The organism is Rhodococcus sp. G-MC3 (assembly GCF_030063335.1).
Classification (GTDB): Bacteria; Actinomycetota; Actinomycetes; order Mycobacteriales; family Mycobacteriaceae; genus Rhodococcoides.
Genome location: NZ_JASISW010000008.1, coordinates 171,948 through 277,921 on the forward strand (window position 1 = coordinate 171,948; position 105,974 = coordinate 277,921).

The window sequence follows — 105,974 nt, forward strand, 5'->3', positions numbered from 1 at the left end:
AGATTTTTTGATTGTGCCAGCAGTACAGCAATTTCCGGTCTTACCAATCCTTGACCTGCGCGGTGGCGCTGCGACAGTTCTGCGGCCGACGGCAGGACCTCGGCTGCTCGGCTGATACCCGCGTCGCGTTCGAGGTTCTCGATCAAACGCTCATGGCGTCCGAGCAAGAACGGTGCGTGTACCTCGGCGAGGCTGATTGCCAAGGTCTGGGACGCCGTGTCCGAGAGCACCGATTCGCGAATGTCGTCCTGCACCCGGGCGAGCAGCGTATTGCGTTCTGCTGCAGGTAAAGTTCCGGCCGCGACGGCAGCGTCCACCGCGACCTTCAAGTTCACCTCGCGGTCGGATGTGGCAACGCCTGCAGCGTTGTCGATGAAGTCCGCGTTGATCCGGCCGCCGTTCAGCGCGAACTCGATCCGCCCGCGCTGAGTGAGGCCCAGGTTTCCTCCCTCGCCTATCACCGACGCGCGCACCTCGTCGGCATTCACTCGGACCGCGTCGTTGGCGGGGTCGGCTGCATCTGCGTGCCCCTCGGTGGAAGCCTTGACGTAGGTACCGATTCCGCCGTTCCACAGTAAGTCGACATCCGCGGTCAGCAGTGCCTTCACGATCTCGTGTGGTGGGAGCTCGGTGGCGCTCACGCCGAGTCGATCGCGCACCTGAGGCGACAGCGGAATCGTCTTCGCGTGTCGTGACCACACGCCACCGCCGGCCGATACGAGTGTGCGATCGTAGTCGTCCCAATTGCTACCGGCAACGGATGCGAGGCGCTCGCGTTCGAGAAACGATGCCTCCGCGTCGGGTTCGGGATCGAGGAATACGTGCCGGTGATCGAATGCTCCGATCAACCGGATGCCGCGGCTGAGCAACATTGCGTTACCGAACACGTCACCCGACATATCGCCGACACCGACGACGGTGAATTGATCGGTGTCGACGTTCGTGCCCAACTCGTCGAAATGTCTACGTACGGCAACCCATGCGCCGCGCGCAGTGATACCCATGGCCTTGTGGTCGTAACCGGCGGAACCGCCGGACGCGAAAGCGTCACCGAGCCAAAATCCGCGACGTGTCGCGATGCTGTTGGCGAGATCGGAGAATCGGGCTGTGCCCTTGTCCGCAGCGACCACGAGGTACGGGTCGGCGCCGTCGCGAATAACCGTTTCGCGTGGATGAATCAACTCGCCGTCGACGATGTCGTCGGTGACGTCGAGTAGCCCTTCGATGAAACCGGTGTAGGCCGCGCGGACCGCCTCGTCTGTCGTTTCGCCGCGGACGACGAAGGCACCCTTGGCGCCCATCGGCACGATCGGCGAATTCTTCACGTGCTGGGTCTTCATCAACCCCAGAACCTCGGTCCGGAAGTCCTCTGTCCGATCGGACCACCTGAGGCCGCCGCGAGAGACCGGGCCGCTACGGAGGTGGCTACCCTCGACGATCGACGAATGCACGAAGATTTCTCGGTACGGGGTGACGGGTGCGGACAGGGACAGCATCGACGGGTCGATCTTGAATGCCGCAGGCGCATCGCCGACTTCCCGCTGGTGTCGAAACCAGTTGGTGCGCAACGTAGCCGAAGCGAAGGACCGAAGTCCCTTGAGAAGTCTGTCTTCGTCGAGCGTCGTAGTTCGATCGATCACGGCGAGCAGTACCTCATCGGCCGCCGCCCCAACTCTGTCGCGATCGGCACTGCAGAGACTGGGATCGAAACGTGCGGTGAAAAGATCGCGGAACCCGCGGACGAAATCCGTGTGACGGACGAGGGTTGCCACGATGTTCGATTCCGACAGCCCAAGTCCGACTTGGCGAAGATAGCGGCAGGCGGCCCTGATCAGCACGGCGTCCGTCCAGGTCAGGTTGGCGGCGGCGACGAGACGGGTGAAACCGTCGGCCTCCGCGCGGCCATCGGCAACGGCTTCGAATGCATCCGTGAGCAGTCCCGCGGTGCTGTCGTCCCAGCCGGTGGTGTCGGTGCAGAACTCGAATCGGTGAACCAGCGGGCCGTCCGCCTGCCCCGAGTGGACATGTTCGTGCGTTGCAACCTGGAGTCCAAGGTCGGCGAACAGTGCAATCAAGTCGGCGAGAAGCGGAGTGTTCTTCGGCCACACCATGATCGCCGACGGTCGGTCCGGTGCGTCGTGAGCCTCCTCGAACCGCAACCGGGCGGTGTCACCCGCCGAAGTCGCGACGGCATCGGCCACGGTGGCCTCGCTGCGACGACGACGCAGTGCCTCGATTGTGCTCGGCAAGACATCGGTACGGCTCATGCGTGGCTCCTGACACTGATTGCGAACGAGTGGCTCACCACCAGTGTGCCCAGAAGAGACACGCACCACATCAGACGAAATGGAGTGTCGAGGATGCTGGAAGGCACCGTTTCGGAGTCAGGTAGACCCAGTCTTCAGCCTGCTCAGTCTTCGATCTTGATGCCGACCCCGGCCCAGAACGCCAAGCCCGTCACGACGACGCGCGGAGCGCCAGGGGCTGCGGTCTGGGCGATGTGCTCGAACCCTCCCATGATGCCGGTGCCGCGGACCTCGACGCCGATGTGAGGAGGCACGATGATCTCGATGCCGCCCATGATCGCGACGCAGTTGATGGTCACCTCGGCGGCCGCGAAGTGAGCTCTGCGTAGGTCGATCTCACCGCCGCCCCAGAACGCGAAGGCGTCGAACTTCTGGGCGACGGTCCATTCGCCTTTCCGGCTGAAGCCGCCCATGATCGCAATGGCGCGATCGTGGGCAGGCCCTTTCGGCACGTGCATGCCGGGCAGTGGTGTCAGCGCAAGGTCGGTGGTGAGAACGTCGAGTTCGCCGTAGGTGCGAGCCTTGTAGGCGGCGGCGGTGCGCTCGTCGTACTCGGAGAGACCCAGTTGGCCATCGGCCAATGCGTCGCTCAATAGTTTGGCGACAAGGTTTCGGTCGGCATCCGCGGCTCGAACGGTAGCTCGCGGCTGTTCGGGTAGCTGATCGCTCACCCGGCCCAGATTACAAGGCTGCTCACTAAGCTGCGTTGACTACTGTTCGGTTTCCGAGCGGAGACTGCAGAGTCATCTGCATCGTTGCGTAGACGGCGACCATGATGCATGCCTTGTCGGCGGCCTCGGGCAGGGTGCCTGTGCGGAGTGCCACGACCACCTGGGTGTCGGTTTCGGTTACCTGTGCGTCGGCCCCGTAGCACTCGGGTGTGCCCGTGACGAAGTGGATCGCGATGGTGTTGGGGGAGATCTGGCTCCAGGACTCGAAGGGAGTCGCAGCGGCACGGACAAGCCCGGTGGTCGACTCGAACATCGTCCCGACCTCGCCCACGGGAACTTCGACGGGAACGGGCGGCGCACTGGGGCTGTGCATCAGATCGGCTGGCGCGGTGCTGTTGGTGGGTTCCGCGTCGTCGCTGCGGTCGGCCGACCCGGTACCGCAGCCGACCAACAGGGTGCACAGCAGTACTCCTGCAGCCAGAAACCTCATGATTCCAAAGTAGCGCGGTCAGCTGAGTAGAACCTTTGGGTCTCAGGCAAGAAGGGCCGTGACGAGTGCGATGACCGGTATCGAGACCAGCGTTGTGACGAATGCGGTGTCCCGCGCCATGACCACGCCACGGTTGTAGCGGTTGGCGAACACGAAGACGTTCTGTGCGGTGGGCAGTGCGGAGATGACCGTGATCGCGAAGAGTTCGTGGCCCTCTAGTCCCATGGCCAGTGCCATCAGGAATCCGAGTGCCGGCTGCAGCACCATCTTCAGTGTCGACGCGAGGATCACGTCGCGACGCGGACTCGCACCTTTTTGTAGAACTTTTGCGCCGTAGAGGGAGAGCCCGAACGCGAGAAGCGCACCGGGCACTGCTGCCCCGCCGACGAGATCGATCGGCTGCATGATCGCTTGCGGCAACTCGATTCCGGTGATCGAGAGTGCGAGGCCCGCCGCGCCTGCGAGCACGATCGGATTCCGGAACGGGGTGAGAATGATGTTGCGGATCGAAGCCTTCTTGCCTCTCGTCGACAGATCCAGAATCGTCAGTGCAAGTGGCGAGTAGACCATGATCTGGAAGAGCAGGAGCGGCGCGACGAAGTTGGCGTCGCCGAGCACGAAGACCGCGATGGGGATACCGAGGTTCGCCGCATTGACGTAGGACGATGCAAGCCCGCCGATGGTGGCCTCGGGCACGGCGCGTTCGAGAACCAGTTTCGCGATCGTGAAGTAGATCGCGCCCACGACCAGTGCGGTGACCCCGGCAACCACGAGGATCGGCGACAGGATCACGGATAGGTCGGATTGGGCGAGCGTCACGAACAGCAGAGCTGGGGTGGCGACGAAGAAAACGAGGCGGCTCAGCACGTACTGGCCGTGTTCGCCCAGTACCTGGAATCGCGCGAGCACATAGCCGAGCGCGATCACGATGAAGATGACCGTGAAGCCTTCGAGAACACCGGACATGAAGGCTTCAGGTTCTCGATTCTTGGGTCGGCGGGGTCGCTCTGACTGTAGTGCTCACAAAGAAAGGCCACACACCAGGAGGCGTGTGGCCTTTCTCATCGAAAAGTTTTCAGCGGCTGGTGAACGGCAGCAATGCCATCTCACGAGCATTCTTCACGGCAACGGCAACCTGACGCTGCTGCTGCGGGGTGAGCCCGGTGACGCGACGGCTACGGATCTTGCCGCGGTCCGAAATGAACTGACGAAGGAGGTTGATGTCCTTGTAGTCCACCGTGGTGACCTTGGCGGCGTTCAACGGGTTCTTCTTGGGTCGACGGCCTACTTCTGCGCGGACCTTCTTCGACGGTGCTCTCTTGACTGCCATCTTTGTTCCTGTTCCCTTTACCAGCTCGACTTGTGGACGCCTGGCAGCTCCCCCCGGTGAGCCATCATGCGTACGTTCACACGGGACAGCCCAAATTTCCGAAGGTGACCGCGCGGACGTCCATCCGCAGCGTCACGATTTCGCAATCGTACCGGACTCGAATCGCGCGGTAGACGCTGCAGTGCCGCCTGGGCCTCGGCGCGCTCGGAATCGGGTGTCGATGGCGTGCGGATGATCTCTTTCAGCTCGTTGCGGCGAGTGGACCAGCGGGCCACGATGACCTTGCGCTGCTCGTTCTTGGCGATCTTCGACTTCTTGGCCATCTAGCGCTCCTCTCTGAAGTCGACATGCTTGCGGACGATGGGGTCGTACTTCTTCAGCGCGAGTCGGTCGGGATTGTTTCGGCGATTCTTCCTGGTCACGTACGTGTAGCCGGTGCCTGCGGTCGACTTGAGCTTGATGATGGGACGGACGTCCGTGCTCTTGCCCATCAGACTTTGTTCCCGCGGGCGACGAGTGTGCTGATCACTGCGTCGATGCCGTCACGGTCGATCGTCTTTATCCCCTTCGTGGACAGCGTGAGGGTGACGCGTCGTCCGAGGCTCGGGACGAAGTACGTCTTCTTCTGGATGTTCGGGTCCCAGCGGCGGCTGGTCCGGACGTGCGAGTGCGAGACGGACTTGCCGAAACCCGGCTTTCGTCCCGTCACTTGGCAATGCGCGGACATGCGCGCTCCCTTCTATTCGTTATGACAATCGTTTTCGACAAAGTGCTGTTGCGAATGTAGCGTGCCATGAGAAGGAATGACAATCGTTGCCAACAAGAAGGGTGCTCGTGAATCTCCCCGTGGACGGTCGTACGCCACTCGTACTCGTGTCCGGTTGGACCGGAGCCATGGACGGCGTCGTGGGCTCACTGCTCACGCCGGGCACCGTCGCGGTCAAGCACGACCTCGGCCGCGTCTACGAAGGCGTCGTCCGCAGAACGATCTACATCGCAGGCGAGGCGCCGCGCGAAACGATCCTCGAACTCGCGCACGGCTGCGTGTCCTGCACACTGCGCGAGGATTTGCTGCCACTCCTCCGCAAGCTCGCGACTCGAAGCTCCGTCGAACGCGTCGTGCTCGCCATGGACCCAGCGTTGGAACCGGAGGCTCTGTGCTGGGCAATCGAGAACGTCGTCATCACCGGCGTGGTCGGACAGATCGATGGCTCCGCCTCTCGGGATGTCCGTATCGACGCCGTCATCGACTGTCTCGACGCCGCTACCTGGCTCGCCGATGCCACCGGCGATGACGGGCTCGCCGACCGCGGCATCGTCGCAAGCGGTGACGATGATCGGACTGTCGCGCAGGTAGTCGTCGGGCAGGTCGATTACGCCGACGCCGTCGTCGTGACCGCAGGACCCGAGGTCGACGGGTGGGAGCGAGCGAAACTGAATGCGGTACTCGCCCGTCTCGCACCGGGCGCTCCTGTTGCTTGGGTCGGGCCGACCGACGAACTCGATGTCGAAGCGCTACTGGCGGCTGTTCCATTCGATGCCAGAAAAGGTGCGATCACCGACGCGCACTCTCCGTTGCTTCGTGGCCAACCGCCGCTGACCGCCGATTGCGGAGTGTCCCTTGTCGAGTTCACCGCGAACCGGCCGTTTCATCCCGAGCGGTTGCACGAAGCGATCGACGTGCTGCTCGACGGCGTCGTCACCGCGCGTGGACGGGCATGGGTGGCAACACAACCCGACGAGGCCCTGTGGATCGAATCGGCCGGCGGTGGGCTTCGCGTCGCGAGCGCGGGCACGTGGCTCGCGGCGATGACACCCGAGGAACAGGACGGGATCGACACGGCCCGTCGGGCGATGGCGGCGCTGCGGTGGGACGAGACGTTCGGTGACCGCGATACCTCGCTCGTGATTCTGGTGCACGCCGCCGACCCGACCGAGATCGATCGAACCCTGCAGTGGGCGTTGGTGTCCGACGACGAGATGCTCGACCCCCCGGCCTGGGCGGACTGGAACGACCCGTTCGGTCAATGGCATGAAGACCCCTGTGAAACAAGCGAGTCCCCGTACTCGGACCAGAAGAGAGAGGCAACAGAATGAAGGCAGGAATTCACCCCGACTACCACCCGGTGGTCTTCCAGGATGCGGGAACGGGGACCCAGTTCCTCACCCGCTCCACCATAACGAGCGCCCGCGAGGTCGATTGGGAGGACGGCAACACTTATCCGCTGGTGATCGTTGACGTCACCAGCGAATCGCACCCGTTCTGGACCGGTGCGACGCGCATCATGGACACCCAGGGGCGCGTAGAGAAGTTCGAGAAGCGCTACGGGCGCCGCACCAGGAAGGACATCTGAGTCATGGCTGTTCCGAAACGGAAGATGTCGCGTTCCAACACCCGTAGCCGGCGAGCGCAGTGGAAGGCTGTTGCGCCTGATCTCGTGCCCGTGAACGTCGGCGGCCAGCAATTTCGTGTTCCTCGACGGCTTGTGAAAGCGGTGCAGATGGGGGTCTTCGACCCCAGGTGAGTGGAAATACGTCCCCTGCGACGTATTTCCGTTCACCTGGACGGGGCGCGGTAAGTTGACCTGATGGTCGATCCCGCCCCGTCCAGCAAGGACATCAAACGCTGGCGGCAGTATCTTGCCGACGAGCGAGCCGAGGCCGCTGTCTACCGCGACCTCGCAGGCAGGCGTTCAGGCGAAGAGCGTGAAATTCTGCTCGCACTCGCAGCTGCGGAGGAACGGCACGAAGACCATTGGCGGTCACTTCTGGGTGATCGCGTGGGCATGCCGTTGCGCGGGGACATCCGATCGCGACTTCTCGGTGTCCTGGCCCGGCGGTTCGGGTCTGTCTTCGTGCTCGCCCTTGCGCAGCGCGCAGAGTCGAGGTCCCCGTACACAGCCGAACTCGGCGCCACCGAGGCGATGATCGCCGACGAGCAGATCCACGCCGAGGTGGTACGAGGTCTCGCTGCACGCGGCCGAAACCGCCTGTCCGGCACGTTCAGAGCGGCCGTGTTCGGGGCGAACGACGGACTCGTCAGCAACCTCGCTCTGGTTCTCGGTATCAGCGGGAGCGGGGTCTCCAACCACATCATCCTGGTGACCGGTCTCGCCGGCCTGCTCGCGGGAGCGTTGTCGATGGGAGCGGGGGAGTACGTCTCGGTGCGGTCCCAACGCGAGCTGCTCGAGGCGTCGTCACCCGCGGGTTCGGCGTGCGAGGCGGTCCAGCATCTCGATGTCGACGCCAACGAATTGGCGTTGGTCTACCGAGCCCGAGGGATGTCCGTGGACGTGGCCGAAGCGAAAGCGTCCGGGGTGCTCGCACACCTGACGTCCGACGACGCGATGGAGGCTGCCGAGGATGACCACGAAGCCGTCGGGACTGGGCTCGGTGCCGCGGTAGCCAGCTTCTGCTTCTTCGCCTCCGGTGCGGTCATCCCCGTGCTGCCATATCTTGTCGGACTCGAAGGTGTTGCGGCGCTTGTCGTTGCAGCAGTGCTGGTTGGAATCGCGCTTATCGGGACCGGCCTGATTGTTGGACTGCTCAGCGGAGGCCCGCCCGTCAAACGCGCGCTGAGGCAGCTCGCCATCGGCTACGGTGCGGCAGGCGCGACCTATCTGCTCGGTGCTCTTTTCGGCGGGGGCGTCTGACAGAAAATCAGGTGCGCTGAAGGCTCGGTGGACGCTACTGTGCTCACATGTTCTTCTCCTCCCGGGCCCTCGCCGCCGCCTGCGTGACGGCTGCTCTCGTCGCCACCGGTTTCATCGTCGGCCCGGGTGCCGCGTCGGCCGAGGACACTGCACCCGGCACCATCGTGGATGTCGAGGAGCTCGCCTCCGAACTGTGGCTGCCCGGCGCGGCGGAAGCGAAGCGAATCACGTATTGGACCATCGGTTCGGATGGGTTGCCCGCGCTGAGCACCGGCGCGTTCTTCGTCCCCGAAGGTACTGCGCCCGAGGACGGCTGGCCGGTCATCGGCTGGGCTCACGGCACTTCCGGTGTCGACGACAACTGCGCGCCCTCGCTCGTCGGGCCAGCCGACCCCGCGCGTGATCGGCAGTACCTGGGAGCCTGGTTGGGTCAGGGATATGCGATCGCAGCGACGGACTACGTCGGCCTCGGGACTGCGGGGATCATGCCGTATCTCGACGGCAAAGTTGAGGCGCACAGCGTCGTCGATTCAGTGAAGGCATCGCGTGCGGTGGAGGCATCCCTGTCGAACAAGTGGGTTGCCGTCGGGCAGTCGCAGGGCGGAGGAGCGGCGATCATCACAGCTCGCTACGCGACGGAATATGGCGGTCCCGGACTCGATTATCGCGGCGCGGTCGGCACCGGCGTTCCGGCGAACATCGAACTTGCGTTGCTGCCCGCTGGTCCCGGCTTCTTGCCGATTTCGCTGAGCAAAGGCCTGACGACGTATGCGCTGTACATCCTGTCGGGCCTGCGTGCGGCGCACCCGGAGGTCAACATCAACGCGTATCTCACTGACGAGGGCCGAGAAACCGTGGACAAGGCCGAGACGCTGTGTGTGCTCGACGCCGAAGAAGAATTCGATGGGCTCGTCACGGGCGACTTGTTCTCCAGACCGCTGAACCAGATCCCGAATTTCTACGGCTTGCTGAACGACTACATGGGCGTCCCGACGCGTGGGTACGACCGACCGGTGTTCATCGCTCAGGGCTTGTTGGATACGGATGTGCCTGCGCCTGCTGCTCTTTCGTTGGTGGCGCAGATGAAGGCCAACGGGCAGGACGTCACCCTGCACACCTATCCCAGTGATCACAGCGGCGCAATGCTGCAATCACAAACGGATTCTCTTCCGTTCGTGAAACAACTTTTCGACTAGCGCCTCCTCGGCTTTGCAACTTTGATACCGCAGGGGGCTGAGAGGAATCATCATGCCCCCGAAGAAGGCGGGCTCGAAGCTGCTGAATTGGGCTTCTCATCTCGACGACAATGCACTGGCTCAGGCGCGGGAGACCGCGTCGATGCCGTTCGTCCATCCCCACCTCGCACTGATGCCCGACGCCCACAGTGGCATGGGCAGTGCCGTGGGGACCGTGATTCCAACACTCGGGGCGGTCATTCCGGCCGCGGTGGGCGTCGATATCGGTTGCGGAATGATCGGTGTGCGAACAGGATTCACCAAGTCCGACGTCGGCGGCCGTGATCTGTCGGTATTGCGTCTCGCAATCGAGGCAAGTATTCCGCTGTCGATGGGTAACTACAACGCCGACGTCCACGCGTGGGATTTCACAGCGCCGAAGCTGGCGGAGTTGGAGGGAATGGCCGCGGCGAACAGTGTCGATCTGTCGCACTCGCCGAAGTGGCGTGAGCAGCTCGGATCGCTTGGCTCGGGCAATCATTTCATCGAAATGTGCCTCGACGAGACCGATCAGGTGTGGCTGTTCCTGCACAGTGGAAGCCGCGGTGTCGGAAACAAGATCGCGCAGAAGCACATCAAGATCGCGCAGCGGTTGTGCGCGCAGTGGTGGATCGATCTGCCGAACAAGGATCTTGCATACCTCCCCGAGGGAACGCCTGAGTTCAGCAGGTACATCAAGGATCTCAGGTGGGCGCAGAGGTTTGCGTACCTGAATCGAGCCGAGATGATGGACCGGTTCGGTGCTGTGTTCGCGCGGTGGATGGGGACCGAGAATCACCTGGAGCTCGAAAGGGTGAATTGTCATCACAATTACACCGTGAAGGAGACGCACGCGAAGAAGGACGTGTGGCTGACCCGTAAGGGCGCGGTCGATGCGCACGAGGGTGTCAAGGCGATCATCCCCGGCTCGATGGGGACGCGGTCCTACGTCGTGATCGGTAAGGGAAGTGCGTCCGGGCTGTGCTCGGCTCCGCACGGCGCGGGGCGGAGGTTCTCGAGGACCGAGGCCAGGAAGCGGTTCACGCTGGAGGACTTGCGGAACCGGATGGTGGGCATCGAGTTCCGTGACGGCGAGGAGTTCGTCGACGAGATTCCTGACTCGTACAAGGACATCGACGTGGTGATGGCCGACGCGTCGGATCTGGTGACCATCGAGCACGAGCTGCGGCAGATTCTCAACGTCAAGGGGACCTGATCAGCGGCTGCGCCGCAGGAGACCGATCGGTATGAGAGGGTCGGGCATGGAGGATTTCCCGCCCATGCGGCCGGTCAGTGTTCAACCGGAGGGACCGAGCCCGGCGCCGTTGTGGAAACGCGGCGCGGTAGTGCTACTCGTCGTCGTGACAGTGGTGGCGAGCTCCTCGTTACGTGGGGGTTCGCCGACCGCGTCGGTCATTGCGGGTGTGTTGGTAATCGGAGGGTGCGGCCTTTTCACGGCATCGATCTTTCGAGAACTGCGCGAGAATCGCACCAATTTGATTCGCTGGTGGGGCCGACAGGAAGTTCAGCCGCACAGCACCGATCTATTGTCGATGCTGGGGTCGTCGCTTGCTGGAATCGGAGCGGTGATACTCACTTTCGATGATTCGATTCCGTGGCCTCTGCCCATCGTTGCCGTCTTCGCATTCATGATGCTGATCACTGCCAGTCTCTACATTCCGCATAATCGCAGAGTTCGGCGTCTTCACAACCACTTCTGACGTTTGAACACGAGGTACAGCCCGCTGGAGCAGAGAACCATCAGCGTGATGGCGAGTGGATAGCCCAAGTGCCACTTCAGTTCTGGCATGTCCTCGAAGTTCATGCCATAGATCGCAGCGACCAGGGAGGGCGCGAACAAGATTGCGCCCCAGGAGGAGATTTTTTTCGTCTGCTCGGACTGGTCGAGGCTCACCTGCGTCATGGCCCGCATTTCTTCGTTCTGCTGCTGCCCGACGAGTGTCGCATTGACCTGCAGCGCATTCTGCAAGTTCACGCGAAAGGAGTCGACTCGTTCGGCAATGTGTACGCAGTGATCGAGGACGTCGCGCAGGTTGCGTTGCAGTTCGAGGTCGACGTCGTACTTGTCTTCGCCCCGCTTCAGCGATTCGATCATCGACACCAACGGTGCTGCCGCGCGCTGGAATTCGGTCACTTCACGCGAGAGCGTATAGATGCGTCGTGAGACGGAGGGGTCGCGCGAGAAGAGCTGATCCTCGATCTCGTCGATGTCGTTCTGCAGGCCTTCGACGACGGGCTGATATTCGTCGACGATCTGGTCGAGGATCGCGTAGAGCACTGCCTCGGTGCCAAGTTTCAGGAGGTCTGGGTTCTCTTCCAGGCGCGTCCGTACGGTGGCCAGCTCCGGCGACTCCGCATGGCGAATGGTGATGACGAAGTCGGAACCGAGAAATACGTGCAATTCTCCGAATTCGACCTTTTCGGTCTCGTCGATATACCGCGCAGGCCGCAGCACGACGAACAATTGGTCGTCGTAGCGTTCGAGTTTGGGTCTCTGGTGTGCCGCAATGGCATCTTCCACGACCAGGCGGTGTAGCCCGAATTCGACTGCTACAGAGTTTATTTCATCTACTCCGGGCCGGTACAGCCCGATCCACGCCATTCCGTGACGATCACGCATGATCTCGAAGGTGGATGCCAGATCGTCCGGATTCGCGGTTCGTTTGCCATCGACGTAGACAGCGTTGTCGACGATCGTCAACATGCACCCAGCCTTTACTCTCGGAGTTTCGCTTTCAAGCCTTCCAGATTGTGGTCCCCCGGGCCAGAATGGGGTATGGACCAGCGAATAGATTTTCTCACCCTTGCCACGCCCGACGTCGATGCTTCCCGGTCCTTCTATCGGGACGGGCTCGGCTGGACCCCGCTGCTGGATGTGCCGGGGGAGATCATTTTCTTCCAGATCGCATCGGGCCTGGTGCTGGGTCTGTTCGACGCCCAGAAGTTCACCGAGGACCTGGGCCGGGATGGTGAACCTGCCGCGGTGAGCGGCCTGACGCTCTCCCACAACGTCGATGGCCCGGCCGAAGTGGATCAGACGGTTGCGGCTGCAGTTGCAGCTGGCGGGACTCTGATCAAGCAACCTCAGAAGGCAGCGTTCGGCGGGTACAACGGGCATTTCGCGGATCCGAACGGGGTGATCTGGGAGGTCTGCCACAACCCGGGGTGGAGTGTCGATGCCGACGGAAAGGTGCAGCTGAGTGAACTCTGATTGTCGTCCCTGGGCGGATTTCCGCGAGTGCGCAAGGTTCTCTGCGGCTTCCTGACGGTCGTGCGGAGGCACTCTTCTCATCGCTTGCGAATCGGTCGGTGGTGGGGTTTTTTCGAACGCATTTTCTGTCGGTTGAGTGCCATTGATCATCTCGGACCTCAGTTCGCGCCGGGGCTCGATTCCGTGCCGCGTTCTTGTCGGTGCCGCCGAGTAGTCTCGAACGTATGTTCGATACAGGGGTTTCGGCGGGGGACGCCGCGGGTGGTTCGGCGGGGGTTGATGCTGCCTGCGCTCGGGCCGTCGACGACGCGGTGTCGGCGGGGTTGATCGGGTTTACCGCTCGATGCCGGGTGGCGGAGAACATCGCGCGGGCGCGGGTGGTGGAGTCGGTGTGTGAGGTCACCGAGATCCGTCTCGCTGCCGCCGAAGACGAGGGCGGGGATCCGGCGACGGTGATGCGGTCGGTGGTGTGCGAGATCGCAGCAGGGCTCAATGTCTCGCAGATGGTGGCGCGGCCGTTCGTGGAGACAGGATCGGTGCTGGATCGGTTGCCGTTGACGGCGGTGCGGTTCGTGTACGGAAATTTGGATTGGGCGCGGACGCAGGTGATCGCGCGGGTACTGGGCAAGGCGTGCGATGCGACGATCAAAGCTCTCGAGTTCGAGGCGGTCGCGGCAGCGGAAGTGTGGGGTCCGCGGTCGTTGAAGTTGGAACTGTGGGCGTTGTGGGCCGAGTACGACGAGGAGGAGGCTCGCGCGGCGAAGGGGTCGGCCGTCAAGGCTGCCCGCGGAGTGTCCCTGCGCTGCGAGGGTGACGGGTCCTCGGTGCTGAAGGCGACGCTCACCGATATCGAGGGCGCGGAGGCGCAGGCGTTGGTGGAGGAGATCGCCGGGACGGTGTGCGGGCGGGATCCGCGGCCGGCGGTGCAGTTGCGGGCGGATGGATTGTTGGCGTTGATTCATGGTGAGCATGCGCTCGAATGCGCGTGCGATCTCGGTGAGCAGTGCCCGCAGTTCGGGGTGGCGGATCTGGTGGATGGTCGGCGTGGGCATCTTCTGCAGATTCAGATCGATGTGGAGACACTGTTGGGGTTGACTTCGACGCCGGCGCGGTTGGCGGATGGGACTGCGCTCGATGCCGAGGTGGCGCGGGTGTTGGCCGAGGATGCTCGGTGGCAAGCATTGTTGACGGAGTTGGTGGTTGCTCTCGATGCCCGCAACAGTGACTCCGACAGCACCGGACACGGCAGCACTGGAAACGGCAGTGGGGCAGAGAAGTCCGGTACCGAGACACCTGAGGCGAAACCGACCGATGGTCCTGAGGCGACGCCGACCGATACACCCGCCGGAGGTGGGTTGCGGGGTGGGATCAGGGTTCCGCGTCTGATCTTTCGGGGCCGGATACGCCGTGCAGCGACAGTCCCGGCCCGGCCGAAACGTACTGCCGGTTCACCGAATCGGCCTCCGGCCCGCGGGAAGGGTACGGCCAGCGATGCTGCCCGCGCCCACGCGGTCGCCGTGCTACTGGCGGCGATCGGGAAGGACCCGGCACTGGCGGCCGGGGTCTTTCCCGGCGGGCACGGCGGACTCACCGCACCACCGCCCGGTGCGTTGACCTACAAGCCCGGCGCCGAAGTGGCCGCGCGCGTGCGGATGCGTTATCGCACGTGCACCCATCCTGGCTGCGCGGTCCCTGCGGCGCGCTGCCAACTCGATCACATCGTTCCTTTCGATCACGACAACCCGGCGCGGGGTGGGTGGAGTATCGAGACGAATCTGCATCCGGCGTGTGGGGGGCATCATCAACTGAAAACCTCGAAGCTCTGGACTGTCGCCTACCTTGCCGGTGGTGCGATTCTGTGGACGAGCCGCACCGGGATCCGATCGATCACGCTGCCGCGGCTCGGCTGCCCCGCACCGCCGCGCAGCCGCAAACGAGGACGAAAAACCGTAGAGCCGGAACCCGATATCAAGGCACCGACCTGGTGGGAGAAACACATGTCCACCGACACACCGGAGCCGACCGCCGCCGATCAACGCGCCGCGGAAACCGATGCTGCCCGCACCCGAATCCGATTACTGCGAAGACGATTCCGCGAACACAACACCATCCGAAAACTCCGCAAGAACGCCGAACCCCCACCCTTCTGACCGCAGGTAGCGGGATCCGACGATCTCTGAAGGAGCGAGCCTGCACTGCGACGTAAATGAGAGCACCTGCGACGCACAACGCCGCCGAAAAGACGCGCAAGCAGACCGGTTCAAGTCAGCTGAACGGTGCGACAAAGCTCATTCGCCCGCAGAGTCCTGTTCGACGACCACTGCCGTTCGTTGCCTCCATATCCGGGAAGCAATCGATCCGTTGTCGAGACTGCCGGCCAACGCATCGCGCTCGGCGATCTCACGTGCGGCGGCTCACCTTCGTTGCCGTTCTTGGTTTGGATGCTGTCAGGACGATTCGGTTCCGACGTCGCGACTTGGCAACGGGTATCGAGAGCCCGGCCGACGGGGGCATGGAATCCTTAGCCCGTGCTCGTCGATGTGCTGGGTTATGTGGGAATCGTGGCGTTCGCGGCCTCAGGTGCGCTGATCGGCGTCAAGAAGCGCCTCGACCTGTTCGGAGTCTGCGTCGTCGGGATAACGACGGGCATCGGCGGCGGCATCATCCGCGATCTGCTGCTCGGCATCCACCCACCGGTGTCGCTCGACCAGTGGCCGAACCTGACGGTGGCCTTCGCCTCATCGTTGCTGGTGTTCGTCGCCCACCCGGTCATCGACCGCGTGTGGCGAGGCGTTCTACTGTTCGACGCGTTCGGTATGGGCCTGTTCGCCTCGACCGGCGCGAGCATCGCGCTCGCGAACGGCGGTAGCTCGCTGTCCGCGTGCCTGATCGGTGCGACGACGGCCGTCGCGGGCGGCGTCATCAGGGACGTCCTGGTCAACGAGGTTCCGCTGCTTCTCCGTCGTGACCTCTATGCAGTGCCGGCATTGATCGGAAGCACCGCGGTGGCCGTAGCCAATGGGGTGGGATGGGCAGGCAATCTGGGTTTGATCATCGGCACCGTCCTCGCTACCGGGCTGCGCCTTCTCGCGCTCTGGAGGCGCTGGAATCTCCCCATTGCCAGCCGACTGCCAGCAGATGATCAGGTGACATAGGGACCCTTCTCAGACATATCTCAGTCCGTCAGTCCAAACTAGGACAATGCGCATTCTGGTAGTCGACGACGATCGAGCGGTTCGGGACTCGCTTCGTAGGTCGCTCACCTTCAACGGTTACACGGTCGAGCAGGCGGTAGACGGTCTCGACGCACTCGAAAAAGTGGCAGCTTCGCGCCCCGACGCTCTGGTGTTGGACGTGATGATGCCTCGGCTCGACGGCCTCGAAGTGTGCCGTCGGCTGCGGAGTACTGGCGACGACCTTCCTATCCTCGTTCTCACCGCCCGCGATTCGGTCTCGGAGCGGGTAGCGGGTCTCGACGCCGGTGCCGACGATTACCTACCCAAGCCCTTCGCGCTCGAAGAACTGCTGGCGCGTCTTCGTGCTCTGCTCCGCCGCACAGCGATGGATGCGGACGCTGATTCGGAGGCGATGACATTCGCCGATCTCTCGCTCGACCCGGTTACCCGTGAGGTCACCCGCGGCGAACGGTCCATCAGCCTGACACGCACCGAGTTCTCGCTCATGGAAATGCTGATGATGAATCCGCGTCGCGTGCTCACCCGCAGTCGCATCCTCGAAGAAGTGTGGGGTTACGACTTCCCGACGTCGGGCAACGCCCTCGAGGTGTACGTCGGATACCTGCGTCGAAAGACAGAGGCTGAAGGCGAGACCCGGCTGATTCACACGGTCCGCGGCGTCGGCTACGTACTTCGTGAGACTCCTCCGTAATGGTTGCTCCTCTTACTCGAAAGCCCTTAGGAGCGGATCCTTCGGTAATGCGTCCGCCCATGCCGTTGACGCGCACAGTGTCATTGAGGTGGCGAGTGACGCTGCTTGCTGCCTCCGTCGTGGCAATCGCGGTTGCGGTCATGGCAATCGCCGCATACGCGGTGGTGTCGCGGGCGCTGTATGGAGATGTGGACACTCAACTCCGTAGCCGCGCCGACGCGCTGATCAACAGCAACGTCGTGACCTTCGACCCTCGGTACGTCGCGGGCGCAACGCTGTACAGCACCGACGTGTCGGTGGCGTTGATCTTCCCCGACCTGACGAAGTACGTCCCTCCCGGCTCGAAGGTGCCGATAGGCGACCCGGAGATAGCGGTCGCCAAAGGTGTCTCGGATCTTTCACTCAGAACCGTCGACGATCAACGAGTGCTGAGTCAGCGCACGCAGGACGGCAGCACAATCATTATTGCGCAACGACTTACGCCGACGGGTGAGGTGCTCGACCGGTTGGCCTGGGTGCTGCTGATCGTCGGTGCCTGTGGCGTGGTCTTGGCCGCTGGTGCCGGAATGGCAGTGGGCCGCACGGGTCTGCGGCCGATCGCACGATTGACCGCGGCCGCTGAACGGGTAGCGCGAACCGACGACCTGACTCCTATCCCGGTGACCGGCGACGACGAATTGGCGCGTCTCACCGAGAGTTTCAACACGATGTTGCGCGCGTTGGCCGAGTCGCGAGGTCGTCAGAGTCGCCTCGTTGCCGACGCTGGACACGAACTGCGCACTCCGCTGACTTCGCTGCGCACCAACATGGAGTTGTTGATCGCTTCGGGACGTCCTGGTGCACCGTCGATCCCGGACGAGGACATGGCAGAACTGCGCACAGATGTGGTCGCGCAGATCCAAGAACTCTCCACTCTCGTAGGCGATCTGGTCGACCTCGCGCGGGAGGATGCGCCCGAGACAGTCTTCGAGCGCGTTGACTTTGCGGATGCAGTCGAGCGCAGTCTCGAGCGGGTTCGGCGAAGGCGCAACGAGATCGATTTCGACGCAACGCTGGAGCCGTGGTTCGTCTACGGCGACCAGGCGGGTCTCTCACGGGCAGTACTGAACGTCCTCGACAACGCAGCCAAGTGGAGTCCGACGGGCGGCGAGGTACGCGTGGTGATGCGCAGGATCGGCGACGGCCTTCTGGAACTGACGGTCGACGACGCGGGCCCAGGTATCCCCGAGGAAGATCGCGAGTTGGTGTTCGAGCGGTTCTATCGTTCGACGGCGTCGCGCTCCATGCCGGGTTCGGGTCTCGGGCTTGCGATCGTGCGTCAGGTGGTCGTGAAACACGGTGGCACCATCGCAGTGGAAGTGTCCGATCGCGGAGGCGCGCTCATCCGGATCGTGCTGCCCGGGGAACCTGCACCGGACCTCGACAACGTCGAGACCATAGTCACGGCAAACTGATAGGTACATCTCAGGACGCTCTCAGTACGACCAGGCAAAGTTATCGGTAACAAGGCGGGTGACCTCGAATTCCACGAGGTTTCTAGTGAAAGAAGCGACTGCAGATGACCGACGACCGTAGAGACTCCGAGCAGAACGACTCTGCTGACTCCCAGAACAACCCTACCCAGCAGAATCCAACCGCCCAGAATCCAACCGGCCAGCATCCGGCAGCTGAGAATCAGACGCAGCAACACGATCAGCATGCGACCCAGCAGTTCCCCACGCAGCAGTACGGACAGCAGGGCCAGCAGCATGCTGAATCTGGGCCGCAGCCATCCGGTCACTACGGTCAAAACCACTACGGCCAGAACCCCTATGAGCAGAACTACGGGTACGGCCAGCAGCAGCATGCGAATCCTCAGGCTCACGCAGCTCCTCAGCAGTTCGACGGTGCGCAGCAGGCACCCGCGGCGCTGAAGCGTCGACCAGGCAGGGCAACCCTCGCGGCAGGCGCCATTGCATTGGTGCTCGTCGGTGGCGGAATTGGCGGCGCTGTAGGCGTTTTGGCTGCCGGAGGCACCGAAGGTTCTGGCCCTGCAACCAATTCGCTGAACTCCACGATCACTGCCGCGCAACCGGCAGCGAACTTCCCCGACGGTTCAATTCAGGCAGTGGCGAATAAGGTGCTGCCGAGTGTTGTGCAGATTCAGGTCACAGGAAGTCAGGCCGAGGGCGAAGGTTCCGGCGTGATCCTCTCGTCCGACGGCTTGATCCTGACGAACAATCACGTCGCGACCGGAGCCGGCGCGAACGGCAAGCTCACCGTTGCCTTCTCTGACGGATCGACTGCCGATGCGACACTCGTCGGAGCCGATGCGGTGTCCGACATGGCAGTTATCAAGGTCGCCGGCAAATCCGGCCTGACGCCTATCGAGTTGGGCTCGTCGGCGAACCTCGAGGTTGGCCAGCAGGTCGTGGCTATCGGTTCGCCTCTCGGTCTCGCCGGCACAGTGACGACGGGCATCGTGTCCTCATTGAACCGCCCGGTATCTACCAGTGGCGAATCCGGCAACCAGAACTCGGTGATCGACGCCATCCAGACCGACGCGGCAATCAACCCGGGCAACTCCGGCGGCGCGTTGGTCAACACCGAAGGACAGTTGATTGGCATCAACACTGCTATTGCATCCCTCGGTGGCAGCGAGTCTTCTGGCACTCAGAGCGGGTCGATCGGACTCGGGTTCGCCATTCCCGTCGATCAGGCCAAGCGCATCGCCGACGAGTTGAGCACCACTGGCAAGGCCACGCAGGCAATGATCGGTGTTCAGGTGCCGTCCAAGGACGAAGCCAACGGGGCGACGGTCGTCGAGGTCACCGAGGGCGGACCGGCCGCATCGGCGGGGATTCCCAAGGGCGCAGTGATCACCAAGGTCGATGATCGTGTGATTGCAACCGGTGACGCGCTCATCGCGGCCGTGCGATCCCACGCCCCCGGCGACTCCGTCACCATCACCTACACCGACGGTGGCGCCGCCAAGACCGCGGACGTCACGCTTGGTACGGCCGAAGCGCAGACCGCGGCGGTCCAGGCGCCGACGAAGGAACAGGCTCCGTCGGAGCAGTCGCCGCTTCAGATCCCCGGATTCCCCGGTGGCCGCTGATGATCGTCGACACTGATTTTCTCGCCACCGTGGCAACTATTTACGGACAGCGCGAGTCCCAGCAGGGGGCTACTACTACGGTAGGCAGTATGGAACTAGAGGCACCTCTGGCTGGGCGGGCGTTGGTCGTGATCGTGGACGATCGGACCGCGCACAGTAGCGATAAGGATTCGACCGGCCCCTTGGTGACGGAACTTCTCACCGAAGCAGGGTTCTTGGTGGACGGCGTAGTGGCGGTCACCTCGGACGAGGTGGATGTTCGCAACGCTCTGAACACCGCAGTCATCGGTGGTGTGGACCTCGTGGTGTCGATCGGCGGCACCGGCGTCTCGCCCCGAGACGTCACCCCGGATGTCACCGCCGAGGTGCTCGACCGCGAAATCCCCGGCATCAGCGAAGCGCTGAGGTCTTCAGGGCTCGCGGCAGGTTCGTTGGACGCCGGTCTCTCTCGTGGCCTCGTAGGAGTCTCCGGCAGCACCCTGGTGGTGAATCTCGCGTCCTCACGCGCTGCGATCCGCGACGGGATGGCGACGCTGACCCCATTGGCGGCCCAGGTCATCTCGGAACTCTCCGGTTTGGACGCCTGAGACGGCAATGCCGAGTCACGACGAACAGGGCAGTACAGAACAACAGCACGACGATGTGAGCCGGGCCCAGCAGCAACGGGCCCGGCTCGCTCGTATATTCGGTGACGTCCTACCCGAATCGACGGGTGACGACAAGCCTGATGGAGCAGACGCTCGATCCGACGATTGGTTCACGAGCGAGCGGCCACCTCACCACACGTAATGTGATCCACGACACATTTAGTTTGCTTGAATCACATATTTGTTAGTCGTTCGTTTACTTGCCGTTAGCGCTGCGGCGTCGAATGCCAGGCAAAGCAGGCTTCGGATCAGATGCATTTTCAGCCCGCCCTTCGGAGCCGGTGCCGTCGCGGATGGGGTCGCAGCCGAACGTCTCCGCATTTCAGGCTGCCTTTACTTGACGGTGAGGTTAGTAACGGATCGGCAACGGCGGCATTTTGTGTGACGTGGGTTACCGCTCAGTTAGGTGTGAAGGCTGTTCACACGCACGAAACACATCACAATTCAGGCATGTGTGATGGCAATTCGTAGGGATTGTCTCGATCCGGTACTTCCTCTAATGTTCCCCTCAGCTTCCGACAACGAGGGCGTGTAGCAACACGTTCCACCCCGCGCTGCCGGAACTTTAAGGTGAGCCTGATCCAAGGATCAAGTTCTGCTCGGGGATTCTCGGCAATGCTGCCGTCGCGATCCGAGGGTGAAAAGCCACAAGCTTCCCGTGCGATATCGCTGGGACTGAACATGATGAGGAAGTAAATGACGGAGATCCAGAAGCCGCGGCGCAGCCGTGGACTGAAGTCCACAAGCGCAGCGATCATTGCCGGCGCTTCGGTTGTCGGCCTGGTGCTCGGTACCGGTACCGCGTCCGCCGCTGTCGACAGCTCCAAGAGCATCGTCGACGGGGCTGGCAACACCGTTGTGCTGAGCTTGTCCGACTCCTTCGTCAGCGGCGTCGCGCCTCTCGACGGCAGCCCGATCACCCGTGAGTGGTTCTACGACGGACGCGCGTCGTTCGACGTGCAGGGACCGACTGCCGACGACTTCGAAGGCACTCTCAAGATGGGCCTGCAGATCGGCTACCCGATGAGCATCGGCGGTAAGGTCGAAATCGAGTGGGCCTCGCCGAGCGTTGATCTGGGAATCGGTTCGAGCAATGAGACGACAGCTGGCTTCGAGACAACAGCGGGCGATATTGCCAGCGGAGACGTACTCGATGGCCTCGGCAACATTCCCATCGCGGGCGAAGCCAAAAGCACTTCGGCATTGGACGTCGGCGTTCAGCTGATTCCGCAGGCCACCGCCACCCTCGACTTGGGCACCGGCTCGGGCGTCGTTCAGTCCGAAAGCGCAATCGCTACGTACAACGAGTCTGCTGATATCTCGAACACCGAGGGCGATGCAGCAGGCGCAGCCGGCTCCGTTCAGGTCGCTGGCCTCCACGGTACGGCTACCGGAGTCTTGGGCAACGTTACGGTTCGTCCGTACGCGACCCTCCTGAGCAGCGCCGGTGACGTCATCACGACGTACGGTCCTGCCGTTCGCCTCAACTGATCCTTTCCGATCCGTTGTAGCACGGTGTAACAACTTAAAAAGCTCAGGCCCGCGCGGTTCGTCCGTGCGGGCCTGAGTCTATGTTCGGCGCAGTATGTTTCGACGCAGTATGTTCAGTTCAATCGAGAGGCCTCTGGGAAAGATGCGTTCCAAGATCCGGTTCAATGTTCTTGCCGTCAGCGCTGTAGCTGCGTTGGCATTGATTTCAGGTTGCAGCAGCGACGGAGATACCGATACGGCGGCTGAGAACGTCGAGGCGTGCACCGCTTTCGCCTCCGATCAGAATGAGTTCGTCGGACTCCTCAAGACCGGCCCCGGCACAGCGGACGGTATCGACGCATGGACCGCAGCCAAAGGTGAGGCGATCGACAGGCTTCACGCCTTGCCGGCGACCGCAACCGGGTCGGTGTCCGAGTCTCTGACCAAATTCGTCGACGGTCTGCCCGAAGACACTCTCAGTCTGTCCGATACCGACAGTGAATCCGGCAAGGCGTATGTTGCCAACGCGAAAGCGATTGCGTCGGCCTGTGAGTCCGATGGGACCGCTATTACGCTCGACGAGCTTCCGTTGACTTCTTTTTCGAACTGAGATCGCTCCAAGGCGCATGGCGTTCTCGGAGTAATTGACAAGGCCGATTGAGCGGGTAAGTTGTTGCCCGTTCAATCGGCCATTGTGCGTCTGATCGCTCGAGGAAGCGCTTATTCCCTGCTGTGCTGACCTGACTTGTCGAGGTCGGCCGCGCCGCCCTCGATTGCTTCACCGCTACCGCCAGTGTCATCGGCAGGTGTGGAAATCTTTCTGCCTGCCGTCGTGCCGCCTGCGAGAATGTCTCTGATCTGGACAAGCACGTCCACATCGCTGAGTTCTTTTTCCGGTGAGCTCACGAAACGTTTTTTGGCGGTATTGACCGGCACGATGAGCACGAAGTACACCACTGCAGCGATTATCGCGAAGTTGATCACTGCAGTGATCACCGCTCCGACGTTGATGAATGTCTCTGCGCTGGAAGTGATTTGGAACCCCCAGCCGTACTCGTTCGAGCCGCCGAGTGCCGCCACCAGTGGATTGACGATGTTGGTTGTGAAGGCTGTCACAATGGCGGTGAATGCAGCGCCGACAACGACTGCGACTGCCAGATCGACAACGTTGCCGCGGAGTAGAAAATCCTTGAATCCTTTAAGCATGGGCGCTCCTTGATTGCTTGACGCGCTTCTATGGTTGTCGAAAGGTTAGTCGAATAGAGGGCGCTGCTGGGATTTGGGCGAGGCCCTGACCGTCGCCCTCGACTGCGTTGGTTGCTGGGAAATGACGCTGGTTTGCTATTTCGCAGTACGGGACGGTTCGGCTGAACCCCGCGATCGGCGAAGTAACGATCAGGACTAGGGCTTGTCGTATTGTGAGCAATACTAAGATTCGTCTTCTCACGCCCACGCGGGATATCATGCGTTTATGAGTCGTCACAGAGCCGCTGATTCAGCGCCGTCGAGCGAGTGGATCGACAAGGTGCTCGGCGCACGGCACAGGCTTTCGCAGTATCACGATCCGTCTGCCGCACTCGCGGATCGTTCCGCGTTGCTGTGGATGTTCCCCACGCAGGCATCCGTCGAGGACTACGCGCACCGATTCGAGGCGTACCGGAACCTCGGAACCTCCGCTGCTCTGCACGTCGTACGGGATGTATTTGCGGACTTCGACTCCTACGTCCTCCGGTTGTCCGATCAGCGAGTGATCGAGCACCGCCCGATGCGCTCCGACGACACCCTGCACAGCGATGTTTTCATCGAGACCCACGAATCCGCCGACGACACCGATGTCTTCGGTGTCCGAATCGTGTTCACCGACACCATCGGCGCCCTCGTGTTCACCGACTTCGCGACCTTCGTCGGCCACCTCGAAACTCCGTCGGTCGAGGTCTCCGAATCCGAGCCGGCAGAAAACCGCGACACCGGGTTGGCCGCAAGCAGCTAGTGCAGCATCGCCATCAGTGCAGTGTCACCGTCAGCGAATCGATGAGCGAAGACGCCGCCACCGTCGTCGCATCCTCGGGAGACATGGCCACCAGCACTACGCGATCGCGTTGATTCCGTCGCGCATCCTCGGGAGATACCAGGACCACGACAGCGTTCGATGCGAGGAGTCTGGCGCGTCGGTCGTCGTCGGTTCCGCCGACAGTCAGGACATCGACGGTGTCACCGGCCCGGAGCAGGTCCGTCACACCGGCATCGGTCAACCTGATGGGGACGACGCGGGCATCCTGACCTTCCACAGCGGACTCGGCCAGTCGTGACGACAGCAGGCGTAGATCGGTCAACGGCTCCCCGGCTCGGATCGGCCCCGCGACGGTGTGAGTGAGAACGTCGCCCACGTCCACGACGGCTCCGGCCGGAACGATCGCGGGGGAGTACTCGGCGATGCGCACATCGCCTGCCTCCAGCTTGATCCCTGGCTTCAGATCACGGGCGGCGACCACCACCGAAACACGGTCGGCTGCGGCAGCGTCCTGCACGTACAGCACCACCGCTGCCAGAGCGAGTGCACCTGCCCCGAGTCTTCGAAGCAGAATCGTCCTGGTCCAGCCCGGGCGAACAATGATTCGGTCGAGCAGCGTGGTGTCGAGGCGGGAGGGTCTGCGCGGCATGGGAGCACGCTAGCGTCGACGGCGCGGCACAAGGATGCAGAACAGGCCCCGGCTGTGGATAGAGCCGGGGCCTGTGGACAACTGTGTATTTACGAGCTTGCTGCGGCCTTCGACGGCGTCGAGCTCGTCGTCGAGGAAGTAGAGGAACTGCTGCTCGAGCTGCTCGCTTCGGTCTTCGCAGGTTTGGTCTCGGTCTTGGTCTCGGTCTTGGTCTCGCTCTTGGATTCGCCAGCGCTTTCGCTGACGGTGTTCGATCCGCCGCGGCTGTCGGTGCGATAGAATCCGCTGCCCTTGAACACGATGCCGACGGAGTTGAACAGCTTGCGCAATTTGCCGGTGCACTGCGGGCACACGGTCAGTGAGTCCTCACTGAACGACTGCACGATGTCGAACTTGTTGTCACATTCGGTACATGCATACGAATAGGTGGGCATCGATGTTCCTCCGCTGGTCCACTGGTCACCAATGAGATTCGCCGCGGGGTGGTACTCGGGTCGAGACCTTTGGTGTGCCGAAAATAGTCTGAAACTTCACTCACAGGAGAGAGCATTAGCACTCTACAGTCATGAGTGCCAACGCAGCCATTCGGACGGCTATTCCCGGCCGAGCGTCACCAGACCCCGGCCCGGCGTAAGGGCGTGCGAAGCACGGCGATCGTGTGGCTCCTCGGGAAGTTTCTCGACCAATTCCCCGTCGCGCACTATCGCCACGATCGGCACATCGGGTTCGACGACATCGAGCGTCCTGTCGTAGAAACCAGCCCCTCGTCCCAGGCGAACTCCCCGAAAGTCGACGGCAAGAGCAGGAACGAACACAACGGAACACTGCTTCAGCGTCACCGGGTCCAGTACCGCTCCGGTCGGCTCGGACAATCCATAGGGAGCCGCTCGAAGACCGTCTCGACCTGTGTATTCTGCCCAATGCAAAGGGCCTGGTTCGCGCGCGATCGGCACGAGCACCATGGGGGTCTCCACGCGGAGGGCGTCGAGGAGATCGAGTGATCCGGGCTCGCTTCCGACGGGGATGTAGGCCGCAACCGCACGAGTTCCCCGAGCCGATCTTGCTGCGGCATGACACAGTTTCAGAGATTCCTCGGCGCGCACGAGCGCATCGACAGAGCGACGCGAGGCAAGGATGTGTCGCCGCCACTCCGATTTGGACAGCGGCGTCACGGAATCACCAGGCGTCATGGTTTCGAGCTTAAGCACCACAGGGAACAGTCACCACACGCGGACAGGATCCGCAGCGAGCATGGATAGGGTGGGCACATGACAGAAGCCGTACGGCAATTTCGGACTGCGATCGTTCCGGCAGCGGGCATGGGAACTCGCTTCCTCCCGGCCACGAAGACGGTTCCGAAGGAATTGCTGCCGGTCGTCGACACTCCGGGAATCGAACTCGTCGCAGGTGAAGCCGCCGATTCCGGTGCTGAGCGACTGGTCATCGTCACCTCACCCGGTAAAGACGGCGTCGTCGCACACTTCGTCGAAGATCTCGTTCTCGAGACCAAGCTCGAGAAGAGCGGCAAGCTGAAGATGCTCGAGAAGGTCAGAGTTGCTCCGGCTCTCCTCGACGTTCAGTCCGTTGTCCAAGCCGAGCCGCTCGGACTCGGCGACGCCGTTGCGTGCGCGGAGGAAGTACTCGACGACGACGAGAGTGCCGTCGCAGTTCTCCTCCCCGATGATCTCGTGCTTCCGCGCGGAGTGCTCGACGTGATGTCTCGCGTGAGAGCCAAGCGCGGCGGCACGGTGCTGTGCGCATTCGAGGTGCCCGAGGAGAACGTCTCGGCATATGGAGTCTTCGAAGTCGAGACGGTGCCCGACGCGGTGAACCCGAACGTATTGAAAGTCACCGGCATGGTGGAGAAGCCGAAGCGTGAAGACGCCCCGTCGCTCTTCGCTGCGGCGGGCCGCTACCTGCTGGACCGTGCGATTTTCGATGCACTGCGCAAGATCGAGCCGGGCGCGGGCGGCGAGCTGCAGCTGACCGACGCCATCGCTTTGCTCATCGCAGAGGGCCACCCCGTTCACGTGGTCGTCCATCGCGGACCCCGACACGACCTCGGAAATCCCGGGGGATACCTGCGCGCTGCGGTTGACTTTGCACTCGAACGTGATGATTACGGTCCGTCGTTGCGGGAGTGGCTGACCGAAAGACTCAGTGACGATTGGGCGCCGCAACTCACCAAGTACGAATAGGCCCGTTTGCGAAAGAGATAGAGGAAGGGCCAGATGCGCTCGGTTGAGGATCAGCAGACCAGGGTGACTGCCGCTGCAGTTGCACCGCGGCCTGTGCGAGTCGCGATCTCGGAAGCGCAGGGATTGCTGTGCGCGGAAGAGGTCGTCACCGAGCGGCCGCTACCGGGGTTCGATCAGGCAGCGATCGATGGTTACGCCGTGCGCAGCGTCGATGTGTCCGCCGCCGGAACAGACCTGCGCAACGAGGACGACGAACGCATCGAGCTCACCTTGCCGGTCGTCGGCGAGGTTAGTGCCGGATCACGGCAGCCGATCCGTCTTCAGCCGCGCCAGGCCGTTCGCGTGGACACCGGTGCCCCGCTTCCGACCCTCGCCGACGCAGTCCTTCCGATGGATCGCACCGACGGTGGCCGTGCTCGGGTCAAGGTCTACCGACCGGTGCGCTCGGGCGACTACGTCCGCAAGATCGGGGACGACGTCCAACCGGGCGACGTCGCTGTTCGTGCAGGAACCATCATCGGCGCGGCGCAGGTCGGACTGTTGGCCGCGGTGGGGCGCGACAAGGTGCTGGTGCATCCGCGCCCGCGACTGTCCGTGATCTCTGTCGGCGGCGAACTGGTCGACACCGACCGAACGCCGGGTCCAGGGCAGGTCTACGACGTCAACTCGTACGCGCTCGCTGCTGCTGCGCGTGATGCCGGCGCCGACGTCAACCGCGTCGGAATCGTCAGCACCGACCCGAAGCGACTACGCGAAGTGGTCGAGGGCCAGCTCATTCGCTCCGAGATCGTCGTCATCGCCGGGGCAGTCGGTGGCGGCGCGTCCGACGGCGTCCGTGAAGCCTTGTCCGATCTCGGTGACCTCGAAGTCGAGCGAGTGGCCATGCATCCCGGTTCGGTGCAGGGCTTCGGCCAGCTCGGCCGTGACGAGGTACCGACGTTTCTCCTTCCCGCCAACCCCGTGAGTGCCCTCGTGGTGTTCGAGGTGATGGTTCGCCCGCTCATTCGCATCGCTCTCGGTCGCAGGCAACCGATGCGTCGTACTGTGACCGCGCGCACCGTCGCGCCCATCACGTCTATCGAGGAGCGCAAGGGATATTTGCGCGGCCAGCTCATGCGCGACGAGGAAACCGGCGAATACTTGGTGCAGGCACTCGGCGGTGCGCCTGGTGCGTCCTCGCACCTGCTCGCGACGCTGGCCGAGGCCAACTGCCTCGTCGTCGTCGATCCTGACGTGACCGAGATTCGGACGGGTGAAGAAGTGTCTGTGTCGTTCCTCGCTCAACGCGGATAAGTGGCTCGATCGAGTGCGCCCTGCTGGGGCGCTTTGTCGGTGCTGTTGTGCGTACGGGCTAATCTCGTCTGATGTCGCGAACGTGGTCGAGCCACCCTGGTTGGCCAGCGAAGTTGGGTCCTCTGACCGTTGCCGCCGGTACCGTCACTGTTCGGCCCGTGCGTTTGCGAGATGGGGCCGCGTGGAGCCGAATTCGGTTGTCGGACCAGCAACATCTGGAACCGTGGGAACCGACCGGCGAGGGTTCGTGGTCTGCTCGCCATCACATTTCCTCGTGGCCGGGCCTCCTCTCCGGACTCAAGTCCGAGGCACGCAAAGGCCACATGCTGCCGATGGCGATCGAGGTGGACGGCAATTTCTGTGGCCAGATCACCACCGGGAACATTGTTCGTGGTGCGCTGCGATCGGCGTGGATCGGATATTGGGTGGCCAAGGAGGTCAACGGCCGCGGCGTCGCGACGGCAGCGCTCGCGCTTGGACTCGACCACTGTTTCGGCGACGTCGGGCTTCATCGCGTGGAAGCAACAGTCCGTCCGGAGAACTTTGCGAGCCAGGCCGTGTTGCGGAATGTTGGTTTCCGCCAAGAAGGCTTGCTCAAAAATTACCTCGACGTCGACGGGCGGTGGAGAGATCACCTTCTCGTTGCCATCACCTCCAACGAGGTGCAGGGCAGCGTCGCCGACCGCTTGGTGCGGACCGGCCGCGCAGCCTGGGCTTAACGTTCGTTCTCGAGACGCATGTGACTAAAGTGACGTGTGTGTAATTCAGGTCGGCGCGTCTACTCTGTCCGGCAGCACCTTCCGCATAGCCTGATCACGTCACCGATGTACGTAGTTTGTTTGGAAGGAGAGCGCCGAGATGCCCAACTCGATCATTTGGATCGGTCTGGTCGCGGTCTGGGTGTTCGTCCTGCTCCCGATGATGATGAGCAAGCGCCCCCGCATCATGCAGACATCCGACATCGCCCTCGCTACCCGCGTACTGCATCGCGGCGGCACGAAGAAACCCGTTCGCGGACCTGCCTCCGGGCATGCGAGCGACCCTGATTGGCGACCTGAGTACGACGAGAGGGTGTCGGCACCTGCCAGCGTCGTCTTCGGGCGCACCGCACCGAGCGCCGACCGTCTCGGGAGCGAAGCTTCGAACTTCAAAGCCTCGAAAAGCAAGGCGGAGGACCCTATGGACACTCACGCAGAGACCGACACGATCGATCGGCCAGACGAACGTGACCGGAACGACGAGGTCGCGGGAGAGTACGTACCGACTCGCCGCGGGCGCGGAGGGTTCGACCCCGAAGCCGACGCCATTGCCAGAGCGGCCCGGTATTCGTTCCGGCAGCGAGCAGTGTTGGCTCTGGTGTTCGCGGCAATCACCTCGGCAGCTCTCGCAGTCATCATGACTACGTTGCTCTGGTGGGTGTGCGGACTGGCCGTACTCGCACTCGCCGGCTACATGTCCTACCTCCGTAGGCAAGTGCAGATCGAGCAGGAAATTCGCCGCAGGCGAATGACTCGCATGGGCCGTTCCCGGCTCGGAGTGGAATCGCGTACCGACGAGGAGCTGGAACTCGTCCCGCAGCGTCTGCGTCGTCCCGGTGCAGTCGTGCTCGAAATCGACGATGACGATCCGGAATTCGATCACCTCGACCACTACGAGGAGCCGTTCCAGGCCGCAGCGCCGACCGACAACAACGTGCGTCGGGCATCGGGGGCCTGAAGTTCGGAGTGCCGCGGACCCTTTGATAGGGTTTTGCCCAGCGGTTCGTAGGACAGCGGTTCGTAGGACAGCGGTTCGAACAATCGCTCGGGGCTGTGGCGCAGTTGGTAGCGCGTCTCGTTCGCATCGAGAAGGTCAGGGGTTCGATTCCCCTCAGCTCCACCACGAAGAAGGCCCGGTCGACATTGTCGGCCGGGCCTTTTCTCGCAATGCCAGGGGTCAGAGACGCCCGAAGATGCTGTCGATCAGCGAACTGCCTGCGGAGCTACCGGTGGTGATGATGCTGTCGATCCAGGCGAAGAAATCCATGTTGGAAAAGCTCCTTGATGCGTTGGCGGCGTCTTGTGCAAGACAGGTGGAATGGCCGATTGCCGAACCACCGTGTGTATTGATACGGCATCGAACCAGGCTTCGCCACCGTTCTGATCGCGTAGACGAAAGATTTGGCCGGTATCGGTGTGAAACCGTCGGTTCTCGACCGAAGAATTCATCTCTGCAAGTCCGATTCCGGTCGAAGAATTGATTTCCGAAAACGGAATGCGGATATTCCGTCGACCGCATGCTTGCGGCGCCGACCTCCCCGGTACCTGTGTTGGCGGTTGCGGCTGCCGCCACCGGTCGATCGACGGCGATTCGCCGCGGGTATGTGCGCCAGGACACCGGCCGACCGGTAGTCTTGCTTTTAAGTTGGTCATCTGGTCGTAGGTCGGCGTCTACTGGGGAAGCGTCACCCCGGCTGCGGAGCTCCATCGCAGCCCCGAGAGTTATGTGGAGTGGTTAATGTCGTTCGAGATCGTCGACCTCGAAGAAACGTGGGTCGCAGGACTTCCCGTGCGCAGCCCGAAGCGTGCTCTCGGTCGACTCATTGATCCTGCGCTCGACCAAGCGTGGTCGTCAGTGCTCAAGCAGGACATCGGCGGGCCGCTTGCCTCGGTGTACACCGACTTCGCACCCGGGATCGGGTCGTACAACACCCAGATCGTCGGGTATCGATGCTTTGCGCTCAGCCAGGTGAAGAGGGGCCACCTGATAGCCAAGGTGCCCAGCGCGCGCTACGCCAGATTTTCCGCCGTCGGACATTTCCCAGACGTCTTGACTCGGTTGTGGCAACAGATCGACCACGCGGAAGAGCAACACGAGATCAAGCGCACCTTCACCGCGGACTACGAGTGTTACCCGCATGCCTACAAGATCGATCTCTACCTGTCGATCGAGCAGTCGGGATCGTCCACGTGAGCCACAGGGTGACTGCGCGCAGCGCAATGCTGTTCGGCGGCCTCGTTGCTCCGCGGATCCAGCCTGGTGCCGAAGCGAGCACCAGTGAGCTGTTCCGGTTCCTACGCGAAAGAATTCGCGATCGCTCTCCCGCCGAGGTCGAGGTGAACACTGTGTTCGTCCCTGACGAGCACGGTGTCTACAACGCGGTGATGGCCACGGCGTACGCGTCGCCTGCCGACGTCCCGGTCGGGGAAGTATTCGTCTCGGTGCCGAGTGGGGTGTACGCCGTGTTCGTACCGGACGGCAGTATGCGCGATCCCATCGAGGATGTTTGGACTCAGGTCGAGGAAGCCACGGCAAACGGTGAGTTATTTCGGGCCTATAAGGAAGACATCGAAGTCGTTACAACATCCGGCGAAGTGGAACTATATATTTCGATAGTTATCTAAATCAGGGGAAATGTGTCACACATTTGTCACTCGGGCATCACAATCAAGACACCCATGTGGTTAGTATTGTCTTGCGCACCGGACTGAAGGCGGGCCCGAGAAATTCGAGACCACGGATTTGACCTGGTGATAGTCGGTCCTACACGGGGGCGTCGGTGTCAGGTAGGCAACTGAGCAGGGGTGATCATTCATGGTTAGGCAACTGAGGGCGGAAGCCACACGCGCGGCGGCTCTGCGTGCAGCGGCGGATCTTTTTCTCGACGTCGGGCATGCAAATGCAACATTGAGTCAGGTTTCCGCGCAGTCCGGCGTCACCAAGGGTGCGCTGTATTTCCATTTCGCGTCTAAAGAAGAGCTCGCACGCGCGATCGTCGACGAAGGTCACGAGCGCGTGTCGACGGCCTGCGCCGGATTGGTGGACAGCAGGTCACCCGCTCTCGAGTCGGTCATCGGAATTTCGTATTCGGTGCTCGAGTTGGCGGCGTCCGACCCGCTGGTCCGTGTCATGTACCGGCTCCAGATGGAGATCGACGGATCCGAAACCGCACGCGGAAGCGTATTCGGTACGTGGGGCAATATCTTCGAGCACCTGTTCGACCGTGCGATCGAGCACAGCGACGTCGCTGACCACCTCGACTCGGGCAACGCCGCACTTCTCGTGTGCGAGATGCTGGCTGGCGTGCTGATGGTGTCCGAGGCGCAGTCCACGCTCGAAACCGCACCTTCCCGCATGGAGAAGGTCTGGCATACCGTTCTTCCGTCTCTCGTGCCGCCGAACAAGCTCGGCTACTTCCGGGAGTTCGCTGCTCGCAGCCTGTCGAGCTTCGTACCCTCATCGGAGCTGATGGCAGAGTCCCTGCATGTCTAGATAGTCGCCGCCGACGCCGCTCTTGCGGAGGTTCGGTGCCGCGTGGACACTGTGTGATATGAACCACACAATCACGCATCACCGTATGTCCGACACCGAACTTCGCAAGGCAATCGGAACGTTGCAGGGCCGCGCCGATGACGCGCGCCGCCGAGGCGCCGAGGACGATGCGTCGCGTATCGAGCGCACAGTTGCCGACTACCGCGACGAAATGACTCGTCGCCGATAGTTTCAGTCCCTTGCAGTTCTATCCTGCCGGGCCGAATCGTTCCGTTTTGATACGGGGCGGCAGGTGCCCCTCGGCCACGAGGATGTTGGCGACGGACTCGACGAACCCCGTTGGCCCACACACGAAGCAGCTCGGCGCAATATCGGCGGGCCAACCGTGGGCGACGAGATCGCTGGTGTTCAGCCTGCCCACCCGTTCGCGATAGCCCTCCGGCGCTCTCCGCGTGTAATGAATGCTGACGTCCACGCCCTCGGGCAGGCGTCGGAGCTCGGGGGCGTACATGACTTCGTCGGGCGTGCGCACCGAGTAGACGAGCCGAAACGGCGTTCGCTGTTCCCCTCGGACGCGGTCACGCACCATCGCCATCACCGGAACGATCCCGGACCCGCCCGCGACCAGCAGTACGGGGGCTGGATTCTGACGGTCCCAGACGAACCATCCACCGATCGGGCCACGCAGTTCGACCTGTTCGCCGACTTCGATCACGCTGGTGAGATAAGGCGATACCTCACCGTCGTCCACGGTCTGAATCGTCAGCACCACGGTGGATCCGTCGCATGGAGTTGCCATGGAATAGCTGCGCTGAGCGTTGTAGCCGTCTTCGGCGGTCAATCGGACGTCGACGTGCTGTCCGGGTTTGTGGCCGGGCCACCCGTCGACGTCGAAGATCAAGGTTGTGGCAGTAGGAGTTTCGATCTTCTTTTCGGTGAGGGTTGCGACGAGCCATTTCATCGTGGGTGCCCTCGCTGTTCAGTCACCCTGGTATCGCTGTTCCTGCCAGGGATCGCCATAGTCGTGGTATCCGTTCTGTTCCCAGAATCCGGGCTCGTCGCGCACGAGCAAGGTCAGCTTGGAGACCCATTTTGCCGACTTCCAGAAATACAGGTTCGGCACCAGCAGTCGTGCCGGTCCGCCGTGCTCGGGATGCAGAGGCTTTCCATCGTATTCGTATGCAAGCCAGGCCTTTCCGTGTCGGAGCTCGTCGAGCGGGAGGTTGGTGGTGTATCCGTCGTAGCCGTGTGCCATGACATGCGTTGCCGCAGTGTCGATGCCGTCGAGCAGAGTGTCGAGCGGAACGCCTCGCCATCGAGTATCGAGCTTGGACCACGTGGTGACGCAATGGATGTCGACCGTGGGCTTGTCCGTCGGAAGTGCGCGCATCTCCTGCCATGACCAGTGATGCTTCTCGCCCATTTCGGTGACGATGCTGAACTCCCAGCGATCGGTGTTCACCTGCGGCGTCGGACCGGCCGACAATACCGGGAAATCCTGCGTCAGATACTGACCGGGCGGAGTGCGTGACTCGTTTCCGCGACGCTTTCCGGTAAAACCTCTCGACACGATGGCCATCGGACCTCCTGTTTGCTCCGGTGCAAAGTCTCTCGCGTAACGCCGGCGTGGACAACTCGGCGCACGCGTAGGGTGCGAAGAAGACGTTTTTTCGAGATGTGGGGGACGAGAACTTCGATGGCGATCAAGGATTTACGCGGGAAAAAGACATTCATCACCGGTGCGGGTAGCGGAATCGGCCGTGCGACGGCCCTTGCCGCGGCGGGTGCAGGAGCTGAGCTCTACCTCACCGATATCAACGAAGCCTCGCTGGCAGAGACCGTCGCCGCGGCGGGCCCGGCGGTGGCACGGTCGGCCGCATTCGATGTCTCGGACTTCGACGCAGTGACTGCATTCGCAACCGAGGTGCACAGCCACGTCGGCAGCCTCGACATCGTGATGAACGTGGCAGGCATCGCCGCGTGGGGAACCGTCGAGAATCTCGAACACCGGCACTGGAAGTCGATGATCGACGTCAATCTGATGGGCCCGATTCACGTCATCGAAAACTTTCTTCCCGCCATGGTCAAGGCAGGCAAGGGCGGACACCTGGTGAACGTGTCATCTGCCGCCGGTCTCATTCCGTTGCCGTGGCACGCCGCCTACAGCGCCAGCAAGTACGGCCTTCGCGGCGCGTCGGAAGTTCTGCGCTACGACCTCAAACGTCACGGCATCGGCGTCTCCCTCGTGGTGCCGGGAGGGGTGAAGACCGGTCTGGTGAACACCGTCGAGATTGCAGGCGTCGACCGCGAAGATCCACGGGTGCAGAAGCTGCAGCACCGATTCGAGAAGCGAGCAGTCGAGCCGGAGAAGGTTGCCGACGCCATCCTGACCGGGATTCTGAAGAACCGGTACCTGGTCTACTCCTCCAACGACATTCGGTTCGGTTACTGGTTGGCGCGAAAGTTCGCACCTCCCTACGAACTCGTGCTCCAGAAGGCGAACGACCGGTTCAGCACACTGCTGCCCCGGTAATCGGTCCTTCGGTCAGTCGCGTAGATCGACGTCGAGCCTGCGGGCACCGGGCCCCGCGTCTGCGAGTTCGTCGCCGGGATTGACGAGCGCGCAACTCGACATCGACAGGCATCCGCAGCCGATGCAACCGGTCAGGTCGTCGCGCAGCTTTACGAGCTGAGCGATCCGCTTGTCGAGATCGGAATGCCAGTGCTGCGAGAGTTTGGCCCAGTCTCTTTTGGTCGGAGTTCGCTCTTCCGGTAGATCCGAGAGAGCATCTCTGATGCGGGACAGCGGGATGCCGACCTTCTGCGAGATTCGGATGAATGCGACTCTGCGCAGAGTGTCGCGGTGGTAGCGGCGTTGGTTTCCCGATGTTCGCCTGCTGGTGATCAGACCTTGCTTCTCGTAGAAGTGGAGTGCAGAGATAGCAACTCCACTGCGGTCGGAGAGTTGCCCAGGAGTGAGTTCGCGGACTTTCCAATCGGGCATCGGCATACCTGGACGGTAGTGCGCGTGCGGCGCCCGTGAGTGGTTGGGAACCGTCGGGCCGACATTACGCACGCACGGGCACGTCAAGGCCTAACGTTGAGCGATGACCGCACAACTCTGCGCAGACTCAGAGGTCGGGACGCTGCGTACGGTGATACTGCATCGCCCCGGCGACGAGCTCCGCCGGCTCACGCCGCGCAACAACGATCAACTGCTGTTCGACGGTGTGCCCTGGGTCGATCGGGCACAGGAGGAGCACGACGCCTTCGCGGAATTACTTCGCGGCCGAGGCGTCGAAGTTCTGCTGCTGGCCGACCTGCTCACTCAAGCGATGACGACGAGCGGCGCTGCTCGGATGCAGGGGATCTCGGCGGCGGTCAACGAACGGCGGCTCGGCCGAGCGCTTGCCCGTGATCTGGCGTCCCATCTGCGCGGGGTTCCGGCAGCAGAGTTGACGTCGATTCTCATGGCGGGAATGACGTTCGACGAACTGTTGGCCGCGGAGAGCGGGGAGCCGGAGATGAGCGGAGCCTCGCTCGTTCGGCGAATGCACCATGGTGCGGACTTCGTCATCGATCCGCTGCCGAACCTGCTGTTCACCCGTGACTCCTCGTTCTGGATCGGCAGTCGTGTCGCGATCACCTCGCTTGCATTGCCGGCACGGCTGCGCGAAACCACGCTCACAGATCTGATCTACGCCTTTCATCCCCGGTTCCTCGGTATTCGTCGGGCGTACGAATCGCGGACTGCGCCTGTGGAAGGCGGCGATGTGCTCCTGCTGGCACCTGGTGTCGTAGCGGTCGGAGTGGGGGAGCGCACGACGCCCGCTGGTGCGGAAGCGTTGGCGCGCAGCCTGTTCGACGACGAGTTGGCGCACACCGTTCTCGTGGTTCCTATCGCGCAGGAGCGGGCGTCGATGCACTTGGACACGGTGTGCACGATGGTAGATTTCGACGCCGTCGTGATGTATCCGGCAATCGCAGATTCGCTGTCCGCGTTCACTCTTCGCCGACAGAACGGCGCCGTGACCATTCGTGGTGCCGACCCGTTCCTCGAAGCGGCGGCCGAATCGATGGGCATCGGCAAGCTTCGTGTGATCGATACGGGACTCGACCATGTGACGGCCGAGCGTGAGCAATGGGACGACGGCAACAACACTCTCGCGCTGGCACCAGGAGTCGTCGTCGCCTACGAGCGCAACGTCGAGACCAACGCGCGGCTGGAGGCGTCGGGCATCGAGGTGTTGCGCATCAGCGGTTCCGAACTCGGCTCTGGACGCGGGGGTCCGAGGTGTATGTCGTGTCCGGTGTCGAGGGACAGCGCGGCTTCGCCACCGGTGAGTGATGAGTGACGTTCCCAGGTATGAAAACGCGCACGGGCTCGTCAGCGCAGGATGTCGAGTACCTTCTCGGCGGGACGAGCGAGCACAGTTCCTTTGTTCGTCACCACGATCGGACGCTCGATGAGGATGGGGTTGTCCACCATCGCCGCGATCAGCTCGTCCTCCGACGAATCCTTCAGCCCCAGCTCCTTGTAGACGGCTTCTTTCGTACGAATTGCCTGCGAGGCGGTCAGGCCCGCGTCGTCGAGGAGTTTGCGCAGTCCATCCTTCGTCGGCGGCGTCTCCAGGTACCTCACGACGGTCGGTTCGATGCCGGCTTGCTGAATCAACTTCAGTGCCGCTCGGGAGGTGTTGCACCGGGGATTGTGATAGATCGTGGCGGTGGCAGTCATGTTTGTAGATTCTGCCAGGCGGGTAGGCGCGAGTGATGACTGATCGACGAGTAGTAATTGCCGGAGGACACGGAAAGATCGCCCAGCAGCTCATCGAGGTGCTCACGGCGCAAGGCGATCGTGCGGTGGGCCTGATCCGAAATCCCGACCATGTCAACGCGGTAACCGCGCTCGGCGCCCTTCCCGAGGTGATCGACCTCGAGTCTGCAACCGTGGACGAGGTCGCCGCCCTGCTTCACGACGCTGATGCCGTGGTTTTCGCTGCAGGCGCAGGCGCCGCGGGCGGTGTCGAACGCAAGGACAGTATCGACCGCGCGGGGTCCGTTCTGCTGGCCGACGCCGCCGAAAAGGCCGGAGTGAAGCGGTTTGTTCAGATCAGCTCGTTCGGTGCAGGCGAGCCCGTCGCCGACGATGCCGAAGCGTCGTGGAAGGCCTACATCACCGCGAAGACCGCCGCCGAAGAGGACTTGAAAGGTCGGAGCAACCTCGACTGGACAATCCTCCGTCCGGGTGGTTTGACCGACGAGGACGGCACCGGGCACATCGCACTGTCGGAGCCGCCACTCGATCGCGGCACGGTACCGAGAGCCGACGTCGCCGCAGTGATCGCTGCTCTGCTTCAGACGCCGTCCACCGTTGGCAAGACCCTGATGCTCACCTCGGGCGATACCTCGATACGCGATGCGGTGAAGTAGTTTTTCCTGCATGCGTATAGCAGTCGATGCCGCGTCGAAGACGCCTTTGTTCGAGCAGGTGCGGTCGGGGATCTTCGAGCAGGTTCGCAGCGGTCAGTTGATCGCGGAGACCAAGATTCCGACCGTTCGCGGCCTTGCCGAAGAGCTCGGCATCGCTCCGCATACCGTAGCGAAAGCCTACAAAGAGCTCGAAGCGCAAGGGGTGATCGAGGCTCGCGGGAGGTTGGGCACGTTCATTGCCTCCGGCGGCGATCCGACGGAGGACAGCGCCGCGCGTGCATCGGTGGCGTACGTCCGCGAGCTTCGCGGCCTGGGGCTCTCGGATGAGCGCATACGCAGTTTCGTGGAGGTCGCACTAGTCAGTTGACGCTTCAACCTAGATGTGCCAAGGTTGTCGCGTCCTACTTGCCGTGTACCGAAGGATGTCCCCCCATGAACTCGCCGATCTTCCGTGACATTGCAACCCTGATCGCCCGTGTCGGTCTGGGCATCGTCTTCATCGCCCACGGCTGGCAGAAGCTCAATACCAACGGACTCGACGCCACGAAGGCTGGTTTCGAAGGCATGGGCGTTCCTCTTCCTCAGGCGTCGGCCTATTTCGCTACCTTCGTCGAACTGGTCGGTGGTGTCGCGCTGGTACTGGGAATCTTCACCCCCATCGTCGGCATCCTGCTCTTCCTCGACATGCTCGGCGCATTCCTGTTCGTGCATTACGAACTCGGTGTTTTCGTGTCCGACGGTGGCTACGAGCTCGTTGTGGCACTCGGCGTCGCGGCGCTGCTGCTCGCCGCTGTCGGTGGAGGTCGCTTCAGTCTCGACGGCGTATTCGGCAGCAAAACCAGCTTCGCCAAGTCGAGGGCCTGACCCGTACGCATATTCGAATTGCTGGGTCGAACTCGGGGTCGGACCGTTTCGTCCGTTTGCATTCCGTGCCGATTGCCAGCAATGTAATTCGTCATGGCAACGAATACCGAACGATCCCAGACTTCAACCGGTTCGAGCGGTGCCGATCGATACGACGGATTCGTCCCCGACTCATCACCGCCCCGGACCGATTTCCTCGTCTTCGGCGTCACGGCCGCGATCACTGCCGCCATCCTGATCTGGGGCATCCTCGCCGCCGACTCGCTCGAATCGACCACCTCGTCCATGTTGGACTGGCTCGTCACGAACATCGGCTGGCTGTTCATCATCGCGGCGTCCGGATTCGTCGTGTTCTCGATTTACCTGGCCGTCAGCAGGTTCGGAAAGATCCCGCTGGGTAAAGACGGCGAGAAACCCGAATTCAATACTGTCAGCTGGATCGCGATGATGTTCAGCGCCGGCATGGGCATCGGGCTGATGTTCTTCGGAGTCTCGGAGCCGTTGTCACACTTCGTCACTCCACCTCCGGGGACAGACGGCTCGGTCGGAACCGCCATGGCGACGACAATGTTCCATTGGAGTCTGCACCCGTGGTCCATCTATGCGGTTGTCGGACTCGCCGTCGCGTACGGTACCTACCGCAAAGGGCGTAAGCAGCTGATCAGCTCGGCGTTCATCCCGCTGATCGGCCGCCGCGCCGAGGGCCCCATCGGCAAGGTCATCGACATTCTCGCGATCTTCGCCACGATGTTCGGAACAGCGGCATCGTTGGGACTCGGCGCACTGCAGATCGGGTCCGGCTTCGAGGTCCTCGGCTGGCTCGGTGAATCCGGAACGCTGCTACTGGTTGCGATCGTCGCCATCCTGACTCTCGCCTTTGTCGCCTCCGCAGTGTCCGGTGTCGCCAAGGGAATCCAGTGGCTGTCCAATACCAACATGGTGCTCGCACTCGTGCTGGCGGTATTCGTCTTCGTCGTCGGCCCGACTGTGTTGATCCTCAACCTGATCCCGACCACCATCGGTGATTACGCAAGCCAACTCGTCCATATGTCGGCGCGGTCCGCAGCCGCCGGTGACGACGGTGAAACTGCTAGCTGGCTGTCGTCGTGGACGATCTTCTACTGGGCCTGGTGGGTGTCGTGGACGCCGTTCGTCGGAATGTTCCTCGCACGTATCTCGCGCGGACGCACCATCCGTGAGTTCGTTGTCGGCGTGATCCTGGTGCCCAGCGCCGTCAGTCTTGTCTGGTTCTCCATCTTCGGTGGCGCCGGGATTGCGGAGCAGGAGAAAGGGATCGACCTTGCCGGCCGTGACACCACCGAATCGCAGTTGTTCGGGATGCTCGACAACCTGCCCCTCGCCGGTATATCCAGTGTTCTGGTGATGATCCTGGTAGCGATCTTCTTCGTCTCGGGCGCCGACGCGGCGTCGATGGTGATGGGCACACTGAGCCAGCGCGGAACCCAGGAACCAAGCAGATGGGTCGTCATCTTCTGGGGTGTTCTGACGGGCGGAATCGCGGCGCTCATGCTGTGGACCGGCGGCGAGGATGCGTTGAACGGACTACAGACCATGACCATCATTGCCGCGGCGCCCTTCGTCCTCGTCATGATCGGGCTGTCCGTCGCTCTGTACAAGGATTTGTCGAGAGATCCGCTGGTGGTACGCGCTAGCGCCACGAGGGCAACCACAACTGCTGCTGCCACTGCTCGGGAGTAATCGGCATTGCCGTCAGGATCGGCCACAGCCAGATGAAGTTCGCCACGACAAGCGCGACGTAGAGGCACACCAACAGCAAACCCGTGCCTCTACGTTCGGCCGAAGCTCGGGCTCTACCGATGATCTGCCCGAGTATCAGCGCGAACCCCATCACCATGAACGGCGCGAGAGCGACGGCGTAGAAGTAGTACATCTGCCGGTCGAGAGTGGTGAACCAAGGTAGGAATCCCGCGGCGTATCCCGTGATCACCACGGCGAAGCGCCAGTCGCGGCGGACGAACATCATCCACAGGCACCACAGCAGCATCGGCACCGCGAGCCACCACATGGCGGGCGTTCCGATGAGCATGATCGCCTTGACGCACGAGGACGCCGAACAGCCTTGGACGTTGTCGCCGTCGGCGAAGTAGTACAGCATCGGACGCAGCCCCATCGGCCATGTCCACGGCTTCGACTCCCACGGATGACGGTTACCAGCCGAGTTGGTCAGCCCTTCGTGGAACGAGAGCACGTTGCCGCTGTAGTACCAGAGCGATCGCAGCGCGCCCGGCACGAAGGAGAATGGTCCGCCTGTGCCGATCTGATTCCCGACGGCGTGGCGGTCCACGCTGTTCTCGGCGGCGAACCACCCTGCATAGGAGCAGAGGTAGACGAACAACGGGATGACGACGAGCGCGTAGAGAGCCGGGCCGATATCGCGGACCGCCGTCCCGTACCACGGTCGCTGGACGCCGTTCGCGCGGCGTGCCGCGACGTCGAACGCCACGGACAGCAGGCCGAAGAACGCGATGAAGTAGACACCCGACCACTTGGTCCCGCACGCGAGACCGAGCATGATGCCTGCCCCGAACCGCCACCAGCGCACGCCGAGGCGCGGACCGAATCTGCTTGTCGCGACGCGGCCTTCAGCGCGCACCTTCGCCATCCGCTGCCGAACGTCGTCGCGGTCGACGACGAGACATCCCATGGCAGCGGTGACGAAGAATGCCAGGAAGATATCGAGCATCCCGATGCGCGAGGACACGAACGTGACACCGTCGACGATCAGCAGGACGCCCGCGATGGCGCCGACGAGAGTCGACCGCGCCAATCTTCGAACGATGCGAATCACGATAAGCACCAACAACGTTCCAGCCAGCGCCGACGAGAATCGCCAGCCCCAGCCGTTGTAGCCGAACAGAGCCTCGCCCACAGCGATGAGTTGCTTGCCGACGGGAGGGTGCACCACCAACCCGTAGGCCGGGTTGTCCTCGATGCGGCCGCCGGTCAACACCTGCCAGCCCTGCGGCGCATAGTGCTTCTCGTCGAATACCGGAGTGCCCGCATCGGTCGGATAACGGAGCATCGCGAAGCGTGTGATCGCGGCGATGGCCGTGACCACGAGGGTGACGATCCATCCCCGTCGACGATCGTCGTCTCGGTAGTAATCCGCTGGGGGAGCGCTCGGCCCGGGACTGACTACATACCGCTCGGTCGTCAAGGCCACATACCGATCGTAGGCGTCGGGGGAGAGTACGAGATCATGGGAGCATGCTGATCCTTGCCGCTACACCCATGGGCGATGTGGGTGATGCGTCCCAGAGACTGCGCGACGCACTGGCCACAGCCGACGTCGTCGCAGCTGAAGACACCCGGAGGACCAAGCAGTTGGCGTCGGCACTCGGGGTGACGATCACCGGCAAGGTCGTCAGTTTCTACGACCAGGTCGAGACCGCGCGCCTGCCGGGACTGATCGAGAGCGTTCGCGACGGTAAGTCGGTCCTGCTCGTCACCGACGCGGGGATGCCATCGGTGAGCGATCCCGGATATCGGCTGGTCGCAGCATGTGTCGAGGCCGATCTGCCGGTCACGTGCCTGCCAGGGCCTTCCGCGGTGACGACAGCCCTCGCCCTGTCCGGTTTGCCCGTGGAACGGTTCTGCTTCGACGGGTTCCCACCTCGCAAACAAGGACAGCGCAGCAAGTTCTTCGAAACCTTGAAGACCGAATCGCGCGCGTGCGTGTTCTTCGAGGCCCCTCATCGCCTCGCTGACTGCCTCGCCGACGCCGTCACGGTTCTCGGCCCGGACCGCCGGGCCGCGGTCTGCAGGGAGCTGACCAAGACCTACGAGGAGATCAAACGCGGAACTCTCGGCGAACTGGCTGCGTGGGCGGCCGACGGAGTGCGTGGGGAGATCACGGTCGTCCTCGCGGGTGCCGTGGCGGTCGCGTTGGACCCCGAGGATCTAGTCGACGACGTGGAGGAGTTGGTGGCGTCGGGCATGCGGCTGAAGGATGCCTGCGCGTACTTGGCCGTGGGCGGAACCAGTAAACGCGAGTTGTACGAGGCCGTGCTGGCCGCGCGAACCTCGGCCGAGTCCGAAGAATCAGCCGACGACCTGCTGACGTAGTCCCTCGGTTGCCGCTTCGAGCACGGTCTTGGTGCCCTTCTTGACCAGAAAACCTGGGATGGGAATCTTCGGCTCGACGGTGAGGGAGAACTTCACGTGAGTGCCCTTTGCCGTCGGGGTGAGGATGTACTCGCCGTGCTGACTCTTCTGTTGTGATCCCTCGACGAGATCCCACGTGACTTTGGTGTCGGACCAGGTGTATTCGACGGTCTGGTCGTCGTTGATGCCGAGGATCGAGACTGCCATCTTCACGTGGTGGGGGCGGCCGTCGTCGAATCTGTCGACGACCTCGATCTTCTTGTGCACGGGCGACCAAGACGGTAGCCCTTCGACATCGGCGAGTACGTCGAGAATCGCAGCCGGTTCGGCTTCGATGTCGACCTCTTTGTTTCCTGTGACAGCCATGGAGAGAACGTAACTCAGGCAGTGCTGGAGGCGACGGATATTGGCGTATGTGTCCGGACGAAGGCGGCAATCTTGCGGAGCGCTCGGTGAGATTCGGGGAGGAAGTCGGCGGCTTGGAACACGTGCACTTGGTCGTCCCACACCTGGAGTTCGCAGTCGACGCCCGCTGCATCGAGGCGGTCGGCCATGAGTTCGGCGTCGGCGAGCACCATTTCGGTGGACCCGGCCTGAATGAGCACGGGCGGTAGCCCGGTCAGATCCGCATCGACGGGGGACACCCGAGGGCCGCGCGTGCCATCGACGAAAATTCTGGCATCCACGCGGTCGGCCAGCACGGTCAGCGCCGGTACCGCGTCGGCAGGGAACACTGCGCAGCGCGACGCATTCTCGTGCGCGAGCTTGCCTGTCGGATCCATGTCCGTCAACGGCGACATCGTGACGATGCACGCAGGTGTCGGCATTCCCAGATCACGGAGCATCAGGGCGACCATGAACGCCAGGTACCCGCCTGCAGAGTCGCCTGCGATGACGATCTGGTCGGGCCGATAACCCGAATCGAGCAAGTAGCGGTAGCCGTCGACGCAGTCCTCGACAGCGTGCGAGATGGGGTTGCGCGGCATCATTCGGTAGTCGACCGACAGCACGGGCGCGTCGACACTTTTCGACACACGTGAGGTGAGCCGCCGATGACTGTTCAGACCGCAACAGACCAAGGCCCCACCGTGCAGATACAAGACCACACGGTTGTTACCGACGCCCTCGGCGCGGAGCCATTCCGCACGGCACTCGGCTAACATCACCGTGCTGCGCGTCGTACCTTTGAGCGGCGGCACCAGCAGTCCCGCGTAGTCGACGACGCCCATCGGCCACGGGAGATTCGGTGCCTTGGCCCACACCGAGAGAAAAGGGCGAACAGTGAGCCGGAGGTACGCCGACAGCGCCCTCGAACCGAGACTGCCACCGGGCATGTCCAGCCGGGTGGACGAGCTCGCGGGCAGCGATTGTGGCGTCTTGACAACGGTGAGCACGCGGTTCATCGTCCTCGCCTCCGTTCTCGTCGGTACTTGGAACTCCTAGTAACTCTTGGTAACGGACAATAACCCGTGATGGTGGTCTCTCGAACGTAAGGTCGTGTTCGATGTCACACCGTGATCGAATCCAGACAGAAAGGTAATCGCTCATGGCCCTCATGCCTGTTACTGAGTCCATGTTCCTGATCGCGGAATCGCGAGAGCATCCGATGCACGTCGGTGGGCTGCAGCTGTTCGTTCCACCCGGTGATCCTCACGAACTGGCGCAACTGATCCACGATAAATTCACCACAGGTGAGATGCATGAGCTCTTCCGGAAGCGTCCGGGGCGACCGGTCAACGTGATGGGCAGCCTCACCTGGTCGCGCGAGGACGACATCGACTTCGAGTACCACGTCCGACGAGTCGTGCTGCCGTCACCAGGTCGAATTCGAGAGCTGTTCCAGTTTCTCTCGCTCAACCACAGCACTCCGCTCGATCGCTACCGGCCGATGTGGGAGCTGCACATCATCGAAGGTCTGGCGGACGGGCGGATCGCGCTCTACACCAAGGTGCACCATTCTTTGGTCGATGGCGTCTCGGCCCTCAAACTCATGATGAACACGTTGACCACCGATCGCGAAGACCGAAACGGTGTCGCGACGTGGGATCCGTCGCTGTTCCGTGCGAAGAAGACCGCCGCCGAGGCCCCGTCGACGATGGAACGGATCAAAGGCGGCGCGACGTTCGGGCTGGGGCTGGCAGGGGATCTGTTCGATTTCGTTCCTGCTGCTGCCCGAATCGGTATGCGTGCGATCAAGAGCGAGGGCGCCCAGCTCCCACTTCGTGCGCCGCGGACGATGTTCAACGTGCCGATCGGCGGTGCCAGGCGCTTCGCCGCGGAGAGCTGGTCGATCGCCCGAATGGTCAAGGTGGCCAAGGAATTGGACGTGACGCTGAACGACATCATCTGCGCGATGTGTGCCGGAGCCCTACGCGGATATCTGATCGATCAAGATGCACTGCCCGAATTACCTTTGATCGCAATGGTTCCCGTGTCGCTGCGCAAGGATGGGGAGGACAATGGACCGGGCAACTCGGTCTCGACCATCCTGTGCAATCTCGGCACCCACGAATCGGATCCGCTGACGAGACTGAAGTGCATCACCAATTCGACCGCCAAGGGCAAGGACATGATGCGGGAGCTCAACACTCTCGAATCGCTCGCTTTCGGTGCCGCCACGATGCTGCCGCTGCTGTTCGGGCCGGTTCCGGGATTCGTCAACAACACCCCGCCCCCGTTCAACGTGATCATCTCCAACGTTCCCGGGCCCAAGGGTGAATTGTATTGGAACGGGGCAAAGTTGGACGGTATCTATCCAGCGTCGATCGTGTGTGACGGAATGGCACTCAACATCACCGTCGCGAGCAACGGAGATTCGATGAACTTCGGGCTCATCGGGTGTCGGCGAAGTGTCCCGCACCTGCAGCGGATGCTGACGCATCTCGAGAATTCGCTGGAGGAGTTGGAGAAGGCGGTCTCGGCCTGACCCGCTCTTGGCACGAGTGATGTTCGCATGAGTGATGTTGGCATGAGTGATGTTGGCACGAATGATGTTGGCATGAGTGATGTTGGCACGAATGATGTTGGCATGAATGGACCCTTGTAGCTGCCTAGCCGTTGTGCTCTGGTCCCCGATTGTTGGACTGGCTAAATGAGAGTCTAGGCAGCGGCGGCCTGGGCACGGTATTGCACCGGGCTCAGGCCCTCGAGCTGTAGTGAGATCCGGTCGTGGTTGTACCAATCGATGTAGCTGCGTACTGCGGTGGCCAGTGCGTCGATGTCGAGGTACCGAACGTGATGGAACAGTTCTTCTTTGAGATGCCCGAAGAAGTTTTCGATCATCGCGTTGTCCCAGCAGTTGCCTTTACGCGACATCGACTGGACTGCGCCAGCGCCGGCGAGCAAGGTGCGCCACGACGTGTGCTGATACTGAAATCCCTGATCCGAATGCACCAACGGTGCATCACTGCATCTCAACGTCGCAAGCGCGCCGGCGAGGGAACTGTTGGTCAATGCCAGGTTCGGCGACCTCGACAGCGAGTAAGAAATAATCTGCCGATCGAACAAGTCCATCACCGGCGAGAGATACAACTTCTGAACCCCGACCCGGAACTCGGTCACATCGGTCACCCACTTCTGATTCGGCTCCGCGGCCACGAAGTTTCGGTCCAACAGATTCGATGCGACCGCACCGACCTGCCCCTGGTAGGAGACATATTTGCGTCTGCGGCGGATCGGGCAGTGCAACCCGAGCACCCGCATCAACGTCAGCACGGTTTTCTTCGCCACCCGCCAGCCCTTGTTCTTCAGGACGCGATGGATAGGGCGATGCCCGTAGCGCTGATAGCTGCCGTCGAACTCCGCGGTGATCGCGGCCTTGAGTTCGGCCTGCTTGTCCGACGAATCGAGCCGGGACTGGTGGTAGAAGAACGTCGAACGAGCCAAGCCAGCGACGTCGAGCAGCACGTCGAGGCGGTACTGCGCCTTGAGGGATACAACAGCGAGAACCTTCACCGTCGTTTCTGATCCATCAAGGCCCGCAGTTTTCCCAGGTACGCCACCTGCGTGCGTAGTCGTTCGTTCTCGGCCCGCAGTGCCTCGAGCTCGGAGACCTCGCCGGCAGCGGAACCAGGCGGGGCCGCTGGGCGACCTTTACGTTTCGGTAACAGGCCGTCTTCACCGTCTTTGCGGTACATCCGCACCCACGGTTCGATGATCTTCGCCGAGGACAGCCCGTACTCGCGGGCCAATTCGATTTTGTTCTCACCGGCCAATACTCGTTGCACCACAGCAACTTTGAACTCTTGCGAGAACACTGTCCTGTCCGGCTTCTCCATCAGAGCATTCCTTCCACGAACCCGCCAGCGTCTGTGCAGCTGAGTCACCGCATCCTTGCTGACACCCAACGTGCCGGCCACCCACACCGACCCTCGGCCATCTTCGAACAACGCTACCGCCGTCGACCGTTGATCCTCGGTAAGTGAACTTCGTGCGCGCATACAACTGCTCCCCTCGAGTCGGAACTGAATTTCTCAGTCCAACTTCCGGGGAGCAGTGCATTGCGATGGTCCATTCATGCGGTAGGGGTCTAACCCTATTTCGCCTCGTACTTCGGAAACACCGGCGACGGCGCAGGAAGATCCGTGCCAGGAGTCAAGCGTGTTGCGATGTCGACGAACTCGTGTGCGGGGCTACCGAGCAACTCCAGGATCCGTGCTGCAGAACCGGGCATGATCGGTTGCACCAGAATGCCGACGACGCGCAGAACTTCCATCGTCACGTACAGCACGGTGGCCATACGATCCGGATCGGTCTTGCGCAGCACCCACGGCTCCTGCAGCGAAAAGTAGCGGTTGGTCTCGCCGAGTACCGACCAGATCGCGTCGACAGCGGAATGCAATGCCTGGACCTCGAATTCGCGTCGGCAGATTTCGAGTAGTGCGTCCGCTCGTGCCAACAACGCGTCGTCGTCGGCGGTGAACGCACCGGGCGTCGGGGTTTTGCCATCGAGGTTTTTCGCGACCATCGTCAGCGAACGCTGCGCGAGGTTGCCGAGCTCGTTGGACAAGTCGGCGTTCATCCGCGTAACGATCGCCTCGGCGCTGTAGCTTCCGTCCTGCCCGAAGGACACCTCACGCAGCAGGAAGAAACGCACGGGATCCAGGCCGAATTCGTCGACCAACGCGAACGGGTCGACGACATTGCCGACCGACTTGGACATCTTCTCGCCCTTGTTGTTCAGAAAGCCGTGGACGAACACCCGCTTGGGTAGCTCGATCCCCGCCGACATCAGGAAGGCGGGCCAGTAGACCGTGTGGAACCGAGTGATGTCCTTGCCGATGATGTGCAGATCGGCAGGCCAGTACTTCTGGTACTGCTTCGACTCCGTATCGGGGTAGCCGACTCCGGTGATGTAGTTGGTCAAGGCGTCGACCCACACGTACATGACATGCTCGGGATCGTTCGGAACTTTCACGCCCCAGTCGAACGTGGTCCGCGAGATCGAAAGATCTTTCAGGCCGCCCTTGACGAAGCTCACGATTTCGTTGCGACGAGTGTTCGGCGCGATGAAGCCAGGATTGACGTCGTACAGCTCGAGCAGTTTGTCCTCGTAGGCCGACAACCGGAAGAAGTACGACGCTTCCTCGGTCCACTCCACGGGAGTCTTCGTCTCGGTGGCAATTCGGGTGCCGTCTTCGGCGACCGTCGTCTCACCCTCGGTGTAGAACGACTCGTCGCGCACCGAGTACCAGCCGGAGAAGGCGTCCAGATAGATGTCGCCCTTGGCTTCCATGCGACGCCAGAGCTCTTTGCTCGCCTCGTGATGATCCTCGTCCGTCGTCCGGATGAACCTGTCGTAGGAGATGTCGAGAGTCTTGTCGAGCTGCTTGAAGACATCGGAGTTGCGCGTCGCGAGGTCCTGAACCTCGACGCCTTCCTTGATTGCCGTCTGCTGCATCTTCAGCCCGTGCTCGTCGGTTCCCGTCAGGAACATGACGTCGAAGCCGTCGAGTCGCTTGAATCGGGCGATCACGTCCGTCGCGATGTACTCGTAGGCGTGTCCGATGTGGGGGACGCCGTTCGGGTACGCGATGGCGGTCGTGACGTAGAAGGAGGGCCGTGAGGCATCAGCTGGCGCAGTCATGGTTCGCCTACTCTATCGGCGTGAGTAGAGAACGTCCCGCGCCACCTTTGCCCGAGCCCCTGCACAGCCTTGTCGACGCCCACACCCATCTCGACGCCTGCGGTGCCACCGACGCCGCGAGCGTGGCCTCGATCCTCGATCGAGCCGAGTCGGTCGGTGTCGGACGGGTGGTCACCGTGGCCGACGACCTCGATGCCGCACGCTTCGCCGTCGCCGCGGCTCAGTGGGACCCGCGCGTATGGGCGGCCACTGCGATTCATCCGACGCGGGCGAATGTTCTCGACGAATCCGTCAAGACCGAGATCGAGCGGTTGTCGGCCGATCCCCGTGTCGTCGCGGTGGGAGAAACAGGCCTCGACTACTACTGGCCGGGCAAGCTCGACGGTTGTGCGACGGTCCTGGAGCAGCACGAGGGCTTCCGTTGGCACATCGATCTGGCGAAACGGCTCGGTAAGCCGCTGATGATCCACAACCGCGAGGCCGACGACGACTTGCTGAAGGTCCTTCGGGAGGAGGGCGCGCCGGAGACGGTGATCTTCCACTGTTTTTCGTCGGGTCCGGAGATGGCACGAGCGTGTATCGACGCCGGTTACGTGTTGAGCCTGTCGGGAACCGTCAGCTTCAAGAATGCCCATGCGCTGCGCGAGGCCGCGGTACTGATCCCTTCCGGGCAGTTGCTGGTGGAGACCGACGCACCGTTCCTGACGCCGCATCCGTTCCGTGGGGCGCCGAACGAGTCGTACTGCCTGCCGTACACGGCCCGGGCGCTGGCGGAAATTCGAGGCGAAGATCCGCTGGAGTTGGCGGCGCATGTCACAAACACCGCCGAGCGGGTCTATGCGCTGGGCGCCTGTGCTTGAGAAAGCACGCCCAAGGGGAGCTGATCACGCACGTGCAGGTCGCAGAGTTGCGCGATGTCCACCAATTCGTTACCGTACCGTGATCCAGCCGACGGGCGTTTCGCACTGAAGGTAACGCTCCCGAATCCAGGAATGACTTGTGTCCAGTATTTCTCGTCTCAACACCGCCAGGTCGACGACGCTCTACCTGGTGGTCGCCGCATTGCTGGCCACGCTGATCGTCGGGGGCGCCACCGCGATCGCACGTCACAAAACGGTGACGGTCGATGTCGACGGACAAATGATCACGCTCAGCACGATGACATCCGACGTCAACGGCGCACTTGTGGCGGCCGGATACGAACCAGGTGACAAGGATCTCGTGGCACCCTCGGGCGACTCGTCGCTGTCGGATGGTGAGACAGTCGTCCTCCGCCGCGCGCGAGAGTTGAACGTGACAGTGGACGGCCAGCCTCAGCAGATATGGACGACGGCCTTGACCGTCGACGAAGCCCTGCAGCAGATGGACCTGGCGGAAGACGTGCACGTGTCCGCGTCCCGCGGCGAACGGCTCCCGCTCGAAGGCTCCGAGTTCGACATCGCCCTACCCAAGCAGGTCACCCTCGCCGACGGTGCCGCTCCCGTCGCCCCGATGACACTGGCAGCCCCCACCGTCGCCGAATTCCTGAAAGAGGCAGGCGCACCGCTGGAGCAAGCCGACACCGTCACCCCCGCTCCCGACGCCAAGGTCGAGGATGGCGTCGAAATTGTCGTCACCCGTGACCGCACCGAAACCAAGACCGAAACAACCGATGTCGCGCCGCCCGAGCAGCGCATCGAAGATCCCACCGTGAACATGAGCAAGACCGTCGTCGAGAACCCGGGTTCGCCCGGCATCTCCGACATCACCTGGAATGTCAACACCGTGAACGGCCAGGAAGTCGGGCGCGTGAAGGTCGACGAGAACATCAAGGTCCCGGCGCAGGCAAAGGTCGTGCGTGTTGGCGCCAAGCCGGGCACCGAGGTGCCTGTTGTCGAGAACGGCTCGACCTGGGATGCACTCGCTCAGTGCGAGGCCACCGGAAACTGGGCCATCAACACCGGAAACGGTTTCTTCGGCGGCGTCCAGTTCGACCAGAACACCTGGGAGCGCCAAGGCGGCCTGAAATACGCAGCGCGAGCCGACCTCGCGACCCGCGAAGAGCAGATCGCCATTGCCTCGGTGACGCAGAAGTCGCAGGGTTGGGGTGCATGGCCTGCATGTACCGCACGCCTCGGCTACCGATGAGACTCGGTCACTCCGCAGCGTGGGCACCTGTGACGGGTGCGTAGAGTTTTCACAGTGCCAGAACATGTGAGGGAACCCGCGGCTCTGCTCGGGCCTGCGGAAGTACGATCTCTCGCCGCCGAATTGGATGTCCGCCCCACCAAACAGCTCGGTCAGAACTTCGTCCACGACGCCAACACTGTTCGACGCATCGTCGCCTCGGCAGGCGTCGGTGGAGCGGATACCGTCCTCGAGGTCGGGCCTGGGCTTGGATCGTTGACGCTTGCGCTACTCGATGTCGCCGACGCGGTGATCGCGGTCGAGATCGACCCCAAGCTCGCCGCGCGGCTGCCGCAGACAGCCGCCGAGCGTGCGCCGTCGTACGCAGATAACTTGACGGTCGTCGAGGCCGACGCACTCCGCGTGAAGGCGTCGGACATTCCGGGTGAGCCTTCGGCGTTGGTGGCCAACCTGCCGTACAACGTCGCCGTTCCCGTTCTGCTTCACCTGTTCTCGGAACTACCGTCGCTGCGCACTGCGCTGGTGATGGTGCAGGCCGAGGTGGCCGATCGCCTCGCGGCGGATCCGGGCGGCAAAATCTATGGCATCCCCAGCGTAAAAGCAGGATTTTTCGGGACGGTCAAACGGGCGGGCTCCGTTGGTCGTTCAGTGTTCTGGCCGGTGCCCAAGGTCGAGTCGGGGCTGGTTCGCATCGACCGGTACGAGGACCCGCCGTGGTCGATGGACGACAAGCATCGCCGCCAGGTCTTCGCCGTCATCGATGCGGCATTTGCTCAGCGCCGCAAGACATTACGAGCGGCGCTGGCCGGTTGGGCCGGCTCACCCGTGATCGCCGAACGCAGGCTCAGGGAAGCTGGGATCGACCCGTCTGCTCGTGGCGAGACCCTTGACGCCGCAGCGTTCGTCAGGTTGGCGGGAACTGCGCCCTGATCGCTCGGCTTTCGGCATGAATGGACCATGGCAACGGTCAGACGGCTTGAAGGTGACATTCATGCGGACGGCGAGGCCCGGGTGCTCGCCAAATACCGTGCGCTGATCATCGTGTGACGCTCGGCCATCCGCAGGCATTCGTCGCGCAGTTCCGGCGGGTCCAGCACCACGAAGTCGGTGTCGAAGGCCGCCAACCATTGCGCGATCGACGTCAACGAGTCGCCTCCGAGCACGATCGCGCAGGTTCCGCCGTCCTCGGACTCCAGCGTTCCCCATCGTTCGTCGACCATAGGAGAAATCGTCTCGATGGGCGCATGCAACCGAACGCGAACCTGCACCTGGTTGAACGTCCGGTCGATTCCCTTCGCCACGAATGCGGCGGCACCGCCCTCGGGTAACTCGCGAGGTGTGAACCGCGGACCCGTCGGAATCTTCGGCTCCAGCCGGTCCACTCGGAATGACCGCCAGTCCTCCCGCATCAGATCCCAGCCGAGCAGATACCACCGCGCTCCCGAGCGGACGAGGCTGTAGGGCTCCACCTCACGTCTCGCCTCGCTGCCGTCGTGCGTGCGGTAGTCGAACCGAAGGCGCTCGTGGTTGTGGCAGACCCCGGCCACCGTCGACAGAATTGCCGCGTCGACAGCCGAGGCAGCCTGCCGCTCGACGACGTCGATCCTCAATGCGTCGAGTCGGTGCCGGATGCGCGACGGCATCACCTGCCTCAACTTGGTCAGTGCGCGCAGCGATGCCTCCCCGATGCCCGCGACGGATCCTCCCGCGGCTGATTGGAGCCCGAACGCCACCGCGAGGGCTTCGTCGTCGTCGAGTAGCAGTGGAGGCATCTCTGCGCCCGCACCGAGCTGGTAGCCGCCCCCGACGCCTGCCGTCGCATTCACCGGGTAACCGATCTTCCGGAGCTTGTCGACGTCTCTGCGCACTGTCCGGGGCGTGATGTTCAAGCGGTCGGCGAGGTCTGAGCCTGCCCAGTCGCGTCGTGCCTGGAGCAGGGACAGCAACTTCAGTAGGCGTGCCGATGTTTCCTGCATACCGAGATTGTGGCAGCAATTGGGGACGGAAGCTGTCCTGAATTGCCCGCCGGTATGACCGAATGCCCCTCTCGGTCTCCGCGGGTGGACCGAACGTCACATCCGCTCCGGACCAGGGCATGAACAATCGCCGGTTCAGCCCCTGGCGACTTCTCCACTACTGTTGACTACCGTGCTCTCAGTCGTCCACAGCCCCGTAGTCGTTCGGGCACCGTCGAAGGTCAATCTGCACCTGTCGGTCGGTGACCTCCGCGAGGACGGCTACCACGAACTCACGACGGTGTTCCAGGCTCTTTCGTTGTCCGACGAGGTCTCGGTTGTACCCTCGCAAGGTCTGCGGGTGATCGTCAAGGGCGCCGACGCCAAGTCCGTGCCGACCGACGAGCGCAATCTCGTCTGGAAAGCGGCAGTTCTTCTCGCCGACGCCGTTGGCCGCGAACCGCTCGTCGAGATCACCATCGGCAAGGGAATCCCCGTTGCAGGCGGCATGGCGGGTGGTAGCTCCGACGCTGCTGCGACGCTCGTTGCGCTCGATGCGATGTGGAAGCTGGAACTCTCTCGGGGCGAACTCACCGACCTCGCCGCGAAGCTGGGCAGTGATGTTCCGTTCGTGCTGCACGGCGGCACCGCAGTGGGTACTGGTCGGGGCGAGAAGCTGCTTCCTGTTCTTTCGCGCAATTCCTTTCATTGGGTCCTGGCATTGGCGAAGGGCGGGTTGCAGACCCCCGCGGTCTTCACCGAACTCGACGAACTGCGCGTCAAGGGCACCCCGCCCCGTCTCGGCGAGCCTGATGCGTTGATGCAGGCCCTTGTGAGCGGCGACGCGCACGCGCTCGCCCCATTGCTGGGCAATGATCTTCAAGTTGCTGCTGTGTCGTTGCTGCCGCAGCTGCGCCGGACTCTGCGGGCAGGTGTCGCTGCCGGTGCTCTCGCCGGAATCGTGTCCGGATCCGGTCCGACGTGTGCGTTCTTGTGCGCCGATTCCGACGCTGCGGTGTCGGTCGGCGCAGAGTTGTCCGGTGCGGGCGTGTGCCGCACCGTGCGTGTTGCGAGCGGCCCCGTCCCGGGTGCTCGCGTGGTTACTAGTGAATCGATTGGTTTCTCCTGATGGTCAATCTCGTCAATCTCGAAAACGTCTCCAAGTCGTTCGGCGTCAAGCCGCTTCTCGAGGGCGTGTCCCTCGGTGTGCAGGAGGGTCAGCGCATCGGCATGGTCGGCCTCAACGGCGGCGGTAAGACCACCACGCTAGAGGTTCTCGCCGGCATCGAGCCGCCCGATTCGGGCCGTGTGTCCAGGGTCGGCGGTTTGCGCATGGCCGTGGTGACGCAGCGCGGCGTGCTGCCGCCGGGATCGACCGTCGGACAGGTGGTACTCGATCCGCTCGGCATGGCCGAGCACGAGTGGGCCGGAGACTCGCGCGTTCGAAACATTCTGACGGGCATCGGGATTGCGGACCTGGGTCCGGTCGGAAGCTCCGGACTCGACGCTCCCATCGACAATCTCTCCGGTGGTGAGCGCCGTCGTGTCGCACTGGCGGCCGCGCTGGTTCAGGATCTGGATCTTCTCGTCCTCGACGAGCCGACCAACCACCTCGACGTCGAAGGTGTGCAATGGCTTGCCGCGCATCTCGTTTCGCGTCGCAGTGCGCTCGTCGTCGTCACCCACGATCGGTGGTTCCTCGACACCGTCGCGAACCAGACGTGGGAGGTTGTCGGCGGCGGCGTCGAAACGTACGAGGGCGGTTACAACGATTGGGTCTTCGCCCGCGCCGAGCGCTCACGCCAGGCGGATGCGTCCGAAGAGCGTCGCCGCAACCTCGCGCGCAAGGAACTGGCGTGGCTGCGGCGCGGGGCTCCCGCGCGAACCTCCAAGCCGAAGTACCGCATCGAGGCCGCCGAGGCGTTGATCACCGACGTGCCTGCGCCCCGCGACTCCGCCCAGTTGGCCTCGTTCGCCCAGCGTCGTCTGGGTAAAGTGGTCATCGAGCTGGAAGACGCTCGGCTCGAAACCCCCGACGGTCGCGAGTTGGTCAAGGACTTCACCTGGCGTCTTGCACCCGGTGAGCGTGTCGGCCTGGTGGGCGTCAACGGATCGGGAAAGACCACCCTGCTTCGTACCCTCGCGGGCGAACTGGAACCTGCTGCGGGCAAACGAATTCAGGGTCAGACCGTCAAGATCGGTTGGCTCAAGCAGGAATTGGACGATCTCCCGAAGAAGCTCCGCGTTCTCGACGCCGTCAAGGAAGTTGCCGAACGAATCACATTGGGCGACAAAGAAGTATCGGCAGGCCAACTCGCCGAACGTCTCGGGTTCACGCCGGCCCGGCAGCGTACGCCGGTCGGTGATCTGTCCGGTGGCGAACGTCGCCGCCTGCAGTTGACGCGTGTACTCATGGCCGAGCCGAACGTACTACTGCTCGACGAGCCCACCAACGACCTCGATATCGACACCCTCCAGCAGTTGGAGGATCTGCTCGACGGCTGGGCGGGCACGATGGTCGTGATCAGCCACGACCGGTACCTGATCGAACGCATCTGTGATTCGACGTGGGCATTGTTCGGCGATGGAAAGCTCACGAACCTGCCTGGCGGCATCGAGGAATACCTTCGTCGGCGGGCAGTGATTGCCGCCGAGGCGACGCCCGATGCCTTGACCACCGGTGGACCGGTGAAGCGGGCAGTGCGGGACGCAGGCTCGGAGCGTGCTGCACGCAAGGAGCTCAGCAAGCTCGAGAAGCTCGTCGTACGCCTCTCGGACCGCGAGATCGCTTTGCATGCCGAATTGGCCCAGGCCTCGAATGATTCGGGAAAGCTCACCGAACTCGATTCCGAACTCAAGAAGGTCGTCGCGGACAAGGACGTCGCCGAAGAGCGCTGGATGGAACTCGCTGCCGAACTCGACTAGGAGCTGTGTGCAGCCACGCACAGGCGACGCGACCTCGTGTTGTGCCCCACCAAGGCACGGGTGCATGCGGGCCTAGTCTGACTGCATGACTCTCACCCTCGTGCCGATGAACTCCGAGCGAATTGCTCGGTGGCTGGCCCTCGGCCGTGCGCAATACATCGACGAGCGCATGGGCGCAGGGGAGACCCGCGCCGAGGCCGAGGCCAACGCCGAGGCGTCGTACAACACGACGTTCCCGGACGGGCGTGCTACGCCGTCGCAAAAAATCTTCGACGTACACGACGACGGTCATGTCGTCGGGCAGCTCTGGATCGCGCCGCGCCACGATGCCGAGCCTGCGCACTGGTGGGTCTGGGAGATCGAAATCGACGAGGAGTTCCGCGGACGAGGGTTCGGTCGCGCAACGATGCTGCTCGCCGAGGAGCAGGCCCGCAGCGAAGGTGCCTCGTCGTTGGGGCTCAATGTGTTCGGTGGGAACGCCGTCGCGCGGGGGTTGTACGCGTCGATGGACTACCGGGAGACGTCGATCCAGATGCGCAAAGATCTCTCGATCCGGCAGCGGTGACGGGCTGGGCGCGCTAGCTTTCGACGATGGACCCCGTCGCCGAGATTCAGCGCCTGAAGTACCGGTATGCACGCACGTTGGACACGAAGTCGTGGACCGAGTTCGCGGACACCCTGATTCCCGAGGCCACGGCGACCTATGGGGAACATCTCGAATTCGAGTCCAGGAGCGCGCTCATCGAATTCATGCGCACCACGCTCGGGCCGGCCGTCATCACCGAGCATCGTTGTGGGCATCCGGAGATCGAGGTCGACGGCAGTTCCGCGACGGGAATCTGGTACCTCTCGGACACTGTGATCATCCCCGAACACAACGTAATTCTTCGGGGTGCAGCCTTCTATCGCGATCGATACGTACGGTGTGGTGATGGGACCTGGCGCATCGCACACACGGGCTACGAAAGAACCTACGAGTACGTCGTGTCCACCACGGACATGCCGAGTTTCAGCTTGACCGCCAATATGTGGTCGCAATGAGTTCCGTCGTCCGAGCAGTGCTCGGGTCTGCTTTCGAGGACTTACACCCCAAAGTTCGGTGGCGTTTCGGGTTGTCCTCCGACGACAGCCACTGCCAGCTGGGCGTCGGGGTGATGGAAGAAATGACGCACTCGGCCCTCGTGCCGCCGCCCGTGCTGTGGCTCGGCGGCAAACGAGGTCTTTTCCCCGCAGGCAAAGCAACGGACGTGCCCTTCACTGTTGCCAACTATGCCTACGTAGATGCCATCGGCAGGGAGACACTCTCGTTCGTCCGCCGGTTCGCTTTCGCCGGCAAGCCGCAGGGCATGAACTCGGTGATGGTGACGCCCGCACGTGCGGAGAAGCCCGATTACGCACTCGACTACCTGGGCTACCGTTCGGACATGATCGTGCACACCCGGTGCAGCGTCGACGCCGAAGGCGGACTGCTTCTGGAAAGTGATGGGCCGCGGGTGCTGGGCGTGAAGATCCCACAACTGGCATCGGCACTGACCGCGGCCCGCGAATGGTGGGACGAGAATGAGCAGCGGCATCGGATCCAGATCGATGTCACGAGTCCGGTTCTGGGAAAGTTGTTTCACTACCACGGCTGGTTCACCGCCGAGGAGTATCCATGTGCCGCCGCTGATATCCCCGACTACGCCGTTCCGTCGAAACTGATGGAACGTGAGTGATGAGCCTGCGGTGACCGTCTCCGCGCAGTAGGTTGATCACAATTCGAGTAGCTTCGCGGAAGGGGTGTACGTGGGCGTCGTGGAATCGAGTGTGGCGGCAGGCGTCGGGCACATAGTGCTCGATCGACCGGAGGCTCTGAACTCGTTGAACGGCGAAATGATTCGCCTCATCACCGAAGCCCTCGAATCCTGGCGGGAGGACGACGACGTTGACACGGTGCTCGTCACCAGTGCTGTTCACGGTGCCTTTTGCGCAGGGGCGGACGTCAGGGTCGTGCACGAGTTCGTGCAGCGTGGTGATACGAGCGCCGGGCTACAATTCTTGGCCGAAGAGCACGCGCTGAACGCGATTGTCGCCGACTATCCGAAGCCGTACGTCTCGGTCATCGACGCTGCGGCGCTCGGCGGCGGATTGGGGATTTCGGTCAACGGATCAGTATGTGTGGTGACGGAAAATGCTGTTCTTTCGGTGCCGGAAACCGCGATCGGCCTGGTTCTCGGTGTCGGATCCAGCTATTTTCTGTCGCGGCTACCCGGCTCGATCGGGAAGTTCATCGGACTGACCGGGGCGCGAGTGAGCGGTGCCGACGCTGTCGCACTCGGATTGGCCACGCACTTCGTTGCTGCCTCCGATGCGCGAGAGCTCATCGAGAGCATCAGGTCCGGTAAGCCGCTCGCGGACGTCTTGGACAGGTACTCGAAGCCGGTCCCCGAGTTGAGCCTCGATGCGACCGACATCGACTTCGCGTTCAGTGCACCATCCGTCATCGAGATGGTGGGTCGACTCGACACCGACTCGCCTTGGTCGTGCCTGGCGATGTCGCAGCTGCTCACGTTGTCGCCGATGAGCCTCGTCGCAACGAATGCTCTTATCGCGCTGGGATCGGGCAGCACTCTGAAGGAGTGCTTTGTCCGAGAGCTCCGGTTTGTCGAATGGATGATCGGCCAACCGGACTTCGCGGAAGGAGTACGCGCGGTGCTGATCGACAAAGACAGAACTCCGCAGTGGAACCCACTGGTACTGGAAATGGTCCAGCCAGCGGCGTTCCAACACTTCTTCTAGGCGATCAGCGGTAACCCTTTGCCGGGTTCAGCAGGTCGAGGACGATGGTCTGACCGTTGGACCGGACATGAACCTCGGGGTTCTGCAGTCCACCGGAGACGAGGTACTCGCCCAGAAGCTGAAGAAGCTCGTCGGGTCCGACGGAAGTGTCGGGAGTGCGGATGTCGCCGGTGCGGCTGCCCAGCTCGTTCTGGGTGAGGCGGCCGGCGATGCGAACCGATGCGACGCCCATGGCGGTGCGGCGGTCCGGTGCAGCGCTGCGGCCGGTGCCCGTTGCCGGGGTGGCGGTGGCGGATGCATGAGTGGAACGGCCGTTGGTAGGCAGGCCGTGCTCGGAAATCTGATCGCTTGTAGTCACTTCAACCTCGTTCGAATCCAGGGATGGCTGCTTTGGCGTCGTGCTTTCGGGTTCGTGCTTCGTTCCGGACTTCGGCGCATTCTGTTCGGATGCAGCGGAACGCGCCTCGGCCGCATTCACGGACTCGGCGGGGACGGACTCGGCGGTGACGGACGTTGATTCTGCTGCTGTGGTAGCGGCCGAATCCGACTTCGTGGCATCTGCTTTCGACATGTCCGTCCTGGACACACCAGGGGCCAGCTTGGGCGTGGGGGAACTCAGGCGATGAGCAGGGGCCTGACCGATCTTGATGCCGGCCAGCGGATAGCTGGAGCCCTGTGTCATAACCAAACCCCACGTCAGATGCAGTGAACTCGACGGCCCACGAGCCGAAACCTACTCGAAGTCCGTTCGGACCACCGAACAATAACACCCCGCCGGTTAAGCGGCTATTCTATGGTCGACTTTCCCGTTCTGGATACGGATCCAGACGATGAATCCCCAGATCACGAAGGCTGCGTACACCAGATAAAGAAATGCGGACGGGTAAAAACCCGCTCGGAACAGCAGGGGCACGCCGACGATGTCGACGCCGATCCACACCAGCCAGAACTCGGTGAGACCGCGTGCCATCCCAAATGTGGCGAGCAGCGAGCCGGTGAAGATCCACGCGTCGGCCCACTTGCCGTAGGACCCGAGATAGTCGAACAGTTGGGCAAATGCCAGTGTTCCGACCAGCATCACGGCAGCCATCAGTAATCGCTCTTTGGGCCTCGCCCAGCGCGGCGCGACGGCGGAGGCATGAGTCCGTGCGGTGCTCAGCCACTTCGACCAGCCGTAGACACTGACGGCGATGAACAGTAGTTGGCGACCGGCTTGGCCGTAGAGATCCAATGCTTGGGGAGTATGGAAGACGCCGCCGAGGAAGACGGTGAACAGCAGCGCATTGCCGACGATGCCCACCGGCCATGCCCAGACCACGCGGCGCATCCCGCCGATGGCCGACGCCAATCCGAACCCGTTTCCGATGATCTCGCGCCACAGAACAGGGTGGCCTGCGATGGAGAGCTCGGCGTCGAGCAAATGGACCAGCACGCCGCCTACTCGCCCGCGGCGACGAGAGGTTCGAGCGTCAGATCGGGCATTTCCTTCTCGAGATACTGCAGGCGCCACTTGTCGCTCACCAACGCGAGAAGAGCACCGTCCGTTCGGGTGAACACCTCGACCCCGCGCTGACGGCCAAGCTCGACGGCCGACTCGGCGTCGGTGCGTCGTGCCACGGAATACGCGAGGGGTTCGAGTCGAGCATCGACACCGAACTCGGTCTTCATGCGGGCGGTGACGACCTCGAACTGCATCGGTCCGACGGCGGCGAGGACCGGGGAGGCGTCGCCGCGAACGTCGTTGCGCAACACCTGAACAACGCCCTCGGAATCCAACTGTTCGACGGCGCGCCTGAACTTCTTGTACTTGTCTGCGCTGTCGACGCGCAATGCGGCGAAGTGTTCGGGCGCGAACGACGGAATCGGCGGGTACTCGACCTTCTTGTCCGTGTACAGGGTGTGACCCGGTGCAAGAGCGGTGGCGTTGACGAGTCCGACGACGTCACCGGGGTAGGCGTTCTCGACGGTCGTGCGTTCGCGTCCGAAGACGGTCAGTGCATATTTCGTCGTGAAGGGCTTGCCGGTCTGAGCATGTGTGACGACCATACCGCGCTCGAACACGCCGGACACGACACGCATGAACGCCAATCGGTCACGGTGCGCGGTGTCCATTCCCGCCTGCACCTTGAACACCACGGCGCTGAACGGATCGGTGATCTCGCGGACCGCGCCCTTGACATCCTCACGTGCGCCGGGTGGCGGCGCCAGGGCAACGAGTGTGTCCAGGATCTGGCGGACACCGAAGTTCAGCATGGCCGAGCCGAAGATGACGGGAGAGGTCTGACCGGCGAGGAACAGTTCCTGGTCGTGTCCTTGGCCGCTCGCAACGAGCAGTTCGCTCTCCTCTAGCGCGGTGTCCCATTCGGAACCTTCGCGCGCTGCGGCGGCATCGGCATCCATCAATTCCTCGGGGGCGATGGTCGCACCACCTGCTGTGCGTGTGAAGCGGATGTAGTTGCCCTCGCGAACGTCGAGGAGGCCGCGGAAATCGCCTGCGATTCCGACAGGCCAGTAGAGCGGCGTCGGCGTCAGGCCGATGCGCTTCTCGATCTCGTCCAACAATTCCAGCGGTGATTGACCCGGGCGGTCCCACTTGTTGATGACGGTGATGACCGGGATGCCGAACTGACGGCATACCTGGAAGAGCTTGAGGGTCTGAGGCTCGAGACCCTTGGCGGCGTCGATGAGCATCACGGCGGCGTCGACGGCCGTCAGGACGCGGTAGGTGTCCTCAGAGAAGTCGGCGTGGCCAGGGGTGTCGACGAGGTTGATGACGTGGACGTCGTCGATCGCCGAGTCGACCTGGTAGTTGAACTGCAGCGCAGTCGAACTCACCGAGATACCGCGGGCCTTCTCCATTTCCATCCAGTCGGAGACTGTCGAGCGACGCCCGGCCTTGCCATGGATCGCGCCGGCTTCGGAGATGACTCGGGCGTGCAGCGCGAGCGCCTCGGTCAGCGTCGACTTACCGGCGTCGGGATGTGAGATGACGGCGAAGGTGCGCCTACGGGCAACCTCGGAGGCGAGTTCCTTGTGCACGTTCTTGGTCCCGCTGGGTACCGGCTCGGTGGGGACAGAGTCTGATTCGGCGTGAGCTGGGCTCGTGTCGATCGGAGCGTCTACCGAATCGGGCGTACTCAAGCGAACCTCTTCTACGTAACGGGAGTGTTGTGGCCGGTACCAGGGTACTCGGACGTATTCGGCGGTAACGGTTACCGTCCGGCTGCGGATTGAATAGCGTGACTGAAGTGACTCGACTTCCCAGGAGACGGCCTTGAGCAAGTTCACCGAAGAAATGTTCGCCACAGCAGCGGGCAGCACCCGCGGACTGGTCACCGGCGAGCCCGACCAGCCGTTGCGTCAGTCTTGGGGCGAGATTCATCAGGTGGCCCGGTCGATGGCAGGCGCCCTCGCCGAGGCCGGAATCTCGCGCGGCGACGCGATCGGAATTCTCGCGGGCCAGCCCGTCGACATCGCTCCCGCATGTCAGGCGACGTGGATGCGCGGTGGGTCGGTCACGATGCTCCATCAGCCGACTCCGCGTACCGACCTCGGAGTATGGGGCACCGACACCGAGACCGTCGTGAAGATGATCGAAGCGAAGGCCGTCATCCTGGGTGCACCGTTCGACATTGCAGCATCCATTCTCGAAGAGCGCGGCATCACCGTGCTGAAGATCGAGGACATGCGTTCGGGGCAGGACACCGATCCCGTCGAGACCTCCGAGTCCGATATCGCATTGCAGCAACTGACCTCGGGGTCGACTGGTTCGCCGAAAGCAGTGCGGATCACGCACGAGAACTTCTACGTCAACGCGTACGCGATGATCGATCGGATCAAATTCGACGTCGACTCCGACGTCATGATCAGTTGGCTGCCGCTGTTCCACGACATGGGAATGGTCGGTTTCCTGACAGTGCCGATGCAGGTCGGCGCCGACGTCGTCAGCGTCACCCCGCTCGACTTCCTTCGCTCGCCGTTGCTGTGGGCCAAGCTGATTCACAAGTACAAGGGAACAGTGACCGCGGCGCCGAACTTCGCCTATTCACTACTCGCGCGACGGCTTTCCCAGGCAGAGGACGACCTCGACCTGGATCTCAGCACGCTCCGCTACGCCTGGAACGGTGCCGAGCCCGTCGACCCCGACACGATGACGGCACTTGCGGAGGCCGGGCGGCCGTACAAGCTAGATCCGCTCGCGTTGGCGCCGGTGTACGGAATGGCGGAAACGACTCTCGCCGTCTCCATTCCGGATCCGGGGCAGGGGCAGGTGCTCGATGTCGTCGACGCAGATCTGCTCGAGGCAATGGGCCGCGCAGTGCCGGCCACGAAGGGGAACGTCCGCACGCTCGCCACGCTCGGGAAGATGGTGCCCAACCTGGAGGGGCGCGTTGTCGACAAGGAAGGTCAGGTCCTGACCGCTCGCGGCGTCGGCATCATCGAGGTCCGCGGCAAGGCGGTCACGCCCGGCTACGTCACCGTCGACGGCCCGGTGCCGACGCAGGACGCCGACGGCTGGCTCGACACAGGAGACGTCGGCTACTTCACCGAGGAAGGTCTCGTCGTCGTCTGCGGACGCATCAAGGACGTCATCATCATGGGCGGCCGCAATATCTACCCGACGGACATCGAACGCGCCGCCGGTTCGGTGCGTGGGGTGCGTCCGGGAAATGCCGTCGCGATCCGTCTCGATGCGGGCGACAAGCGCGAGAGTTTCGCAGTTGCCGTGGAGACCAACGACTTCCAGGATCTCGACGAGGTCAAGCGGATCGAGCACGAGGTTGTGCATGCGGTGCATTCCGAGGTCGGGGTTCGTCCGCGTACAGTCGCGGTACTCGGGCCGGGGACGATTCCCAAGACGTCGTCGGGCAAGCTTCGTCGGGCGAATTCGGCGTCGTTGCTGGGGTAACCAGGTCAGCGTGGGTGAACTTGATTCTGCGCAGCTTCGAGACCTGCTCGCAGAACAAGTTCGGCCGCGTCGGCTGCTTCCTCACAGATCACGCCGAGATCCTTGCGTTCGGCAGCGGAAAACGACTTCAGAACGTACGCGGCAGCATCCATTCGGCCCGGCGGGCGCCCGACGCCGACGCGTACCCGCAGGTAATCCTTCGTGCTCAGGTGCTGCGAGATGGATCGCAGTCCATTGTGTCCGCCCTCGCCGCCGCCGAGCTTGAGACGGATGGAGCCGAAATCGATGTCGAGCTCGTCGTGCACCACTACGACGTCGGCGGGCTCGACCGAGAAGAATCGAGCCAGCGCTGCAACGGGCTGGCCGGATAGGTTCATGAACGTCCGCGGCTTCGCGACGATCACCGAACGATCACCGAGGCGAGCTTGCACGATGTCGGAGTTCGACTTCTTGTGCGAGGAGAACTTTGCGCCCATTCGCCCGGCGAGGACGTCGGCGACCATGAAGCCCACGTTGTGACGAGTCGTCTCGTACTGAGGTCCAGGGTTTCCGAGGCCGACGATCAGCGCAGTGTCCGCATTCACTTCTGTTCATGCTCCCATTCGAGTGGCAAACAACAACGCGCCGCTCCCGACAGGGAGCGACGCGTTGCGGGAAAAAGGTGAGATCAGCTCTCGGTCTCTTCCGAGCTGTCCTCGGAATCGGCCTCTTCCTGAGTTTCGGCTTCGCCGGTCTCGGAGATCGGCTCGGTGCCTTCGCCCTCTGCTTCGAGGTCTTCCTCGGACGGTGCCTCGACGACGTTGACGAGCAGCAGTTCGGCGTCGGACACGAGCGTGACGCCTTCCGGCAGCGTCACTGCGCCGGCCAAGATCTGGGTGCCCGCGACGAGGCCCTCTACCGAGACAATGACCTGCTCGGGGATCTGCAGTGCGTCGGCGTCGATCTCGATGACAGTCGAGTCGGTGTAGACGAGCGTTCCGGCGGCAGCGTCACCCTCGATGACGACGTTGATCTCGACGTTGACGCGCTCGCCCTTCTTGAGGACGAGCAGGTCGGCGTGCTCGATGTTGCGCGTGATCGGGTGGACGACGATCGACTTGGTCAGCGCGACCTGCTCGGATCCTGCGATGTCGAGCGTGAGAACGGCGTTGGTGCCGTGGTTACGCAGAACTGCAGAGAATGCGCGCGCATTGAGTGCGAGGTGCTGGGGATCGGTGCCGTGTCCGTACAGAACGGCGGGAACCTGGCCGTCGCGGCGTGCGCGTCGAGCTGCGCCCTTGCCGAATTCGGTGCGGACTGCCGCGGTGAGGTTGTTGACTTCGTTCGCCATAAGAAAAGAGCTCCTGGATCGACAGTGGACAAGACTCGTCGGGGCGGACACGTACGAGCAAGGCCGGGAGCCGAGCCGCGTCGATCACGGTAAATCCTGTTGGGGATCTACCCTCGCCGAGACAACCCGGAAGACTTTACACCATCCGAAGTGCCCCGAACGTCCAGGAGTGATCGGGCAATGGACCGGGCATCCTCGATCGCGTCGCTGCGCCCACCTGCAGTACTCACCACAACGGCTCCCTCGTGGATCAGTGAGAGTTTGCTGCCCAGTTCCGCGCAGTTCTCGAAGCCCGCCTCGTCGACCAGCCTGATGAACAGATCCCGAGTCCAGTCCTTTTCGTCGGCGATCACTGTAAGCGCCGGATGGTCGGTCCCGCCGAACTCGGCGAACGCATTGACGAAACCGCATCCTCGATGGTTGTTACGCATCCACACCTCGAGGGCGTCGAGCACACCGAGCGGACGGTCTGTAGTCGCGTAGCTCGCAATATGGTCGAGCACGAACTCGCTCCACCGTTCGAATCTTCGCTCCAGATAGCGCAGGACCAGGCCGTCCTTGGATCCGAAGCGGTCGTAGAGCGTCTTCTTGGTGGTACCGGCTTCCTCGGCGATGAGGTCGACGCCGACGGCGCGAATTCCGCGTTCGTAGAACAGAACGCTCGCGACGGTGAGTATTCGTTCGCCTGCCGGGGTGAGTGCCTTGGTCATGGGTGTCTCCGATCACAGGTCCACTGCAAGTATACAGACCGGTGTGGTTACCTCAAGTCATGACGGGAAACGTGGTCGTACAAAGACCCGACAGCATCGCAGCGGCAGCTCTGGTGATCCTCTGGAGTTCGGGATTCATCGGAGCCGAACTGGGCACGGCACATGCGTCCGCGCACACACTGCTTGCCTGGCGCTTTCTGGCGGCAGCGTTGATTCTGGTGGTCTGGTGCTGGTATCGGGGCCTGCGTCCGACATGGAAGGGGATTCGACATCAGGCCGTTCTCGGCTTCTTCTGTCAGTTCCTCTATTTGGCGTTTCTCTTCACCGGGGTCGGGCTCGGAGTGCCGGCGGGCACCGCGGCGTTGATTGCCGCGATGCAGCCTCTCGTCGTCGCAGCGCTTTCGGCCAGAGTGCTCGGCGAGCGGTTCCCGGCGTCGAGGATGTTGTCTCTGGCAGTCGGGTTCGGTGGGGTCTTCCTCGTCGTGGTGGGCGATCTCGGCGGAACGACGGCACCGTGGCTCGCCTACCTGCTTCCGTTCGCCGGAATGCTGGCGCTGTCCACCGGGACCGTCCTGGAACGCAAGCTGAACACGGCAGAACCGATCGCCCTGGCCCTGTGTATCCAGAGCATCGTCTCGGCCGCGTTGTTCATGACCTGGAGCCTCGTCGCGGGCGATGCGGCACCACCGGGTACGTCAGGTTTCTGGGTTGCGATCGTCTGGGTCGTCGTGCTGTCGACCTTCGGCGCGTATGGCACCTACCTGTTCGTCCTGCGCCGCAGCGGCCCGACGAGGGCGAGCACTCTGCTCTACCTGACTCCGGCGACGACGATGGTGTGGGCGTTCTTCATGCTCGGCAACCCGATCACATGGATTGCGATGCTCGGTCTGAGTGTGAGCCTGGCGGCCCAATGTGAGTGGAAATACGTCGCAGGACGAGTATTCGCGCTCACATCGCGCGGAGCGCCTCCACCATCTCGTCCAGCTGAGCGAGCGTCACGAAATAGTGCGGCGACGCACGAACCACCGCGTCCAGACCCCGGTGTGTCATATCCACGAGCGTCGATCGACGGTGGCTGACGGTGACAGTCACGCCTTTGGATGCCAGGAAATCTCGGACATCGGTTGGGGCGTGACCATCCACGGTGAACGACACGATGCCGGACTTGCGGTTACCGAGATCGTGGACGGTCACCCCGCCGATGCCGCGCAACGAACTTCGGAGGTACTCGGCCCGCTCGCTCACGGCCTCGGCAATGTTGTCGATCCCGATGTCGAGGAGATAGTCGACGGCGGCGCCCAGTGCGAGTCGGGCAGCGACGTCGCACTCCCAGAACTCGAACCGCGTCACATCGGCCGCGAGCTGATACTCCTTCGCGCTGTTCCATTGGGCGCTGTGTAAATCGAGGGCAGGCGGTTCCAGCGACGTCGCGAGTTCGGGACGCATGAACAGAAATCCCGTTCCGCGGGGGCCACGAAGCCACTTTCGGCCAGTGGCGCTGAGTGCATCCACCCCGAGTTCGCTGACGTCGACGCGTATCTGCCCGATCGATTGGCACGCATCGAGAAGCACGAGCGCGCCGAATCGGTGCGCGAGTTCAGTGACCTTCCGTGCCGGGTTGATCAGGCCACCGTTGGTGGGTGCGTGGACAAGTGAGACTATTCGGACACGATCATCGAGCATCGACTCCAGTGCCGCCAGGTCGATCTGCCCGGTGGGATCGCTCGGCACGAATTCGACCACTGCGCCGACAGCGGCGGCTCGTTGCAGTGCAGCGATCGCATTCGATGCGTACTCGACCTCGCACACCAGAATCCGGTCACCTGCCGCCAACGGAATCGAGTAGAAGAAATCGCTCCACGATCGAGTTGCGCTGTCGCTCAATGCGATGTCCGACGCCTGCGCCCCGATCAACGTCGCGATCGAAGTCTTGACGGCGGCGAGATCGGCCATCCTCTCGTTCGCTGCGCGGTATCCGCCGACGAGAGCTTCCCGACGAAGATGCGCGATGGCGGTCTCCACGACAGGCTCGGGGGGTAGGGACGATCCTGCGCTGTCGAGGAAAACGGAGGCTGCTGCGGCGGGGGTGTCGCGGCGGATTCGGTCAAGGTCGATCATGGGCGCCTTCCTGGCGGAGAATTGTCGGTGCTACTTCTTGTCGGTGCCTGTTTCTTGTCGGTGCCACTTCTTGTCGGTGCCTGTTTCTTGTCGGTGCACTGTGGTCCACTCGTAGCTACTGTCGAAGCAAGGTTGCCACGCGGATAGCGTTTCGGTCCGAATGCCCCGGGGTAGATGGGGCAGAAGCTAGGAGGCGCACATGTCGTCCAATGAGAAGTCCCTCGAACTGAGCTCGCGCCCCGCCGCCGAGACATATGTCGCAAGTGTCTGCTTCAAGGTGGGGCCACCGCAACTCATCGGCGCCGAGCTGGAGTGGTTGACCCACACCGCCGATGGAGACAGACCGTCACTCAGCAGCATGGCCACTGCGCTGGGGGAGTACGCACCACGCAGCATTGCCTCCGATTCACCCGCCTTGTCGTTGCCGGGCGGAAGCGCCGTCACGATCGAACCGGGCGGTCAGATCGAACTCTCCAGCGCACCCCATGCTTCGGTACTCGAACTACAGAGCGCACTGGATTCCGACGCTCGTGTCCTCACCGGGCTCATGAATGCAGCTCACCTCGGTATGGTGTCCGTCCCCGCCGATCGTGATCGCGATCCCATCAGACTGCTCGTTCTCCCTCGCTACTGCGCCATGGAGAACCGGTTCACCACCGTCGGGCCCTACGGGAAGCTGATGATGTGCAACACCGCGGCCGCTCAGGTCAGTGTGGACGCGGGCGCTGATCGGGTTCAGATCGCGCAGCGCTGGGAGATGTTGGAGGCTGTCGGCCCGGCTTTCGTCGCAGGCTTTGCGTGCTCTCCGACGCTGCAGGGCGCTCCCGACGGCGATTGGGCGTCTCAGCGCATGCGGACGTGGCTCGAACTGGACGCGAGCAGGACCGAGGTGCCGAGTACCGGTGATCCCATCTCCGATTACGCCCACTGGGCCCTCGACGTCCCTCTCCTTTGTATCCCCGGCGAGGGCGAGAACTGGGAGGCACCCGTGGGGATCACGTTTGCGAATTGGATGGACGACCACGCTCTCATCGGTCGCCCGCCGACAATCGGCGACCTCGACTATCACCTCACGACGCTATTCCCTCATGTCAGGGCGTGTGGCCATCTTGAAATCCGGTACCTCGACGCACAGCCCGAGGGCCAGTGGGTGATCCCCGCCGCTGCATTCGAAGCATTGCTCGGCTCGCCTGCCGTCACCGCGCAAGCGACTGCACTGACCGGCGACACCCGAGGTCGATGGATCGATGCTGCGCGTGACGGCCTCACCGACCGAGATCTGCGCAGCGTGGCCGAGAGGCTCCTGCGGTTGGCCGCCGACAACTCGCCGCACTACGAGTCGATCCTGACCGACGCCGCAGACCGGTGTCGCCGAGGTGATCCACCTGTAGGCACGACCATCACGGCATCGAGCGCAGACAGTATTTGCCAGGCAGACAGGGAGTCGGTGTGAGCAGCACGGGGCAACTCAGAAGCAAAGTCGAGAAGACCCTGACGCGCAGCCGGGCCCGCAGTGCCGCACTGACGGACTGTCTCGACGGCACCGACCTCCTCGCGCAGCACTCGCCGCTGATGAGTCCGCTCGTCTGGGATCTCGCGCACATCGGAAGTCAGGAAGAGCTCTGGCTCGTGCGTGACGTCGGTGGCCGCGAACCGGTTCGGCCGGACATCGACGAACTGTACGACGCTTTCAAGCACACCCGTTCCAGCCGAACGGCGTTACCGCTGCTCTCTCCCGAGGAGGCGCGCGCCTACGTGTCGAGCGTTCGCGACAAGGTGTGGGACATCCTCGCCGCCAGTCCGCTGGACGGTCGTCGACTCGAGCGCGACGGGTTCGCCTTCGGAATGATCGCGCAGCACGAGCAGCAGCACGACGAGACGATGCTGGCGACTCATCAATTGCGTACCGGCCCTGCCGTATTGCACGCACCGCCGCCGCCGCCCGCTCGTGTATCGGCGCAGGGTGAGGTAATCATCGAGGGTGGCGAGTTCACGATGGGTACCACCCTCGACGCGTGGGCACTCGACAACGAACGGCCGGCGCACCCCCGGTTCGTGCCGACTTTCGCGATCGACGTCGCTCCGGTGACCAACGGTCAGTACGTCGAGTTCATTGCTCAGGGTGGTTACGAGCGCTCCGAGCTGTGGAGCGAACGAGGCTGGTTGCACCGTGCAACCGAAGGATTGATCGCTCCTCAATTCTGGGAGCGCGATTCCGACGGAACGTGGTGGCGTCGGGCATTCGGTGTGCGAGCCCCGGTCCGTCCGGACCAGCCAGTGGTGCACGTCAGTTTCTTCGAAGCCGAGGCGTATGCGCGCTGGGCCGGGAAACGCCTTCCAACAGAAGCGGAATGGGAGAAGGCTGCACGGTTCGATCCGTCGACGGGCGCGGTTCGCAAGTATCCTTGGGGAGACGCGGAGCCGACCGAGGTCCACGCGAACCTCGGCCAGACTCACCTCGAACCGGCGGATGTCGGTGCCTACCCGGCCGGAGCGTCGCCGCAGGGTGTGCAGCAGTTGATCGGCGATGTGTGGGAGTGGACGTCCTCGGACTTCGAGCCGTACAGCGGGTTCGAGCCGTTCCCGTACGCCGAGTACTCCGAGGTCTTCCTTCGCGGTGACTACAAGGTGTTGCGTGGAGGATCGTTCGGCACCGACGAGGTCGCGTGCCGCGGCACGTTCCGCAACTGGGACCACCCCATTCGCAGGCAGATATTTTCCGGCATCAGATGTGCCCGAGATGTGTAGACATCTCGGTTATCTCGGACCTGCGCGCAGCGTCGGCGGTGTGCTCACCGACGGTGAGAATTGTCTGCGCACTCAGTCCTGGGCGCCGAAAGACATGCGAGGCGGCGGCACCATCAATGCCGACGGTTTCGGAGCGGCATGGTGGCGCAAGGACGACATTCACAGCTACCGCAATCCGATGCCCATCTGGTCCGACCCCGCGGTCGACGACATGCTCGCCGGTGTCGAATCCGAGGCCGTGATCGCCGCGGTGCGGTCGGCCACCGTCGGGATGCCCGTCGAACGCAGCGCGTGTGCGCCCTTCACCGACGACACATGGGCGTTCAGCCACAACGGTGTCGTGTTCGGGTGGCCCGATGCGCTCGTCGAGCTCGCCGCCGAGGTCCCGACGAAGGATCTGCTTACCCTCCCCGCTCCCACCGATTCGGCGGCGCTGTGGCTCGTATTGCGACACCTGCTTCGTGAGCACGAGCCGGAGAAGGCACTGCGAATGCTGGTCGCCCGTGTCGAATCCACCTCTCCTGGGCCGCGTCTGAATCTTCTGCTCGGTGACGGGCACACGATGTATGCGACCACGCTGTATCACTCGCTGGCAGTGCTGAGCCTCGAAAACTCGGTCACCATCGCCTCCGAGCCGCTCGACGACAACCCCGCCTGGACTCGTATCGACGACCGCAAGTTGGTAGTCGCCACAGCAGAGCACGTCGACATCACCGACCTCAATTGAAGGAGAACAGTGTCTGATATCGCGCTGGATGTGCATATTTCACCGGAAAAGCTCCTCGACGACCTGCGTGCCGACGTGCGACAGGGCTTGACCGCTTCACCGAAGTGGCTCTCTCCCAAGTGGTTCTACGACGCTGCCGGGAGCGTTCTGTTCGAGCAGATCACCGAGCTGCCGGAGTACTACCCGACGCGCACCGAACGTGCGCTCATCGAGGCTCATGCCCACGACATTGCCGAGAAGACGGATGCGGCGATACTCGTCGAGCTCGGGTCGGGTTCGTCGGAGAAAACACGGCTGCTGCTTGCGGCAGGCACCAAACACGGGTCCCTTCGCAAGTACGTACCGCAGGATGTGTCCCCGTCGGCATTGGAAGGAGCGATCGAGCAGATCTCTCGTGAGTTCCCTTCCCTCGAAGTACAGGGGATCGTCAGCGATTTCACCGACACACTGCAAAACCTCCCCGCCGATGGAAGCCGTACTATCGCCTTCCTCGGCGGTACTCTCGGCAACCTGATTCCCGACGAGCGGGCGACCTTCCTGGCCGACATCGGCCAGGCTCTCGTCGATGGTGAATTCTTGCTGCTGGGAGTCGGATTGGTCATCGACGAAAACGTGCTCGTGCCGGCCTACGACGACGCAGCGGGGGTAACAGCTCAATTCAATGCGAACGTGTTGTCGGTCCTCAACGACAAACTCGGTGCGAACTTCGATCCGCAGAAATATCAGCATGTCGCACTGTGGAACCCGGACGCCGAGTGGATCGAGATGCGGCTGCGGGCCACGGAGGATCAGCAGGTGCACATCGCGGACCTCGATCTCGACGTCACGTTGGAGAGGGGTGAAGAACTGCGTACCGAGATCTCGGCGAAGTTCCGCCGGGACGGCATCGAAAGAGAACTCGTCGATGCGGGCTTTCGCATCGACGAGTTCTGGACCGACTCCGAGGACAAGTTCGCTCTGATCCTGGCCCGGCGCAGCATCTAAGCAGCCGCCGGTGACAACCTTCCTGCCCGACGAGCAGGCGTCAGGGATGCTACGAGGGCGAGGATTCCCGCAGCGAGGACTGTCCCGGCGACGAGGCCCCAGGGAAGTGTCGGGGCGGTCAGGCCGGTGTCGCCGATGGATCCGAGCAGCGACTGAGCTGCGGCCCAGCCGTAGATCACGCCGAGCACGACACCCAGTCCGACTGATGCAATGACCATCTGTGCGCTTTCGTAGAAAATCGTGGCGCGCAGCTGCTTCCTGGTGAAGCCGAGTGCTCGCAGCAGTACCAGTTCTCGGGTCCGTTGCAGCACGCTCAGCGTCATGTTGCTGACCATGCCGACGGCGGCGATGACGGCGGAGAACCCGACGAGCCCGCCGAGGATGGCGGTGGTGACGTTGAGCGCCTGCTCGATATCTTCACTGCCTGGTTGGCTGCGCATGATGGTTGCGTACGATGCCGACGCGACCGCCAGCGTCACCACGAGGGTGACACCGATGACCAGGCCGATCGTGGTGCGAGTGCTGCGCTGTGGGTACCGCACCGCGTTCGCGGCGGCGAGCCGGGCAGAGGCGCTGTTACCGAACAACTTTCCGACACCCGAGAGTGTGGCAGGCATGATCGAGGTCGCACCGAGCACGATTCCCGTGAACGAGATCAGGCCACCGAAGAACGCGACGATCACTCCCGTCGGCGTCATCAGGCCGAGCAGAACCCCGAGACCGAGTACGACGAAACCGCCGCCGACGGCGATGATCGACAAGGCTGTCCGAACAGGCCGCCGAGCAGCGACGTCCGGCGTTTCGACGATGTGGCCCGTTGCCTGAATCGGAGTCACCGCGAGGACTCGACGTGAACCGACACGGGCCGCAATCCAGGTCGTGAGAACCACCATCACGGCCGGCAGCAGGACAAGCGGATGCACGGTGGTGTAGTCGATGTCCGGCATTTTTCCCCGAGACACCGCGAAACTGCGCGCTGCGCTGCTGCCTGCGACTCCGATCACCAGGCCCAGCGCGGCACCGACGAGCCCGACCAGTAGGCCCTCCCGTGCGACCGAACTGCGCAATGCGCCAGCGCCAGCGCCGATGAGCCGCAGTAGCGCAATCGTGGCGGTGCGTCCGGCCACGACGGTTGCGAAGGTATTGGCAGTGACGATGGAGGCAACGTACATCGACAGACCGATGAAGACGGCGGCGACCGAGAACAGGGCAGTGCCTGCCGTTCCGCCCTGGGAGCCGACGACGTCGCTCAACATCGACGTGGCCTGGATGAGGCTGACGCCGAACGCGGAGGCGAGTGCCGTCACCAGCAGGCTCGTCGCGTGGTCGCGGCTGTGCGCGAGCGCTCTCATGCTGCACGCTCCGCAGCGAGCATGTACGCGCTGATGTCCTCGGCGCTCGAGCGTGGGAGTTGGTCGACGACGCGGCCATCGGCAATGAAGACGATGCGATCGGCGAAGCTGGCGGCCACCGGATCATGGGTGACCATGACGATGCTTTGGTGGTACTCGCGGGCAGCGGTGGCAAGCAGTGTGAGCACCTCACGACCCGTTCGGGAGTCCAAGTTCCCGGTCGGCTCGTCGGCGAACACGGTGTGCGGCCTGCGAGCCAGAGCGCGCACGATGGCCACGCGTTGCTGTTGACCACCCGAAAGCTGGTGAGGCTTGTGAGCGAGACGATCGGCCAATCCGAGTGTCACCAGGAGATGATCGATCCATGCCCTTTCTTCGGTGCTCGGCTTACGCCCGTCGAGTTCGAAGGGGAGCAGGATATTGCCGAGGACGTCGAGCGTCGGAACCAGGTTGAACGCTTGGAACACGAAACCGACCTTGCGGCGACGCAGGGTGGTGAGGGAGTCGTCGTCGAGAGTGCTGATTTCGGTGTCGCCGAGCCACACTCGGCCGGAGGTAGGGGAGTCGAGTCCGGCCATGATGTGCATGAGCGTCGACTTCCCTGAACCCGACGGTCCCATGACAGCGGTGAATTCGCCGCGATGGATTGTCAGTGACGTGTGGTCGAGAGCGAACACGGGAGTGTCGTCGCCATAGCGTTTGGTGACGTCGTCGACTCGTGCAACGACGGGGAGTGTGGGTGTGTAGGTCATGTGAGCAACGCTATGAGCCGAGCGGCCAGGGCGAATCAGGCGGAAGTCTCTCCCTCGTACATCCGCAGGATGACATGTCGCGGCGCTAGCGCACCAGAGCGTGCTCGAACGCGTAGACCACCAACTGGACCCGGTCCCGTAGGCCCAGTTTGGCGAAGATGCGGCTGATGTGGGTTTTCACCGTCGCTTCGCTGAGATACTCGGCTGCAGCGATCTCGGAGTTGCTGAGGCCCTTCGCTGCGAGTCGGAAGATCTCCTGTTCTCTCGCAGTCAATCGGTTGAACGGTTCGGGAATCACCGGGGCTGCGGGAATCTCGGTGAAGTGCTGTAGAAGTGCAGTGGTCGCCGACGCCGCGATCACCGAATTGCCCGCGTGGACGGTGCGAATGGCGGCGAGCAAGAATTCGGGATCGGCGTCCTTCAACACGAATCCGCTGGCACCTGCCTTGATAGCCTTGGCCGCGCTTTCGTCGAGATCGAAGGTCGTCAGCACCAGAATCCGGGGTGGCTCCGGCGATGCGCGCACGATCTCGCTGGTCGCGGCGATGCCGTCGAGTACCGGCATTCGGATATCCATGAGGATCACGTCGGGGTGAACGCGTGCCGCCAGATCGATGCCTTCGGCGCCGTTACCCGCTTCGCCGACGAATTCGAGATCGCTCTGGGACGAGACCAACATGCGTATCCCGGCGCGAAAGAGCTGCTGATCGTCGACGAGCGCGACGCGGATCGTCATTGAGCGGTTCCCATCACTGGAATTCGTGCCACGAGCGTCCACACTCCTTCGTCCTGTCCTGCAGTCAACGAGCCGCCTGAGAGCACGGCTCGCTCTCGCATACCGATGAGCCCGTGGCCGCCGGGATTATCGGCATCGTCGGAACGCACCCGGTTGCGGATTCGCAAGGTCGATTGGTGAGATTCCGATGTCAGTTCGACGCGGACGGGTTGGCTGGAATCGCCGTGTCGGAGCGCGTTTGTCAATGCTTCCTGAGCAATGCGAAACAGCGTGAGTTGACCACCGACACCGAGGGTGGATGGATCACCCGTGATCTTCAGGTCGATGTGGAGGCCTGCGGTGCGCATGCGCTCGACGAGTGTGCCGAGATCCTGGGATTGGGAGGCTGGGACGTCGTCGCCATTGTGTCGCAGCTGTGCGAGAACTCCGCGAACGTCGCGCAGCGCGTCGCGGGCGGTGGAGGCGATGGTGCTCAGTGCGGCCTCGACCGATTCTGGTTCCGCGGCGCGGGCATAACGGGCGCCGTCGGCTTGGGCGATGACGACGGCGAGGGAGTGGGCGACGATGTCGTGCATGTCCCGGGCAATGCGATTGCGTTCGTGTTCGATCGCGATCTCCGCAAGCGCCCGAGTTTGCTCCATTTCGGCGAGTTCACTTCGGTGCTTGGATTCGACGGACACACGGTTGGCGTAGGCGATCCGCCCCAATGCCCACGACAACCCGAGCACTGCCCAGGACCCGGTGAGGATGATGCCGATCTGCGTCGCATAATCGCCCATGGTGCGTTCGATCTCGTCCGGAACGAACGGCTCTCCCGCTACGAACGTCAAGAACAGTGCGGCAACGATTCCGCCGCCGACGACGGACACAAGGCCGAGCTTGCGAACCAGCGGTGAGCCGTAGGCTGCCGTCGCGAACAGCACGAACAGGATCGCCAGATTGCCGGCCTGAGTGCCGAGCGATGCCGACATCTGTCCGATGGCGCAGATCCACGCCACGCCGAGCGCGAGTGCTGGGGAGGCTCGCCGTAGTGCAAGCGCGACGGCGAATCCGAACAGCAGGACGACGCCGACCGCGCCGTCTTGCTCTCCAGATCCGAAGAGGAGCGCGGTGAACACAGCAGCGAAGCCGACGTCGACGGCGGTTTGGTAGCGCGACAGCGTCCGGAACACGCCCTACAGCGTACGGCGAAACAGCAATCGATCCGACGTTGCCGAATCAGCTGGTGCGCCGGCGGGCCTTCTCGAGCGCGGCCAGTGTGGTGAGCACCGTCGTGCGCTGCTTGTCGAGGTCTTTCATTTTTGCACGCGCGGGCAGACCCTGGGCGCCGTCGAGCGCGCTGATCTGCTCGTCGACGCTCGTGAGCTGAACGAGCAGTTTCTGCACTCGCGATTCGAGCTCGATCATGTCGACGCCCGTCACGCCCGCCTGAGACTTCTTCGTGGGGGCGGACTTGGCAGGTGCAGCAGTCGACGTCGAGGTCGAGGTTGTGCCCGGAGCGGCCACTGCAGCAGCTGCCCTGGGGCGCAAGGCTTTGCGGACCGCTGCCGGATCGGGCAGCTTCTCGAGGCGAATGCGGTTGAGCACCTCGCGCGCATCACGTGCGGTGACTCGGAACTCGCGCTCCTCCTCGTCCTCGGACGAGAGAGTGCCGCCGAGGGGCCGCAGGCCGTACATCCCGATGAAGTGCTTGGCGTCGTCGATGATGGCTTCCTGCTGGCGGCAGAGGCTGCAGCGGGGCTCGTTGCGATACTCCTCGATCGAGTCGGTGCTGCCACACCAGACGCACCCACCCGGAGTCCAGCGGGCGATTCGGACGGTAGAAGTTACGGCTGGGCTGTCCAAGATTTGTGCGTCGATCACGACGAGTCATCTTAGGTTACAACGAAACCCGCTCCGCACACGCCCTCCCGTCGTCCAGCAGATTTCGGTCTGGGTAGTGACCAAATTCATCGGAGTGGGAAAGAAGTGGCGGAGCGGGTGTGAAGAAACCGAACGGACCGTTAAAGGCTAGGCGGAACCGTTGAACAGGCTTGTGACCGAACCGTTTTCGAAAACCTCGCGGATGGTGCGCGCGAGCAACGGTGCGATGGAGAGCTCGGTGAGCGTCGGGAAGCGCTTCTCGTCGGTGATCGGGAGGGTGTTGGTGACCACAACTTCCTTGGCTCCGCAGTTGGAGAGACGCTCGGCGGCCGGGTCGCTGAGGACGCCGTGCGTGGCAGCGATGACGACGTCACCTGCGCCTGCCTCCTTGAGGACCTTGACGGCTCCGGCGATGGTGCCGCCGGTGTCGATCATGTCGTCGATCAGGATGCAGGTGCGCCCTTCCACGTCACCGACGACGCGGTTGGACTTGACCTGGTTGGGCACCAACGGGTCACGCGTCTTGTGAATGAACGCCAGCGGTGCACCGTCGAAGCTGTCGGCCCACTTCTCGGCGACGCGGACGCGGCCGGAATCGGGGGAGACGACGGTGATGTGCTCGAGGCTGTACTTGCCGCGGATGTGCCCGGCGAGCTGGCTGTGCGCGTGCATGTGATCGACGGGGCCGTCGAAGAAGCCCTGGATCTGGTCGGTGTGCAGGTCGACCGTGATGATGCGGTCGGCGCCCGCGGTCTTGAGCAGATCGGCGACAAGACGGGCCGAGATGGGCTCGCGTCCGCGGTGCTTCTTGTCCTGGCGGGCGTACGGGTAGAAGGGCAGGATCGCGGTGATCCGCTTTGCCGAGCCACGCTTGAGGGCATCGATCATGATGAGCTGTTCCATCAACCAGGTGTTGAGGGGGTATGGGTGGCTCTGCAGTACGAAGGCGTCGGATCCGCGAACCGACTCCTCGAAGCGAACGAAGATCTCACCGTTGGCGAAGTCACGCGCTGTTTGCGGAGTGAGCTCGATTCCCAGTTCCTTGGCCACCTGGGTAGCAAGCTCGGGGTGAGCTCGACCCGAGAAGAGCATGAGGTTCTTCTGGTTGTCGATCCAGTTCGGGGTTGACACTACTGTTCGCCGTCCTTTGATTCGTGCTCGTTTGCCGACTCTGCTGCCAGAGCCCGTGCGGCAGCTTCCGCTGCCGCCGTGCCTGGACGCTTTTTCTCGACCCAGCCCTCGATGTTGCGCTGGGAACCAGCGGAGACGGCGAGCGTCCCCGGTGGTACATCGTTGCGGAGCACAGTTCCTGCTCCGGTGTAAGCGCCGTCGCCCACGGAGACAGGCGCGACGAACATGTTGTCCGAGCCCGTTCTCACATGGGATCCGACGACGGTCCGAGACTTGTTCACTCCGTCGTAGTTGACGAAGACGCTCGAAGCGCCGATGTTGGAGTGCTCGCCGATGGTCGCATCTCCGACGTACGTCAGGTGCGGGACCTTGGAGTGATCCCCGATGGTGGAGTTCTTCGTCTCGACGAACGTCCCTACCTTGGCGCTCGTACCGATCTCGGAACCCGGCCGCAGGTATGCGAAAGGCCCGACGGTAGCGCCGGGCCCGATGGTGGACTTTTCTGCCTGGGTGCGGACGATCGAGCTGCGCTCGCCTGCGATGACGTCGCGAAGGGTGGAGTCGGGGCCGACGACGGCATCGTCGCCGATGCGGGTGTTGCCGAGCAACTGCACACCGGGCTCGAGGCGAACGTCAGCGCCGACGGTGACATCGACGTCGATCCACGTCGTCGCCGGATCGACGACGGTGACGCCTGCGCGCATGTGCGTCTCGACGATGTGGCGATTGAGAACCCTAGTGACATGGGACAGCTGAACGCGGTCGTTGACGCCCATCACCAGGTCCGGATCTGCTAGCTGGGTGCCGTAGACGTGCAGGCCGCCGCTCTTGCTGATCTTGACGACGTCGGTGAGATACAGCTCGTGTTGCGCGTTCTGCGTGCTCAACTTGCTCAGAGCGGACCGCAGCGCAACAGCATCGAATGCGTACACACCGGAATTGACCTCGGGAATCAACACTTGGTCCGGGGTCGCGTCGGCGTGTTCGACGATCTCCGCGACCTCGCCATCGTCCGTCCGAACGATCCGGCCGTATCCGTTGGCATCGTCGGGTACGAAGGTCAGCACAGTGGCCGCGGCGGGTGACGGGGCACTGAGGTGCTCGTCGAGCAGGGCTTTGAGGGTGTGTCCGTCGAGTAGCGGTACGTCGGCGGCGGTGACGAGGATGGTGCCCTCGAAGTCGTCGGGTAGCGCCGTCAGACCGCACTGGACTGCGTGACCGGTGCCGAGCTGTTGGTCCTGGATCGAGGTGGCGACGGCGCGACCGAGCTCGGCGGCGAGTTCGGTCACGGATTCGGTGACGCGCTCGCGATCGTGCCCGACGACGGTGACGAGGTGGTCCGGCCCCAGATCGGCGGCTGCGTGCAACGCGTGCGCCAACATGGTGCGGCCGGCCAGAGGGTGCAGAACCTTCGGGGTCTTCGATCGCATTCGGGTGCCTGCACCTGCTGCGAGAACGACCACGGCGGTGTGCAACGGCAACGGGGCTCCTCGGCGAAATCACTTCACTACTTACGGACAGATGTTTTTCTCGCTCCGCCGCCAGGACTCGAACCTGAACTATCTGAACCAAAATCAGAGGTGCTGCCATTACACCACGGCGGATCGTCGACCAGCGGTTTGTCCGCTGCCGCCACTCCGAACAACTCAGAGACTACGGCCGCGGCGCTCCCGCCGAGCGCAACGAGTCTCGCATGAGAGGCAGCCGTAGGTCGAACCGCTCCGCGGTTTCGAAGACGTCGGTCCCATTAGGCTCGTCCGCGATGCCCCATTTTGGATGCCGGGGTGACACAGCTGTGAATGTGGGAGGGACCGACCATGACCGAGCCCGAGCGAGCTCCGCGCGTACGAATGACCGGAACGCAGCGCCGTGAGCAGTTGATCGAGGTCGGTCGTTCGTTGTTCGCCGAGCGCGGCTACGAGGCGACGTCGGTCGAGGAGATCGCGGTCCGTGCGAACGTCTCGAAACCCGTCGTCTACGAGCACTTCGGCGGTAAAGAGGGGTTGTACGCGGTGATCGTCGACCGTGAGATGTCGACGCTTCTGCAGATGATCACGTCCTCACTGGCGCAGAATCGGTCCCGCGTTCGAGTGGAACGCGTCGCTCTCGCGCTGCTCACCTACGTCGAGGAACGCACCGACGGGTTCCGAATCCTCGTCCGTGATTCTCCTGTCGCCGCTGCCGACGGAAAGTACTCGTCGTTGCTCAATGACGCGGTGAGTCAGGTCGGGCACATCTTGGCCGCCGACTTCACCCGCAGGAACTTCGACGCGGGATTTGCCCCGCTGTATGCGCAGGCGCTGGTCGGGATGGTGTCGATGACGGCGCAATGGTGGCTCGACGTCCGTGAACCGTCCAAGGAAGTTGTTGCTGCGCATGTGGTGAATTTGTGTTGGAACGGTCTCACCAATCTGGAGGCCGCGCCCCGATTGGACGACGAATGAGCGATCCATATCCCCACGTGGCAGGGAACTGGCGGGTATGGTTTGATTCGAAGCTGTGAGACCTACATCACACGGCCTGGATATATTAGTTCGGACCGGAAGCAAGTTGACCAAGGTGTGAATGCCACTGGGTGGTACCGTTCGCTCGTAATTTGCGCAGTGGCAGTCCAGTATTGCGAAGGCGGATCCAATGGTCAGACAGGCCCGCGCTGAGATCACGCGCGACACCGTGCTGTCGGGTGCTGCGAACGTGTTCCTGCGCCTCGGCTACGCGAACGCGAGCCTCAGCGAAATCATCTCCCAGTCCCAGGTCACCAAGGGTGCTCTCTACTTCCATTTCGGCTCCAAGGAAGAGTTGGCGCGTGCGGTCATCGACGAGGGTAATTCGCGGCTGACGACGGCGTGCCAACACTTCAACGACGGGCGCATTCCCGCGCTGGAGGCTGCGATCGGTATCTCGTACATCGTCGTCGACATGTCGGTCAGCGACCCGATGGTCTCGGCAATGCTGCGGCTGAGCCATCAGATCGGCGACTACCGGGGCACGCAGGGCAACGTGATGGCCGGCTGGAGCGATTCCTTCGACAACCTGGCCGCCAAGGCGATCAGCCAAGGCGACCTCGACGCAGACGCGGATCCGAAGACGATCGGTTCTTTGGTGCTCGAGATTCTCACCGGGGTGCATATGGTCGCCGTCGCCACGGGCACCACCGACGAGTTGCCTTCGCGTATGGAGCGTCTGTGGTACTACCTCCTGCCGTCACTCGTCACCGCTGGCAAGGTCGATTACTTCCGCGAGTTCGCTGCGCGCCGGGTCATTCGCTTCGGTTCCTGAATCGCTACCCAAGTCTCTCCCACCGGAGGCATTGTCGTTCTTCTCCCATAGAATCGAGCCCGACCGCCGGTTACCCCTGTCGCTGTCGAGTTCAGCTCCGCCGAATTCAGTAGTGCAGGATCCAGCCGGGTAACTGTCGTGCCGATTTCGCTCAGGAGCCTCGCTGTTGTCTTCCGATTCCTTGCTTCACCTGTCGGGCCTGGCGCGTGTAGCCCTGTCGGACTCCGCGCTGGTTTCCGTCACCGAGGCGGTGGGTGCCCCCGAGCGCACACTTGTCGGGCCCAACTCGGTCCGGCCGTTCGTGGCTGCGGCCATTGCCCAGCGTGCTCAGGTGCTGGTGGTCACCGCAACCGGACGCGAGGCGGACGACCTCACCACCGAACTCGGCCAGATCTTCGGCGACGCCGTCGCCCAGTTCCCGTCGTGGGAGACACTGCCTCACGAGCGGCTCTCGCCCAGCGCGGACACCGTCGGGCGTCGTCTCGAGGTGTTGAGGCGTCTCGCTCGTCCGGACGACAAGGACTACGGCGTACCGCTGCAGGTCATCGTCACGACGGTCCGTTCCCTGGTGCAGCCCATGGCGCCCGGTCTCGGTGAGATCGAGCCCATCGGGTTGAAGGTGGGCGTCGAGATCGACTTCGACGCTGTGTTGCACCGTCTTGTCGAGCTGGCCTACACACGTGTCGACATGGTCGGTAAGCGCGGCGAGTTCGCGGTCCGTGGCGGCATCCTCGACATCTTTTCCCCGACAGCGGATCATCCGGTGCGAGTCGAGTTCTGGGGCGACGAGGTCACCGAACTGCGCGCGTTCTCCGTCGCCGATCAGCGATCGCTTCCCGACATCGAGATCGTGTCGGTTATCGCGCCGCCGTGCCGCGAGCTCATTCTCACTCAGGATGTGCGTGACCGAGCGGCCGTCCTCGCCGGCGACAATCAGGCCGACGCCGCTCTCGTCGAAATGCTCGACAAGCTGTCCGCGGGCGTGCCGGTCGAAGGCATGGAAGCATTGTTGCCGCTGCTGCAACCCGGTGAACTCGAGTTGCTCGCGGACGTACTGCCCGAAGGCGCGCACGTGCTGCTGTGCGACCCCGAACGAATCCGCACCCGCGCAACCGATTTGGTGCGCACCGGGCAGGAGTTCCTCGAAGCGTCGTGGACTGCCGCGTCCGTCGGCGGCGCCGCACCGCTGGACACTTCCACGCTGAACACCGAGAGCTTGGGCGGCGTGAGCCTCGATCTCGGCGCTTCGGCGTATCGGTCGCTGCGTCAGATTCGCGAATCTGCGCAGGCGATCGGACGGCCGTGGTGGACCATCAGTCCTCTCGCGTCCGGGAGCGACGACGAGGTACCGCTCGCCGTCGAATCCGTTCCCGAGGTCCGCGGTTCGGAAGAGCTGCTGACGGGTGTGTTCGCGATGCTGCGAGCGCACGTCTCCACCGGTGGACGCGCAGTCATTGCCGTGGCGGGCGGCGGAACCGCCAAGCGCATCATCGAACGTCTCGGCGAGGCCGAAGTGCCTGCTGTTCAAATCGATTCGGGTGCCGAGCCTCTTCCTGACGTCGTCAGTGTGCTGTGCGGATCGCTGCACGAGGGAGTGATTCTGCCCGACGCGAAGCTGGTCGTCGTCACCGAGAGTGACCTCACCGGTAACCGCGTCTCGGCCACCGAAGGTCGAAAGATGCCTGCCAAGAGGCGGAATCAGGTCGACCCTCTCGCGCTCGTCGCCGGTGACAGCGTCGTGCACGATCAGCACGGCATCGGCCGGTTCGTGGAAATGATCGAGCGCACGATCGGCGGCGCGCGTCGTGAATACCTTGTCATCGAATATGCGCCGAGCAAGCGCGGCCATCCAGGCGATCGCCTGTTCGTGCCGATGGACTCGCTCGACCAACTCTCTCGCTACGTCGGCGGTGAACTGCCGTCGCTGAGCAAGCTCGGTGGGTCTGATTGGGCCAACACGAAACGTAAAGCGCGCAAGGCGGTTCGAGAGATCGCGGGCGAGCTCGTTCAGCTCTATGCAGCACGTCAGGCTGCCCCTGGTCACGCGTTCGGACCGGACACGCCGTGGCAGCGTGAGATGGAAGACGCGTTCGGTTTCACCGAGACCGTGGATCAGATGACGGCCATCACCGATGTGAAGGCCGATATGGAGAAGGCGGTCCCGATGGACCGCGTCATCCTCGGTGACGTCGGCTACGGCAAGACCGAGATCGCGGTGCGAGCTGCGTTCAAAGCCGTGCAAGACGGTAAGCAGGTTGCGGTGCTCGTGCCCACCACGCTGCTGGCGCAACAACATCTGCAAACGTTCACCGCCCGTATGGCCGCGTTCCCGGTCACCGTCAAGGGTCTGTCCCGCTTCACCCATGGCGCGGATTCGAAGAAGGTGCTTGCCGGTCTCGCCGACGGCACCGTCGACATCGTCGTCGGAACCCACCGTCTGCTGCAGACGGGCGTGAGGTGGAAGGATCTCGGACTCGTCGTCGTCGATGAGGAACAGCGCTTCGGTGTCGAGCACAAGGAGCACATCAAATCGCTCCGAACTCACGTGGACGTTCTGACGATGTCGGCGACGCCTATTCCTCGTACGCTCGAGATGAGCCTCGCCGGGATTCGCGAGATGTCGACCATTCTGACGCCGCCGGAGGAACGCCACCCGGTCCTGACGTACGTCGGTGCCTACAACGACAAACAGGTCGCGGCGGCTATCCGTCGTGAGTTGCTGCGTGATGGACAGGTCTTCTTCGTGCACAACCGTGTCAGCTCGATCGACAAGGCTGCCAAGCGAATTCGTGATCTGGTACCCGAGGCCCGGGTGACCACGGCACACGGTCAGATGAACGAGGAGACGCTGGAGAAAACAGTGCAGGGGTTCTGGGAGCGCGAGACCGACGTCTTGGTGTGTACCACCATCATCGAGACCGGCCTCGATATCTCCAACGCCAACACGTTGATCGTCGAGCGCAGTGACTCGCTCGGTCTGTCGCAGCTGCACCAGCTGCGTGGTCGTGTCGGCCGTAGCCGCGAGCGCGGGTACGCGTACTTCCTCTATCCGCCGGAGAAGCCGCTCACCGAAACTGCCTACGACCGCCTGGCAACAATTTCACAGAACTCCGACCTCGGAGCCGGTATGGCCGTCGCGATGAAGGACCTCGAAATCCGAGGTGCCGGTAACGTTCTCGGTGCCGAACAGTCCGGTCACGTCGCCGGTGTCGGCTTCGATCTGTACGTGCGACTCGTCGGAGAAGCCGTCGAGGCGTATCGAGCAGCGGCCGACGGCAAGCCGATCACCACCGACGAGGCGCCCAAGGAAGTACGCATCGATCTGCCCGTCGATGCACACATTCCGCCCGACTACGTCACCAGCGATCGGCTCCGCTTGGAGGCGTATCGGAAGCTCGCCGCAGCGGTCGATGCCGATGGCATCACCGCGGTGATCGACGAGATGGTGGACCGCTACGGCCCGCTGCCCGAGGAAGTCGGGCGACTGGTCTCGGTGGCGAAGCTACGGTTGATCGCCAAGGAATATGCGCTCACCGATGTCAATGTCGCCGGCACCCAGGTCAAGCTGGCGCCGATGGATCTGCCGGATTCCAAGCAGATCAGGCTCAAGCGTCTCTACCCGAGCGCCGCATACCGAGCGACCACGGGAGTGGTGCAGCTGCCGCTTCCACGCGTGGAAGGTGGAGGCGTCGGAGCGGCCCGGGTGCGTGACGTCGAGCTTGTTCAGTTCATCGCCGACCTCATACTGTCACTCGACGGTAAGCCGTCGCGGTCGGTGTTGCTGGAGCAGACTGTGGGGGTGTGATGACGGTAGTGCTGCTCGATCCCGCTCGTCCGACGATGGTTCCGGCCGAGGCGATCGAATTCCTCACCGGTGTAGTGCAATTCACCGAGGAAGTCCCGGTTCGTATCCGGTGGCTGTTCTCCGGAACCGCGCGCTCGGACGTGCTCGTCAGCACGGACCCACGCAACCCCGAGGTGCTCGACCGGATTCGCGGTGGTGATCGCGTGATCTCGTCCCCGAAATTGCCGGGCGACGACCTCATTGCTGCGGTGGTATTGATGGACAGGCTCCGCACCCGAGGTGGATGGGAAGGCGAGCAGACGCATGCGTCGTTGAGCGGATACCTGTTGGAAGAGACGTACGAGCTGCTCGATGCGATACACAGTGGCAACCTCGTCGACCTGAAGGAGGAGTTGGGGGACATCCTGCTTCAGGTGCTGTTTCACTCGCGGATCGCGCAGGACGCCGGCCACGATTCGTTCGACGTCGACGATGTTGCCGCTGGGCTGGTTGCGAAGCTCACTCATCGAACGCCGCACCTGACAGACGGCACGACGGGGCCGATCGACATCGCCGCTCAGGAGAAGGCGTGGGAGGAACAGAAGGCGTCGGAGAAGGCTCGCGGATCATGCCTCGACGGAATTGCCATGTCTCAGCCTGCACTTGCGTTGACGCAGAAGGTAATTGCGCGTGCAACTAGAGCTGGTCTGCCGGAACAATTGGTGCCGGAGGAGCTCCGCACCGTGAATATCGGTATCGATCACAGTCAGGGTGGCGAAAGTGCCGAGGAAGTGTTGCGCCGGGACGTGCAGGTGTTTGCTCGGCGTATTCGAAGTGCCGAGTCGTCCGCCAAGGTGCACGGTGCGCAACCGGGACAGCTCACGGCCATCGAGTGGATCGAGAATTGGGGTCGGCGGTAGTTTTGTTGGTGCCCACCTTTTCGGCATGAATGGACCATGGCAACGGTTAGACGGTTGTGGTGGTCCATTCATGTTGTGCGCGTAAGTTTTCCGGTTGGCATGAATGGACCATGGCAACGGTTAGACGGTTGTCATGGTCCATTCATGCCAAAAGCTGGCGAAACCGAACCGCTCACCCGAACAGCGTCGAACCCCAATAATCCGATTCGCCCAACCCCGGAGGGCACGCGAACACCGCCGACCCCACATGTTGGATGTACTCGTTGAGTAGATCCTTGCGAGCCAACGCCAGCTGCATGGGTACGAACTGTGTCAACGGGTCTCGGCAGTACGCGATGAAGAACAAGCCGGCGTCGAGGTGGCCGAAGCCGTCGGATCCGTCGGTGAAGTTGTATCCGCGACGCAGGATCTGAATTCCGCCGAGCTCTTCTTTGGATGCCAATCGGACGTGGGCGTCTTTGTCGATCAGCAAGCCATCCGGGCCTTTCGAGTCCAAATCGAGCGAGTCGAACTCGTCTTTGAGGCCCATGGGCGCGCCGGTTCCCTTGCTGCGCCCGATGACTCGCTCCTGTTCGTTCAGGACGGTGCGATCCCAGGATTCGATGAGCATCCGAATTCGTCGGGCAACCAGGAACGATCCCCCGGCCATCCATGGCTGATCGTCGGCCTCGTCGACCCACACGTTGTCTTCGAGCAGTGACGGGTCCTCGGCCTTCAGGTTCGCCGTTCCGTCCTTGAATCCGAACAGGTTTCGCGGCGTTGCCTGTGAGGTGGACGTGGAGGAGGTGCGTCCGAACCCGAGCTGCGACCACTTGACCGACACGGTGCCGAAGCCGACGCGCGCAAGGTTGCGAATCGCGTGCACGGCAACCTGCGGATCGTTGGCGCACGCCTGGATGCAGAGGTCTCCGCCGGACCGCCTGGGGTCCAAGTTGTCGGCCGGAAAGTGTTGCAGGTCAGCCAAAGATGCAGGCCGTGACGACTCCAACCCGAAACGCGAGAACAATCCGGGACCGAAGCCGATCGTCAATGTCAGCGATGACGCCGACAGTCCCAGTGCTTCACCGGTATCGGATGGCGGCTTGTATTCCCCGCCCCCGACGGCACCGTCGGGAAAGGTTTCGTCACCCGCGACGAGCCTTTCGGCCATCGCCGTCCACTCCTTCAGGAGCGAAACGAAGTCCTCGCGCGAGTCCGTGGTGATGTCGAACGCGACGAAGTGCATGCGGTCCTGGGCAGGAGTGACGATTCCTGCCTGGTGCTCGCCGCGGAAATCCACGACGTCGGACGCCGGTTCCGTGGTGGCGGCCGATGCGACGTAGCCGCCGACGGCACCGGCGCCGACGAGGGCAGCTCCCGCGCCGACGGCACCGAAAAGGCGCCGTCGGGACAGGCCCTGGAATTGACTTCTGGCCTCGCCAGCAGCCGAAGTGCCCGGTTCTCCAGCTGTGCGATGGTTGGAATTACTGTCCTGCGACGACACCCTGCACCTGACTCACTTCGGCGGACAGCGCATCGATCTTGTTCGAAAGCTCTTGGCGCTGTGGTTCGGTGACGGTGTCGTAGAACACGAAGCCGTCGCCACTACGGTACTTGGCAAGTTCGGCATCGAGTTCGGCGAACCGTGCATCGACTGCGGTGCCGAGCTCGGCATTGTTCTGATCGATGATCGGGCGGACCGCCGCGATGGCTGCCTGCGACCCGTCGACGTTGGCCTGGAAGTCCCAGAGGTCGGTGTGGGAGAAGAAGTCCTCTTCACCGCTGATCTTGGTCTTGGCGACCTCGTCGAGTAGGCCCTGTGCGCCACCGGCGACCTGAATCGGATCGACGGCGAAGTCGTCGGCCTTCACTTTGTCGGCGAGCTCGGAGATATCGGCTTCGAGCTGGTCGGCCATCGCGTTGGTGTCCGGCTGCAGTCGCTGCGTCCACAGATCCTTTTCGATGCGGTGGAAGCCGGTCCAGGTGTCTCCGGGCTCGACGTCGGGCTCACGGAGATCGAGGCGCGGGTCGAGGTCGTCGGGGAAGGCTTCGGCGACGGGCTCGATGCGCTCGTAGTAGCTACGCACGATCGGGAACTGAGCCTTGGCAGATTCGATGTCGCCTGCCTTGACTGCGGTCACGAATGTTGCAGCGGTCTCCTGCAGCGCGTCGACCTGGCTGACGACGTAGCGCTTGTAGCCGGAGGCGGCTTCCTCCACCAAGCCATCGTTGTCTGCCTGACGAATTGCCTCACCGGAGACGACGAAGTCCGCTCGTACGCCGTCGCCGACCATGCCTGCTTTGCAGGCGGTCTGGTAGGTGCCGGGGTCGGGCAAGGCAACGATGAGTTGACGCGTCAGACCAGGTCCGATGTTCTCGATCTCACCCATGACGCGGTCCCCTTCGCCGTAGACGTAGAACTCGGTGACCTTGCTTCCGTTGTTCGTGATCTGGAAGGTCGAGTTACCGGTTGCGCCTTCGGTGCTCGCAACGTCGCATGACGAGTCGGTCGCCGTGACGGCGATGTCCCCGGCACTCGTCTCGGACGAGGACTTCTCGGTACAGCCAGCGAGTGCCAAGGGTAGGACCGCGACGGCGGCCAGTGCGAAGGTGGTGTGTCGCATCTTCTTCTAACGCCTTTCAGGAGTTGGAGACAGCGTGCTCGGGATTCGCGGGAACGCGGACCGGGCGAAGGAAAAGGAATAGAACGATGACGATGTATGCCGTCCAACCGATGACCTGTAGGTAAGTCGGTTCGGGCCGAAAGTTGAAGATGCCGGCGAGCACGGTTCCGTACCAGCTCGAGGCGTCGTAATGCGCGGTGATGTCGAATGCGACGGCACTGCCGCCTGGCAGCCATCCGCCGATCTGCAGAGCCCGGATTCCGTAGGCGAGGATTCCAGCGGCGACGACGATCAGGAATATGCCGGTGTATTTGAAGAACACTGCGAAATTGATCTTGATCGCGCCGAAATAGAGGAACACCGTCAGTACGGCGGCAACGAGAATTCCGAGAAGCAGTCCGAGTAGCGGCCACAGGCTGCCGTTCGTGTTCTCGGCGTATCCGACCATCAGCAATGCGGTCTCGACGCCTTCGCGTCCAACGGCGAAGAACGACAGCGTGAGTACCGCAGTCGGTCCTACTGTCAGAGCTTTCTCCATGCCCGAGCGCAGTTCGCCCGAGATGTTCTTGGCGGCGGTGCGCATCCACAACACCATCGCCGTCACGATCGCGACGGCGGCGAGAGACGCGACTCCTGCGATCACCTCAGCTGTCAGGCCGGTGACGGTCGACGTGCCGTAGTGGATGACGAAGAAGATCAGTGCCACCATCGCCACTGCGGTTCCGACTCCGAGCCAAACCCACTTGAGAGTGTCGCGGCGACCCGCCTTCACCAGAAATGCCACCAGAATCATGACGACAATGCCGGTTTCCAGGCCTTCGCGAAGCCCGATCAGCCCACTACCGAACATCTGGGTGGCAATCGAGGGAGCTGTTTCAGCTACGGCGAGTACGGACACGGGTAGTGCTCCTGAGGGCTAAAACAAGGGCCGCCTGCCCTTGCGAAGGGTAGCCGACCCTCATCGAGACGGTCTCCAGCAATGTACACCCTTACCTCAGTCCCAAACCCTCATTGGCCTGCGCGTGACCTGCGCTTTAGGTTTCTATTACTTTTGATGTGGAGGATGGGTGGAGTGAAGAATCGATTGCCCTGCTTCGTCGCCGTGCTGTCGGTGGCACTGATCACGGCTGCATGTGGGGAATCCGAACCGCCGCGGGTCATCCCCGAGGGCATTCCGCCCGGCGCTGGAACGCCCGTGCCCGAGATCGATGTCAATGCGGTGGGCCGGACGGCCGATCTGCTCCTCGCCTGGGCGGATCCGCAGGCCGACGCGTTGAACATCTCGGCATCCGCGCTCGCCGCCTATGCACACGCCGCGGCCGTCATGTCCGACACTTCGCGTGGTTGCGGTATTGCGTGGACCACGCTCGCCGGCATCGGATATATCGAGAGCAGGCACGGCACCTACCAGGGCTCGTCCGTCGCCCCTGACGGCACGGTGTCCCCGCTGATTCGCGGCATCCCCCTCGACGGCGGACCAGGCGTCGCCGAAATCCCCGATACCGACGGGGGCGTGATGGACGGCGATCCGGTCCACGACCGAGCGATGGGACCGATGCAGTTCATCCCCGAGACCTGGAAGAAATGGGGAGTCGACGCCAACGGTGACGGCGTCGCCAACCCGGACAATCTCGACGATGCCGCGCTCACTGCCGCGCGTTATCTCTGTGCTCGCGGTGGAGATCTGCTGACCGCCGAGGGGTGGGAACGCGCATTGATGGCCTACAACCAATCCGGCGCCTACCTGCGCGACGTGCGCGACGCTGCCGCTGCGTACTCGGTCGGGACTGCCGCCTAGCGCGCAGTACTACCCGGTCACCGCGCAGGCCCCGCTCCTGCCGATGTACGCGGGAACCCCAGGGGAGCGGCTAGTCTTGCACCCGGCACAGTCCGCCCGTCCCCGTTACTAGGAGAAGCATTCGTGGCCATCATTGAGCAGGTCGGCGCTCGCGAGATCCTCGACTCCCGTGGCAACCCCACGGTCGAGGTCGAGGTCGCATTGGACGACGGAACCCTGACCCGCGCGGCGGTTCCCTCCGGTGCATCCACCGGAGAGCACGAGGCGGTCGAGCTTCGTGACGGCGGCGAGCGTTACGGCGGCAAGGGCGTGGAGAAGGCAGTCAACGCTGTGCTCGACGAGATCGCACCGGCCATCATCGGCCTCGACGCAATCGAGCAGCGTGCCGTCGACCAGATATTGCTGGACCTCGACGGCACCCCGAGCAAGTCCCGTCTCGGCGCCAACTCGCTGCTGGGCGTCTCGCTTGCCGTCGCCAAGGCTGCTGCAGAGTCCGCAGGTCTGGAATTGTTCCGCTACCTCGGCGGACCCAACGCGCACATCCTTCCCGTCCCGATGATGAACATCATCAACGGTGGCGCGCACGCGGACAGCGGCGTCGACGTCCAGGAATTCATGATCGCCCCCATCGGTGCGGCCACCTTCAAAGAATCCCTGCGCTGGGGCGCCGAGGTGTACCACTGCCTCAAGTCCGTCCTCAAGGACAAGGGCCTGTCCACCGGTCTCGGCGACGAGGGCGGCTTCGCTCCCGACCTTGCCGGAACCAAGGCAGCGCTCGACCTCATCCTCGAGGCCATCACCAAGGCAGGCTTCAAGGCGGGCGAGGACATCGGCCTGGCGCTCGATGTGGCAGCGACCGAGTTCTACACCGCAGGCACCGGCTACGCCTTCGAGCGCGAAACCAAGTCGGCCGAGCAGATGTCGGCGTTCTACGGCGAGCTCGTCGATGCGTACCCGCTGGTTTCCATCGAGGATCCGCTCGACGAGAACGACTGGGACGGCTGGGTTGCGCTCACCGAGGCAATCGGCGACAAGGTGCAGCTCGTCGGCGATGATCTCTTCGTCACCAACCCCGAGCGTCTCGAAGACGGCATCGTCAAGGGCGCGGCGAACGCGCTCCTGGTCAAGGTCAACCAGATCGGCACGCTCACCGAGACCCTCGACGCCGTCGATCTCGCGCACCGCAACGGCTACAAGACCATGATGAGCCACCGTTCCGGTGAGACCGAGGACACCACCATCGCTGACCTGGCAGTTGCCGTCGGCAGCGGCCAGATCAAGACCGGTGCTCCGGCTCGAAGCGAGCGCGTAGCCAAGTACAACCAGTTGCTGAGAATCGAAGAAGCTCTCGGTGACGCGGCGCGTTACTCTGGCGAGCTGGCTTTCCCCCGGTTCAATTACGAGGGATAGTTTTCAGCTCGCACGGTAAAGGCGGATAGATGGCGGCAGGACGAGGAAGGCCGGGGACAAGTCCAGGCGGACGTGATCCTCGGCCTCGTGGCCGCTCATCGGCGCGTGATCGGACGGCCGGTGCTGCGTCGGGTACCGAACGCAGCACCGGCCAGCCGGCGCCCGAACCGTCGGATCAGGCGCGCGACGCTGTGGTCGCCGGTAAGGCAGCGCCCAGGCGCGTCGGCGCCCGCACATCCGCGGGGGCAGAACGGACGTTCTTCGGCTTGTCCACCGCGCGCGCGGTCATCCTTGCGGTGGTGGTGTGCGCGCTGGCTCTTACGTTGGCCGTGCCGTTGCGAACATACTTTTCGCAGCGTGCCGAGCTGGATCAGGTGCTTGCCGACCGGCAGGACCTCGAAAACAAGGTCGCGGCCTTGGAACTCGAGAAGGCTCAACTCAACGACCCGGTGCGTATCGCTGCCGAAGCGCGCACCAGACTGCGGTGGGTCATGCCGGGCGAGACGCCGTATACCGTTCAGCTTCCGGGCGACGAAGGCCCGAGCGACGAAGAAGTGGCAGCAGCCAAGAAGTCCGAGGGGCCCTGGTACAGGGATCTCTGGGAATCAGCAGTTCAACCGCAGGAGACTCCGGACGCCGGGGCGCTAACGCCGCCTGCTGTCGTGCCGGCTCCTGCACCAGCACCAGAAGGAGGACCGGTCGGGTGAGCTCGCCAGTCTCGCAGGAAGATTTGGATGCGGTGGCGGCCCAGCTCGGGCGTGAACCTCGGGGCGTGCTGGAGATCGCCTATCGATCTCCCGACGGCAGGCCAGGCGTGGTGAAAACTGCACCCAAGCTGCCCGACGGCACGCCTTTCCCCACGTTGTACTACCTGACGGATCCGCGTCTCACCGCCGAGGCGAGCCGTCAGGAATCGGCAGGCGTCATGCGTGAGATGACCGAGCGGCTGGGCGAGGACGACGAGTTGGCGGCCGGTTATCGCCGGGCGCACGAGTCCTACCTCGCCGAGCGCAACGACATTGAATCGTTGGGAACCGATTTCACCGGTGGAGGCATGCCGGACCGGGTGAAGTGCCTGCACGTTCTGATTGCGCATTCCTTGGCGAAGGGGCCGGGTCTCAACCCGCTGGGCGACGAGTCCGTCGCTCTCGCGGCCGAGAACTCGTTGCGCGGCAAAGCAATTCCGGCCGACTGGCCCACCATCGCCGAACTTCGTGGGGAGAGAACGTGACCAGGGTTGCAGCTATCGATTGCGGTACCAATTCGATTCGTTTGCTCGTGGCGGACGTGAAGGACGGCGTCCTCACCGATGTCGCGCGCGAGATGCGCGTCGTGCGGCTGGGACAGGGCGTCGACGCGACGGGTTCCTTTGCGCCCGAAGCCATCGAGCGCACGCGAGTTGCGTTGGAGGAGTATGTCGGGATCATTCGTGAGAGCGGGGCGTCGTCTTTGCGTATGGTCGCGACTTCGGCGACGCGCGACGCATCCAACCGCGAAGAATTTTTTGCCATGACGCGTGAGTTGCTGGGGCCGATCGTTGAGGGTTCGGTCGCCGAGGTCATCACCGGTGACGAGGAAGCGCGGTTGTCGTTCGCCGGCGCTGTCGGTGAATTGAAGCCTGCCGGTGCGCCTTTCCTTGTGGTCGATCTCGGCGGCGGTTCGACGGAACTCGTTCTCGGCGATACCAAAGGCGTGCGTGCGGCTTTCTCGGCCAACATCGGGTGTGTTCGTTTGACCGAGCGATTCCTGCACAGTGACCCTCCCACCGCAGAGGAAATCGCCGGTGCCCGTTCCTATGTGCGCGAGAAGCTCGAGGAGGCCTTCGAAGAGGTGTCCATCGGAGACGCGTCGACGTGGGTTGGAGTTGCCGGCACCATGACCACCATCGCTGCGATCGCCGCAGGCCTGCCGGAATACGACGCCGAAAAGGTGCACCTGTCGCAGGTGTCGTTCGATGATCTGTTCGCGGTGTGCGACCGACTGGTCACTATGACGCGCGCGGAGCGAAGCGCGTTGGGGCCCATGCATCCAGGGAGGGTCGATGTCATCGGCGGCGGGTCGATCGTGTGCAGCGTGCTCGCGGAGGAGTTCGAGCGACGCGGCGCTGTCAGCACTTTGATCGTCAGTGAGCACGACATCCTCGACGGGATCGCGCTGTCCATCAAGGTGTAGGTCTGCAGATTTGCAGGTCTGATCTGCGGTGATGCGCCTTGCATCGGTGTCCGTTTCGGTGAACCCTGTGTCTGGGGTCACAACTGCCGAAATGAGGATCATCGATGACGACGACGCAGGCGCCCGCTGAGAAGGGGCTCGCACGAGCAGCCCAGGGGCTGGCTAGGGCCACCGAGAAATGGTTTCCCGACGCGTACATCTTCGCTCTTGTCGGCGTGCTCGTCGTCGCCGCCGCGGCGCTGATCAACGGATCGTCGCCGCAGGCGGTGGTAACAGCCTTCGGCAACGGCTTCTGGGACCTGACGGCGTTCACGCTGCAGATGGCGATGGTGGTGCTCACCGGCTACGTCGTCGCGACGTCTCCTCCGGTTGCCAAGTTGATCACGCGGCTGGCGCAGGTACCCGGGTCGTCGAGTACGGCAGTAAGTTTCGTGGCGTTGTTGTCGTGCACGGTGTCGTTTCTGAACTGGGGACTGTCGCTTGTCTTCGGCGGACTGCTGGCGCGTGCGATTGCACGACGGACGGATCTGAAGGTCGACTACCGAGCGCTCGGCGCTGCTGCCTTCATGGGGCTCGGCGCAGTCTGGGCACTGGGGATGTCGTCCTCGGCGGCGCAGCTGCAGGCAACGGCGAGTTCACTGCCGGCGACGCTGTTGTCCATCACCGGCGTACTCGATTTCGGCACAACAATTTTCACGTGGCAGTCACTGCTGATGTGCGTGATCATCATCGTTCTGACAGTCGTAATCGCACACTTCTCGGCGCCGAAGGGTGCAGCGATCAAGACGGCCGCCGACATGGAGGTCGACCTCGACGACACCGTCGCCGAACCCGCGCCGCGGAGTCGGCCAGGGGAGTGGCTGGAATACAGCCGAATCCTTCCGCTGCTTGCCGGCGCTATGACACTGGGATGGCTTGTCTCCCAGTTGTTGACGCTGCCGGTGCTATCGGTTGTAAGTTCGTTGAACGGGTACCTGCTTGTATTTCTGATGCTCGGTCTCGTGCTGCACGGGACGCCCCGACGGTTCCTTGATTCGGTAGCCAAGGCGGTGCCCGCAACGGCAGGAATTCTGGTGCAGTTCCCGCTGTATGCCGCGATGGCGGCCATGCTGACCAAAGCGGAGGGCAGAGGAGGCCTCACGATCTCCGAGCACCTCGCGAACTTCTTCACCGACGTCGGCAGTGGCGGAGGATTCGCCGTAGTGATCGCGGTCTACACCGTCGTACTCGGGTTGTTCGTACCGTCGGGCGGCGGCAAATGGCTTGTCGAGGCGCCGTACGTGATGCAGTCGGCGACAGACGTGCAGATGAACCTCGGATGGACCGTCCAGATCTACAACGTCGCCGAGGCGTTGCCGAACCTGATCAACCCGTTCTTCATGCTCCCGCTGCTCGCCGTGTTGGGTCTGCGGGCGCGTGATCTGATCGGGTTCACGTTCCTGCAGTTCATCTTTCACTTCCCGGTGGTCCTGCTGCTCGTGTGGTTACTCGGCATGACCTTCGACTTCGTGCCGCCGGTGATTCCGGGCTGATCGGGGCCCGATATGATCGTCACCGCCGGAGCCAAGCTCTGGTGGTGGCCCCTATAGCCCAATTGGCAGAGGCAACGGACTTAAAATCCGTCAAGTGTCGGTTCGAGTCCGACTGGGGGCACCAGAGTCCATATGGATCCAGATTTCTGGACCAGGACAGTGCTTTTGGGTTGGTAGCGTGGACTTCGGTGGCTTCCGACGGATCTGGTTGGACAACCGAGACAGCGGATTTGAAATCCGCGCGGGATCTGCGTCTTTTTCGCCGCATCTTCGCATTAGTGCAGTTCAGGGCCGTTTTTCGTAGAAAATGGCGCAACCTGATCGTTCAGGTGTTCACCGGGACGGCGACGCCGGTGCTGTGGGACGACTCGCATGCCGAGCACTTCGAGCGGGTGCTCGTTTCTGATCTGCGTACGGTGTCGATCAGGTTCCCCGAGGACCGATCTGTACGCGGGTTGATCGAGCGGCTGCACTCGATCGGTGAGCGTTTCACGCGATTGTGGGGCGAGGGTTCCATTGTCGACAACCGGGTGGGCGTGAAAAGTTTCGCGCATCCGGTGGTCGGTTACATCACCGTCGATTGTGACGTGTTCACCGTGGTCGGGACCGATCTGCGGATCGTGACGTATTCCGCTGCACCGGGTACCGAGGACGCGTCGAAGTTCGACCTCGTTCGCGCGATGGGCTCCGGCGATCCCCTCGAATCGCCCAATCACTCTCAGCGTGTGCGTCTTTCAGTGGCTCACGAGGAGGAGCACCATCTCCGAGACCGGAAGAGCGAGAAATAGCGGTGCGCCTGCCATATCGCGATCACCTGTCCGAATGTGAACGATGATCGCTCAACCGAAGTACAGGACCGAGTACGTGTCGATCGACGATCGATGTTGAGCCAGACCCGGTTGTGACCGCGCACAGGCTCTGGGCGTGACACAGGGTGGGTCGTGCGGTGGTCAGGTGAAAATCCCTGCGGTTCCGATTGCGACCCGTCGCCGTGCGGCCTGAATGTCGTCGTGAAATCGATCGACGCCCCACGACAGGGTGGTGGCCAGCTCGAACACCTCGTCTGCGGTGACGGAGTTGTCCACGTCGCCAGATGATTTCGCAGCGTCGAGGAGAGCTGCGGTCTGGTTGGCCAGCGGGTTGCACGCTTCGTTGACGGGAGATTCCGGGTCGCGGTGCGCGCTCGCGATGCAGTAGGGGAGGTCGTGCCAGATGCGAAGTTGCCATGTCAAACGAATCAGCCATTCCTCGAGTGCCTGCCGGGGGGAGAGGTTGCGAGACAACTCGTTCGACTCTTCGAGTGCTGCGTCGATGTTCGTTTCCATGACCGCAGAGAGAAGGTCGTCCCTGGTGGGGAAGTTGCGATACAAAGTGGCATTTCCCACGCCCGCGCGCAGGGCGATGCCATCCAGAGAGGCCAGGACGCCCTCGTCTTCGAACGTCGCGCGCGCTGCACGCAGGATGGCATCGCGGTTTCGCTTGGCATCGGCGCGAAGCGGACGCAGTGCCTTCCCCGCCGCGCGAGATTCCTCGGTCATGCACACCTCCTTGACTATGTGGGGACTATCCCCGCATACTGTTTCGGGGGCATTCCCCACATAGCCTAGGAGTATAGATGAGCAACTCACTCGCCGGGAAAACAGTGCTGGTGACCGGCGCCAATGGAGGTCTCGGAGAACAATTCGTGGCCCAGGCGCTCGAACGCGGTGCCGGCAAGGTCTACGCGGCAGCGCGCACACCGCGGCAGTGGGAAGACGCCCGCGTTCAGCCGTTGACGCTCGACATCACGAATCCCGACGACGTCTCACGAGCCGTCGCGACCGCGTCGGACGTCGACCTTCTCGTCAACAATGCCGGAATCGCACCGGAGGGCGACCTGATCTCGGGCCCGGAGGAAGACCTGCGCACAGTATTCGAGACGAACTTCTTCGGCATGCTGCGAGTCGCGAATGCATTCAGCCCCGTGCTCGCCGCCAACGGTGGCGGAACCATGCTGAACATCTTGTCGACGGCGGGCTGGCTCAACATCCCGACCGGTTACGCGGCGTCCAAGGCAGCCGCATGGTCGGCCACCAATGCGTTGCGAACGGCGTTGCGGGAGCAAGGCACGCATGTCATCGGGCTTCAGGTAGGCATGATCGACACCCCGATGACGGTTCGGTGGGACGTTCCGAAGGTCAGCGCGGAAAGTGTTGTGGCCCAGGCGTACGACGCAGTAGTCGACGGCACCATCGAGGTTCTGGCGGACGACACGACACGCGAACTGAAAGCCCGGTTGAGCCTGAAAGCCGAAGAGCTGTACCCCTGGCTCGACGAACAGCTGGCTGCATTCGTACCCTGAGGCCCCTGGCGTCGGACGGAACCCGAAACCACAAGGAGTTCTAAGAGAAGGTCAGAATGCCGAATGTTCTCGGTCGCTGTTCGGTGGCGTGCAGCGAAGGAAAAACATGGGAGCAACACGACCGCGCCGATCAGGGTATCGGAGCACTGCTTTGAATCGGGCTAGGCGGCCGGAACCGTCGGCTGCAGCACGGTTTCGAGCAGCGCCGCGGTTCGGAGGTGCTCGAATTCTCGATACGTCGGGTCACGCACCATGTCGACGAAATGCTGTCGATCGGGGTACTGGACCAACGCCACCATGTCCCAGTCCTGCCCGTCTTCCGCGACCAACGCGGCGGTTCCTTGACCGGCATAAAGGACTCGCAGCCCGTACTTTTCGTTGATCCCGGTCGCCGAGAATCGCTGAACATAGTCCATGTACTTCTCGGCCCCGCCGTCGGGGTGAAAGCGCAGCAGGTTGAGCATCACCACCGGTCCGCCCCGGTCGTCAGCCAGATAGCTGTCGAGTCCGGCTTCGTCGAAATGAATCATCAGAGCCTCCTATTTACTTGCTGTGCGTCAAGCAACTGTAGCATCGTGATTCGGAGGTGGAACCGATGAAAGAACGACGCACGCAGGTCGATCGCAGAGCGGAGACGGAACGACGAGTGCTCGACGCCGCGACGGCCCTCATCGCCGAACGGGGACCGCGCGCCTTGTCGCTGGCCGAGGTCGGGCGCCTGGCGGGATACAGCAGGGGGATCGTCAACCACCAGTTCGGCAGCAAACAACATCTTCTCGTGGCCGTCGTATTGCGCGCCCAGCAATTCGACGTCCCGCACACCGGGGGATCAGGACTGGACAGGCTGGCAGTGCTCGTCCAGACGCACCTGACCAGCCTGCGAGACCGTGCGCCGAACGGACGCGCCTTCTTGCGCTTGTGGACAGACTCCCTCGGCTCCGACTCCACCTTGGAGCCAATATTCTTGCTGCGCGACAAGTGGTTTCGCGACATCCTTGCAAGCCACATTCGGACCGGCATCGACGACGGCTCCGTCCGGCCCGACTGCAACCCGGACGTCGTGGCGCTCGCGTTGCTCGGAACCGTTCGCGGAATCGGCCTACAACTCGTCAACAGTGCCGAGGATGTGTCTGTCGACCTGATCGCGCAGCAGGTAGCGGACCTCGTCACGCACGGGCTGGCTACCGAAACGAAGTGAGGCAGGCCAGACTTCCAAACCCAACCCATTACTTCCTCAAGGCCGGAACTCTCAACAGCATCCAGCGAGACGAAGGGGCCCCGTGCAGAATGCCGAAATTGCCGTCTACGCCCTCGCGTGCGGTCAGGTGTTCATGGGATCAGGATGAGCTTGCCGCGGACGTGGTTGCCTTGGCCGACATGGAAGGCGCGAGCCCGCTTCGGCTAGGGGGATGCGCTCCTGGATGGTAAAGCGAACCACGCCTTGCACGGCGAGCTCGGTCACCGCGGCCATGAGGGGTTCGAGGCCCGCGGTCGATGCTCTGACGGGTGCAATGCCGGATCCGGCGGAGTGTTCGTCCTGTGCCACCGTGGTCGCGCGTGTGAGATCGGGCAGGAGGTCGATTGTCGCGCTGACGCAGCCGGGCCCACCGTGCGCATCGAACACCGCATTGACACCGCCGAGCTAGCTGGGTCGACGACTTCAGCTGGCGAGAGGTGGAGAAGCAGCTCGCGTCGTTCCCTCAATACATGGTGGAGATCGACGGGCAGCGCATCCACTACCTGCACGTGCGGTCCTCGCGCGCCGACTCCACGCCAGTCCTGCTGTGTCACGGGTGGCCGGGGTCATACCTCGAGTTCCTCGACCTCATTCCATTGCTGACCGAGCCGGACAACGCAGCCCTCCAGGTATTCGACGTGATCGTGCCATCGGTCCCCGGATTCGCTTTCTCCACACCGCTGTCCGGTGACGGGTGGAGTACCGATCGAGTGGCACAGGCGCTCGTCGAATTGATGAGCTTCCTCGGGTACGGCTCGTACGTCGTGCAGGGCGGCGATTACAGTGCCGGGGTGGCACCGGCGGTGGGTCGTCTCGATCCGCAGCACTGCGACGCAATACATGTCAACGGGTCCATCTCCATCCAGTCGACGCGTCCACAGCTGATCGGTGCCGCTCTGACTGACAGTCCATCGGCCAGCTGTCATGGATGCTGGACAAATTTCGGGCGTGGACGTATCCGTTCGACCAGGAACCGGACGGTGCCCTTGGCCGCAACCGGATACTCGCCCAGGTCACCCTGTATTGGTTGACGCGGAGCGCCGGTTCCGCCGCGTACACCGTGTACGCGGCGGATGGAGGGGCCTGGGCCGGTCCGCAGGCAAAGCCGTCGCAACCGGTCGGTGCCATCATGTTTGCGCACGACATCGGCATCAGGCACCTTGCGGAAAAAGAGTTCGACATCGTGCACTGGACCGAGGTTCCGGATCACGGTGGGCACTTTGCGGCGATGGACGAGCAGGTGCGTCGTGCCGCGGATCTTCGTTCGTTTCTGTCCGCGTTACCGTCGGCCGGTTGACCGACCTTTCGGACCGTCCTCGTTGCGGCTCAGTCGCTGTGGCTCGTGCCTACGGTAACCGTCTCGACCGCTTCATCGGGATAGCGCTTGCCGGATCGACCGAACCGTCTCGTGTACGGCACTCTTCGGGCCCGATACCTTTGTGTATCAACCGATTCGGCCGGCGAATGCGCGTCCGGTGGACACAGCGAGTCCGAGCAAACCGCGCACTCCCGGCAATGATCCCGCCAGCGACCACACGGTGTTCGTCGACGATTCGTCGGTCGGCTTGCCCGCGAAGCGATCCGAGAGCCAATCCAGAGTGACGGGGGCTGCGATCGGGTGCAGCGACAGGTGTTCGCTGAGGCGATCGCGGATATACGTAACGTTCGCTCCCGCAGCGAGATACCGGCGCACTTGCCCGTCCACATCGTCCACGTCGATCATCGGATCATGCACCGCCTGCACCACGAGAAGCGGAAACTGGGGTGCCGACCTGCCGGGCTGAATATCCTGAAAGATCTGCACCATCGCGGGTGTCGCCAGGAGGTCTGCCATCGGGATATCGAGGTGCCGCTCCAGATCGTGCATCACCATGGACACGACGGCGTGCACTGTCGTCTTGCGATGTAGGGATGAGAGGGTCTCGAGCCCCGTAGCAGCGACGTGTTCGCGAACGAGGCGGTCGAGTACGGGGTAGGTGCGACGTAGGCCCTCCACCACCATCGCGGGTAGCGCCGCGAAGATCGTGCCGTTGAGGCGGGAAAATGCCGACCCGGGATCGCCGACGGGCGATCCGAGAGCTGCGCCGACGATGTCGAGTTCAGGGGCGTAGTCGGCCGCAGCCTCCGCGGCCCATGACGTCGCCAATCCGCCGCCCGAGTACCCCCACAGCGCGACAGGGGTGGTAGCGGCGAGGTCGAGCGGCTCGAAAGACAGTGCCGCGCGGACTCCGTCGAGTGTGCAGTAGCCGGGCTCAATCGGTGCTCCCCACTGCCCGTTCATGCCTTCGTGATCGGGAAGGGACAGAACCCATCCGCGGCGCAGTGCATACAGGATGATCATGAACTCGAACTGCGGTACTGAGCCGACAGCTCGAGCGCCCGCCCGCAGGACATAAGACGGGAAACACCGATCCGAGACGGCGTCGATCGCGCATTGATATGACAGCAGGGCGCGCTGCGGACGCGGTCGGCCCCCGACCGGAAGAACCACCGTCGTGACCGAGACACGCGCTGCCCCGTCGAGGCTGGTGGTCCGGTACAGAAGTTGCCACGCCGACACCTTCTGCCGGATGACGCCGAACAACGCGAGGGTCACCTCGCGGGACCGCAACACTGTCCCCGGCTCCGCGCGCTCGAAACCGGCAGGGGCCCGATAGAACGGGTCCATGCTGGGAATCGTGACGATTGATTCCGAGTCGGAGTGGTCGGCCGCGGCTCGCGGACGATCGGTCGACGCGGCATCGGGTTCGATACTCATGGTGGATCACTTCCTGGTGCGGGTGCGATGGTTTCGACGAGTTGGTCGATGACCGCTCGGGAGTCTGCAGGCGACGCCGCGTGAGTCAGCAATCCCTCGACGACGAACGTACCGATGCGGAGCATGGCATCGGCTGCCTCACCGGACAGGCCTGCAGCTTCGATATCGGCGGCGAACAGAGATTCAGCGAAGGCATGAAACCCGTTGTGCCATTGTTCGATGGCCTCGGACTCGGTCACCCGATCGTGCACGGTGGAGACCAATGGGCCCACTTTCCGTAACCGCTCTACCAACCAGAACAGCCGGTCGGCCAGCGGTAGGTCGACGACGTCGAGATAGTCCGTGGCGTCCTCGGCGGCGATGGCCGTCAGAACGGCGACCAGGATGTCGTCTTTGTCGCCGAAGTACCAGTACAGCGTATTCGCGGTGACGCCTGCTGCTTTCGCAAGACGGCTGACCGAGGTGCGGTCGAAGCCGTCGGACACGAACATCTCGCGGGCAGCGACCACGATGTCCCCTCGCTTGCTCTCCCGGTCGTGGAGTCCGCGGTTCCTGGGCATACGACCAACTATATCTTGAATGACCTTCAAGAGCCTGCTACCGTCCTTGGATACCGTTCAAGAGAGTGGAGGCTCGTCGATGTCGAAGACCGGAAGAACCGCGCTGATCACCGGAGCATCAGCAGGTATAGGCGAGGCATTTGCTCGACACCTCGCAGCCGAGGGAAACAACCTCGTTCTCGTCGCACGCCGCGCAGATCGGCTCACCGCGCTGGCGGACGAGCTGTCGTCCCAGCACGACGTGCGATGCGACGTCGTACCGGCGGACCTCGCCGATCGCTCTGCGCCCCGGGCCATCCTCGAGAAGACGAAATGCCTCGGCGTCGACGTCGACATCCTCGTCAACAACGCGGGAATGTCTGGAAACTCCACGTTCGCAGATACGCCGTTCGACGCACTCGCCGCGGAGATACAGGTGATGATCACTGCCGTCACCGAACTCACTCATCTCACGGTGCCCGGCATGAAAGAACGTGGATATGGCCGGGTCGTGAATCTGTCGTCGTTGGCGGCGTTGCTTCCACCTGGTGCAAGTCTGCTGTACACCGGAATCAAGTCCTATGTGCTCGACATGTCGCAAGCACTCGACATGGAGTTGCGGCCGCACGGCATCCACGTGACTGCGCTCTGCCCTGGTTTCACCCACAGCGAGTTCCACGACGTCATGGGAACCCGAGATGCAGCGACCTCCAAGCTGCCCTCTCTTCTGTGGCAGACCCCCGAGGATGTCGTCAGAGAAGGATGGCGGGCAGTGAACAACGGCAAGCCGGTGTGTGTGCCCGGGATCGTCAACAAAGTGACTGCTGCTGCAGCAAAGCCGATTCCGACTCGCATCGGCTACTTCCTCGGCAAGACCCTCAACCCTTTCAAGCTGTGAGATCCGATCGCCACCCTGCTGCAGAACAGAGAGACAAACGCGTGACCACCGACGAACACACTGGCTTCACCCGTACCGAAACATCGTTCACATCGGACGGAGTTCGTTGTGCGGCCACGGTATTTCGTCCCTCTATGTCGGCCGCCAGGGCACGGCCGGCAATCGTGATGGCGCACGGATTCGGCACACCTCGGGCAATGCGCCTGTACGCGTACGCCGAGCGTTTCGTCGAGGCCGGCTACGTGGTCTGCGTCTTCGACTATCGGTACTTCGGGGACAGTGACGGCGAACCGCGCCAACTGTTGGACGTGAGTTCGCAGCTTGCCGATTGGCGAAGCGCAGTCGACTTCGCTCGCTCGCTCGACGGCGTCGACGAGAACCGAATTGTCGGATGGGGCACGTCGTTCGCAGGCGGGCACGTACTCACGTTGGCGGGCAACGGTATTCGGTTCGCAGCGGTCATTGCCCAGGTGCCCCACATCGACGGTATTGCCGCCGTTCGCGCGACCGGGTTCAGACAGGCGCTGCGGCTGGCCCCGGCCGCCATCACCGATAGCGTCCGCTCTGTCCTCGGGCGATCGCCGCACTACGTCGACAGTGTCGGGCTGCCGGGCGCACGCGCTGTGATGGTCTCACCCGATGCGATGAAAGGGCGTGACCGCTTGGTCCAGGAGTCGGGGCTGTCCGACGGCGACTACCCCGAAACCGTTGCAGCGCGGATACTGCTGAAGATCTGGCGGTACTCCCCGGGCCGTACGATGTCCGCTATCGACTGCCCTACGCTGGTGCAGATCGCGTCCGACGATTCCGTCACCCCGGCGTCCGTCGCACAACGCGCCGCGGCGAACGTTCGAAAGGCCACGGTACGTACCTACTCAGGCGGTCATTTCGACCCGTACGTTGAGCCACTGTTCTCCTCGGTGATACGAGATCAGCTGACGTTTCTGGCCGATAACGTGCCCCTGCAACTCCGGGCCGTCCCCTCCGCCTGACCGAACGGTTCGGTGCACCCCACAGTTCTCGGATTGGATCGCCATGCCCGACGGAACGAACAACTCTGAACTTTGGCTGCTGCGAACATATTTCGGTGATGACGACGATACCGCGTGGACCACCCTGACGGAGCAGGCCCGCCGCATGCGATCGTCGGTATCAGGTGCCGCGCTGGTCATTTCCTCGGACCGGACGCAGTGTCAGCAGCGCATTCGTCGGGTCCTCACGCGACTGGCCACGCGTGCCGAGGCGAACGACGGCTTGTACGTGGCGATCGCAGACAAGCAGACGTTCGCACGCCACGATCGAATGCTGCTCACCATCGACTGTTCGGCAGTTCCACGTGATGCCGAACGGATACCGACGACCCGCACGGCCCCGCCCAGTGCATTTCGGTTGGGTATCGATGGCCGATCACCGAATACCGGGCGTTCGATCGACCCGGCTCGCCGACCGGTGGCGGAAGTTACACCTGCACAGATCGATTCCGAGCGAACCGTTGCCGATTTCACGGCAAGCGTCGGCGACGCGATCCGAGCCAGTCTGCGGTGGCGAACGGAGATGACGCGAGACGGTTCCTGTGGGTAGACACCGGGAATCGCCGGCAAGAACTACGCCCACCCACACATTCCGGCGGGCGCTCGGACGTACGACGAATCTCCCGACCCGCTGGCAGCGCTTCAGGGCGCATGCTGCTTGCGCTGGTCGGCGCGTATACGGCCCACTTCGCCCGACCTGAAGTGATTCAAAGCAGTCAGCGACCACCATGGCCATTCCGCGGGTGATCTGGCACTGAGACTGACAGCGATGCGCCTGACCATGTCTGCCGGCAGGCACGCCGTCGTCGCGAGACTGGGTGGTGACGAATTCGTCGTCCTCGTTCCTGATCCCACGCCGACCCTCGGCGAGTTTCGCTGATAGGTTGCGCCGTGCTGTACACAACGTCGACGACGACATCGCGATCACGGGCAGCATCGGCGGTTCGTTGCCGCAAATGGACCGCAGCACTTCCCAGGAGGTATTCGAGGAGACACTGGCCGCCGCCGACGCTGCTCTCTTTACTGTAAAACGCAACGGCCGCAACCGCACCGCGGCTGGCTCGCCCACACATCGCGGGGAGTCCGAATCGGGAGTAATAGGTAGATTGCGGTGGAGGCGTTGGTCGTTGAAGTGACGGGAAAAGTAGAGAGGTTGGAATGCTGAGGTAAACCGGACTCCGCTTGTCGTACAGCTCGGTCACGCACTTCGGTGCACTCTGTCCGTGTAGGTCCGTCGCTATATGCCACGGTTCACGCCCGTCCGCTCGGATCGGGTTAGGTGAGGTTGGGTGTCACGAGTGGCACAACTCAGTACGATCGTTCATGGACTCGGTGGGCGAGTCAGTCCTCGGGTGGCGTGAATTGGCTCGCGGTGAATTGCGCGCCTTGCGGATCGCGTATCAACGCGTCCTTCGTCCAGTCGGTGTCGGTGGTCGTCAAAACTGTGGCGCCGAGGTGTTGTGCTGTCTTAACCTGAATACACCGATGAAGTGACAACTGAGCGCGAGTTGTGAATACGAAATGCCCTGTCGTGGTGAAAGAATCAATCTTGTCTAGGGAAAGATTCGGCCACTACGAAGGGCATCTCGCAGATGCAAC

110 protein-coding genes, 3 tRNA genes and 2 pseudogenes (1 of these 115 only partly in view) are annotated in these 105,974 nt (G+C 62.9%); 69 read left to right on the plus strand and 46 right to left on the minus strand.

Features of this window, described 5'->3' with window-relative positions; translation table 11 throughout:
* From QMK17_RS11430 to rpmB, 8 genes are all read right to left on the minus strand, one after another.
* A protein-coding gene (locus tag QMK17_RS11430) for an NAD-glutamate dehydrogenase domain-containing protein (RefSeq protein ID WP_283509139.1) crosses the window boundary here: on the minus strand, nucleotides 1-2,267 show its 5' portion. It extends 907 nt beyond the left edge of the window; the window shows 2,267 of its 3,174 coding nt (coding positions 1-2,267); its start codon is at nucleotides 2,265-2,267; its stop codon lies beyond the left edge, outside the window.
* A gap of 143 nt (nucleotides 2,268-2,410) precedes the next feature.
* Nucleotides 2,411-2,977 (minus strand): DUF1707 SHOCT-like domain-containing protein, encoded by a 567-nt coding sequence (locus QMK17_RS11435; protein ID WP_283509141.1) that lies wholly within the window; start codon nucleotides 2,975-2,977, stop codon nucleotides 2,411-2,413.
* A gap of 25 nt (nucleotides 2,978-3,002) precedes the next feature.
* Nucleotides 3,003-3,467, minus strand: a complete 465-nt coding sequence (locus QMK17_RS11440) for a hypothetical protein (protein WP_283509143.1) — start codon at nucleotides 3,465-3,467, stop codon at nucleotides 3,003-3,005.
* Nucleotides 3,468-3,509: 42 nt separating this feature from the next.
* On the minus strand, nucleotides 3,510-4,433 hold the full coding sequence (locus tag QMK17_RS11445; protein WP_283509145.1) for an AEC family transporter: 924 nt from the start codon (nucleotides 4,431-4,433) through the stop codon (nucleotides 3,510-3,512).
* A gap of 109 nt (nucleotides 4,434-4,542) precedes the next feature.
* Nucleotides 4,543-4,797, minus strand: coding sequence for a 30S ribosomal protein S18 (gene rpsR / locus QMK17_RS11450; protein WP_084347795.1), 255 nt, complete (start codon nucleotides 4,795-4,797; stop codon nucleotides 4,543-4,545).
* Between the two features lie 17 nt (nucleotides 4,798-4,814).
* Complete coding sequence (rpsN, locus tag QMK17_RS11455; RefSeq protein ID WP_283509146.1) at nucleotides 4,815-5,120, minus strand: 30S ribosomal protein S14; 306 nt, start codon at nucleotides 5,118-5,120, stop codon at nucleotides 4,815-4,817.
* The gene (gene rpmG, locus QMK17_RS11460; RefSeq protein ID WP_283509325.1) at nucleotides 5,121-5,291 is read right to left on the minus strand and encodes a 50S ribosomal protein L33; all 171 of its coding nucleotides are present in this window, start codon (nucleotides 5,289-5,291) and stop codon (nucleotides 5,121-5,123) included. It lies immediately after the preceding gene.
* Entirely contained in the window at nucleotides 5,288-5,524 is a 237-nt protein-coding gene (rpmB, locus tag QMK17_RS11465; protein ID WP_283509148.1) for a 50S ribosomal protein L28, read from the minus strand. Before rpmB ends, rpmG begins: the two co-directional genes overlap by 4 nt.
* A 119-nt stretch (nucleotides 5,525-5,643) precedes the next feature.
* Between rpmB and mrf the strand changes: the two genes are divergently transcribed.
* From mrf to QMK17_RS11500, 7 genes are all read left to right on the plus strand, one after another.
* Nucleotides 5,644-6,894: a ribosome hibernation factor-recruiting GTPase MRF gene (gene mrf, locus QMK17_RS11470; RefSeq protein ID WP_283509327.1), complete on the plus strand. Its 1,251-nt coding sequence runs from the start codon at nucleotides 5,644-5,646 to the stop codon at nucleotides 6,892-6,894.
* Complete coding sequence (locus QMK17_RS11475) at nucleotides 6,891-7,151, plus strand: type B 50S ribosomal protein L31 (protein WP_283509150.1); 261 nt, start codon at nucleotides 6,891-6,893, stop codon at nucleotides 7,149-7,151. The genes mrf and QMK17_RS11475 overlap by 4 nt, the downstream gene beginning before the upstream one ends.
* A 3-nt stretch (nucleotides 7,152-7,154) precedes the next feature.
* Complete coding sequence (gene rpmF / locus QMK17_RS11480; RefSeq protein ID WP_283509152.1) at nucleotides 7,155-7,322, plus strand: 50S ribosomal protein L32; 168 nt, start codon at nucleotides 7,155-7,157, stop codon at nucleotides 7,320-7,322.
* 63 nt (nucleotides 7,323-7,385) lie between these two features.
* Nucleotides 7,386-8,450 (plus strand): VIT1/CCC1 transporter family protein, encoded by a 1,065-nt coding sequence (locus tag QMK17_RS11485; RefSeq protein WP_283509155.1) that lies wholly within the window; start codon nucleotides 7,386-7,388, stop codon nucleotides 8,448-8,450.
* Nucleotides 8,451-8,497: 47 nt separating this feature from the next.
* Complete coding sequence (locus QMK17_RS11490; RefSeq protein ID WP_283509156.1) at nucleotides 8,498-9,646, plus strand: lipase family protein; 1,149 nt, start codon at nucleotides 8,498-8,500, stop codon at nucleotides 9,644-9,646.
* A gap of 52 nt (nucleotides 9,647-9,698) precedes the next feature.
* A complete protein-coding gene (locus tag QMK17_RS11495; protein ID WP_283509158.1) occupies nucleotides 9,699-10,880 on the plus strand; it encodes an RtcB family protein in 1,182 nt (393 codons plus the stop codon).
* A gap of 31 nt (nucleotides 10,881-10,911) precedes the next feature.
* Nucleotides 10,912-11,385, plus strand: a complete 474-nt coding sequence (locus QMK17_RS11500; protein ID WP_283509159.1) for a hypothetical protein — start codon at nucleotides 10,912-10,914, stop codon at nucleotides 11,383-11,385.
* On the opposite strand, the gene QMK17_RS11505 is transcribed toward QMK17_RS11500, so the two are convergent.
* Complete coding sequence (locus tag QMK17_RS11505; protein ID WP_283509161.1) at nucleotides 11,370-12,389, minus strand: magnesium and cobalt transport protein CorA; 1,020 nt, start codon at nucleotides 12,387-12,389, stop codon at nucleotides 11,370-11,372. The two genes, QMK17_RS11500 and QMK17_RS11505, sit on opposite strands and share 16 nt — an antisense overlap.
* A gap of 72 nt (nucleotides 12,390-12,461) precedes the next feature.
* On the opposite strand from QMK17_RS11505, the gene QMK17_RS11510 reads away from it, so the two are divergent.
* The 9 genes from QMK17_RS11510 to QMK17_RS11555 all read left to right on the plus strand — a co-directional run bounded on the left by QMK17_RS11510 (nucleotide 12,462) and on the right by QMK17_RS11555 (nucleotide 22,608).
* On the plus strand, nucleotides 12,462-12,896 hold the full coding sequence (locus tag QMK17_RS11510) for a VOC family protein (RefSeq protein WP_283509163.1): 435 nt from the start codon (nucleotides 12,462-12,464) through the stop codon (nucleotides 12,894-12,896).
* 224 nt (nucleotides 12,897-13,120) lie between these two features.
* Nucleotides 13,121-15,046 (plus strand): HNH endonuclease signature motif containing protein, encoded by a 1,926-nt coding sequence (locus tag QMK17_RS11515; RefSeq protein WP_283509164.1) that lies wholly within the window; start codon nucleotides 13,121-13,123, stop codon nucleotides 15,044-15,046.
* A gap of 378 nt (nucleotides 15,047-15,424) precedes the next feature.
* A complete protein-coding gene (locus QMK17_RS11520; protein ID WP_283509166.1) occupies nucleotides 15,425-16,051 on the plus strand; it encodes a trimeric intracellular cation channel family protein in 627 nt (208 codons plus the stop codon).
* Nucleotides 16,052-16,097: 46 nt separating this feature from the next.
* The gene (locus QMK17_RS11525) at nucleotides 16,098-16,784 is read left to right on the plus strand and encodes a response regulator transcription factor (protein ID WP_115965708.1); all 687 of its coding nucleotides are present in this window, start codon (nucleotides 16,098-16,100) and stop codon (nucleotides 16,782-16,784) included.
* A complete protein-coding gene (locus tag QMK17_RS11530; protein WP_283509169.1) occupies nucleotides 16,784-18,238 on the plus strand; it encodes a HAMP domain-containing sensor histidine kinase in 1,455 nt (484 codons plus the stop codon). Before QMK17_RS11525 ends, QMK17_RS11530 begins: the two co-directional genes overlap by 1 nt.
* Nucleotides 18,239-18,342: 104 nt before the next feature.
* The gene (locus QMK17_RS11535) at nucleotides 18,343-19,881 is read left to right on the plus strand and encodes a S1C family serine protease (RefSeq protein ID WP_283509171.1); all 1,539 of its coding nucleotides are present in this window, start codon (nucleotides 18,343-18,345) and stop codon (nucleotides 19,879-19,881) included.
* A gap of 89 nt (nucleotides 19,882-19,970) precedes the next feature.
* Nucleotides 19,971-20,468: a MogA/MoaB family molybdenum cofactor biosynthesis protein gene (locus QMK17_RS11540; protein ID WP_283509328.1), complete on the plus strand. Its 498-nt coding sequence runs from the start codon at nucleotides 19,971-19,973 to the stop codon at nucleotides 20,466-20,468.
* 756 nt (nucleotides 20,469-21,224) lie between these two features.
* Nucleotides 21,225-22,019, plus strand: coding sequence for an MspA family porin (locus QMK17_RS11550; RefSeq protein WP_283509174.1), 795 nt, complete (start codon nucleotides 21,225-21,227; stop codon nucleotides 22,017-22,019).
* 142 nt (nucleotides 22,020-22,161) lie between these two features.
* Nucleotides 22,162-22,608, plus strand: a complete 447-nt coding sequence (locus tag QMK17_RS11555; protein WP_283509175.1) for a hypothetical protein — start codon at nucleotides 22,162-22,164, stop codon at nucleotides 22,606-22,608.
* 110 nt (nucleotides 22,609-22,718) lie between these two features.
* Here QMK17_RS11555 and mscL read toward each other — a convergent pair whose 3' ends face one another.
* The gene (gene mscL, locus QMK17_RS11560; RefSeq protein ID WP_283509176.1) at nucleotides 22,719-23,204 is read right to left on the minus strand and encodes a large conductance mechanosensitive channel protein MscL; all 486 of its coding nucleotides are present in this window, start codon (nucleotides 23,202-23,204) and stop codon (nucleotides 22,719-22,721) included.
* 265 nt (nucleotides 23,205-23,469) lie between these two features.
* Here mscL and QMK17_RS11565 point away from each other — a divergent pair, with 265 nt between their 5' ends.
* Complete coding sequence (locus QMK17_RS11565; protein WP_283509177.1) at nucleotides 23,470-23,988, plus strand: hypothetical protein; 519 nt, start codon at nucleotides 23,470-23,472, stop codon at nucleotides 23,986-23,988.
* Between the two features lie 13 nt (nucleotides 23,989-24,001).
* On the opposite strand, the gene QMK17_RS11570 is transcribed toward QMK17_RS11565, so the two are convergent.
* The 3 genes from QMK17_RS11570 to QMK17_RS11580 all read right to left on the minus strand — a co-directional run bounded on the left by QMK17_RS11570 (nucleotide 24,002) and on the right by QMK17_RS11580 (nucleotide 25,848).
* Complete coding sequence (locus QMK17_RS11570) at nucleotides 24,002-24,658, minus strand: SAF domain-containing protein (protein ID WP_283509179.1); 657 nt, start codon at nucleotides 24,656-24,658, stop codon at nucleotides 24,002-24,004.
* 89 nt (nucleotides 24,659-24,747) lie between these two features.
* A complete protein-coding gene (locus QMK17_RS11575; protein ID WP_283509180.1) occupies nucleotides 24,748-25,092 on the minus strand; it encodes an FmdB family zinc ribbon protein in 345 nt (114 codons plus the stop codon).
* A gap of 159 nt (nucleotides 25,093-25,251) precedes the next feature.
* Nucleotides 25,252-25,848, minus strand: a complete 597-nt coding sequence (locus QMK17_RS11580; protein WP_283509181.1) for a 5-formyltetrahydrofolate cyclo-ligase — start codon at nucleotides 25,846-25,848, stop codon at nucleotides 25,252-25,254.
* Between the two features lie 78 nt (nucleotides 25,849-25,926).
* Here QMK17_RS11580 and QMK17_RS11585 point away from each other — a divergent pair, with 78 nt between their 5' ends.
* The 9 genes from QMK17_RS11585 to QMK17_RS11625 all read left to right on the plus strand — a co-directional run bounded on the left by QMK17_RS11585 (nucleotide 25,927) and on the right by QMK17_RS11625 (nucleotide 32,629).
* Nucleotides 25,927-26,856: a UTP--glucose-1-phosphate uridylyltransferase gene (locus QMK17_RS11585; RefSeq protein ID WP_283509182.1), complete on the plus strand. Its 930-nt coding sequence runs from the start codon at nucleotides 25,927-25,929 to the stop codon at nucleotides 26,854-26,856.
* Nucleotides 26,857-26,889: 33 nt separating this feature from the next.
* A complete protein-coding gene (glp, locus tag QMK17_RS11590) occupies nucleotides 26,890-28,149 on the plus strand; it encodes a molybdotransferase-like divisome protein Glp (protein ID WP_283509184.1) in 1,260 nt (419 codons plus the stop codon).
* Between the two features lie 71 nt (nucleotides 28,150-28,220).
* Nucleotides 28,221-28,868 carry a GNAT family N-acetyltransferase gene (locus tag QMK17_RS11595; protein WP_283509186.1) on the plus strand — a complete coding sequence of 216 codons (648 nt, stop codon included), beginning with the start codon at nucleotides 28,221-28,223 and terminating at the stop codon, nucleotides 28,866-28,868.
* A gap of 139 nt (nucleotides 28,869-29,007) precedes the next feature.
* Nucleotides 29,008-29,865: a divisome protein SepX/GlpR gene (gene sepX, locus QMK17_RS11600; protein WP_283509187.1), complete on the plus strand. Its 858-nt coding sequence runs from the start codon at nucleotides 29,008-29,010 to the stop codon at nucleotides 29,863-29,865.
* A gap of 89 nt (nucleotides 29,866-29,954) precedes the next feature.
* Nucleotides 29,955-30,030 (plus strand) — tRNA-Ala (locus QMK17_RS11605).
* 615 nt (nucleotides 30,031-30,645) lie between these two features.
* Nucleotides 30,646-31,101, plus strand: coding sequence for a GyrI-like domain-containing protein (locus QMK17_RS11610; protein ID WP_283509188.1), 456 nt, complete (start codon nucleotides 30,646-30,648; stop codon nucleotides 31,099-31,101).
* The gene (locus QMK17_RS11615) at nucleotides 31,098-31,532 is read left to right on the plus strand and encodes an effector binding domain-containing protein (protein WP_283509189.1); all 435 of its coding nucleotides are present in this window, start codon (nucleotides 31,098-31,100) and stop codon (nucleotides 31,530-31,532) included. The genes QMK17_RS11610 and QMK17_RS11615 overlap by 4 nt, the downstream gene beginning before the upstream one ends.
* 190 nt (nucleotides 31,533-31,722) lie before the next feature.
* Entirely contained in the window at nucleotides 31,723-32,400 is a 678-nt protein-coding gene (locus tag QMK17_RS11620) for a ScbR family autoregulator-binding transcription factor (protein WP_283509191.1), read from the plus strand.
* Between the two features lie 58 nt (nucleotides 32,401-32,458).
* The gene (locus QMK17_RS11625) at nucleotides 32,459-32,629 is read left to right on the plus strand and encodes a hypothetical protein (RefSeq protein ID WP_283509194.1); all 171 of its coding nucleotides are present in this window, start codon (nucleotides 32,459-32,461) and stop codon (nucleotides 32,627-32,629) included.
* Nucleotides 32,630-32,647: 18 nt separating this feature from the next.
* Here QMK17_RS11625 and QMK17_RS11630 read toward each other — a convergent pair whose 3' ends face one another.
* Together QMK17_RS11630 and QMK17_RS11635 are read right to left on the minus strand one after the other, a co-directional pair.
* The gene (locus QMK17_RS11630) at nucleotides 32,648-33,361 is read right to left on the minus strand and encodes a ferredoxin reductase (RefSeq protein WP_283509195.1); all 714 of its coding nucleotides are present in this window, start codon (nucleotides 33,359-33,361) and stop codon (nucleotides 32,648-32,650) included.
* Between the two features lie 18 nt (nucleotides 33,362-33,379).
* Nucleotides 33,380-33,979, minus strand: coding sequence for a sulfite oxidase-like oxidoreductase (locus QMK17_RS11635; protein ID WP_283509197.1), 600 nt, complete (start codon nucleotides 33,977-33,979; stop codon nucleotides 33,380-33,382).
* A gap of 117 nt (nucleotides 33,980-34,096) precedes the next feature.
* Here QMK17_RS11635 and QMK17_RS11640 point away from each other — a divergent pair, with 117 nt between their 5' ends.
* Nucleotides 34,097-34,933: an SDR family oxidoreductase gene (locus tag QMK17_RS11640; protein ID WP_283509198.1), complete on the plus strand. Its 837-nt coding sequence runs from the start codon at nucleotides 34,097-34,099 to the stop codon at nucleotides 34,931-34,933.
* Nucleotides 34,934-34,945: 12 nt separating this feature from the next.
* Here the strand turns inward: QMK17_RS11640 and soxR are convergent, their stop codons facing one another.
* The gene (gene soxR / locus QMK17_RS11645) at nucleotides 34,946-35,410 is read right to left on the minus strand and encodes a redox-sensitive transcriptional activator SoxR (protein ID WP_283509199.1); all 465 of its coding nucleotides are present in this window, start codon (nucleotides 35,408-35,410) and stop codon (nucleotides 34,946-34,948) included.
* Between the two features lie 97 nt (nucleotides 35,411-35,507).
* Between soxR and QMK17_RS11650 the strand changes: the two genes are divergently transcribed.
* Nucleotides 35,508-36,755 carry an arginine deiminase gene (locus QMK17_RS11650; protein WP_283509200.1) on the plus strand — a complete coding sequence of 416 codons (1,248 nt, stop codon included), beginning with the start codon at nucleotides 35,508-35,510 and terminating at the stop codon, nucleotides 36,753-36,755.
* A gap of 32 nt (nucleotides 36,756-36,787) precedes the next feature.
* Here the strand turns inward: QMK17_RS11650 and arsC are convergent, their stop codons facing one another.
* A complete protein-coding gene (gene arsC / locus QMK17_RS11655; RefSeq protein ID WP_283509202.1) occupies nucleotides 36,788-37,138 on the minus strand; it encodes an arsenate reductase (glutaredoxin) in 351 nt (116 codons plus the stop codon).
* A 35-nt stretch (nucleotides 37,139-37,173) separates the two neighbouring features.
* On the opposite strand from arsC, the gene QMK17_RS11660 reads away from it, so the two are divergent.
* The 4 genes from QMK17_RS11660 to QMK17_RS11675 all read left to right on the plus strand — a co-directional run bounded on the left by QMK17_RS11660 (nucleotide 37,174) and on the right by QMK17_RS11675 (nucleotide 40,416).
* The gene (locus QMK17_RS11660) at nucleotides 37,174-37,833 is read left to right on the plus strand and encodes an NAD(P)-binding oxidoreductase (RefSeq protein ID WP_283509203.1); all 660 of its coding nucleotides are present in this window, start codon (nucleotides 37,174-37,176) and stop codon (nucleotides 37,831-37,833) included.
* Between the two features lie 10 nt (nucleotides 37,834-37,843).
* Nucleotides 37,844-38,200: a GntR family transcriptional regulator gene (locus QMK17_RS11665; RefSeq protein ID WP_283509206.1), complete on the plus strand. Its 357-nt coding sequence runs from the start codon at nucleotides 37,844-37,846 to the stop codon at nucleotides 38,198-38,200.
* A 65-nt stretch (nucleotides 38,201-38,265) separates the two neighbouring features.
* Entirely contained in the window at nucleotides 38,266-38,697 is a 432-nt protein-coding gene (locus tag QMK17_RS11670) for a DoxX family protein (protein WP_283509207.1), read from the plus strand.
* A 93-nt stretch (nucleotides 38,698-38,790) separates the two neighbouring features.
* Complete coding sequence (locus QMK17_RS11675) at nucleotides 38,791-40,416, plus strand: BCCT family transporter (RefSeq protein ID WP_283509209.1); 1,626 nt, start codon at nucleotides 38,791-38,793, stop codon at nucleotides 40,414-40,416.
* On the opposite strand, the gene QMK17_RS11680 is transcribed toward QMK17_RS11675, so the two are convergent.
* The gene (locus QMK17_RS11680) at nucleotides 40,367-41,902 is read right to left on the minus strand and encodes a dolichyl-phosphate-mannose--protein mannosyltransferase (protein WP_283509210.1); all 1,536 of its coding nucleotides are present in this window, start codon (nucleotides 41,900-41,902) and stop codon (nucleotides 40,367-40,369) included. The genes QMK17_RS11675 and QMK17_RS11680 overlap by 50 nt on opposite strands.
* Nucleotides 41,903-41,946: 44 nt before the next feature.
* Here QMK17_RS11680 and rsmI point away from each other — a divergent pair, with 44 nt between their 5' ends.
* The gene (gene rsmI, locus QMK17_RS11685) at nucleotides 41,947-42,804 is read left to right on the plus strand and encodes a 16S rRNA (cytidine(1402)-2'-O)-methyltransferase (protein WP_283509212.1); all 858 of its coding nucleotides are present in this window, start codon (nucleotides 41,947-41,949) and stop codon (nucleotides 42,802-42,804) included.
* On the opposite strand, the gene QMK17_RS11690 is transcribed toward rsmI, so the two are convergent.
* Together QMK17_RS11690 and QMK17_RS11695 are read right to left on the minus strand one after the other, a co-directional pair.
* Nucleotides 42,781-43,209 carry an SRPBCC family protein gene (locus tag QMK17_RS11690; protein ID WP_283509214.1) on the minus strand — a complete coding sequence of 143 codons (429 nt, stop codon included), beginning with the start codon at nucleotides 43,207-43,209 and terminating at the stop codon, nucleotides 42,781-42,783. The two genes, rsmI and QMK17_RS11690, sit on opposite strands and share 24 nt — an antisense overlap.
* Nucleotides 43,210-43,223: 14 nt before the next feature.
* A complete protein-coding gene (locus QMK17_RS11695; RefSeq protein ID WP_283509216.1) occupies nucleotides 43,224-44,246 on the minus strand; it encodes an alpha/beta hydrolase in 1,023 nt (340 codons plus the stop codon).
* A gap of 143 nt (nucleotides 44,247-44,389) precedes the next feature.
* Here QMK17_RS11695 and QMK17_RS11700 point away from each other — a divergent pair, with 143 nt between their 5' ends.
* On the plus strand, nucleotides 44,390-45,769 hold the full coding sequence (locus QMK17_RS11700; protein ID WP_283509218.1) for a WS/DGAT/MGAT family O-acyltransferase: 1,380 nt from the start codon (nucleotides 44,390-44,392) through the stop codon (nucleotides 45,767-45,769).
* A gap of 173 nt (nucleotides 45,770-45,942) precedes the next feature.
* Here the strand turns inward: QMK17_RS11700 and QMK17_RS11705 are convergent, their stop codons facing one another.
* The 3 genes from QMK17_RS11705 to metG form a co-directional block, all read right to left on the minus strand.
* Nucleotides 45,943-46,797 (minus strand): IS3 family transposase, encoded by an 855-nt coding sequence (locus tag QMK17_RS11705; RefSeq protein ID WP_283509219.1) that lies wholly within the window; start codon nucleotides 46,795-46,797, stop codon nucleotides 45,943-45,945.
* Nucleotides 46,794-47,282 (minus strand): transposase, encoded by a 489-nt coding sequence (locus QMK17_RS11710; RefSeq protein WP_283509221.1) that lies wholly within the window; start codon nucleotides 47,280-47,282, stop codon nucleotides 46,794-46,796. Before QMK17_RS11710 ends, QMK17_RS11705 begins: the two co-directional genes overlap by 4 nt.
* A 95-nt stretch (nucleotides 47,283-47,377) precedes the next feature.
* Complete coding sequence (gene metG, locus QMK17_RS11715; RefSeq protein ID WP_283509222.1) at nucleotides 47,378-48,928, minus strand: methionine--tRNA ligase; 1,551 nt, start codon at nucleotides 48,926-48,928, stop codon at nucleotides 47,378-47,380.
* A 20-nt stretch (nucleotides 48,929-48,948) separates the two neighbouring features.
* On the opposite strand from metG, the gene QMK17_RS11720 reads away from it, so the two are divergent.
* The 3 genes from QMK17_RS11720 to rsmA all read left to right on the plus strand — a co-directional run bounded on the left by QMK17_RS11720 (nucleotide 48,949) and on the right by rsmA (nucleotide 51,985).
* On the plus strand, nucleotides 48,949-49,788 hold the full coding sequence (locus QMK17_RS11720) for a TatD family hydrolase (protein ID WP_283509224.1): 840 nt from the start codon (nucleotides 48,949-48,951) through the stop codon (nucleotides 49,786-49,788).
* A 139-nt stretch (nucleotides 49,789-49,927) separates the two neighbouring features.
* Nucleotides 49,928-51,055: a resuscitation-promoting factor gene (locus QMK17_RS11725; RefSeq protein ID WP_283509226.1), complete on the plus strand. Its 1,128-nt coding sequence runs from the start codon at nucleotides 49,928-49,930 to the stop codon at nucleotides 51,053-51,055.
* Nucleotides 51,056-51,109: 54 nt separating this feature from the next.
* The gene (gene rsmA, locus QMK17_RS11730) at nucleotides 51,110-51,985 is read left to right on the plus strand and encodes a 16S rRNA (adenine(1518)-N(6)/adenine(1519)-N(6))-dimethyltransferase RsmA (RefSeq protein ID WP_283509227.1); all 876 of its coding nucleotides are present in this window, start codon (nucleotides 51,110-51,112) and stop codon (nucleotides 51,983-51,985) included.
* A gap of 59 nt (nucleotides 51,986-52,044) precedes the next feature.
* On the opposite strand, the gene QMK17_RS11735 is transcribed toward rsmA, so the two are convergent.
* Nucleotides 52,045-53,031, minus strand: a complete 987-nt coding sequence (locus tag QMK17_RS11735; RefSeq protein ID WP_283509228.1) for a helix-turn-helix transcriptional regulator — start codon at nucleotides 53,029-53,031, stop codon at nucleotides 52,045-52,047.
* Between the two features lie 172 nt (nucleotides 53,032-53,203).
* Here QMK17_RS11735 and QMK17_RS11740 point away from each other — a divergent pair, with 172 nt between their 5' ends.
* From QMK17_RS11740 to QMK17_RS11765, 6 genes are all read left to right on the plus strand, one after another.
* Complete coding sequence (locus QMK17_RS11740; protein WP_283509230.1) at nucleotides 53,204-54,139, plus strand: 4-(cytidine 5'-diphospho)-2-C-methyl-D-erythritol kinase; 936 nt, start codon at nucleotides 53,204-53,206, stop codon at nucleotides 54,137-54,139.
* Nucleotides 54,139-55,935 (plus strand): ABC-F family ATP-binding cassette domain-containing protein, encoded by a 1,797-nt coding sequence (locus tag QMK17_RS11745; RefSeq protein ID WP_283509232.1) that lies wholly within the window; start codon nucleotides 54,139-54,141, stop codon nucleotides 55,933-55,935. Before QMK17_RS11740 ends, QMK17_RS11745 begins: the two co-directional genes overlap by 1 nt.
* 85 nt (nucleotides 55,936-56,020) lie before the next feature.
* Nucleotides 56,021-56,500, plus strand: coding sequence for a GNAT family N-acetyltransferase (locus QMK17_RS11750; RefSeq protein WP_283509234.1), 480 nt, complete (start codon nucleotides 56,021-56,023; stop codon nucleotides 56,498-56,500).
* A 26-nt stretch (nucleotides 56,501-56,526) separates the two neighbouring features.
* A complete protein-coding gene (locus QMK17_RS11755; RefSeq protein ID WP_283509236.1) occupies nucleotides 56,527-56,976 on the plus strand; it encodes a nuclear transport factor 2 family protein in 450 nt (149 codons plus the stop codon).
* The gene (locus tag QMK17_RS11760) at nucleotides 56,973-57,650 is read left to right on the plus strand and encodes a DUF4166 domain-containing protein (protein ID WP_283509238.1); all 678 of its coding nucleotides are present in this window, start codon (nucleotides 56,973-56,975) and stop codon (nucleotides 57,648-57,650) included. The genes QMK17_RS11755 and QMK17_RS11760 overlap by 4 nt, the downstream gene beginning before the upstream one ends.
* A gap of 70 nt (nucleotides 57,651-57,720) precedes the next feature.
* Nucleotides 57,721-58,713, plus strand: coding sequence for an enoyl-CoA hydratase/isomerase family protein (locus QMK17_RS11765; RefSeq protein ID WP_283509239.1), 993 nt, complete (start codon nucleotides 57,721-57,723; stop codon nucleotides 58,711-58,713).
* 4 nt (nucleotides 58,714-58,717) lie between these two features.
* Here QMK17_RS11765 and QMK17_RS11770 read toward each other — a convergent pair whose 3' ends face one another.
* The 3 genes from QMK17_RS11770 to QMK17_RS11780 form a co-directional block, all read right to left on the minus strand.
* Nucleotides 58,718-59,395 (minus strand): hypothetical protein, encoded by a 678-nt coding sequence (locus QMK17_RS11770; RefSeq protein ID WP_283509240.1) that lies wholly within the window; start codon nucleotides 59,393-59,395, stop codon nucleotides 58,718-58,720.
* Nucleotides 59,396-59,491: 96 nt separating this feature from the next.
* The gene (gene pnuC, locus QMK17_RS11775; RefSeq protein WP_283509242.1) at nucleotides 59,492-60,145 is read right to left on the minus strand and encodes a nicotinamide riboside transporter PnuC; all 654 of its coding nucleotides are present in this window, start codon (nucleotides 60,143-60,145) and stop codon (nucleotides 59,492-59,494) included.
* A 5-nt stretch (nucleotides 60,146-60,150) separates the two neighbouring features.
* The gene (locus QMK17_RS11780; protein WP_442972742.1) at nucleotides 60,151-61,854 is read right to left on the minus strand and encodes a peptide chain release factor 3; all 1,704 of its coding nucleotides are present in this window, start codon (nucleotides 61,852-61,854) and stop codon (nucleotides 60,151-60,153) included.
* A gap of 133 nt (nucleotides 61,855-61,987) precedes the next feature.
* Between QMK17_RS11780 and QMK17_RS11785 the strand changes: the two genes are divergently transcribed.
* Nucleotides 61,988-63,622 carry a fatty acyl-AMP ligase gene (locus QMK17_RS11785; RefSeq protein WP_283509244.1) on the plus strand — a complete coding sequence of 545 codons (1,635 nt, stop codon included), beginning with the start codon at nucleotides 61,988-61,990 and terminating at the stop codon, nucleotides 63,620-63,622.
* A gap of 5 nt (nucleotides 63,623-63,627) precedes the next feature.
* Here the strand turns inward: QMK17_RS11785 and pth are convergent, their stop codons facing one another.
* The 3 genes from pth to QMK17_RS11800 form a co-directional block, all read right to left on the minus strand.
* Nucleotides 63,628-64,206 (minus strand): aminoacyl-tRNA hydrolase, encoded by a 579-nt coding sequence (pth, locus tag QMK17_RS11790; protein WP_283509245.1) that lies wholly within the window; start codon nucleotides 64,204-64,206, stop codon nucleotides 63,628-63,630.
* A gap of 83 nt (nucleotides 64,207-64,289) precedes the next feature.
* Nucleotides 64,290-64,952, minus strand: coding sequence for a 50S ribosomal protein L25/general stress protein Ctc (locus QMK17_RS11795; RefSeq protein ID WP_283509247.1), 663 nt, complete (start codon nucleotides 64,950-64,952; stop codon nucleotides 64,290-64,292).
* 107 nt (nucleotides 64,953-65,059) lie between these two features.
* Nucleotides 65,060-65,662 (minus strand): TetR/AcrR family transcriptional regulator, encoded by a 603-nt coding sequence (locus QMK17_RS11800; protein ID WP_283509249.1) that lies wholly within the window; start codon nucleotides 65,660-65,662, stop codon nucleotides 65,060-65,062.
* Between the two features lie 59 nt (nucleotides 65,663-65,721).
* Here QMK17_RS11800 and QMK17_RS11805 point away from each other — a divergent pair.
* A pseudogene (locus QMK17_RS11805) lies at nucleotides 65,722-66,558 on the plus strand (DMT family transporter); the annotation flags it as partial.
* 52 nt (nucleotides 66,559-66,610) lie between these two features.
* Here QMK17_RS11805 and QMK17_RS11810 read toward each other — a convergent pair.
* A complete protein-coding gene (locus tag QMK17_RS11810) occupies nucleotides 66,611-67,780 on the minus strand; it encodes an aminotransferase class V-fold PLP-dependent enzyme (RefSeq protein ID WP_283509250.1) in 1,170 nt (389 codons plus the stop codon).
* Between the two features lie 199 nt (nucleotides 67,781-67,979).
* Between QMK17_RS11810 and egtA the strand changes: the two genes are divergently transcribed.
* Genes egtA through egtD form a run of 4 tightly spaced genes read left to right on the plus strand, consistent with a single transcriptional unit; the run spans nucleotide 67,980 to nucleotide 72,239 of the window.
* Nucleotides 67,980-69,233 carry an ergothioneine biosynthesis glutamate--cysteine ligase EgtA gene (gene egtA / locus QMK17_RS11815; RefSeq protein WP_283509252.1) on the plus strand — a complete coding sequence of 418 codons (1,254 nt, stop codon included), beginning with the start codon at nucleotides 67,980-67,982 and terminating at the stop codon, nucleotides 69,231-69,233.
* Entirely contained in the window at nucleotides 69,230-70,528 is a 1,299-nt protein-coding gene (gene egtB, locus QMK17_RS11820; RefSeq protein ID WP_283509254.1) for an ergothioneine biosynthesis protein EgtB, read from the plus strand. The genes egtA and egtB overlap by 4 nt, the downstream gene beginning before the upstream one ends.
* Nucleotides 70,521-71,255 (plus strand): ergothioneine biosynthesis protein EgtC, encoded by a 735-nt coding sequence (gene egtC / locus QMK17_RS11825; RefSeq protein ID WP_283509256.1) that lies wholly within the window; start codon nucleotides 70,521-70,523, stop codon nucleotides 71,253-71,255. The genes egtB and egtC overlap by 8 nt, the downstream gene beginning before the upstream one ends.
* Nucleotides 71,256-71,264: 9 nt before the next feature.
* Complete coding sequence (egtD, locus tag QMK17_RS11830) at nucleotides 71,265-72,239, plus strand: L-histidine N(alpha)-methyltransferase (RefSeq protein ID WP_283509258.1); 975 nt, start codon at nucleotides 71,265-71,267, stop codon at nucleotides 72,237-72,239.
* Here egtD and QMK17_RS11835 read toward each other — a convergent pair.
* The 8 genes from QMK17_RS11835 to QMK17_RS11870 all read right to left on the minus strand — a co-directional run bounded on the left by QMK17_RS11835 (nucleotide 72,236) and on the right by QMK17_RS11870 (nucleotide 79,677).
* A complete protein-coding gene (locus tag QMK17_RS11835; RefSeq protein WP_283509259.1) occupies nucleotides 72,236-73,591 on the minus strand; it encodes an ABC transporter permease in 1,356 nt (451 codons plus the stop codon). The two genes, egtD and QMK17_RS11835, sit on opposite strands and share 4 nt — an antisense overlap.
* Nucleotides 73,588-74,343 (minus strand): ABC transporter ATP-binding protein, encoded by a 756-nt coding sequence (locus QMK17_RS11840; RefSeq protein WP_283509261.1) that lies wholly within the window; start codon nucleotides 74,341-74,343, stop codon nucleotides 73,588-73,590. The genes QMK17_RS11835 and QMK17_RS11840 overlap by 4 nt, the downstream gene beginning before the upstream one ends.
* 85 nt (nucleotides 74,344-74,428) lie before the next feature.
* Nucleotides 74,429-75,079 (minus strand): response regulator, encoded by a 651-nt coding sequence (locus tag QMK17_RS11845; protein ID WP_283509263.1) that lies wholly within the window; start codon nucleotides 75,077-75,079, stop codon nucleotides 74,429-74,431.
* Nucleotides 75,076-76,251 (minus strand): sensor histidine kinase, encoded by a 1,176-nt coding sequence (locus QMK17_RS11850; protein ID WP_283509265.1) that lies wholly within the window; start codon nucleotides 76,249-76,251, stop codon nucleotides 75,076-75,078. Before QMK17_RS11850 ends, QMK17_RS11845 begins: the two co-directional genes overlap by 4 nt.
* Nucleotides 76,252-76,297: 46 nt before the next feature.
* Nucleotides 76,298-76,942: a hypothetical protein gene (locus tag QMK17_RS11855; protein ID WP_283509268.1), complete on the minus strand. Its 645-nt coding sequence runs from the start codon at nucleotides 76,940-76,942 to the stop codon at nucleotides 76,298-76,300.
* A gap of 147 nt (nucleotides 76,943-77,089) precedes the next feature.
* Nucleotides 77,090-78,073 carry a ribose-phosphate diphosphokinase gene (locus QMK17_RS11860; RefSeq protein ID WP_283509270.1) on the minus strand — a complete coding sequence of 328 codons (984 nt, stop codon included), beginning with the start codon at nucleotides 78,071-78,073 and terminating at the stop codon, nucleotides 77,090-77,092.
* Entirely contained in the window at nucleotides 78,073-79,554 is a 1,482-nt protein-coding gene (gene glmU / locus QMK17_RS11865; RefSeq protein ID WP_283509271.1) for a bifunctional UDP-N-acetylglucosamine diphosphorylase/glucosamine-1-phosphate N-acetyltransferase GlmU, read from the minus strand. The genes QMK17_RS11860 and glmU overlap by 1 nt, the downstream gene beginning before the upstream one ends.
* A 52-nt stretch (nucleotides 79,555-79,606) precedes the next feature.
* A tRNA-Gln gene (locus tag QMK17_RS11870) sits at nucleotides 79,607-79,677 on the minus strand.
* 213 nt (nucleotides 79,678-79,890) lie between these two features.
* On the opposite strand from QMK17_RS11870, the gene QMK17_RS11875 reads away from it, so the two are divergent.
* From QMK17_RS11875 to QMK17_RS11890, 4 genes are all read left to right on the plus strand, one after another.
* Complete coding sequence (locus QMK17_RS11875; protein WP_283509272.1) at nucleotides 79,891-80,517, plus strand: TetR/AcrR family transcriptional regulator; 627 nt, start codon at nucleotides 79,891-79,893, stop codon at nucleotides 80,515-80,517.
* A gap of 190 nt (nucleotides 80,518-80,707) precedes the next feature.
* A complete protein-coding gene (locus tag QMK17_RS11880) occupies nucleotides 80,708-81,352 on the plus strand; it encodes a ScbR family autoregulator-binding transcription factor (protein ID WP_283509273.1) in 645 nt (214 codons plus the stop codon).
* A 166-nt stretch (nucleotides 81,353-81,518) separates the two neighbouring features.
* Nucleotides 81,519-85,157 carry a transcription-repair coupling factor gene (gene mfd, locus QMK17_RS11885; RefSeq protein WP_283509275.1) on the plus strand — a complete coding sequence of 1,213 codons (3,639 nt, stop codon included), beginning with the start codon at nucleotides 81,519-81,521 and terminating at the stop codon, nucleotides 85,155-85,157.
* Nucleotides 85,157-86,056 carry a MazG family protein gene (locus QMK17_RS11890; protein WP_283509332.1) on the plus strand — a complete coding sequence of 300 codons (900 nt, stop codon included), beginning with the start codon at nucleotides 85,157-85,159 and terminating at the stop codon, nucleotides 86,054-86,056. The genes mfd and QMK17_RS11890 overlap by 1 nt, the downstream gene beginning before the upstream one ends.
* A gap of 172 nt (nucleotides 86,057-86,228) precedes the next feature.
* Here QMK17_RS11890 and efeB read toward each other — a convergent pair whose 3' ends face one another.
* The 3 genes from efeB to efeU are packed head-to-tail and all read right to left on the minus strand — an operon-like array spanning nucleotide 86,229 to nucleotide 89,557.
* The gene (gene efeB, locus QMK17_RS11895) at nucleotides 86,229-87,539 is read right to left on the minus strand and encodes an iron uptake transporter deferrochelatase/peroxidase subunit (RefSeq protein ID WP_442972743.1); all 1,311 of its coding nucleotides are present in this window, start codon (nucleotides 87,537-87,539) and stop codon (nucleotides 86,229-86,231) included.
* Nucleotides 87,520-88,659 carry an iron uptake system protein EfeO gene (gene efeO / locus QMK17_RS11900; protein WP_283509276.1) on the minus strand — a complete coding sequence of 380 codons (1,140 nt, stop codon included), beginning with the start codon at nucleotides 88,657-88,659 and terminating at the stop codon, nucleotides 87,520-87,522. Before efeO ends, efeB begins: the two co-directional genes overlap by 20 nt.
* 16 nt (nucleotides 88,660-88,675) lie before the next feature.
* Complete coding sequence (gene efeU, locus QMK17_RS11905; protein WP_283509277.1) at nucleotides 88,676-89,557, minus strand: iron uptake transporter permease EfeU; 882 nt, start codon at nucleotides 89,555-89,557, stop codon at nucleotides 88,676-88,678.
* Nucleotides 89,558-89,722: 165 nt separating this feature from the next.
* On the opposite strand from efeU, the gene QMK17_RS11910 reads away from it, so the two are divergent.
* The 8 genes from QMK17_RS11910 to QMK17_RS11945 all read left to right on the plus strand — a co-directional run bounded on the left by QMK17_RS11910 (nucleotide 89,723) and on the right by QMK17_RS11945 (nucleotide 96,359).
* On the plus strand, nucleotides 89,723-90,457 hold the full coding sequence (locus QMK17_RS11910) for a lytic transglycosylase domain-containing protein (RefSeq protein ID WP_442972744.1): 735 nt from the start codon (nucleotides 89,723-89,725) through the stop codon (nucleotides 90,455-90,457).
* Nucleotides 90,458-90,580: 123 nt separating this feature from the next.
* Nucleotides 90,581-91,867 carry a phosphopyruvate hydratase gene (gene eno, locus QMK17_RS11915; protein ID WP_283509279.1) on the plus strand — a complete coding sequence of 429 codons (1,287 nt, stop codon included), beginning with the start codon at nucleotides 90,581-90,583 and terminating at the stop codon, nucleotides 91,865-91,867.
* A 29-nt stretch (nucleotides 91,868-91,896) separates the two neighbouring features.
* Nucleotides 91,897-92,574 carry a septum formation initiator family protein gene (locus QMK17_RS11920; RefSeq protein WP_283509281.1) on the plus strand — a complete coding sequence of 226 codons (678 nt, stop codon included), beginning with the start codon at nucleotides 91,897-91,899 and terminating at the stop codon, nucleotides 92,572-92,574.
* Nucleotides 92,571-93,098: a DUF501 domain-containing protein gene (locus tag QMK17_RS11925; RefSeq protein WP_283509283.1), complete on the plus strand. Its 528-nt coding sequence runs from the start codon at nucleotides 92,571-92,573 to the stop codon at nucleotides 93,096-93,098. Before QMK17_RS11920 ends, QMK17_RS11925 begins: the two co-directional genes overlap by 4 nt.
* The gene (locus QMK17_RS11930; protein WP_283509285.1) at nucleotides 93,095-94,039 is read left to right on the plus strand and encodes a Ppx/GppA phosphatase family protein; all 945 of its coding nucleotides are present in this window, start codon (nucleotides 93,095-93,097) and stop codon (nucleotides 94,037-94,039) included. Before QMK17_RS11925 ends, QMK17_RS11930 begins: the two co-directional genes overlap by 4 nt.
* Nucleotides 94,040-94,143: 104 nt before the next feature.
* Nucleotides 94,144-95,571, plus strand: a complete 1,428-nt coding sequence (locus QMK17_RS11935; RefSeq protein WP_283509287.1) for a short-chain fatty acid transporter — start codon at nucleotides 94,144-94,146, stop codon at nucleotides 95,569-95,571.
* Nucleotides 95,572-95,618: 47 nt separating this feature from the next.
* Nucleotides 95,619-95,695 (plus strand) — tRNA-Leu (locus QMK17_RS11940).
* Between the two features lie 64 nt (nucleotides 95,696-95,759).
* Entirely contained in the window at nucleotides 95,760-96,359 is a 600-nt protein-coding gene (locus QMK17_RS11945) for an MmyB family transcriptional regulator (RefSeq protein ID WP_283509289.1), read from the plus strand.
* A gap of 162 nt (nucleotides 96,360-96,521) precedes the next feature.
* On the opposite strand, the gene QMK17_RS11950 is transcribed toward QMK17_RS11945, so the two are convergent.
* Nucleotides 96,522-97,109 (minus strand): TetR/AcrR family transcriptional regulator, encoded by a 588-nt coding sequence (locus QMK17_RS11950; protein ID WP_283509291.1) that lies wholly within the window; start codon nucleotides 97,107-97,109, stop codon nucleotides 96,522-96,524.
* 77 nt (nucleotides 97,110-97,186) lie between these two features.
* Here QMK17_RS11950 and QMK17_RS11955 point away from each other — a divergent pair, with 77 nt between their 5' ends.
* Nucleotides 97,187-97,912 (plus strand): SDR family oxidoreductase, encoded by a 726-nt coding sequence (locus tag QMK17_RS11955; RefSeq protein ID WP_283509293.1) that lies wholly within the window; start codon nucleotides 97,187-97,189, stop codon nucleotides 97,910-97,912.
* A 161-nt stretch (nucleotides 97,913-98,073) separates the two neighbouring features.
* Here the strand turns inward: QMK17_RS11955 and QMK17_RS11960 are convergent, their stop codons facing one another.
* On the minus strand, nucleotides 98,074-98,442 hold the full coding sequence (locus tag QMK17_RS11960; protein WP_283509295.1) for a DUF1330 domain-containing protein: 369 nt from the start codon (nucleotides 98,440-98,442) through the stop codon (nucleotides 98,074-98,076).
* 65 nt (nucleotides 98,443-98,507) lie between these two features.
* Between QMK17_RS11960 and QMK17_RS11965 the strand changes: the two genes are divergently transcribed.
* From QMK17_RS11965 to QMK17_RS11975, 3 genes are all read left to right on the plus strand, one after another.
* A complete protein-coding gene (locus QMK17_RS11965) occupies nucleotides 98,508-99,110 on the plus strand; it encodes a TetR/AcrR family transcriptional regulator (RefSeq protein ID WP_283509296.1) in 603 nt (200 codons plus the stop codon).
* Nucleotides 99,111-99,586: 476 nt separating this feature from the next.
* The gene (locus tag QMK17_RS11970; RefSeq protein ID WP_283509297.1) at nucleotides 99,587-100,180 is read left to right on the plus strand and encodes an epoxide hydrolase family protein; all 594 of its coding nucleotides are present in this window, start codon (nucleotides 99,587-99,589) and stop codon (nucleotides 100,178-100,180) included.
* Nucleotides 100,177-100,446: a hypothetical protein gene (locus QMK17_RS11975; RefSeq protein WP_283509298.1), complete on the plus strand. Its 270-nt coding sequence runs from the start codon at nucleotides 100,177-100,179 to the stop codon at nucleotides 100,444-100,446. Before QMK17_RS11970 ends, QMK17_RS11975 begins: the two co-directional genes overlap by 4 nt.
* A gap of 147 nt (nucleotides 100,447-100,593) precedes the next feature.
* Here QMK17_RS11975 and QMK17_RS11980 read toward each other — a convergent pair whose 3' ends face one another.
* Both QMK17_RS11980 and QMK17_RS11985 read right to left on the minus strand, forming a co-directional pair.
* The gene (locus QMK17_RS11980) at nucleotides 100,594-101,907 is read right to left on the minus strand and encodes a lipase family protein (protein WP_283509300.1); all 1,314 of its coding nucleotides are present in this window, start codon (nucleotides 101,905-101,907) and stop codon (nucleotides 100,594-100,596) included.
* A complete protein-coding gene (locus QMK17_RS11985) occupies nucleotides 101,904-102,467 on the minus strand; it encodes a TetR/AcrR family transcriptional regulator (RefSeq protein WP_283509302.1) in 564 nt (187 codons plus the stop codon). The genes QMK17_RS11980 and QMK17_RS11985 overlap by 4 nt, the downstream gene beginning before the upstream one ends.
* Nucleotides 102,468-102,546: 79 nt before the next feature.
* Here QMK17_RS11985 and QMK17_RS11990 point away from each other — a divergent pair, with 79 nt between their 5' ends.
* The 4 genes and pseudogenes from QMK17_RS11990 to QMK17_RS12005 all read left to right on the plus strand — a co-directional run.
* Complete coding sequence (locus tag QMK17_RS11990; RefSeq protein WP_283509334.1) at nucleotides 102,547-103,344, plus strand: SDR family NAD(P)-dependent oxidoreductase; 798 nt, start codon at nucleotides 102,547-102,549, stop codon at nucleotides 103,342-103,344.
* 41 nt (nucleotides 103,345-103,385) lie between these two features.
* Nucleotides 103,386-104,336: an alpha/beta hydrolase gene (locus tag QMK17_RS11995; protein WP_283509304.1), complete on the plus strand. Its 951-nt coding sequence runs from the start codon at nucleotides 103,386-103,388 to the stop codon at nucleotides 104,334-104,336.
* Between the two features lie 43 nt (nucleotides 104,337-104,379).
* Nucleotides 104,380-104,925 carry a DUF6924 domain-containing protein gene (locus QMK17_RS12000; protein WP_283509306.1) on the plus strand — a complete coding sequence of 182 codons (546 nt, stop codon included), beginning with the start codon at nucleotides 104,380-104,382 and terminating at the stop codon, nucleotides 104,923-104,925.
* Nucleotides 104,926-105,093: 168 nt separating this feature from the next.
* A pseudogene (locus QMK17_RS12005) lies at nucleotides 105,094-105,255 on the plus strand (diguanylate cyclase domain-containing protein); the annotation flags it as partial.
* Between the last annotated feature and the right edge of the window lie 719 nt (nucleotides 105,256-105,974).

Excerpts from the sequence above, each read along its gene's own strand:
- QMK17_RS11440 (WP_283509143.1), bottom strand. The coding sequence starts at position 3,467 with ATGAGGTTTCTGGCTGCAGGAGTACTGCTGTGCACCCTGTTGGTCGGC.
- QMK17_RS11445 (WP_283509145.1), bottom strand. The coding sequence starts at position 4,433 with ATGTCCGGTGTTCTCGAAGGCTTCACGGTCATCTTCATCGTGATCGCG.
- rpsR (WP_084347795.1), bottom strand. The coding sequence starts at position 4,797 with ATGGCAGTCAAGAGAGCACCGTCGAAGAAGGTCCGCGCAGAAGTAGGC.
- rpsN (WP_283509146.1), bottom strand. The coding sequence starts at position 5,120 with ATGGCCAAGAAGTCGAAGATCGCCAAGAACGAGCAGCGCAAGGTCATC.
- rpmB (WP_283509148.1), bottom strand. The coding sequence starts at position 5,524 with ATGTCCGCGCATTGCCAAGTGACGGGACGAAAGCCGGGTTTCGGCAAG.
- QMK17_RS11475 (WP_283509150.1), top strand. The coding sequence starts at position 6,891 with ATGAAGGCAGGAATTCACCCCGACTACCACCCGGTGGTCTTCCAGGAT.
- rpmF (WP_283509152.1), top strand. The coding sequence starts at position 7,155 with ATGGCTGTTCCGAAACGGAAGATGTCGCGTTCCAACACCCGTAGCCGG.
- QMK17_RS11485 (WP_283509155.1), top strand. The coding sequence starts at position 7,386 with ATGGTCGATCCCGCCCCGTCCAGCAAGGACATCAAACGCTGGCGGCAG.
- QMK17_RS11490 (WP_283509156.1), top strand. The coding sequence starts at position 8,498 with ATGTTCTTCTCCTCCCGGGCCCTCGCCGCCGCCTGCGTGACGGCTGCT.
- QMK17_RS11495 (WP_283509158.1), top strand. The coding sequence starts at position 9,699 with ATGCCCCCGAAGAAGGCGGGCTCGAAGCTGCTGAATTGGGCTTCTCAT.
- QMK17_RS11500 (WP_283509159.1), top strand. The coding sequence starts at position 10,912 with ATGAGAGGGTCGGGCATGGAGGATTTCCCGCCCATGCGGCCGGTCAGT.
- QMK17_RS11505 (WP_283509161.1), bottom strand. The coding sequence starts at position 12,389 with ATGTTGACGATCGTCGACAACGCTGTCTACGTCGATGGCAAACGAACC.
- QMK17_RS11510 (WP_283509163.1), top strand. The coding sequence starts at position 12,462 with ATGGACCAGCGAATAGATTTTCTCACCCTTGCCACGCCCGACGTCGAT.
- QMK17_RS11515 (WP_283509164.1), top strand. The coding sequence starts at position 13,121 with ATGTTCGATACAGGGGTTTCGGCGGGGGACGCCGCGGGTGGTTCGGCG.
- QMK17_RS11525 (WP_115965708.1), top strand. The coding sequence starts at position 16,098 with ATGCGCATTCTGGTAGTCGACGACGATCGAGCGGTTCGGGACTCGCTT.
- QMK17_RS11530 (WP_283509169.1), top strand. The coding sequence starts at position 16,784 with ATGGTTGCTCCTCTTACTCGAAAGCCCTTAGGAGCGGATCCTTCGGTA.
- QMK17_RS11535 (WP_283509171.1), top strand. The coding sequence starts at position 18,343 with ATGACCGACGACCGTAGAGACTCCGAGCAGAACGACTCTGCTGACTCC.
- QMK17_RS11540 (WP_283509328.1), top strand. The coding sequence starts at position 19,971 with ATGGAACTAGAGGCACCTCTGGCTGGGCGGGCGTTGGTCGTGATCGTG.
- QMK17_RS11550 (WP_283509174.1), top strand. The coding sequence starts at position 21,225 with ATGACGGAGATCCAGAAGCCGCGGCGCAGCCGTGGACTGAAGTCCACA.
- QMK17_RS11555 (WP_283509175.1), top strand. The coding sequence starts at position 22,162 with ATGCGTTCCAAGATCCGGTTCAATGTTCTTGCCGTCAGCGCTGTAGCT.
- mscL (WP_283509176.1), bottom strand. The coding sequence starts at position 23,204 with ATGCTTAAAGGATTCAAGGATTTTCTACTCCGCGGCAACGTTGTCGAT.
- QMK17_RS11565 (WP_283509177.1), top strand. The coding sequence starts at position 23,470 with ATGAGTCGTCACAGAGCCGCTGATTCAGCGCCGTCGAGCGAGTGGATC.
- QMK17_RS11570 (WP_283509179.1), bottom strand. The coding sequence starts at position 24,658 with ATGCCGCGCAGACCCTCCCGCCTCGACACCACGCTGCTCGACCGAATC.
- QMK17_RS11575 (WP_283509180.1), bottom strand. The coding sequence starts at position 25,092 with ATGCCCACCTATTCGTATGCATGTACCGAATGTGACAACAAGTTCGAC.
- QMK17_RS11580 (WP_283509181.1), bottom strand. The coding sequence starts at position 25,848 with ATGACGCCTGGTGATTCCGTGACGCCGCTGTCCAAATCGGAGTGGCGG.
- QMK17_RS11585 (WP_283509182.1), top strand. The coding sequence starts at position 25,927 with ATGACAGAAGCCGTACGGCAATTTCGGACTGCGATCGTTCCGGCAGCG.
- glp (WP_283509184.1), top strand. The coding sequence starts at position 26,890 with ATGCGCTCGGTTGAGGATCAGCAGACCAGGGTGACTGCCGCTGCAGTT.
- QMK17_RS11595 (WP_283509186.1), top strand. The coding sequence starts at position 28,221 with ATGTCGCGAACGTGGTCGAGCCACCCTGGTTGGCCAGCGAAGTTGGGT.
- sepX (WP_283509187.1), top strand. The coding sequence starts at position 29,008 with ATGCCCAACTCGATCATTTGGATCGGTCTGGTCGCGGTCTGGGTGTTC.
- QMK17_RS11610 (WP_283509188.1), top strand. The coding sequence starts at position 30,646 with ATGTCGTTCGAGATCGTCGACCTCGAAGAAACGTGGGTCGCAGGACTT.
- QMK17_RS11620 (WP_283509191.1), top strand. The coding sequence starts at position 31,723 with ATGGTTAGGCAACTGAGGGCGGAAGCCACACGCGCGGCGGCTCTGCGT.
- QMK17_RS11625 (WP_283509194.1), top strand. The coding sequence starts at position 32,459 with ATGAACCACACAATCACGCATCACCGTATGTCCGACACCGAACTTCGC.
- QMK17_RS11630 (WP_283509195.1), bottom strand. The coding sequence starts at position 33,361 with ATGAAATGGCTCGTCGCAACCCTCACCGAAAAGAAGATCGAAACTCCT.
- QMK17_RS11635 (WP_283509197.1), bottom strand. The coding sequence starts at position 33,979 with ATGGCCATCGTGTCGAGAGGTTTTACCGGAAAGCGTCGCGGAAACGAG.
- QMK17_RS11640 (WP_283509198.1), top strand. The coding sequence starts at position 34,097 with ATGGCGATCAAGGATTTACGCGGGAAAAAGACATTCATCACCGGTGCG.
- soxR (WP_283509199.1), bottom strand. The coding sequence starts at position 35,410 with ATGCCGATGCCCGATTGGAAAGTCCGCGAACTCACTCCTGGGCAACTC.
- QMK17_RS11650 (WP_283509200.1), top strand. The coding sequence starts at position 35,508 with ATGACCGCACAACTCTGCGCAGACTCAGAGGTCGGGACGCTGCGTACG.
- arsC (WP_283509202.1), bottom strand. The coding sequence starts at position 37,138 with ATGACTGCCACCGCCACGATCTATCACAATCCCCGGTGCAACACCTCC.
- QMK17_RS11660 (WP_283509203.1), top strand. The coding sequence starts at position 37,174 with ATGACTGATCGACGAGTAGTAATTGCCGGAGGACACGGAAAGATCGCC.
- QMK17_RS11665 (WP_283509206.1), top strand. The coding sequence starts at position 37,844 with ATGCGTATAGCAGTCGATGCCGCGTCGAAGACGCCTTTGTTCGAGCAG.
- QMK17_RS11670 (WP_283509207.1), top strand. The coding sequence starts at position 38,266 with ATGAACTCGCCGATCTTCCGTGACATTGCAACCCTGATCGCCCGTGTC.
- QMK17_RS11675 (WP_283509209.1), top strand. The coding sequence starts at position 38,791 with ATGGCAACGAATACCGAACGATCCCAGACTTCAACCGGTTCGAGCGGT.
- rsmI (WP_283509212.1), top strand. The coding sequence starts at position 41,947 with ATGCTGATCCTTGCCGCTACACCCATGGGCGATGTGGGTGATGCGTCC.
- QMK17_RS11690 (WP_283509214.1), bottom strand. The coding sequence starts at position 43,209 with ATGGCTGTCACAGGAAACAAAGAGGTCGACATCGAAGCCGAACCGGCT.
- QMK17_RS11695 (WP_283509216.1), bottom strand. The coding sequence starts at position 44,246 with ATGAACCGCGTGCTCACCGTTGTCAAGACGCCACAATCGCTGCCCGCG.
- QMK17_RS11700 (WP_283509218.1), top strand. The coding sequence starts at position 44,390 with ATGGCCCTCATGCCTGTTACTGAGTCCATGTTCCTGATCGCGGAATCG.
- QMK17_RS11710 (WP_283509221.1), bottom strand. The coding sequence starts at position 47,282 with ATGCGCGCACGAAGTTCACTTACCGAGGATCAACGGTCGACGGCGGTA.
- metG (WP_283509222.1), bottom strand. The coding sequence starts at position 48,928 with ATGACTGCGCCAGCTGATGCCTCACGGCCCTCCTTCTACGTCACGACC.
- QMK17_RS11735 (WP_283509228.1), bottom strand. The coding sequence starts at position 53,031 with ATGCAGGAAACATCGGCACGCCTACTGAAGTTGCTGTCCCTGCTCCAG.
- QMK17_RS11745 (WP_283509232.1), top strand. The coding sequence starts at position 54,139 with ATGGTCAATCTCGTCAATCTCGAAAACGTCTCCAAGTCGTTCGGCGTC.
- QMK17_RS11750 (WP_283509234.1), top strand. The coding sequence starts at position 56,021 with ATGACTCTCACCCTCGTGCCGATGAACTCCGAGCGAATTGCTCGGTGG.
- QMK17_RS11755 (WP_283509236.1), top strand. The coding sequence starts at position 56,527 with ATGGACCCCGTCGCCGAGATTCAGCGCCTGAAGTACCGGTATGCACGC.
- QMK17_RS11760 (WP_283509238.1), top strand. The coding sequence starts at position 56,973 with ATGAGTTCCGTCGTCCGAGCAGTGCTCGGGTCTGCTTTCGAGGACTTA.
- QMK17_RS11770 (WP_283509240.1), bottom strand. The coding sequence starts at position 59,395 with ATGACACAGGGCTCCAGCTATCCGCTGGCCGGCATCAAGATCGGTCAG.
- QMK17_RS11795 (WP_283509247.1), bottom strand. The coding sequence starts at position 64,952 with ATGGCGAACGAAGTCAACAACCTCACCGCGGCAGTCCGCACCGAATTC.
- QMK17_RS11800 (WP_283509249.1), bottom strand. The coding sequence starts at position 65,662 with ATGACCAAGGCACTCACCCCGGCAGGCGAACGAATACTCACCGTCGCG.
- QMK17_RS11810 (WP_283509250.1), bottom strand. The coding sequence starts at position 67,780 with ATGATCGACCTTGACCGAATCCGCCGCGACACCCCCGCCGCAGCAGCC.
- egtA (WP_283509252.1), top strand. The coding sequence starts at position 67,980 with ATGTCGTCCAATGAGAAGTCCCTCGAACTGAGCTCGCGCCCCGCCGCC.
- egtC (WP_283509256.1), top strand. The coding sequence starts at position 70,521 with ATGTGTAGACATCTCGGTTATCTCGGACCTGCGCGCAGCGTCGGCGGT.
- QMK17_RS11835 (WP_283509259.1), bottom strand. The coding sequence starts at position 73,591 with ATGAGAGCGCTCGCGCACAGCCGCGACCACGCGACGAGCCTGCTGGTG.
- QMK17_RS11840 (WP_283509261.1), bottom strand. The coding sequence starts at position 74,343 with ATGACCTACACACCCACACTCCCCGTCGTTGCACGAGTCGACGACGTC.
- QMK17_RS11845 (WP_283509263.1), bottom strand. The coding sequence starts at position 75,079 with ATGACGATCCGCGTCGCGCTCGTCGACGATCAGCAGCTCTTTCGCGCC.
- QMK17_RS11875 (WP_283509272.1), top strand. The coding sequence starts at position 79,891 with ATGACCGAGCCCGAGCGAGCTCCGCGCGTACGAATGACCGGAACGCAG.
- QMK17_RS11880 (WP_283509273.1), top strand. The coding sequence starts at position 80,708 with ATGGTCAGACAGGCCCGCGCTGAGATCACGCGCGACACCGTGCTGTCG.
- QMK17_RS11890 (WP_283509332.1), top strand. The coding sequence starts at position 85,157 with ATGACGGTAGTGCTGCTCGATCCCGCTCGTCCGACGATGGTTCCGGCC.
- efeO (WP_283509276.1), bottom strand. The coding sequence starts at position 88,659 with ATGCGACACACCACCTTCGCACTGGCCGCCGTCGCGGTCCTACCCTTG.
- QMK17_RS11910 (WP_442972744.1), top strand. The coding sequence starts at position 89,723 with ATGGGTGGAGTGAAGAATCGATTGCCCTGCTTCGTCGCCGTGCTGTCG.
- QMK17_RS11920 (WP_283509281.1), top strand. The coding sequence starts at position 91,897 with ATGGCGGCAGGACGAGGAAGGCCGGGGACAAGTCCAGGCGGACGTGAT.
- QMK17_RS11935 (WP_283509287.1), top strand. The coding sequence starts at position 94,144 with ATGACGACGACGCAGGCGCCCGCTGAGAAGGGGCTCGCACGAGCAGCC.
- QMK17_RS11950 (WP_283509291.1), bottom strand. The coding sequence starts at position 97,109 with ATGACCGAGGAATCTCGCGCGGCGGGGAAGGCACTGCGTCCGCTTCGC.
- QMK17_RS11955 (WP_283509293.1), top strand. The coding sequence starts at position 97,187 with ATGAGCAACTCACTCGCCGGGAAAACAGTGCTGGTGACCGGCGCCAAT.
- QMK17_RS11960 (WP_283509295.1), bottom strand. The coding sequence starts at position 98,442 with ATGATTCATTTCGACGAAGCCGGACTCGACAGCTATCTGGCTGACGAC.
- QMK17_RS11965 (WP_283509296.1), top strand. The coding sequence starts at position 98,508 with ATGAAAGAACGACGCACGCAGGTCGATCGCAGAGCGGAGACGGAACGA.
- QMK17_RS11980 (WP_283509300.1), bottom strand. The coding sequence starts at position 101,907 with ATGAGTATCGAACCCGATGCCGCGTCGACCGATCGTCCGCGAGCCGCG.
- QMK17_RS11985 (WP_283509302.1), bottom strand. The coding sequence starts at position 102,467 with ATGCCCAGGAACCGCGGACTCCACGACCGGGAGAGCAAGCGAGGGGAC.
- QMK17_RS11990 (WP_283509334.1), top strand. The coding sequence starts at position 102,547 with ATGTCGAAGACCGGAAGAACCGCGCTGATCACCGGAGCATCAGCAGGT.
- QMK17_RS12000 (WP_283509306.1), top strand. The coding sequence starts at position 104,380 with ATGCCCGACGGAACGAACAACTCTGAACTTTGGCTGCTGCGAACATAT.